Genomic DNA, 104,758 nt, shown 5'->3' with positions numbered 1-104,758 from the left:
TTCAGCAGGTGGTTCCTCAGCTGGCTGCTCCTCCGTAGGCTGCTCTTCAGCCGGAGGTTCTTCAGCAGGTGGTTCCTCAGCTGGCTGCTCCTCCGTAGGCTGCTCTTCAGCAGGAGGCTCTGGTGCCTGCGCGGCCACGACATTGAATAGCACCTCTATGGTCCTGCCGTCGTAGGAGGCCAGAACCCTGTACATTCCAAGGTCGGAAGTGTCCGCCGGTATGCTAAACTGGTACTGGTACGAGCCATCGGGTGCCACCGCAATCTGCTCCGAGCTGTAAGGCGTGCCGTCGGTGAAAGACACCTGGATCTGCATCTGCTGTACAGTGTTGACCGACCCGACGTTTCCTGTGACAGTCACCGTCTCGCCGGCTGCATATTCAGGCTTGTCCAACTGGATGGTTTCTGGCTGCGGCTGGAGCACCGGTGCTGTTGGCGTTACCGGAGGCGATACCACCGGCGCAACGGAAGTTGTGAACACCGACTCGGCATGGTTGTTGGCAAGGTTTGTGTCATCGGTTATCGACGAAAGGTCTGCCGTGATTATCGCCTGCTGGCCCAGAGAAATCGGGGTGGCGTCGGCCACTATCCTTGTCTCAGAGCCTGCAACTATTGTGCCCAGGTAGCACTCGATTATGCCCCTCGAGCCGTCGGAGCATTCCGCTCCCTGGATAAAGTTGATCTGGAAAAGTGGCGTCTGGTAAAATGCGGTTAGCTTTACACCGACTGCGCTATCAGGGCCGGCGTTTCTGACAATGAATGTGACAAGCGTCTGTCCCGACTGGCCGGCTGTAACGTCTATTCCAAGCGAAGCCTCTGAATTCTTGGTGACTGTCTGCGCCGCCGAAACGACTGTGCCCCGCTGAGCCTTCAGGTCGTCTATCTGGGCCTGCAGTGAGTCGGTTTTTATCTGAAGCTCGCCGATGGCGTCCCAAATGGCCCTGAACGGGTTGGTCGCAGAATCATCGGCAAATGCAAACGAGCCCTGCGACACGGTGGCGCCTATTACAAATGCAAGCAGCACAAAGGCCATGGGCTTGCCCCAGAAATTCTTGACGTTTATGGTCATCCCTCCAAGCTTGAAAGACCTTATGAAGTCGGATGGCCTGCCCGCTTTCACGGTGTAGTATTAGGGGCCATATTATTTAAATCTATCTTTAAATCTTCAGATACCCTGCTTCCCCTGAACCTGCAATGAGGGGCGCCCATCGCCTTGCACTCTACTTCTGAGAAGCGCCAGTTGCCTCCAAGTGCGTACGAGGCGGCCGCGCCGAGCGCGCCGGTGATAAAGTCATCGACAGGCGACTTGTCCTTTATGTCAGACATTATCGAGTCGTACCACACCACCTCGATGAGGTTCTTTTCCATCGCGGTTATCTCGAACCTTCCCCATCCCTTGAGCCTCCAGAGTATAAGAAAAGACTCGATAAAGTCAGTCTCGGTCTTTGCCGCCACGTCCTCTACAAACTTGCTGACCTCACTGACATAGTCCTTGCCCCATTCGTAAAAGAACGCATGGACCTGCGTCCCGAGCATCGATTTTGTGTATTTGTACAGGTTGGAAAGTATGTTTGTAGGCATCACAAGCACGCGCTTGCCGTCTGCCTCGAACAGCTTGCTGTTCTCTTCAAGAAGCGACACTGCGTAATCCCTGAACGTCGCCTCGTCGTCCTCGCCAATCTTGTCTGCAAGCATGCCTGCCCTGTCCGCGTCTGCTACCAGCGTCCACAGTTTGGCGACGCCCACCCTGCGGCTTACGATGATGCCGTCGACCCGGAGCATCGAAAGGTACTTTGACATGGCGCCCTGCGTTATGCCAATTTCTTCTGCAACCTTTGCGCCGGTCATTCCTTCAGGATGCTGCGTAAGGAGCTTGACCACTTCTTCCTTGATAGAGGCATAGTCCTGCCATTTCCGCTTGGGCTGACTTTCGAACTCCGTATTCTGCACCCGAATCCGTTTGAATATAGATTTAAATCCTTTTTAAGGATTCTCTTTCAAAGCTAGATTTTCATCAAGGTCAAGCGTGAGGTGCCTGCCCTGAGTCACGTTTCCACCTTCCGGCGCGCCGGGCACGATGTCTCCTGCCGTGAGGGCAACCACCCCGGCGGCTATTGCAGCAGCTATTATGCCTGCTACGATGGCAATCAGGACTCCCCTTGACATCCTGATTCCTTCAGCACGTGTTGTTAAAAATTATGCGGCGCATCCGCTAGGAAATGGACGAATAGAAAGAAGGGGGATGGGCCTAACCCGGTTATGTCAGGGTTATGGTCCAAGTGATGGTCAGCTGGTCGCCGTTTGCAAGGCTCACTGCAGTGAAGGTGTTCTCGGCCATCATGGTTCCGCCAGTTCCTGCGGTGAAGAGGCCTGCCTTCTGCACGTTGTTGTGGGTCGCGCTTGCAGTGAATGTGTTGCTTACGGTGTAGGTGCTCTGGCCGTTGGTGTGCGCATAAGCGCCCTGAGTCCTTGCAAGACCGCCTGTCGTGATCTCGCCTGTCAGGGTGGTGTCGCCTGCCGCCGGAGCGCCAGTGTCCGCGCTCAGCGCGATATAGTTTGCACCGTTAGCGCCCGGGCTTGTAGAGCCAAGCTGCGCAGAGATAAAGTCCTTGCCCGCGTTTGTGATCAGGTTGTGATCCTCGTGGCGGTAGATCTCCTGGCCGTCCCTGGTCACCGTGACCACGACGTACCCGTGGGGACCAACGCTGTCCGTAGTTGCTTGGGTACCAAGCAGAGCTGTTCCCGGAGCGATAAGGCCTAGCACTAGTGCTGCCATTGCCGCTGGTGCAGCCGCAAGCATGATACCGCGGTTGGATTTCTCCATACCACCCTATACAAGAGCCTATTATTTAAATCTATATTTAAATTCAGAGGGAAAATCCGGTGACATCTAATAGTGGCACCCTCTTGCTTATAAAGAGGACCTCACCGGACCTGCATATCCCTTGTTTCAGACGCCTTGGTGCCGTCTATCAGGTCTTCAAACTGGACTTGAAGCTTGTAGTCGCCCTCCCTGCCAAACACGTTCTGGCCTCCATAGTCAAACGACCTTGTAAGGTTGTACGGGCCGTGCGTTATCACCATGAACCTGCAGTCGTCGGCCTTCCGGTAATAGGCCACGCGCTCGCCCTCCGAGCCGTCCAGATACAAAAGCTCTGCCTGGAGCAGGTGGCAGTTTGATCCGTATCCTTTGACTGTTGCAGTAAAGTTGGCGCTGCCGTTTACGCCATAAGTGTCCTGCAGGCCCTGGATTTCAAGCACCGCCGGAGTAAAGTACGGCACGGCGATGACTTGCGACTGGGCCAGCGCGACAAAGACTGCAAATCCGGCGGCAGCCGCGCCGGCTGCCAAGTACGCGACCCTGACCATGCAGGAATGTCTTTTGGGCGTGTGGTTTTTATTTTTTGGGAGCGCCCGCTTCCCTTTGCAGGATATTTAAATATAGATTTAAATAATAGGGTCTCGTTATATAGCGCATGCCAAACGGCCAGATGCGCATATACGCAGCCGCGCTTGTAGGCATCTCGCTTGTCGCGATTGGTGCCGCCCTGCCACTGGGCGCATTTTTCGCAGGCAACGGCAGGACTGCCGAAGGCCTTGCCTTCAAGGGCAACGTCGACATTGCGCTTTATGACGAGTTTGGCGTTTTAAAGGACGAGAGGCACATAGACAACCTGATAGTCGACGCCGGCGTTCAGGGCGTGGCTTCAAGACTGGCCCCGCACGACGGCTCGATAAACCCGACGACTCCTTACAACTACATCGCGCTTGGCACGGGCAGCACGGCAGTCGCTGCCGGCGACACGGCACTTGCGGCAGAGCTGACAGCAGGCCCTAACTATGCCAGGCTCCAGGACACCACTGCGCAGTACAGCGAATCCACAAAGAAACTCGTCCTGTCGGTGACCTTTGCGCCGGGGCAAGGTACTGGCGCTCTGAGGGAAAGCGGCATCTTTAACGCCGCGGCTGGCGGCAACATGTTTGCCCGGCAGACCTTTGCAGAGATCCAGAAGGCTTCGGGCGACACGCTGACTGTTACCTGGACGATAACTCTTACGCCGTCTTGATCAAATGATAGTGGGGTTGGGCGTATTCACTGGGCAAATAGCTCTTTCCAAGACATACCCTTTGTATTTTGTAGCGCTGGCCCTGCTAGGCATCTTTGTTGCAACCTGCGTGCTGGTCCTGCCTGCGTTTGCAGAGCCGGCGCAGGCAAAGCCCATCCCTGTTGCACACACCCTGGCGATAGTTGAATCTGTCCACGTCGTGTCTGTGATGGGAAACGCCGGCAGCATGCCGGCCGTGCACGTGCGCGCCATTTCAGACTCGCTGAGCGTCTCGGCGGCGTTTCCGCAGCAGACAGGGCAGAACACCGTTTACAGGTCTCATGCGCCGTCCTCTGCAGGCCCGCAGAGGATAGAAGAAAGAAGCCCCCTGCAGCCGGTGCAGAAAAGGAACGTCCAGTACACAGACACGCGGGCCTTTGAGGGCGTGTCCGCGACCCCGATAGTTGTCATGGTTACACCAGATACCGGGCCGCATGATGGCGGCGGAGAGGACTCGCCCGACGATCCGGATTTACAGTACCTGTTCCTGTCTGAAAAGTCCATAGGTGCTGCAAGCGGCTATTCAGCTGCAGCCTACGGCGCGATGGGCGTTGCAGTCATCGCACTGTATTCGCGAAATTCCGGCGTGCTTGGCTTTGCGCGCAAAAGCGTTCTTGCAGGCGCTGGCGCATACGTTCTGTCGCGCTACGTCGCCCTGGGCAGGGGCGCAAGGGTGGCCGCGCTTGCCGGCCTTGCCACGGTTGCCGTGGTATCTGCAAACTCGAGCGATCTTTCCGCGTTTGCTGACAGCCCCGCCGGGATGGCCTACAGGATTGGCACAAGCGGCGGCCTGGGATACCGCGAATGGGACCCTTCAACCTCGAGCTGGAGCTCGGAAGCCTCGCTTACCTCTGCCGGGGCCCAGATAGAGGCAGTCAAGTTCCTCTACAGCCCTGTTGCAGGCTCGGAGCTGAGGATAATAGGCGTCCGTGAGACAAATGGCGAGATAGACATCTACTACTGCACCGCAGACTGCACAAACCCTGCAAGCTGGACCGGTCCGACGCTTGTGGCAGACATGGGCACGCCGACCGGCGGCCGGAAATACTTTGACATGGCGTTTGAGCATGCAAGCGGCGACTTGCTCATAGTCTACGACAAGACCACCGCAGCCGACACGAACGACTTTTTCTACCAGGTGTTCGACGCCGACACGTTGACGCTTTCAGGCGAAAGCGGCTTTGACTACATCAGTGACACAACTACAGACAACGACATACGCTTCTTCAAGACGGCGTCAAAGACAGGCAGCGACGAAATAGCGATGGTGCTCCTGGACGCCACCAACAGCGACGCGGTCGCGCTCATCTGGGACGGCTCGTCCTTTGGAAATCAACTGACCGTGACTGACACGGTGCTGTCAGCATCCCTGACGGGAGAGTCAATTGGAATTGCGTACGAGAGTTCAAGCGGGGCCGCGCTGGTGGTAGCGCCGGGCCTTGCAACAAACGAGGTGCGCTACGCCAGGCACACTGGCTCGTGGTCCGCGGTGAGCACGCTTTCCGGCGGCATAAACCCGGACGTAACTGGCGATGATCCTGTCTGGATGACCGTAAAACCGGATCCAAACCCGAGCTCGAACAAGATAATGGTCTGCAGCACGGATGACGTAAGTGATTTCAGCTGCGTCCAGTTCGATGCGGGGGTGCCGGGTACGCCATTTCGGCATGACGCGGCGACTGGCGGCGCCTCGCGCAGGGGAGATTTTGCATGGGTCGGTTGGGACTCGACCGGCCTTGCGCTCTGGTACGACAACGCAGCGGCCAGCTACCAGCACAGCCGGTGGGACGGCTCGGGCTGGGGCACCGAAGTCTCGACGGCAGTGGGGCAGGCGCTGATATGGGTAACCGCCGTCAGCGACAACGACTCGACGACGAGCGGGGTCGACTCGCTGTGGGCGTTCTACTCGCAGGCTGCGCCTGACAACATAGGGGACGGCGAGTACGACTCGACGACGTTTACGCTGAACGGCCTTGGCACCATCTCTGCTAGCGCCGGCACTGCAAACACGGACGACGTGGTCTCGCTGGATTCAAGGAAGCCCCGGTCGTATTCGCGGTCGACGTCAGACTCTGTCATGGTGTCTGCCGGCATAACTGCCAAGATAACCGGCAGGGCTGTGCCTGATTCGCTACCCGTGTCAGACTCTGTCGCACGGGTCTACAACAACGTCGAGCCTACCTCCAGCTCGATTGCAATATCCGATGTCATCTCTACCAGCCTGTTTTCACCGGGCAACGCGTACATCTTTGAAAACCTTGGCATCGCAGATTCGGTTCACATAACAGTGCCGCGCTCGATGTCTGACGGCTTGTCTGTGGCAGACACGCCGTCAAAGCGGGCAGCCAAGCCCGTGGCAGAAACACTAGCGCTTGCAAGCGATGTAGACACGAGGGTGGCAAAGAACATACCAGAATCCCTGTCTGTGGCAGACACGCCGGCAAGGATGCTTTCAGCCCCGCGCTCGGTGCCTGTCACTATAACCTTCACAGACTCTATACCTTCCGACAGCAACGCCGCCGGGATGGCCTACCGGTCTGCCACCGGCAGCGGCGCAAACTTTCCAAAATACCGCGAGTGGAACCCCCAGACCTTTGCCTGGAGCCAGGAAGTCGAGCTCCCAAGCGCAGGAAGCCCTGTCAGGTTTGCATGGATAGAGTTCAGCCCCGTGTCTGCAAAGCGCGTGATAGTGACCCTGAGCGACGACGGGTTCCTGGATTCCTACGCATGCGACAACCAGTGCACGCAGGCCGGCTCGTGGACGGTGCAGAACAACGTGGTGGAGGTCCGGTCGGCACTGACAGGCATCGAGCGCCCCTTTGACATAGAGTTTGAGCGCACCTCCGGCGACCTGATGCTCGTATACGACAGGGTGTCAACAGACAGCTCGCAGGACCTGTTCTACAGGATAATGCCAGATTCGTCAAACACGTTTGGTTCAGAATTTTCCATAAACGATACAAGCGAGACTGCGACGGATATTTCGTATTCATTCATTAGAATGGACTCTCGCAGGACGTCAGGCTCTGACGCCATAGGCATGATAGCCCTTGACGCGACAAACTCTGACGCGGTCGCGTTCGTGTGGGACGGCGGCGCATGGGGCAACGAAAGCGAGCTGACAGGCACGGTTTCTGCAACAAGCACGGAAGTGATAGACGTCGCCTACGAGTCAAACTCCGGCAACCTGGTCGCTGTCGCAGGCGAGGGGACGGACATACGCTACAACAGGTTCACCACGTCCTGGCAGACAAGCTCCACAGGAGCCGGAACGTGGGCGGTAGGGACGGTCAACTGGCTGAACCTCACTCCCAACCCTGCATCATCCTCAAACGAGGTGTTTCTTGCCGCCACCGGGAGCGCAAGTGACCTTGACTCTGCCTACTGGGACGGGTCGTCGTGGACGGACCACGCAGAGCACGACGCCGGCCTTGGAGGCACAGCCGGCCGTGGTTTTGACTTTGCCTGGACAGGCGACAGCAACGCAGGCGTGCTCATCTGGCGTACCCAGATCGACTTCTTGGATTTCAAGCGGTTTACGGCGCCGGACACATTCTCAACACAGGGAGCCTTTGCAGAGAGCGCAAACCACAACTGGGTGCAGCTTGTGACAAACCCCACGTCGGCAGACTATGTTGCGGCGCTTGGCGCCACCATAGACGTCAGCAACGACATAGGCGGAATAAGGTGGGACGGCGGCGCGGCCGATCCGACATCGACCGGCGACAACGGCATCACGCTTTCCGGGCTCGACACGTACGAATCCATGCAGGTCAACTTCCAAAAGTCCAAGGCGGTCAAGAGGTTCGTTTCTGATTCGGTGACTGCCACAGATTCTGCCTCGCGGCTCTACCATGCTTACCGCCTGCCGCCGGATACGGTCCAGCTTGGCGACTCGATAACAATGCACGTCACAAGATCAGTCCGGGCGTCGATAGGCATTTCAGACTCGATTGCCCGGGGCGCCTCCCGGTCAACTGCGGACCCTGTATCAATCTCAGACTCGATCTCTATCGACGTGTTCTCGCCGACAAATCCGCGGCTCTTCCAGACGCTGGCAATAACCGACAAGATAGTGGTATCGATACCGCGCCAGCTTGAAGACTCTCTTTCCGTCTCGGCTTTGGTTTCCAAGGCAGTGTCAAAGAACCTGCCTGTCGAGCTTTCTGTGACAGACAGCCTGCCGCTTACAGTCCCGGTATCCATTGACGACGGAATTGCGGTATCGGATTCTCCTGCAAGAAAGCTTGTCGCGCCGCGCCAGCTTGCAGACTCGGTTGGCGTCTCTGACGACGCGCACCTTGACGAAAACGTGGCCGCCATTGCCTACCGGTCTGCCACTGGAAGCGGCACCAGCTTCCCCAAGTACCGCGAGTGGGACCCGGCCGGACAGGCGTGGACTGCCGAGGTAGAACTCCCAAGCGCCGGGAGCCCCGTGAGGTACGCATGGCTTGAGTTCAGCCCGGTCTCTACCAAGCGCGTCATCGTGACCCTGAGCGACGACGGGTTCCTGGACTCGTACGCATGCAGCGACGCATGCACCGATCCCGACAGCTGGACTGTCCAGAACAACATCGTGGACCTGTGGACGACTGCTCCGGGAGGCGTACAGCGCCCCTTTGACATAGAGTTTGAGCGCACCTCCGGCGATCTGGTGCTCGTATACGACAGGGTGTCAACAGACAGCTCGCAGGACCTGTTCTACAGGATAATGGCAGACTCTTCCACGACGTTTGGAACGGAATCGACCATAGACGACACCACTGCTTCGGACACCGACGTCGTGTACTCGTTTGTGCAGATGGACTCTCGCAGGACGTCAGGCTCTGACGCCATAGGCATGATAGCCCTTGACGCGACAAACTCTGACGCCGTGGCCTGGATATGGGACGGCGGCGCATGGGGCAACGAAAGCGAGCTCACAGGGACGGTCTCTGTCACAAACAGGCAGGCTGTCGACATCGCCTACGAGTCTAACTCTGGCAACCTTGTGGTGGCGGCAGGCGAGGGCACCGCTGTCAGGTACAACAGGTTCACCACGTCCTGGCAGACAAGCTCTACTTCCACCGGCACCTGGGACACGGGCACAATCAACTGGGTCAAGCTGGTTCCAAACCCTGCTTCAAACGAGATCTTTATGGGCGCGGTGGGCTCTTCAAACGACCTTGACTCTGCCTACTGGGACGGGTCGTCGTGGACCGACCACGCAGAGCACGACGCCGGCCTTGGAAGCATTGCCGGTCCGAGCTTTGACTTTGCCTGGGACGGCGCAGGCAGCGGAATCATAATCTGGGGCACGACTGCAGGCCAGCTCGACTTCAAGAGGCTCACCTCTCCTGACGTGTTCTCGTCGCAGGATTCGTTTGCAGACACTGGCTCGCACAACTGGATTCAGCTTGCTGCAAACCCGCTCTCAAGCGACAGCGTGGCCGTACTTGGCGCCACCATAGACAATGCAAACGACATAAGCGGCTTGCGCTGGAACGGCAGCGCCTCAAGTCCGACATCGACCGGCGACAACGCCATCACCATCTCCAGCCTTGACACCTATGAATCGGCGCGCGTGGACTTTCAAAAGGCGCAGCGCATAGGCAAGACGGTCTTTGATTCCGTAGGGCTCTCGGATTCTGTATCGAGGCTGATTGTGGTGAACCGCACAATCAACGAGTCGCTGGCGCTTGCCGTGCAGGCAACCACACACGCGCCCACGCCGGTTGCCGACGGGTTTGTGATCGACGACAAAATCAACTACAGAGTAACTAGATTCATTGCAGTCGCGCTCGATGTTGAAGATGCCATTGTGGCCGAGCCCAGCAGCGGCGTCCTTGACACAGTCGGGCTGCAGGACGGGATTTCGATAGCCGTAACCAAGCTCATTGGCGACTCGCTTGGAAGCTCGGACGCGCTGGCACTCAAGCCGTCCAACATCCGGCTGGACGACGGGGTAGCAATAGCCGACGCGGTAAACACGGGCATCCCTGTTCTGCTTTCAGACGGGATAGGCGTTTCCGACGTGCTGGTGGGCGCCAGAAGCGTGGACATAAGCGACTCGATAGGTGTCGCGGCCGCCCTGACCGACGTCTCGTGGAGCAGGACTCTGGCTCTTGCCGACGGGCTTGGGCTGGCAAGCGACTCCTGCACCCCTGCCGAGTGTCTGCTCAACCTAGTCCTCGGCGAGTCGCTTGCGCTGCAGGACGAATGGCTGCCCCCGCCAGGCGCGCAGGACACTATCGCAGTCGTTGACAGCGTGGCCACAAACGCCTTGTACCACACGCAGGTCGCAGAATCACTGTCGGCGTCGGACCGGCCGGAAACGGCGCTTGCGGTTGCTCCTCCCGACATCCCTGCGTCGTGGGACCTGACGGAGATGCCCCGCGCGATGATAGTCACAGAGCCCGGGCTGGTGGAACCTCCGGAGGCACAGGAGCTTCCCGGCACCTACAGCGCTTCCGGCGGCATAGCGTCGCTTCTCCAGCAGACCGACATGCCCGTCTACAACACCAGCCAGATGACCTCTGCGACTGACATGACAGGCAAGACTATTGTACTTCCGCTGTTCCAGGTGTCGATGACGCCTACAGACGACATGCCCGGGCGCAACGCCATCCTCACGCCAATAATAGACTCCCTACCTGCAGACGTCAAGCTGTCGCTGCCCGTTGACATCGGCTCGACATTGTCAGAGGAAGCAGAGGCGCATCCTGTAAGCTGGATGAACCTGGACTTTGCGCCCGACTCTTCCGGCAGCAATTTTGCGCTCATGCTCAGCATGCTTGACACCAAGCCCGCTGCAGCGCAGGACGTGAAGGCGCAGGTCAGCGCGTTCTTTATCGACCTGGACTGGACCGGCAGCTTTGCAGGCTCTGCGACGCCGGCTGACTCTGGCTTTTACAGCAAGCCTCCTGACCTGACGTTTGCCATAACAGACGCGTGGGCTACAGGTCAGGACCTTGCAAGGGATCAGAACGGGGTGCCCGTGATGGAGATGTTCCTGCTCAACGACGCCACCGGCGAATGGGAGAGGGTCCCGGGCATCGACAGCCCTGCCGGCGCCGTTGATGGTTCGTATACCTACGTCGCCCACCTGCAGCACTTCTCGACCTACGTGGCGACCAGCGCCAAAGCTCCATCCGGCTTTTCGCAGGGCGCCCCGCGGGAGCCTGTCTCTTCCTTTACGGCGCTTCTATCAGACACTGTATCAGTCACCGACTCTCAGGAAGGCAGGGCGCTTGAGCTCATCGAAGAGTTTGCCGGCAAGAAGACCGCCGTTACGGTCCTGGAACTGCTCAACGTGGCGTCAAAGCCCATCGCATTTGGAAAGACCCTGCAGGCAGGCACGAACGTATCGGTAGGAATAGCGCTCGACGACGTGTCCACGTCCAGCATAATCCCGCCAGAAGTGAAGGCCACACTCGTCCTTGACGTGAAAAATGCAGGCGGCAGCATGGAGCGCTTTTTGCTCAACATCAGGTACTTTGACCAGTCAGGCAAGGTAGCCTACGACACCTCGCAAAGGATCGAGATCGGCCCGTACGAGTCGTCGCAGATGATAGTGCAAGTTCCATTCACGACATCCGGAGACTTTGTAATAAGCCTGGACGCAAGGTCGGAAGCTGAAAACCGGATACTTGGCACCGCCCAGATAGAGGTGGCAGTTCCGTGGCTTGCCGTGAACATGCACCTCATAATCGCCACCGCGGCGGCCACGTTTGCGGGTGCCGGGACCATGTTGGCATATATCCTGAGGCGGCAAAAGACAGGTGAGGATGCTCAGGTTATCTAGCGCACTGTGTGCGATTTTGGCGCTAGCGGCGGCCGGCACGGCATGGGCGCAGGGCACAATGTCTGTCGATATTTCAGTATCGCGCAGCGTCCAGTCGCAAGGGCTGCTTGCCGCGGCAGGGGACTATGTCCGGTACGAAATAACCGTGACAAACTCCGGCCGGTCGGAAATCGCCGACCAGTCGCTCTGGGTAAGGCTTGCGTCAGAAGGCGGAAGGACGAACTCGCAGGCCAGCTTTTCCGTTCCTGACCTTGAGCCGGGCCAGAGCGCGCAGATACACGCCGGCCCGTTCAAGACGCTTGAAGCAGGGCAGCATTTTCTTTACCTCGGGATAAACAGCCATGGAAGCCCGGACGCGCCTGACGGTGTTTCAACAAACCTGCCAGCAGGCGCGCCTGCCGACTCGTTTCTTGTGTATTCGCCTGCGCTTGCCACAGCCCTGCCTGTCGGCGCCGGCCTTGCAGCTGCGGGCGCGGTCATCATCTCGGTTATTTTCTTTCGGCGGAAACGATGAGACAATGGCTTGCAATCCTTAAATAAGATTGGCAGGTTCAATTACAAGAAAATAGAATGAGCGCATGGGGCAATGTCGGCCGCCCCCTTATTGTGATAATAACGGTGGCTCTCATAAGCATGACTGCCATCTCGTCTCTCCTCGTCTACACCTCGCAGCAGACCACAAGGACGGAGGTGGAGCTTGCCGCCTCAAAGATGCTGAGGGACGAGCTTGGCGAGGACGCGCGCAACATAGCAAACGACGCGCAGGCCAAGTTCGGGGACATCGGAAACGTGCTCTCTCTGACCGCCGGCGGCCCCGTCATGGCGTCGAGGAACGTCCCTGCCATAAGCGACCGGCTGGACAGCGTGCAGCAAGCCATCTCGAGGTACGTGACAAACATTGTATGGCTTTCGTCAAACGGCACACTTTTGTATGCTACCGATGAATCGACCCGTGATAAGATAGGGGCCGACCTTTCTGACAGGCGCTTTTACGAAGTTGTCTTTGTGACAAACACTCCATACGTGACCCAGTCCCTGACGGGCCTTGACGACATGGTGAGCTTTGTCGTGGCAGTTCCAGTACCCCGGTCGCAGTCGGACGGCTCGTTTGACGGCGTGATAGCAGCCTACAGCCACACCGACTTTATAGTCTCTGCAGTACTTGCCCCGACTGCGCTCAGCGAAGGCGAGCAGGTGGCCGTAATCACAAACGACGGCATCGTGCTTGCATACCCTGACGCATCTGTGATCGGGACAAACGTGCAGGACAGCAAGTTTACCGCGGTTTTCTCGCAGGGAACGCGTGACATTGCCCAGAAGAGCTTTGAGCTGATGCTGCAGGGAAGGTCCGGAGTGTTTGACTACCGGGACGCAAGCGGAAACGAGTTCACGATGGCCTACCAGCCAGTGGTGATAGACGGAAGGCACACGTGGAGCATAGCGCTCATTGCGCCCTCGTCGCAGCTGACCACGCCCTTTGTAGCCATCTTTGGCGAGCAGCAGAACTTTACGCTCATAGCGACAGCGCTGGTCGCCACGATATCCGGCGTCTTTATCGGCTTCATTCTGTTCCTGAACCGCCGGCTGTTTTCAACCGTCAACCAGCAGGACGTGAAAATACGCGGCCAGCTGGCAGAGCTGCAAGGCGCGTACGAGCGCCTCAAGGAGCAGGACGTCATAAAAGACGAGTTCATCAACATCGCAGCGCACGAGCTCCGCACGCCGGTGCTCCCGATAGTTCTGAGCGCTGAGAACCTGGCAGACAGCATGCCGGAGGAAGAGAACGTCAAGATAATCCTGCGCAACGCAAACCGCATTACCAAGCTCACAAACGACATACTGGACGTGAGCAGGATAGAGAGCAACACCTTCAAGCTGCAAAAACAAAAGACCAACATCCGCAGGCTTGCAGAAGAAGTCATCCAGGACGCCCGGTACAAGATGCCTGCCGACCAGAAAGTCGAGCTGGCGCTCGAGTCGTCCGTCATCCCTGCAATGGAGGAGCTCTTCATAGACAGGAGCAGGATAAACCAGGTGCTCGTGAACCTGGTGGACAACGCCGTCAACTTTACCCAGGAGGGCACAATCCGGGTGGCGATAACACCTGAAGAGGGCAACCTTGTCAGGGTCAGCGTGATAGACGGGGGCAAGGGCATAGACCCAGCTGTCAGGGAAAAGCTGTTCGGCAAGTTCGTGTCAAAGTCGGACAGGGCCAAGGGCACGGGCCTCGGGCTCTACCTGTCAAAGGCTATAGTCGAGGCGCACGGCGGCACGATAAAGGGCGAGAACAACGTCGGCGCAAAGGGCGCCACCTTCTCCTTCACGCTGCCAGTCAGCTGACTTCTTTTGATGGGTTTGTTTCGTCTGTTATGAGCTGGAGCAGGTCGGCCCTGGTGAAGGGCTTTCGCAGAACCTTGATGCCCGGGTTTGAGACCTTGTTTGCAATCTCTTCCTGCGTGTATTCAAAAGCCGTGATGAATATGACCTTGGTGTTGGGCGATATCTCGTGGATCCTGCGGTAGACTTCAAAGCCGTCCATGCCGGGCATCCTGACGTCAAGGACCGCCATGCCGTACTCAGAGCCCTGCTTCTTGCCATTTTCAATCGCCCTGATGCATTCCTGACCTCCGTCCGCGGTCTCGACTTCAAAACCCCTCTTCCTGAGGACCTCGCGAATAGAGGTCCTGATGTCCTCCTCGTCGTCCACGATAACTGCTTTCTTCAGCTTTGTCGGGAACTGCCTGCCGACTGAAGCGTGGATGTCAGGTATCGCGTTTGGGTCGATGATACCAATCGCGATGAACGTGCGGTCCTCTTCAAGCGGGTACATGATGATGTCCATCGCGTTGTATTTTACGTGGATGATGGAAGTGATGCCTGTCGTCGGGCTGTTGACGTTGAACGCTCCCTTGGCGATGTTGGTGCGGAGCGCGGTCTTGACAATGTCTTCCGGCGACAGCTGGCGGATGGAGCTCTGGGGGAGCTGCCTTGCGGCCTTGGCTATTATGTTGGCGTACTTGTCAGTGACCATGACAAGGTCAAGCTGCTTGTTTTCCGCAAGCACGGTCTTGCAGCGCGCCGTATAATCGGTATCTTGGGTTGCCGTACCAGTGAAAAGTCTGCCAAGACCTTAAAAGCATTTTGCTGTCATCCATTGAGGGCGGCGCCTCAAGGTGCTTTTATTAATGCGGACCCTCAATGCCTAGGTGACGCCTTATGGAGTTTGACTCAAGCGTTTTTCTCGAGGATTTCTCGGAAGAGGAAAAGGCCGCGCTCTCGGGCCACTTCTCAAACGCCGACAGGGCGGTATTTGCGATAACCACGCCGAGGCAGGTGGACAGGGGCGCGCTGATGTCAAGGTATTCTAGGACCGACAAGACCATGCGGCGGGTCTTCCTTGACGAGTTTGCAAGCAACCCAGACAGGGGCGAGGAGTTTTACCGCAAGGTGCTCCTTGAATACGGCGACGACTCGGTGGCAGAGCTTGGGGAGGCCCAGGTGGCCCTTGAAGGGATATCCAACATCGCCGCCAAAAAGATAGAGGACAGGAGGATAGGCCTGTCTTACTTGGAAAAGTCGTCGCGCTACGTGCCCTTTGACAAGAAGGTGGCAGGCCACTACCGGTATGTCAGAGAAAGCAGGATAATGTCTTCAAATCATGCGGACCTGTACATCCAGGCATGTGACCGCTCGTTTGACACCTACCGCAAGAGCCTTCCATCTCTCCAGAAGTACCTGGAAGAAAGGGAGCCTATAGACAAGTTCTCGTTTTTCGATTCAGGTGCCCAGGCGGAGCGATCATTTGGGCAGCTGAAGGCGCGGGCAGACATTGACGCCGCAAAGCGAATATACCACGTGACTGTGCGCGCAAAGGCGCTTGACCTGCTGCGCGGTCTCTTGCCTGCTTCTGCCATGACAAACGTCGGCATAACCGGCAACGGCAGGGCGTTTGAGTACCTGCTTACAATCATGTACGGCTCGCAGCTTGCGGAACTGCAGTCACTTGCCGGCCAGCTTTTCGACGAACTGAACAGCGTGATACCGTCGTTTGTCAGGCGCGCAAACGACCGGCACGGCCAGGCGCTCCAGCAGTATATGGCAAAGACAGGGCAGGAGGTGCGCGACCTTGTGCACAGGCACCTTTCCGGGATGCAGGCAGAGCCACGGCCCGATAAAGTGAGGCTGGTCGAGCACGAGGACAATACAACAGCAGAAGTCAAAGTTGCATCTGCTGTACTGTACGAGCAGGCGGAAGGAAGACCCCTTGAAAAGATAATGCAGTACGTTAGGTCTATGCCGCAGGCCGAACGGCACGACATCATACGTTCCTACACAAAACACCGCGAGAACCGCCGGCACCGGCCGGGAAGGGCGTACGAGATGGTCGACTGCGTCTTTGAGCTCTTCACGAACTTTGGCATGTTCCGCGACCTGCACCGCCACCGCGTGCTCACCATGGAGCGTCAGCTGCTCTCCACAAGGCACGGCTACGATATGCCTGCAGAGATAGGCGACGCCGGCCTTGGCAGGGATTTTGCCGACTGCATGGACTTTGCAAAGCAGGCCTATGAAACAATCTCGCAGGAGATGCCAGAAGAAGCGCAGTACGTCGTCAACTTTGCGTACCGCTACCCTTATTTTATCAAGATGAACCTGCGCGAGGCCTGCCACATGATAGAGCTCCGCACCGCGCCGCAGGGCCACCCTGACTACCGCAGGGTGTGCCAGGAGATGTTCTCCCAGATAAGGCACGCCCACCCGGTGCTTGCCGAAGGCATCAAGTTTGCAGACATGAATTCATACGAGCTTGAGCGTCTTGGCTCTGAAAAGCGCACCGAGAGGAAGAGGCAATCAGGTGCCTGACGGCAATACGGTGCATAATATGTCATATAATGGTAATAAACACCATTGCTGACCAAAGTTTATATATTACCATATAATACCATTATACGGTAATCGAAATGGTCGACAAGACAACCAAGGACGAAACAACGAGCGCGGCAAACGCATTTGACGCAGTGAAGGACAACCTCATCCGCACGGTGGACGAGGTAGCAAAGGTTCAGCCACAGTACTTGCAATCAATCTCTAACCTGCAGCTTGACTACATCCAGACAACCAAGAACATGATCCAGACCGCCTTTGCGGCACAGAAGCAGGTCACCAGCAACCTCAACATCCCGTCAGCAGCTCCTTACAGCGAGATCTTTGTGAGGCAGGCAAACGAGATGACCAACAACGCCATCAGGGCAGTCGGCATCAACAACCAGCTCACAATCAATGCACTGGACGCAGCGAGGGAGAACCTGAAGATCTACAACAGGACTGTGGACGCAGTAACAGAGTTTGGCACAAACGTCGCCAAGGCCTGGACTGCCTTCTACACTCAGGCACAGCAGCAGTTCACGCGCTAAACCCGAAGGCTTTTTTTTCTCAAGCCTTCTTTCTCTTTTTCTCTTTTACGACAGCCTGACTTTTGCAGGCAAAGTCAAAACTTTTTGCTTGCCGGCCTTATACTGGCAGTTGTCGAAACCCGCCATGTTCAACATGAAGCTGCTCGCACTGGCGGGGATAGTCATACTGGTTGCAGCGTCTGCGATTGCACTGTGGCCCTCACCGGCTCCAGCAGAGAAGGTGGCCGACACCTCGCTAGAACAGGAAATCGCGCAAGTGGCAGCAAACCCTGTTGTAGAAGATCACTTTCCTTATAGTGCCGGCGAGCCTGCTTCTGAAAACATCAAGGTAAACGACCTGATTCTTGTCACCAGCGCGCGTGCAGTAGGGGAGAGCCCTGTCAAGGTGACCCTTGCAAACATCGTGACCGGACAGAACCTGGTAGCCATGTCCACCGGGCAGGACAGGGACGTGGTGGCAGAGTTTGAATTGGACATTGTCGTAGAAAACACGGGGCAGAGCAACATCGCGTACGCAACCTTTGACAGGTTCATCGTGCTTGACGGCACGCGCGTAGCGGCGGAGAGGATAAGGATAAACAACCTGGAGGACAGCGAAAAAGTGACGGTGCAGAACATTTCAACCGTCACAGCGGGAGAAATCCCTTCGATCCTGAGGGAGAGCGTCAAGCAGAGGCTGCAGTCCGGCAGCGCGCCCACCTTCTCGGTGGAAATAGCCAACGTTGACTATGCGCTGCACTGAGCGACAAAATTGCGCTTACAAAATAATGCAACAATTTTGACACAGTCGGCATTATACCCACGTGCAAAGGATTGCGCATGAGCGAAGAAAAGCTCGCATTCGTAGGGAAGCAAGTCAAGGACATCTATGGGACATTCATAGGCAGAGTAGTGGGGATAATCACCGAGATAGACGGTGAGATAGAGAGCGTAGGCGTGGACTGCGGCTCGTCAGGCATCAAGCAGTTGCCGTACGAGCAGCTGGTGGTCCAGGGTGACTACGTCTTTTTCATCCCGCGCTGGAGGCTTGAGGCGCAGAAGCTCATCAGGCAGAAATCGCTCACGCTCAAGAGGATAAAGGCGCTCCAGGAAATAGTGGCCGAGAACGACACCATGAAGGAGGATGCCGAGCTTGTGACGATAAAATACGAGAAGAAACTGCACGACCTCGAAGAGAACGAGAAGGCCGTCACGTACAAGCTGGCCGCCCGCGTTGCAGAGCTTGACGCAGAGACCAAGCAGGTAAAGTCAGTCCTGTTTGATGCAAAACTGCAATTCAGGAGCAACGAGATGAAGGAAGAGACATACCAGCAGGTCAAGATAGGCACCGACGAGCTCATCGAGCACATCAACAACGAAAAGACCGAGATAGACAACGTCAAGAGCAAGCTTGCGGGCCTGACTCTTGCAAACATCTCTGCGGCGACTGCGACACCTGCGCCTGCCCCGGCTACGCCCGAGGCTCCGGCCACAGAAGTCAAGCAGGCCGACGGCCCGACAGAGGCACCGGCCACTGCTGGCGACAAGCCAAGCGGCGGCGAGGGGCAGGGCCAGGACGGCGAGTGGCTCCACCAGGTCATCCAGCAGTAACAAGGACGCGGGCTTTTCCGCCCCTTTTCCTCTTTTTGACACAAGCGAACGATTTTTAAAACAAATTCTGCTCTCTACAACCATTGTCCGGCGAGCCGTCAAAACTGTACAGGGAGAGCAGCGAGCGCAAGGTGACTGTCAGGACGCTAGAGCAGGTGGCAAAAGAGGCCCTTGCAGACCCTGACAGGTTCTGGGGCCGTCAGGCCGAAAACCTCGTCTGGCACAGAAAATGGGACAGGGTGCTTGACTGGAACCCTCCCTTTGCGCGCTGGTTTGCAGGCGGGCTTTTGAACGCCTCTATAAACTGCCTTGACAGGCACATGGGGTCTGACACAAAAAACAAGGCCGCGATGATCTGGGAGAGCGAGTCTGGCGAATCGCGGACGCTCACCTATTTCCAGCTGTACAGGTATGTCAACAAGTTTGCAAACGCGCTAAAAGATTTGGGGGTGAAAAAGGGCGACAGGGTCACGATATACATGCCAATGGTGCCAGAACTTCCGGTCGCCATGCTGGCGTGCGCGCGCCTCGGGGCGACGCACTCTGTAGTGTTCTCTGGTTTCAGCTCGCAGGCGCTGGTGGACAGGATAAACGACGCCAAGTCAAAGGTGATAGTCACTGCGGACGGGGGCTTCCGGAAGGGCAGGCTTGTAGACCTCAAAAAGGTAGTGGACGAGTCGCTATCCTCGACGCCGTCTGTCGAGCACGTCGTGGTACTGAAAAGGGCGGGAAACGCAGTCAAGTCCGGCCCAAAGGACGTCTGGTGGCACGAGGCGATAGAGCGCGCGTCTGCGTACTGCGAGCCGGAGATGGTGGAAAGCACGCACCCGCTCTTTATCCTCTACACCTCGGGCACCACAGGCAAGCCAAAGGGTGTGATGCACGGGACAGGCGGGTACCTCACGCACCTCTATGCCACCGCAAAATGGGTCTTTGACTTTAAAAAAACAGACGTGTTTTTCTGCACTGCTGATATTGGCTGGGTCACCGGCCACAGCTACATGGTCTACGCGCCGCTCATGCACGGCCTGACAGAGATAATGTACGACGGCGCTCCGGACCACCCTGCGCCCGACAGGCACTGGGCGGTAGCAGAAAAGCACGGCGCGACGATACTTTACACGACGCCTACTGCGCTCCGCATGTACATGAAGTACGGCGACGCCATCCCGAACTCGTTTGACCTCTCGTCCCTCAGGCTGCTTGGCACCGTGGGCGAACCGATAAACCCCGAAGTGTGGATGTGGTACTTTAAGACGATAGGCAAAGAGAGGTGTCCCATAGTCGACACGTGGTGGCAGACAGAGACAGGTGGCATAATGCTCTCTGCCTGCACCGGCATAGACTTTGTGCCTATGAAACCGGGATCTGCCACGTTCCCGGTCCCCGGGGTCGATGCGGCGGTGGTGGACGAGGAAGGAAAAACAGTGGCGCCTGGAACAAAGGGCTACCTTGTCGTGAAAAGGCCGTGGCCGGGCATGCTTCTCTCCTTATGGGGCGACGACGAGAAGTACAAAAAGACGTACTGGAGCAGGTTTGAGGGCATGTACTACCCCGGCGACTATGCGCTTGCAGACTCTGACGGCTACCTGTGGCTGCTTGGCAGGGCTGACGACGTGCTAAAGGTCGCCGGCCACAGGCTGGGCACGATGGAGCTTGAAAGCGCGTTTGTCTCGCACAGGGCCATAGCCGAAGCGGCGGTCGCCGGCAGGCCGGACGCGACAAAGGGGGAGGCCATAATCGCGTTTTTGGTGCCAAAGGAGGGCGTGGAAAAGTCCGACGCGCTCAGGAAGGAAGTTGTAGAGCACATCCGCAAGACAGTGGGCCCAATAGCGTCGCCGGATGAAGTGTATTTTGTGGGCAAGCTTCCAAAGACGCGCTCGGGCAAGATAATGCGCAGGCTGCTGAAATCGATTGCGTCAGGCGACAGGATAGGCGACATCACGACGCTTGAAGACGGGGCCGCAATAGACGAGGTAAAGCAGGCCTACGACGAGCTAAAGAAGACCCTGCGCTAGAACTTCCAAGTCGCGATGTACTTTGGGATTATCTCTATCACAGACGAGTCCCTGCCCATCTCGATTATCTTTTTTGCCGTCTCACTCTCTGAAGTGCCGAGGTATTTCAGCGTGCACTTTCTGGTCACTTCGGTTGCATACGAGTGGTCGTCCCTCACCCTTGCGACGCCCTTGCCCCGTACTCCACGCGGCGGCCCCTCTGCAGTGTCGACAAGGAAATACACGTTTGGGTTTTTCTGGACAGACCTTGCTTTCAGGCCGCCGGTGTCAGCTGCGACGAAAAACATCTCGTTTTCGTAGTGGAACCATACAGGATGCACCATGGGCGAGCCGTCCCGCTCGTCTAAAACGCCGAGCCGCAGTATGTTGGGCCCTGAAAGGAGATTATCCACTTCCTTCCTGTCAAGGGGCTTTCCCTTTGGGTCCGCAAGGGTAAACTTTGCCATTGGGGTAGATTTGGGACTTTGCTTATATAACCCTGAGACCTCTTTTTCGTGAGATTTGCTGATAGTCAGGGTCGTTGCCTCTACACGTGCCCAGGGCGGTGGCGGACCTTACCGGTCGCGCACACTGCCGCGGCGGCCAGATCGGGCAGTGTCGTGAGATGACTTCTGAAGACATATCGAACAAATTCTGCAAGGACGTCCTTGCACTGGACGAGTCCCTGACTTTCTGCTGCCTGGTCGACAGCCTTGGCAACGTAATCGCGTCAGAATACAAAGAGGCGCCCCTCCTTGACGAAAAAGAGGCCGAGCAGTACGCAATACAGATGACGCTCTCGGCTGCCCTCCTCTCGCTCTTTGAGCCAAAGATGGGCGGTATAAGATACATGGTGACTTACCGGGACAGGGTAAACCAGATAACCGCGCCCGTGCTGGCCGGCGACCACAAGCTCTTCCTGCTCCTGCTCGTGGATATCGATTCTGACGTCGTGTCGCTCATGGGCGACAGGATACTCCCCTTCATAGGCCGCTCTTCTCTCTTCTGAATTTACAGGTCGAGGTTGACTGGCGTCCCCGTGCTACACGATTTGATGGCGGCCTCGGCTACTTTTGTGACGTCGGACGCGTCCTTTGCAGAAACCACCGGCGATTCTGTCTTTCCGTCTACAACGTCCACAAAGTGCCTGAGTTCGGCAAGGAGTGGCTCCTGGAACTGCTTGCGCGGGATGGTCGTGGACTCGCCACCTTCTATCCTGACTTCTTGCGTCAAAAAGTCGCCGGCGATTATGCCGTCCGTGCAGACTGCGTTGAACGTCCTCGTCTTTTTCGGGGTTATCCAGTTGGAAGCTATTATGGCGACTTTCTGCCCGCTAAAGCCGAGCATTATCGTGGCAAAATCCTCGTAGGGGTTGAACATCTTGCCCGACCGGGCAAACACGACTTTTGGCTTTGAGTCGAAAAGGTACATGGCGGTGTCGATGTCGTGCACCGACGTGTCGTAGATTATCCCCACATCCTTGATGTGCGGTGGCATGCGGTTTTCCCTGTGAAACTCCATCATGAGCAGGTCGCCGTATTTTCTGTCAGATATCATCTTCTTGGTCTCGCAAACTGCAGGGTTGAACCTCTCTATGTATCCCGACGTGAGGACCACGCGGTTCTGCTTTGCTGTCTCTGCCATCTCCTCGCATTCTGTGGATGAAAATGAAAGCGGTTTTTCGACAAACGCGTGGAGACCCTTTTCCATGACCTTTCTAGCCACCTGGGAGTGCGTCCTAGTCGGCGTGCACACGAGGCAGGCGTCGAGGTTCTCATTCTGCAGCATCTCGTCCGGAGACGAATAGTGCGCTACTCCATACCTGCCTCCTGCCTCCTTTGCGCGCGACGCGTCCATGTCGCACACGGCCGCAAGGCACCCAAGCTCGTACATGACCCTCGCATGGTTCTTGCCCCAGCCACCCACGCCTATAACGGCTACCCTGGCCATCTGACCTGAAAAGGCGCGCCCAGCATCAGTATAAGCGCGTGTATGTATTGGTTTTGAAATACTTGCAGGTACGTAAAATGCGAGCCGTACTTGCTCTTAAGAGACGACCCGTCTCAATACCCTGCATCCTTGGACTTTGAACTTGTACGCATCTGCGCAGCCCTTGGCATGTTTGGAGTGGCAGCAGCGCTTGACATGCGGAGCAGGCAGGTGGACGACAGGCTGTGGATGGCGTTTGGCGCAATCGCCGTCGCATTCTACTTTTTTGATTTCCAGCAGCTCGATATCATTGCAGTGGCGCTGTCGGTAGGCCTTGCCAGCGCAGCGTCGTTTATTCTCTATCGCACAGGACTTTTTGGCGGCGCCGACGCGCTTGCGCTTGCAGTCTTTTCAGCAATCCTGCCCACCTACAGCGGCAGCCTTGTCGTGACAGGTCAACAATCCATGATCCACAGCCTGTCGCCTCTGATGCTTTTGTCAAACGCCGTCATCCTTTCACTTGCGCGGCTGGCGGTAAATGTCGTCAAGAACGTCCGGTACCGGGCCCTGCACCCTGCAGCGCTCTTTGCAGGGATGGAGGGCGAAACCGCTGCAAGAAAGGCGCTTGCGGTAATGCTCGGGCACAGGTCCGATGGCTCTGGGTTTGGGTTTCTGATGGAGACTAGGGAAAACGGCGCGAGGCGGTTTGACTTTTCGTTAAAGCACGCAGAGGACACGCCGTTTGAATCCAGAAAGGGCGTGTGGGTGATGCCGGGCATACCGTTTCTTGTCTACATGCTTGCAGGCCTTGTGGCAATGATCTTTGCCGGGGATCTTGCAATCCTTTTTCTTTCGAGTATTGCCGGAAATTAGCACGTGTTCTTTTTTACATGCAAAGATTGTAGTAAATAACGCGCAGATAATGAACCATGGAAGACGAGCAATGCTGCATGTGCGACAGCCCGGCGCAGATCTTTCAGGACGACAGGAGCTATTGCCTTGAATGCTGGCAGGAAACGACCACGCCAAACATCCAGGTGGAATTCTACAATTGACGTTGCCGCCCGCCGCACCTCAGTAGGCGACTGACTGGTTTTCTTTTATGCCCTTCTATCTCATGAAAAGCTCAACCTTAAATACTGCCCATGATTTCATGTAAATTCCAAATTGGAGTCAATTATTGGCCAGATCGGGGGCTTTCTCGAAAAATTTGGCGTCCATCTCGATGATCCGTTAGTTTATTCCGTTTACGATGAAGTTCTTCTGGGCCTGCAGGAGTTGGGGCTCAGCGTCAAGGAAGCCAAGATTCTTGTATACCTGATAATCCGAAAGCAGTCTACAGCTGCCGATGTCTCCCGCTATAACGACATCGGCCGGACGGAAACGTACAACCATATCACCAACCTGATGAGCAAGGGCATCGTGTTTTCCAACTTTGACAGGCCGCAGAAATACTATGCGCTGCCGCTTGACAAGGCGATAGACCACCTGATTGAAGCGCGCAGGGGCACCTTGCAGCGGCTTTCAGAATCCAAGACGGAGTACTGCAAGATGCTCGAGAGGGTGTCTCACAGCCTCACCATGCCTGCAGTGGAGGAGAAGAACAGCTACCAGATACTTTCCGGCAAGAACGCGCTCATCTCTACCGTCAAGAGGGTTATCCTCGACGCCAAGAAGGAGCTGGTCCTGCTGCTGAACGACAAGACCTTCACCGACCTGTACCATGCCGGGATAATAGACGACGCGATAGGGCTTGCGAAAAAGGGCGTCACGGTCCGCGTCCAGACGTCGTGCAAGAACGTGGGCGAGTACGTCAGCAAGAACCCTGGCAACCTGACGATATGCGCAGGCATGGAGGAGAAGCTGGTGAATTTCGTTCTTGTGGACAACAAGGACATCGTGGCGATGCTTCTGGGCAAGAGCGAAAAGACAAAGCTCCACGGCTTTTACACAAACAACCTTCCAATCATCAGCGTATTTAGGACGTTTTTTGAAAACACAAAGTAGCTCAGGCTTTCGGTACTAGTTGTTCAATCCTCGGGTCGTGGCACACCGCCAGGTCGTAGAGCGAGTCGGCGCAGCTGTCGGCTATCAGCTCTATCGTCCCTTCACACAGCTGTGCAAGCCCGGGATCCGAGCAGCGTTCAAGCTCGTCCTGCGCCTGGGCGTCGTACATCATGTAGAGCGCTTCTTCCGGGTTGCTCGTCGCAAGGCGATTGGAGGCCAAAAGCTCATCCTGCGCCGCGGAGGCCTGGAGGGCTCCAAGGCCCTGAAGGCCCGATGCTTCTGTCTTGAACTGGCTCACAATGATGAACGTCGGCACGGCTATGACAACAATTGACAAAACGACGCCAAGGCGTATCTCGTCCACCATTGTATGTATAATATTGTACAGACAGTATTATTTAAATTTACATTTAAATTATCTGTAGTTCGGCTGTTGACGAATACTATATTCCCTCAAATATGCTAGACGCTGGAAAAGTCTCTGGTTTGCATGCTTGGGAATCCTACTTGTGCCTGCTCAGGCCCAGCACAAAGGTCACAAAGCCTGCTAGAAGAAGGAGCCTTCCGGCCCATACGAGGGCGCTTGACGCGCCGGCCCCTGCCACCCTTTCAAAAGTGAACGCAAGCTCGGAAAATGCCAGCAGTATGAACCCGATTATGAACCAGAACAGGATCTGACTCCTGCTCCTCTTGCGCATGTTGACGTATACGGTGCAGGTCACTGCAAAGAAGATGAACACGTTCAGCTCTATGTACAGCGAAAACAGGCTCCATCCGTACTGGCTGCTGTAAAACGGCACGGAAAGGCCGTCCTGGACCGTCGAGATGTAGATTATGGTGGACGCGGCAGCCACCATGATTGCGGCGACCAGTATGTACGCCTTGAACTCCATGTTCCCCTGTATGCTCCTGTCGGAGCGCAGCGTGCCAAGCAGTATGAAGATGGACGCTGCAAACTCGCTTGTCCCCCTGAAAAGCTCCGACGCGCCGACGTACGACTCGGGGTCTATATTCGTGTTCCAGCCAGTCGTTATGGCGCTCCCTATCATGCCGACTCCAAGCGTAAAGAACCCTGCAGACATCCAGAGAAGCCTCCTGCTGTTGGTGACGTAAAATGCGTACATTTCCTGGAAAAATACCATCAGGCCCATGGCGCCGGCCGCCAGAAACAGTACGCTTGCTCCATGCCGGCTTTCAAACTCGGCATTGCTGCCGGACGCAAGCAGGATCCCTGCCATTGGCACAGCTATTGAAAGCGCCAGGGCAAGCGACTGCCATGTGGAGCGGGTCTGGGATGAAAGCATTGGCATCTCATTTCAGGTCTAGATGCCGCCAAACGCCTTTGACATCCTGATTGCAAAGGACTTGTGGGGCGCGCCGGAAAGCACGCCTTCCCACTGGTCAAACGATCCGCCCACCTCTATTCCCTTGGGGGTTATCTTGAGTTCCCGGAGCGTCTTTTCGTGGTCGCTTCCGCGCATCTTCAGTATCGCCACTGCGCGCTGGATTGCCGACTCTATCTCCACGTACTTTAGTACAACCACGGTGTCTGCCAGAAAGCTGAGGCCGTGCTCGTAGGGCCCGAATCCGTGCGGGCTTTCTGTCTGGGCCTCGTGCAGGAGCATGGATGTAGCGCCCTTTGTCTTCAGGTATCGTATGAGCGTGTATATCTCGTCTCTCACGGAATTTTTGCGCGACAGTTCAAAGTAGCTTATCGAGTCGATTACTATCCTCTCCGCGCGCTCGGCAGAAAAGTCTGTTATCATGTCGGGGTTCTGCACAAGCACGTCTGGCGACGTCGACACTACCTTGAGCCTGTTTTCCTCTTCCAGCTTTTCCAGATTCATGCCCAGAGTCTTTGCGTCGCGGTAGATCTGATCCGGCATCTGCTCAAATGTTACATAGACTGCATGCTCGCCGTACTTTGTGACGCCGTTGTACAGGAACTGGAGCGCAAGGTTTGTCTTGCCGGTGCCTGCGGCGCCGGTGACAAGGACACAGTCGCCTTTCATGAACCCGCCGTTTAGCATCGCGTCAAATTCAAGTACGCCTGTCGGAGCGCGGCCCCTTGCCATCTCAGGAGCCATCCTCCAATCCCAGCATGCTCTCTATCTTCATGTCTATTTCCTTTGCCCTCTTTTTGTCAAGCACGAGCACCGTCGACTTGCCCGACGGGATCTTGACAAGTATGCCGAGGTCGACCAGCTTGCCTATGTCGCTTTCGACCTGCGAGGCGGTCTGCCCTATCCTCTTGGCTACCCCTTCGACGGTGTCTATCAGGTTCGGGTTCTTCTGGAACAGCTTCATCAGGTCGACTGTGGTGACAGACGACAGTATTGTGTTGACTATCTCTATCGAAGTGCTCAAGCTGCCTTCACCTCCTGGAGCGCGTGGCGCTCAAAGTACCGGATGAATTCCGAGTTGTGCGACGGGTTTGCGTTTCTGACCTGCCTGTATATGGACAGCTCGAGCGAGTGGCAATAGTCGCCAAAAAGATCCTGGAGGATCTCGTGGAACAGCTTGGGATTTGCCGGAATGTCATCAGGCTTTAGGCCGAACTGGCGCTCCATGTGGAACATGAGGACCCTGGAAGTATTGGGCCCGAAAACACTGAACGTGTCGATCACCGCGTTCATTATCTCCTTCATGGCACAAATTCAACTCCAGATTTAATATCCTCAAGGAAGTCGAGCGATTTACATACACAGGGCGCGGTTCGCGGAATCATCTGCTATCACGCGCCTGGGACTGTGATGTCGCTGAACGGGTTATCGCCTATGATGTCGCCAAACATGCTTGCCACGAACTGCTGCACTCCAAACGACACCACTCCTCCTATCAGCAAGAGGAGCCCGATGTTGAACCACATGGTCTTGAACATGCCTCCCTGGGAGATCTTGATGACCATCCCGTTTATTGCTGCAAGCGCTATTACCATCACAGGTAGCACTATGTTCATCGTGTCAGGGGGTATCGGCTGGATGACGTTTGCGCCAAGCGACGCGTCGACGTGGCTGAAAATGTCTGAAAAGAAGTTAAAGACACCCTTCATGAAGCTCATGACGGCTACGGTGAGCACGTGAAGTATGAGGACTGTTGACTCGAACGCCTTTGACACCTGCTGCCTCTTTTTGCGCAGGTCGTTGAACTTTGACGTGAGCTGCGCCAGCGTCTCGCCGACCTCTATCATGTTCCCGCCCTTTACCATCGAGACTGAGATCACCTTGTTGCTTGCAGTGATGAGCTCGTTGCCGGTGTCTATGGAAAAGAGGTCAAAGGCCTCTTCCATAGTCACCCTGTTAAGCACCCTGTTGAGCATGCCCCTTGCGTGCACGGACAGCCCACCAAAGTCGCTCTTCATCACAGTCTTGAGCGCCTGCCCAAGAGATCCCACCGTGGCGTAAATCTCTGTAAGGTGCCGTATGAAGGAAGGGTACGACTCGTCCAGCTTTTTTATCCTGCTTTCTATGCGCCTTGCCAAAAAGCCCGGGATGATGAGCGGGCCTCCGATGGCGCTCACGATTATCTCGTTTGGGACACCCGGGACGAAAATGAGCGCCACTCCAACGCCGACTGAGGCGCCCATGCACGGGAAGAATATCTTCTTGAACTTTTTCAGGTGGTCGCCGTTTTCGTTCATCAGCTTGTCCTTGGGGAATATGACGTACATCATCAGTGCAAAGGCTCCAAGGCCGGAGATAACTGCAAAGGCGACTACCACTATGGTCTGGCTGTCGCCACCGCCTATCATGGACATGACCATCATGGCGGCTATCATGAACGACGCTGTCGACATCAGGGTGGAGAACATCCCAAGCAACAGCTTGAGCGACTCCATGCTGCGCTCGTACGCCGCCGCATACGCGCTCACGATGGCTGCCATCTCGTTTTTCATAAAGTCGCGCAGGCTGTCGCCGAGCCTTATGACCTGCTCGAGCTTCATGAGGAACAGCTTGAACTCCTCGTTTTCTGACTGCGATGCAATGATGCCTGCGGCAGTCGCTATGCCGTACTGCCACTTCAATCCGAGGTTGTGGATCTCCATGACAGTCTTGGAATAGATGCCGTATCCTACCGCGCCGGCGGTCTTTAGCAAGTTTGAAGGCGATATCTCTGCGGTTGAAAGCGCGTAGAGGAACGTCACGAAATACACCAGGGTCTCGTCAAGCGTGCTTGACTTGGAAGAGCTTGGCAGAAACGGCAGGATTTTTTTCAGGTCAAGCGAGCCCTTCATTTCAATCACGCATTTGCCATCGATATCGGCACTATCTTGATGCCAAAGTTCTGGTCCACTTCAAAGCTGAACTGCGACGTGACCTGCGACGACGAGCCTATGAGCTTGACGACTTCCATCACCTTGACGCTCCTCCCGCTGACAATCGCGTTCTGGATCTTCAGGTAACCGTCGCACGTTGACCTGATGCGGAGCGCGATATCCTCGCTGACCGCGCCGGGGTGTAAGGTCATGACAATCGACATGCCATTTGCGACGAGGTACTTGCAGCGGGTGAAAAAGTCCATGACAATGTCCGCATCGGAGTGCATGCTCAGGACAGAAAGCGAGTCGATGACCGCAACGTCGTATTTTTTCAGGTTTATGCTCATGTACCTGCTCACCACCGGGAGCAAATATTTCGCAAGTTTTTCAGACCACGTTATGCCGTCGGCCTGCACCTGCAAGATGGAGAGCCTGTTCTGCAAAAACGCGTGGCTGAAATCAAAGGTGATCTTTTTCATCTTTGCAATGTACTCTTTGATGTTGCTCTCCGTCGTGATGTAGAGGACCTTGCGCTTTGACTCGAGCATGCCTTTCATGAACTGGGCCGTCAGCGCACTCTTGCCTGTTCCGTGCTCGCCCTCGACCAGTATAAGCGACGGAAGCGGCAGGCCTCCGCCGAGCTGCCTGTCTACTTCCTCGTTGCTGGTCGAGACGGTCATTACCACCTAGAAAGTCCCTCCCATGCTTGCCACCACGCCGTTTGGAGTGGAGACTGCCACGTGCACCGACGGGTTTGTTTCGTATATCGCGTTCTGGGGCCTGATCCTTATCACAAACTGCTCGCCGGGGTTGACTACTTGCGGGTCAACGTACGAGTCTGTCGACGGGTCAAACGAGTACATGACCCACTGGCCGGCTGCCGGGCTTGACGAAATGCCGCCGTACGACAACTGCTCTGTCGTTCTCACCCTGGAGCCGGTCACGTTGGCATCGTAGGTGGCTATCACCGTGAACTTGGAATACTCCCACTGCTTGGTGGTCCCGTCGTTTGCAAGGTCCACGTTTATGACGGTGTTTCCGGCGACAAGCGAAAGAGCCGTGATGTCTATTGACGTCTTTAACGTCTCGTCGTCAGCGCTCGACCTCTGCACAAGCGCGCCGCTCATGGCCGCGTTCCCCTCAAGCAGTCCTGGAATCCCGAGTATGACGTAGACCATCGCTATCAGCATTATCCCGCCGGCCAGAGCGTTGCTTATCCCCACAGTCCTGCCCTCCCTGTTATGTCGAGAACAGGTACTCGTCGGCCACGCCGTTTGGAGTAACTATTCTCACAACGTAGGTGCTGTTTGCAGACAGGTTGGCGTCGTTTGTGATCTCTATCTGGACCGTGTCTTTTATTTGCCACTGGGTCACGCCTGCGCTGTACACCCACGTCGGGTTTGAGCCGGCGTTGTAGGGTATGCGCGTGGTCGACCCAACCTTGCCAAAGTACACGTCGAGCTTGTCAGTGTTTGTTATGGTCGCGCTCCCGACGTTTTTCACCCACACTTTTGCAACCTGCGACGAGCTGGTGCCGGTTGCATAGACCACCTTTATCTTTGTCAGTATGATGTCCTTCTGGGTTTCAGCCGATATCGCAAACGACGAGTTGAGTATGCCTGTCTTGCTTATGACCATCCCCGACATCGAGGTAGCCACTATGACTGACGCTACCAGCATTATGCCCTCGGTTATGCCTATGCTAACCGTCTGGCTGTTCCCTCCTGAAAGGGTCGTTTCGCGCCGCGACCTGCATGCCCTTTGCGGATTTCATCCTTGCCTGCAGCTTGGCATATTCAAGGTCTGCCTGGGCGTCTTTGATGCCCATGACCTGGCCGAGCCTGTACAGCCTGACCATCACCTCGTCGGCTGACAGGTCAAACTCCTTGAGCATGCCCACGACGTTGTACACTGCAGCCTCGTCCTCCGCCTTGAGACCGAACTGCCTGTACTGCTCTATCAGAACCTCGAGCTCGTCCGGCCCGATGTCGCGGAGCAGCTTTTCAAGGATCGAGACCATGGACATCAGCTTGCCCAGGGTCAGGCTTCCCTGAAAGATCTTGTTCGCGTGCCCGTTTCCTCCCTCTTCCTTGACTACCAACTGCGATTCGTCCTCCTGTTTTTCAACCTGCGGAAGAATGTCGCGGAACGCGGCCTGCAGTTCTGCCTCCGGAGGCTGCTCTGGGGCCGGTGCTTGTTCTTCTGCGGGTGGCCTTGCGGCCATGTTATCGATTTTTTTATCATCGTCACCGTGATCTTTTTGCTCTGCCGCGGGCTTGGGCGCCGGGGCTGGAGCGCTTGGGGGCGCCGGCGCAAATTCCACCTGGGAAAACGGCTGTATGGGGTCGGACAGGTTCTTGATGTCCATCGTTTCAAAGTACTTGCGCATGAAGTTCAGCGGGTTGACCATCTCGGCCTGGAAAGCCTTGAGGTCAGTGAGCGATGACTCGAACGAAAGCGTGAGGTTCTGGATGTTGTCCTTGAGAGTCGTGATGTCGTTTCTAAACGACGCCACCTCGTTTTTCATGTTGGTGACGTCTGTTACGACCTCTCCTACCTTCTTGCCGACCATGTCCTCTATCATGGACACGGTCTCTTCCATGTTGACGGCCGGGGCTGGAGCCGCCTGCAAAGCCGGCTGCTCTGCCGCAGGCGCACTTGCCGCAGGCTGCAGCGTAGGCTCTAAAGCCGGTACAGGCTGCGTCTCTGCCTGCGCCGGTGACGATGCCGAGCCTGCGAGCCTGGCCGGTAGCTTGAGCCCAAGCATGCCAAGCACGTTTTTGACGTGCGGCGGCAGCACGAACACGGCGGCGCCTGCCAGCGCCGGCACGAACAGCAGGACCGCCGATGCGCCGTTGTCAAGATTAAGGTGAGCAAGGTTAAACTTGTCAAATCCAAAGTATTCCGGCGCCGCCAAGCTGGCCGCTAGGTACGACATCCCGGTCGCGGCGGCCGATGCTGCAGCCCTGAGGCGGGTCCCTGTTATCTTTAACGACTTGAGAGATGAGAATTTTAAAAAAAAGTTGGGTGGAGTGACCATTTCGTGGTCCGCTCCTTTAACCGAGGTTCAGCACTGTGTCAGTGATTGTCGGAACGTTCCTTACCACAGTCAGTGGCGCACCCGATGACAGGATGATCTCGGCACTTATCTGGTCAAGAGCTGCTGGCCTGTCCGCGTTCTTGTACGCGATTGCCAGTACTGCCTGCTCACCTGCGTCCACGATCGAGTTGTTGTTCACGTTGGTCGTGAAGTAGATGAACGCGGCTGTCGAGCTGGGGCCCGCACCTACACCTGGTGTCTCGCTGATGTAGCCTGCAGTCTTGGCCGCAGTCATGGCAGCGTCCATGTTGGTGTATGTGGTGCTTTCAAGCACGCCCTTGAAGATGTTGTCGTAGGTCACACTCTTGCTGAAGTACTTGACCGCTGTCTTTGATGCTGTCACATCGATTGACGAGCCGCCCGATGCGATCTTGACCGGGATCGTGTATGCGTCTACTTTCGATGCTGTTGTGTTGCCCTTTGCTGTGACCTGGCCTGCGATTTCAAGAGCGCTTGATGCTTCACCAAGCCCTGACGTGATCGTGCTCTTGGCCTTCTGTGTTGTCGAGAATCCCATGTTTAGGACGACGAAAGAAAGGGCTGCTGCAACGATAACGAACGCTATCAAAACGATTGCAGACTCGATGCCCACTACTCCGCGCCTAGTACGTCTGTGTTTGTTGTCTGGAGTCCTTCTGACTTCCATGCCTAGCGTATTGCGGGTTGAATCTAAAACCTAGAGTATGTTCGCTATTATACTTCAGCAAGTTGCGACTTTTCGCCGGGCAAAGTTTTGCCGCCGGTGTCTGTCGGTGATTGACATAACACCGCTTTAATGTTCTGGAGCGCATGGTATTTCGGTCTAAGCAGCCAACCCAAAAGGTCCCGACCGGCCTTGTTCATACCGTATCCCTCTATCGGTCGGGACTTTTTTCAAATTTACAAAAGAAAACTTTTGAATGCTAGTCGAGCTTCAAAACAGTGTCAGCGACAGGAGGTATCACGCGCTCGATGGTCAATGGCGAGCCGGATGTCGGGATTACTTCGAGCCTCGTCGTGTCGAGAGCCTGCGGCCTTTCAGAGTCCTTGAAGATCACCAGGACTATCAGCTGCTCTGCAGCGTCAAGTACGTCGTTGTTGTTCGAGTTTGTCAAAAAGTAGGCGATGGCAACCGTGTTGGTCGGCCCTGCACCCTCGCCAGGCTTTCTTGTAATCTTGTTTTCGTCCTTGGCTTGCTGTATTGCATCATCGACTGAAGAAAAGGTTGTGTTGCTCATCGGGCCGACATAGATGTTGTCGTACGCGACATTCTTGCTGGTGTATCTGATGACAGTACTTGCCTTGGAGATGTCTATAGACGATCCGCCTGCGGCCAGCTTGACAGGTATCGTGTAGGCAGCAATGCTTGCGCTTGTCAGGTTGCCTTTTGCAGTGGCGGCTCCGGCCACTTCCAGGCCAGAACTTGCCTCCGACAGCCCTGCAGTTATAGCAGTTTTGGCTTTTTCAGTGGTCTGGAACCCTGAGTTGAGGACCACGAACGCGATGGCCGCGGCCACCACTACGAACGCTATCAGCACAATGGCCGATTCTATTCCTACCACACCGCGCCTTGTCTTCAACACCAGAGTGTCATTGCAAGTATCTTAACTTCCAGTGCATGAAACATATTTTACAAACGCAACGCCTAAATCCCTTTTTCAGGAACCTTGCACGAAAAAATTTCACCCGCGCCAATCATTCAAGCCGGAAATTAGGCAGATGTCGAAATAAATACGTCAGATGACTGGAAAAATGTAGCTTTTGTCTGTAGCTATTCTACTTACAAATCATTAAATAATTTTTTTCAAGTGTTGCCACTGACATGGTTTCCAGCGCGAAAAAAGTCTACGACGTCGACCTCGACTACTCCGAACTTGAAGAAAGCATCTACGGATCCGACAAGATGGACCACGCGTTTGCGAAGTACTTTCTCGCTGTGCAAAAGAAACTTTTGCCGGACCTCCAGAAGCTGGACCTCAGCCTGAACGAGGCCAGGATCCTGCTCTACCTCATGATCCGCAAGCATTCGACTGCCACTGATGTTTCAAAATACACCGGCATAGGCAGGACTGAAACCTACCACTACCTTTCAAACCTCCTCTCAAAAGGGGTCGTCCTTTCAACGTTTGACAGGCCGCAGAAATACTATGCGCTTCACTACACAGAAGCCGTGGACTGCCTTGTGAGGTCAAAGCAGAACGCGCTGCGCGCAGTCTCGGAGAACAAGGACGAGCACCAGAACATGATAAACAGCATAGTCGACGGCATGGTGATGCCGGAGCAGCAGGGCAAGGAGAGCTACCAGGTGATAGTAGGCGAGGACCCGATGCACGCCAAGATAGTCAGGATGCTTGCTTCTGCAAAATCAGAAGTCTCGATGCTTTTGTCTGACAGGTACCTCGTAAACCTGTACTATGCAGAAATCACAGACGCGCTCTTGGACCTCCACGGCAAGGGCATCAAGGTCAACATGCACACGTCGTGCAAGAAGGTGTCGCAGCTCTTAAGCGAGGACGTCGACGGCAACATCCAGAAGATGGTGGGCCTGAAGGTTGTCGACGATGCCAACACGCCGGTTGATTTCGTGATAATAGACAACAAGGAGATGATAATAATGCTTGACAACCGCTCGTCGCCGGGCAAGAAGCAGGACTTTTGCGGGTTTTACACGAACAACCAGTCGCTGGTCACGGCGTTCAGGTTCATGTTCGGCAAGACGGGAGCCTGAGCGCGGCCTCGGGCCTTCCGTTGCTGATTTTACATACTAGCAGTTTTAACCGCTAGCTGTTTTTTCAATCCGGAACCTGATGGAATCCTTAGCGCAGGCGCCGGGCACTTCCATAATCGACAAGAAACTCCTCGAAGCGGCCCGCAAGACGCCTCACCTCTCAGACTATTTGCAAAAGCTCACCGGCACCGGCATACCGATGCCTGCCTTTTACGAGAAGCTTGACGGGAGCCTCAAGAGCCTCAAGGTGCTCAACCTGGTGTATCCCGTAACTGACCAGATCTACATCCACATAAACAGCGTCGGCACCGGCGACGGCTACACGGAATACGTCATAGTCGACCCGCCGGAGCCAAACGTCGCGCTTTCGTCCACCATTGACAGGATCTTTGCAGTGACGTCTGCAAACGCCGAGCCGTCAAGCGAGTTTCACCAGAAGATGGTCTACCTGGAGGACTTTTTGAAAAAGGTATGCGTGCCTTCAAAGGTGGAAGTTGACTACAACAAGATAGACCCCAAGATAAGGCCAATACAGGTTTTTGAAAAGGACTTTTCAAGCCTCGTCTACCACTTTATACGCAAGCGCGCAGGCCTCGGCCTTCTCGAGCCGTTTCTGACCGACCCCTACCTTGAGGACATTTCAATCATAGGACAGGGCAACGTGTTTATCGTCCACAAGATTTTCGGCCCCCTAAAGTCGCCGGTCTGGCTCACAAACGACGACATCGACAGCCTCGTGATAGGCATGTCGGAGCAATTCGGCAAGACCGTGTCGCACGCAAGGCCGGTGATAGACGCTACGCTCCCAGAAGGGTCCAGGATTAACATCGTCTTTGGCAAGGACGTCAGCAGGAAGGGCACGAATGCGACCATCAGAAGGTTTGCAAGCGTGCCCCTTTCGATAACGCAGATAATTTCATCAAAGACGCTTGACAAGAATGAGGCTGCCTACATGTGGATGATGGTAAGCGAGGGCATGAGCTGCTTCATAAACGGCGAGACCGCGTCTGGCAAGACCACCACCATGATGGGGATAACGCTCTTCATCCCGCCGACCTGGAAGGTGGTGACGATAGAGGACACGCCCGAGATCACGCTCCCGCACAACAACTGGATAAGCGAAGTGACGCGGGACACCGGTAGCGCCTCTTCAAGCGTGACCATGTTTGACCTGCTAAAGGCGGCACTCAGGCAGAGGCCAAACTACATACTTGTGGGCGAGATCAGGGGCGTCGAGGGCAACATCGCGTTCCAGGCCATGCAGACCGGCCACCCTGTCGTCAGCACGTTCCACGCGGCGCAGATGTCCAGCCTCATCCAGAGGCTCACCGGCGACCCGATAAAGGTGCCCAAGCCAAACGTCGAGAACCTGAATATCGCGCTCTTCCAGGCAGCCGTGCAGGGAAAGGACGGCAGGCCGATTCGCCGGGTGCTTTCGATAAACGAGATAGTGGGGTACAACGCCGGCGCCGACTCTGTCATGTTCATACCCATCTTTACGTGGGACCCGTCGACTGACTCTGTCACCTTCAGGGGAAGGGGGAGCAGCAACCTCTTTGTGTCAAAGCTCCTGCTCAAGCGCGGCATGTCGCGCAAGGACGAGGGCACGCTTTACGACGAGCTTGAAATGCGCGCTACCTTCCTTGACACGCTCATAAAGAAAAAGGTCTTCAACTATTACGAGGTCTATGACCACCTTGTAAAGACAAGAGAAGTCGGCCTGTCAAAGGCTCTTGAGAACCTGAAAAAGCTGTAGGCTATCTCTTTCTGTATATCCTTTCTTTAGGCATCACTGCCTCAAAGAGCGCCGAGGACTCGCCCATCACCGCCTCGGACTGGCCCAAGACAAAGTAGCCGCCGTCCTTCAGGCTCCTGTGGAACTTTGTCAGGATCTTGAACTGCGTGTCCTTGTCAAAGTACATGAGCACGTTTCTGCAGAACACCGCGTCGAGCTGCTGCGGCGCGTTCATGGTCGACAGGTTGCCGGTCCCAAACTCTATCATGGACTTTAGTCTGTCGGAGGCCTGGTACCTGCCGTCAGGCATGCGAGCAAAATGCTTTGAGCGCAGCTCGTCCGGCAGGCTTGCAAGGCGCGAAGAGTCGTATATCCCCTGCCTTGCAGTGTCGACTGCCTTGGTGATAAGGTCTGTCGCCACTATCTTTCCCCGAAAGCCGTCGAGGCTCTCTGCGGCCTCTGCAAACGTGATTGCTATTGTATAGGGCTCCTCGCCAGAGGCGCAGCCTGCACTCCACACCCTGACTTCTTTGCGGCCGGAGCGGTGGTGCATGTCCGGTATTATGTGCGAGTAAAACGCGTTGTAGAACTCGACGTCGCGAAAGAACTCTGTAACGTTTATCGAAAAAGTCGCCATGAGCAGGTGGAACTCTGCCGGGTCGCTTTCAAGCAGGCGCGCGTACTGCAAGTAGTCGCCAATTCCGCGGGCCTTGAGCCTGATGTCGAGCCTGCGCTTCAAAAAGTTCTCCTTGTACTGCCGCAGGTCCACGCCTTTCTGGAGCGCCTTTGCGACCACCAGGTCCACCCCGTTTCCGCCCGCTGCAAGGTCAAGCGTCACAGCACCTTTTCCTCCCTGCCCCGCTTGCCTACCTTCACCTGGCCTGAACTGATGTTGAACCTGACCCACCGGCCGTAGGTCTGGCCCACGTCCTCTCCTGCTATCCTGATGCCGCGCTTTTGGAGAAGCTTTCTGAGGGATTCCGCGTTTCTTGTTCCTATGGCAAACATGTCCTCGCTCCCCTCGTGGGCAAATATCTTGGCGCCGCCTGCTATCTTGGCTACGAGCCTGCCGGCCTGCGCGCCCTTTTCTGCCATGGCGCCGATGGTGTTTTCAAGCGCCTCGTCGGCGTACTTGGCAGCATTGCCCCTGCCCGACGCGTCCTTGCTGCTGTCCGGCAGCATGATGTGCGCCATCCCTCCCACCTTTGCCTGCGGGTCGTAGAGACAGAGTGCGACGCACGAGCCTACAAACGTGGCAAGCACCGCCTCCTTGTCGTCTGTCACCTCTAGCTCACCCATCCCGACGCTGATCTCGCCATCCATTACCTACCCATCCTTGGCGTGCGCAAGGAGCTTCTTTATGTCGTCCAGCCCGAAAAACAAAAAGATGTAGACCCTGACGTTGCTCTTTGGTGCGTACAGTTCTACGCCTGCCAGGATGAGGCTGTTTGTCCGGACCGCTATCTCTGCTATTGGGTCGCCAAGTATCGCGCCAAGCGATTCAATTGCAAATCCCGGCACGGAGCAGTCTATCCGAAATCCAGTCGAGTCGGAGATGGCGTTCAGGACTGAACCTGCAAGCAGTATGTTGCCCACCTCGGCAAGCGATGACTTGCCCATGGAATCCAGCCTGTCAAGCGTGTCCTTGCCAAGGAGCTTTGCCGCAAGGCTCAGCGCCTGCGACTCTTGCATGAACAGGAGCATGCCAATGCGGACGTCTCCCTCGGCACGCAGGTAGATGGCACACATCTCCTGGTTCATGAAGGGCAAAAGTATGCCGTCTATGTCCTGCAGGTGCATCAGGTTCATGCTGCGTACAGAGTACTCGACCTCTTCTCCAAGTATCATGGAAAATGCCGGCTTGGTCTTGCGTCCTATGTACGAGTTCAGCAGGTCCTTGAGCGTCTTCAGTTCTGTTTCGTTCAGTGATGATGTCATCATGACCATAATCCTCCTAAAGCTTGGCGGGGTCCAGTATCAGCGCCACCTTGCCGTCGCCGAGTATCGTTGCCTCAGACGACACGGACGAGGATGCGCCGGAGCTGTCCAGCCGCTTTACCACTATCTCCTGCTTGCTCTCAAACGCGTCGACTATCAGGCCGTAGGGCCTGCCGTTCTTGTTCACTATCACTACTGTCATAAAGTCCGACGAGTCCTGCTGCTTTATGCCAAGCGCGTTGCCGGTCCTTGCAAGCGGCACCACCTGGTCGCGGAACATTATCACTTCCTTTCCGTGGACTATTTTCACGCTCTTTGTGTCGACGCGCATCGTAGATATCACGCTTGAAAGCGGGAGCACGTACTTTTCGTTGCTTATCGTTATCAAGAGCCCTCCGATTATCGCAAGGCTCAGCGGTATCAGGAGCGTAAAGCGCGTGCCCTGGCCTTTTTTGGTCTCTATCTTGACCTGGCCGCCCACGAGCTCTATCTGGCTGAACACCACGTCCATGCCGACGCCCCTGCCGGAAATGTCTGTGACCTGCTTTGCAGTCGACAAACCGGGCGTGCCCACGAGGTCGAGCGCCTCATCGTCGGTCATCGCGTCGGCCTCCTCCTTTGTGATTATCTTCTTTTCCACCGCCTTTGCCTTGACCCTTTCAAGGTCTATTCCCCTGCCGTCGTCCTCCACCGTTATCATGACCCTGTCGCCCACCTTCGACGCGGCAAGCCTGATTGTTCCCGTGCGGGACTTGCCTGCCCCTTCTCTTTCGTCGGGCATCTCTATAGCGTGGTCGACGGCGTTTCTGAGCATGTGCAAAAGCGGGTCTGTGATGGCGTCAAGCACCGTCCTGTCAAGCTCTATCCCGAGCCCGTCCATCTCCAGCTTGACGCTCTTGCCTTGGCTTGAAGAAACGTCTCTTATCATGCGCGGGAACCTGTTGAAGATCTGCTCGACAGGCACCAGCCTGAGCTTCATGGTCTGGTACTGCAGGTCCGACACGAGCCTTCCAAGGCTCATGAACGTGTGTCTGACCCTGTTGTCAGTCGTGTTGTTACCTACCATCTGCTCAAGGCGCATCTTGGCTATCAGCAGTTCGCCGACAAGGTCGACAAGCGAGTCGAGATCCTGCATCTTGACGCGGATCGTCTGCGGCAGGGCAGAGTGCTGCTGCGACGCTGTCTCGCCCTGCTTTGCAAGCGATGCCGGGTTGCGCAGGTCGTTGAGGTACTGCTCGACGTTTACCTTCTTGTTCTCGTCGTCTATCATCTCCTGCACGGTGTCAAAGCACTTGAACAGATAGCTGAACATCTCTGACGAGATGTTCTCCTCGCCCTTGCGGAACTTGTCAAACAGCTCCTCTATGGCCTTGCACAGTTCCTTTATCTGGTCGTAGCCCATGGTCGCCGCCATGCCCTTGAGCGTGTGGGCGGACCGGAAAGCCGAGTCGAGGTGCTCCTTGCTCTTGGGGTTTTCCTCAAGCTTCAAGAGCGCCTCGTTCATGTTCTGGACGTGCTCGTGCGCCTCCTGCACGAACAGGTCGCGGTACGCAGACTTGTCGTCGCTCACTGTGCCTGCGCCACCATCCTTTCAATCTCCTCCGGTATCGATTCAGTCGGGAGCAGCCTGTCGACTGCGTTCATCTCTGCCGCGGCCCTTGCCATGCCAAACACGACAGAAGACGCCTCGTCCTGCGCGACGGTCCTGCCGCCGTTTCTCTTTATCATTTTCATTCCAAAAGCGCCGTCGTGGCCCATGCCTGTCAGGAGCACGCCGACTGTCTTGCTGCCGTACACCTGCGCGGCAGACACCATGCTCATGTTTATCGCCGGCCTGACTCCGAATCTGCGGGGCGACTTGTTGAGCTCGACTGTGCGCGACTGCCTGACCAGCATGTGAAAGTCGCCAGGCGAAAGGAGCGCAGACCCAGCGCTAATGGCGTCGCCGTCGCGCGCTTCTCTAACCGGGATCCTTGAAAGGCCGTTGAGCCTCTCTGCAAAGCTTTTCGTAAAGCCTTCGGGCATGTGCTGGACGATAAGAACTCCTGCCGGAAGGTCTGCCGGCAGCCTGGACATTATGTCGCTCACGACGCCCGGTCCTCCCGTCGAGGCGCCTATCACCACTACCGCCGAGCCCTCGGCCTTTGGCTCGCCGCGTTTCACGGGGCTCTCGGGCCTGCGTACGTACCTTGCGCCCGGCTTTAGGTGCCTTGTCTGCGCGGCTATCTCTATCTTGGAAACAAGCGTGTCTTTGAGCGAGCGCATCTTTTCCGGGTCGTCCTGGGGCACCGGGACAAAGTCGACTGCGCCCATCTCCAGTGCGTCAAACACTATTCCTGCGCCCTTTTGCCCGTAGCTGCTAACAAGCACTATCGGCACCGGCGTTGTTGGCATGACGTTTTCTATGAACGAAAGCCCGTCCATGTTCGGCATTTCAAGGTCCAGGAGCACGACGTCAGGCTTGCTCTTGCGTATCTTGCGCAGCGCGTCGGCGCCGTCATTTGCGGTGTCGCACACGTGGAGCCTGCTGCTTGAAGATATCAGGTCGCTGAACAAACTTCGCATGTAAGTCGAGTCGTTTACCACCATGACCTCGATCTGCTTTGCCGACATGAAGGACAGGCCCTCTCACCGGCCCCTCATTACCTTGCTCAGGACTGCCGACACCATCGCCCTGTCAAACGGCTTGACGACATAGTCTTTGGCACCGGCCTTTATTGCGTCCTGCATTATCTGTTTCTGCTCTACAGAGGTGACCATGATTATCTTGGCGGCAGGGTCCATCGCCATGATGGACTTGAGCGCCTGCATGCCGTCAGTCCCGGGCATGTTGACGTCCATCGTGGTGATGTCCGGCTTGTTCTTGCGGTACATGTCAATTGCCGCCGCGCCGTCGCCTGCCTCCAGGATGTTTGTAAACCCGTTGGAGTTCAGTATGTCCTTCAGTATTGTCCGCATGAACAGGGCGTCGTCTACGACCAGTATCTTTGTCGAGCTCCTCGACGACACTACCTTCCAGCCTCCATCCCTTCGGCTCCGCCAAGGAGCATCTTCAGGTCAAGTATCACGATCAGCCTGTCGTGTATCTTGGCAATGCCCTTGACATAGGGCGAAGTCTCTGCGACGCTTGCGGGGTTGGGCTCGATGTCGCTTGCAGGTATGCGCATCACCTCGTCGACCTCGTCCACTAGGAGGCCTGTCAGGGTAGAGCCCACGCCGACTATGAGTATCCTTGTAGACGCGTTGACCTCCTTTATCGCCTGGAAGCCCAGCTTCTCCTTCACGTCGATTATGGTGATTATCTTGCCCCGGAGGTTCATGACGCCTTTGACGTACGCCGGCGCGTTAGGGACCATGCTGATGTTTTCCAAAAGCCCTATCTCCTGCACCTGGGACACGTCTACTCCGTAGTCCATCCGCTTTGACAGCTTCTCTTCAAGCAGGCTGAACACCAGGATCTGCGAAGAGTTGTCTGCCACTGCAGTCGCGCTCATGGGCTGGCCTCCTCCGAGCGCCGGCCGCTGTTATTGAAGATGCCTGCGATCATTGCACTCACAAATTTCGTATGGCGACGGCGTTAATATGGGCAAGTATGTCAAATCACGTACGGGAAAAAATCGTGGCGCAAAAAAACGCGGGTCAGCTTGACTGGAGCTTTTGTATGATGACAGAGTGCCAGCCAGAAGAATAGGTCTCGTAGCCGGTGGAGACTGCGTGCGCGATGCAGCAGTCGTTGTCGTTGTACTTTTTCATCACAAATCCTTTCTTAATCGCGTAAAGCTCGCCCTGGCCGGCAAAGTGTATGCTGTCCTCAAGTATCCTGCCTTCAGTGTCTGCAAGCACCGTGCCCTTGTCGTCTACGATGCAGACCCTGCTGTTGGATTTTTCTTCCTTGCTAAGAGGCGTCTTGTTGACTATCTCCTGCGCAAGGGCCTCCCAGTTGAACACGGTTCCAAGCACGCCCAGGACCTTGCCGTTGCTCTGGCAGTTTTCGCGCACGCAGCAGGAAAACACGACTGCCATCTGGTCGTTTACAAGAGGCGACCTGTGCACCGCCTGGAAGCCGAACTGGTCGTTTGACGCGTTGTTCATCGCAGACTCAAACCACTGCGTGTTTCGCTGGTTCGTGCCCTGTGACCTGAACTGCTGCGGCCTGCCGTTTGCAATCACGTTCCCGTCTATGTCGCACAGCACCAGGTCGAAATATACGGTGTATGCGTCAAGTATCACGCCGAGGCGCTTTGAAGCCATCTCGCGGCTGTCGTTGCCCCTGTCTGAAAGCGCGGAGACCATGCTGACGTCCTTTGCCCACCACCTGACGTCACACGACCTTTCGTACAGGTTGCGGTCTATGAGGTCGATGTTTGTAAGCGCAAGGTCTGAAAGCCTTATGCCGCGAATGTTCGTGGCCTGCATCTTGATGATGTTCTTGAGCTCGCTAATCGCGCCCCTGCTCTCCTTGCGGAGCTTGTCAGTCGTGTCGACTATTTTCCTTGAAAGCCTGCTCATCTCCTCTGCTACCACGCTGAAGGCCTTGCCTGCCTCGCCGGCCCTGCTTGCCTCTATCAGCGCGTTTATGGCAAGGACCTGGGTCTCGCCGTTTATGTGATCTATCTGGTTGATTGCAGTCTCGGTCTTTGCGGAAAGCATCTCGGACAGCTTGGCGACTGTCTCAAGCGAAGAGTTGTTTTCGGCGCTAGCCACTTGTTCAGCGTGCATGGACAAGTTGTAGACAGGTGGCGATTAAAAGAGCAAGTATGTCAAATACAGGTTTGACAGCGCGCCTGTACAAAAAGTATATAACAATTGACATGTCAAAAAGCGTGCGGACAAATTGGCTGAGAGGGGTCAGATTGCGTACCTGGTTGCGTGCTGCACGCTGGCATTTTACGGGTTCTTTACTGCGATGTACCACATGGCCGACATTGCCACAGGCCTTGACCTTGACAGCTCCAACCCCGTCGCCTCCGTCGCGCTAAAGTTCAGGGCAGGAATCGAGTGCAGGGACTATGTCGCGCAGACAGGCGACGAGTCGTGCTATTTGCGCTGGCACGTATAGGTACGATAGTAACAGAGGTATCTATAATAAAATTCAAATATACGAATCTGCAGCTGGATGGCGGTAATGATGGACAAGGAAAGACAGGTCCTCTACGAGGAATTTGGCCGGCTCGGAATCCCAGTCAGCGTTTTGCACCCTCTGTCCAACTCGGCGCTAAAGGATCTTCTAGGTTCTATCAAAGAAGCAATTGTAGGATACCGTGAGAGCGCCAGCATCTCAAGCAGCGCCTGAGCCTGGCCCTCGCGGTAAGAGAGGCATGGATACTAGTTTACAGCCTCTTCATGGCTCCCTCCAGATATTGCCCTTATTTGCCCGAGCAGCGGCTTTTGTTCTTCCTTCTTCGATTCTTCCTTTTTCGAAAAAGGAGTCTTTAGCCTGAACGGCTTCTTTTCCTGCGCCGGCTTTTCCTCGGCCGCCGGAACGGCAGGCTTTGCCTGCTCGTCTGAATGGTCCGTCTTGAACCTGGCTATCAGGCCCTGCGACTTTTCTGCTATCTTGGCAAGCTCTTGCGCGGCGTTGGTCACTTCCTGCATGCTTGCAGTCTGCTCTTCAGTCGCAGCCGACACCTGCTCTGCCGAGGCCGCGGTCTCTTCGGCGACGGACGCGACTTCTGCCGTCAGCTTCGTCACGTTTTCTGCCGCCTTGACCTGGCCCTGCGTGCTTGTTGCTATCTCCTGGACCTTCTTTGCTGTCTGCAGCGCCTCAGTCGATATGGCTTCAAGCGAGGAGAGCGCCCTGTTGATGATGTCCGTCCCTTCGTAGACCTCCTTCGAGCCAGACTCGATGTTCACCACCGACGCCTCTATGGTGGTCTTGATCTCCTCGACCAGCTTGGCAATTTCCTCGGAAGCCTTGAGCGACCCTTCCGCGAGGCGCTTTACCTCGTCGGCCACCACCGCAAAGCCCTTGCCTGCTTCCCCTGCCCTTGCGGCCTCTATCGCCGCGTTCAGGGCAAGAAGGTTGGTCTTGTCGGATATGGTGTTAATCACGCTGAGCGCCGAGGCTATCTGGGCAGACTTTTCGCTTATGCCCTTGATGTCAGACACCGCCTTGTTGACAAAGTCGTGTATCTTTGTCATCCTCTTGGCGGCATCTGACGCTGCTGTCTGGCCTGCCTGCGCGGTCTTGCCTGTCTGCATGGCCTGGCCCGCGACCTCCTCCGCCGACCTTGACACGTTCCTCATTGTGTTCCTGAGGTCGTCGGCTATCCTGTTGTTCTCTTCGAGCCTCTTTGCCTGATCCTGCGTCCCCTTGGCTATCTGCTGGACGCTTGTCGACACCTGGTTGATGGACGCATTCACCTGCTCGGTAGACGCCGCCATCTGCTCTGCTGTGGACGAAAGCGTCAGCGAGTTGCCCTGGGCCTGCTTGACAAGCTCGCGGATCCCGGACACCATACCGGCAAACGACCTTGAAAGCACGCCTATCTCGTCGCTTGACTTGACCTCTTCCAGCCTGACCATGAGGTCGCCCTCGCTTACCTGCTGCGCCACCCTGCTCATTCCAGCTATCGGCCTCGAGATGGATCTCGAGATGAAAAACGCCGCGACACCTATTGCGCCTGCCGCGGCTCCGGTGATTATCGTTGCCTGGTTCTGCAGGTCTGTTACCGGCGCGTTTATCTCTGAGACGTCAAACTCTGCCAGGAGCACAAACCCTGCGTCCTTTTCACATGCAGAGGCACCGTAGACCGGTATGCCCCTGTAGTCAGGGTAAATGCCGTTTACAGTCGTGCCCTTTGCAAAGCACTCCTGGACTGGAAGCGTGTTTACCATCTGGTTAAAGGCTGCGCCTTCCACGAACCTGGACTCGGATATCATGAGCCCATCCCTGTTCACGAGGTAAGTCTCGCCCGTCTCCTTGAGGCCTTCCCTGTTGAGCAGTATCTCGGATGCGACGTGTGTGTGCACGCTTGTGTACATGACGCCGATGACGTCGCCTGCGCCCGAAGTCACGGGGAGGATTATCGTGCGCGCGCCTTCCTTTGTGGCAGGGTCAAACTCTACAAACCCGAACTTCTGAGTCTTGCCCTTCTGGAAGTTTGCGTCCTGCGCGATGTTTTTGCCGACTTCAGAGCTGTCTGTGGAGAAGAACACCGTGCCCTTCTCTGACACTGCCTTCATCTTGTAAAAGCCGCTGGCGCCGCCCGTCGCCTGGCCGAACTCTGAGAACTTTTGCGCAAGAGCCGCCGACGCGTCGCTGATCGCAGAGTCGCTCACAGGCGCCCCTGACTCTTTAGCGTCGTACGCCTCAAACAGCCTCTGCACCGTCTCGCCGGATGCAAATGTCGAGGCCTGCTGCACGCGCAGCTCGTTCAGGTTCTTAATCGCCTGCGCCCTGCTTGCCGCAAGCGACTGGACCTGGTCTGCAACCATGTCGCTCATGGAGCCCTGCGCTGCGTTGAAGTTGACGACGGCAAGCGAAGCCATCGGCACGACTGACATCGCGACAAAAAGGGCTATCAGCTTTCTGTTCAGGCTGTTTGTGAGGATGCCTAGCATTAGGACGCGCCTCCGCAAGCTGCCTGAAATACTGAAGCCTCTGTCTTCCGATCAGTATCTCTTGTTCTGTTCATAGTGATATCGCCTATCTTTGCAGAGTGGGGAATAAAACGGGGATTGTGTCAAAATCCGTACGGACTGGTCACGCAGTGGACGTGGGCTGCCAGCGCGCCAGCATGCCGCGCAGCACTTCCTCTATGTCGCCTGCGCCCACGACCTTCAGGTCGCTCTGGAGTGACTTTGCCGGCGCTCTCATCGCAGACGGGTCGGAAAGCGTTACGAGTATCTTGTGGTCGGCTTTCACGTCCATGCACTTGACCAGAAAGCCAATTACTGCAGACTGCGTGTCGGGCCCTGCGATGTCCAATACCACCGTGCCGCCCTTGCCCTGCGCCACTATTGCAAACTCGTGCGAAAGGCCGCTTGCGCCTTTCAATTGCTTCTGGATTTCAAACCCTGCTCCTTTTAGGAGCTGTACTGCAGACGCCAGGGCGCGCGCAGCCTTTTCCTGGTCCTCTATGGCCTTTATCCTGTCAGACATGGCAGACGAGGACGACCAGAGGCTTTCAAACATCGCGCTGTAGTGATCCACGTAGTCGCGCACGCTCGACCATATCGCGCTCTGGCCCCTGCTTCCGGCTGCCGGCGTCAGCATCACCTCGTCGTCTGCAAGCGTGATGTTGACGCCTGCCTTTGCGTCGACGTGCCGGACCTCACACCTCTCAAGTGCTCTCACCTTTCCGAGCGAGTCCTTTTCGATGGCTGTCAGCACGCGCACCTTCATCTTCTTGCCTGCGCCGGCAAGCGTGTCGCGCGAAATACTGTCGAAAAACGCCGCGTCGTACGGGACAGAGATGTGGAGTACGTGCCTTTTTGCCCGGGCAAGCATGCTCCTGTACAGCTCGGATATCGGCTGCGTGCCTTTTACTATGAGTATGTCTTCAAGCGCCTTGCCGCCTTCCTTCATTATGTTAATCCGCGTCCGCGCGTCCACGGCGTTCTGCCAGCTGTCGCCCAACAGCCCGCGGATTCCTGCAACAAAGTTGCGCCCGTTCATCCACAGCGCCACGTCGCCCGACGCGCTGTCCGCCCTTGTCATCGCCGACACAACAAGCTCCGAGTCGTCGGTGACAAGGAGCATGCTCATGCCGGGTATCTTGGTGTGCCTTATCTCTGCAAACTCGGAGTACTCCTTTATGGTCTCCTCAAGAGAGAAATCGACATCTGTCAGGATCATGACCTTCGCACCCCTTTTCCTTGCCTTTGCAAATTCTTCTGGAATCTCTGTGTAGGCTATTTTCATCAGGTCCTCGCGCTCGACGTATGCAAGTATCACCGACCTTGCGGCCCCCGCCATCTTGGCTATCATCGAATATACCTGCGACTTGCCCTGCACTATCTTGTACTTGGCTTCCACCTGTGGCTTTTGGTGCAGCTTGAACTTGGCAAGCTCCTGGATGACATCATGCCGGGCTGACTCCATCTTTTCCAGTTTCTTTGCGGCGTGGCCTATCAGTTTTTCAATGGCGTTTTCTGCCGGGATTGCGGAGAACATCACCGGCCTGCCCATCGTTGACTCGACTATGTTCATCTCCTGCAGCCTCTCCAGTATCCTGTACACCTTTATCCTGGCAAGCCCGCACGACTTGGCAAGGTCGCCTGCCTTTGACTCGCCTGAAAGATAGAGGTCTCTCAGGACAGCGGCCTCCTCCTGGTCGAGCCCCAGATCTACAAATCTACTGGTAATGTTTTCAAGCGACACGTGCAGATATGCAGCTGCCGAGCGGATTTTACAAGATTTGCATGAATATCGTTATACATGCCATCCTAGAAATGCCCCTGCCGGTGGCGCCCTGCATGCAAGCTCGTTCCGGCGTACACACTCCCGCTTAATACTCAAACGCGCTAGATGTATGGCATGAAGTCGAAACAAAGGCAAACGCGTCGTGGTGTGATCGGCATCGAGTCCGCAATCGTGCTGATCGCCTTTGTCATGGTGGCAGCAGCTCTGTCTTTTGTCATCCTGAACATGGGTTTTTCCACCACGCAGAAGGCAAAGACAACCATCACGTCCGGTCTTAGCGAGGCAAGCAGTGCAATGGAAATCACTGGCGGCGTCGTGGGGAGCGGCAATGTCACGCAGAACAGACTGAACTACTATGCGATACCTATCAAGGTCGCGCCCGGGGGCGAGTCAGTCAACCTCGAGGTGGAAAACACCGCGATAAGGTACTACAGCAAGAACATCGCGCTTGAGAGCATATACAAGGGGATACTCCCGACAGGGACGTACTCCAACAGCACGGCGGCAATAGCGGCTGCCAAGACTGCGAACATGATAAACCAGTACCCGTGGACAGGAAGCGGCATGAACCAGACTTCGGCCCTGGTGTACTTCACTACGAACAAGAACAACAACAAGATCCTGGACACGGGCGAAAACGCCATAGTGCTGGTGATGTTCAAGAACACCGACAAGCCGACATCGCTTGACGAGATCAAGACCGAGATAATCGTGCCGACAGGCTCGCTGCTCACGGTCAAGAGGCACGTCCCCTCGATCTATGACGCCATAGTCGACTTGGGCTAGCACACAAACCGGGCGCCGGCCGCATCCGCGCCACCTTCTGACTTCGGCCGGCGTCCTTCCCATTTATCTATCCTATACAGAAATTATAGTCATTTTAGAACCGATGTCTATTCCGTGCGCGTCTGCAAACCCTGCCGTTCCTGCTACTATGTAGAGCGCCTTTGAAGTCGGCTTGTACGTGCAGCCGACCTGGTCCAGTATGTTCCCGCACGGCTCGACGTTTTCCTTGATATAGACTGCGTTGCCGTCCTGGTCAAACCAAACGAGGTCGAGGTTGTACTCTACGTTTAGCATCCATATCTCGTAGAGGTCCGGCGTGTCGTACTTTATCAGCATCGCAGTGTCGTATGGCAGAACGTCCTGCCTAAACGTCATCCAGCGCTGTCTCTCTGCCGTGGTTTCTGCAATCTCTACCGTTAACACGTCGTCGCCGATGCGCACCGTGCCTTTTGAAAAGTCGCCGGACCTGTCCTTGATGTCCTGCGGCATGAACGCGATGCCGAGGCCGCCTATCAGGACGGCTGCGGCAAAGGTGGGTATGAGGACTGCCGACTTGCGCGCCACGAAGGCAGTGGGGCGGAAAACAGATTTGAACTTTTAGGTGGAGGGGGTGGGATTTGAACCCACGAACCCCTGAGGGACGGGATCACCCATCCCGCATTCGTGATGTCGCGGGAATAAATGACGCCGTGCGCGCCATGATCTTGAGTCCTGCGCGTTTGACCGGGCTTCGCTACCCCTCCACGCAGGCGTGATGATCCGTGCTCCTTATTTCTTGCTTGCGCCTTAAAGTTAATTTGCAAGTGCTTCCAAAAATATTGTGGCTTATGGCAAAGCCCCAGACAGTTACCCGGCTGTGCATCAAGTGTCATTCAAAGACGGTACACGAAGTCCGCGACAGGACCGTTGCAGGGACACGGGTCGTCTGCACGGACTGCGGCTTTTCTCAGGTCGTAACAAAGCTTGAATCCTAACCTTTATTACGAGATTCTCATAAACTACGCTCCATGAAGATAAGCGAACTCAAGGCTGGAATGCGCAACGTCAGCGTGACAGCCAAGATAGACAGCGTGGGCCAGCCCCGCACGGTCAACCTAAAGTCGGGCGGCACGAACAACGTCGCAGATGCAGTCATTTCCGACGAGTCGGGCTCCATCAAGCTGTCGCTGTGGGGCGACGACATCAACAAGGTCAAGCCCGGCGACAGGGTCTCGATAGAGAACGGCTACATCAACACCTTCAAGGGCGAGAACAGCATCAGCGTCGGCAAGTTCGGCAAGATGACCAAAGTCTAGCTGATGTATCCCGTGTTCTGGGGGCGCTGCTGGCCTTCTGAGGCCGGCCTTGCCCTTCCCGACATCTGCTGCTCTATAGTCTGTATCAGCATCTCGGTGTCCTTTGCCCTCTTGTCCAAGTTTGCCATGTCTACTTTCAGGTTTATCAGCTTCAGAAGGACTTCCAGCACCGCCTTTGAGGCCTTGGCATCGACGACATAGCCCGAAGTCTCGCCAAGCAGGCACGTGCCTTTGAGCCCGCGCATCTTGGCAATCCCTATCACAAGGCCGTTCATGCCTGTGATGCTTCCGCTGTCCATCGCAGAGACGTTGTTATTTGCAAAGCCTGCTACTGTTTCAGTGTCAGTTGCTGTCCCAAACACGCGGGGCTTTTCCACAAACACGCCGGTGATGTATGCGGCAAGCGTGAACACCTGCTTCATCCCAAGATTGCCTGCAAAATCGAGTATCTGCGACGCAAGCGCGTATTCCGAGTCGGGGTTCTGCGGCTGCGTGTCGCCTGTCAGCAGTAGCAAACTTGCGTCGTCGCCTTCCCACCAGAAAATGCTGTTTTTCATGAGCTCTGCCGTGCCGTCAGCGCCTATCAGCACCTGTGGCGGAAAGGAACTTGAATAAATGTCGACAAGCCGTGTTGCCTTTAATTCTTCAATGAGGTGGTCGACTGCGAGCTTGCCCACAAACCCCGAGCCTGGAAAGCCGCACACGAGGTGGGGTGCCGTCTTGGGCTTTGGCATTTCCCCCGTATGGATGAACCTAATCTCCGGCTCTGGCACAGGGTGCAAAGCCCAACATGCACTTTAAAGCCTTTGGTATTTCGGGTGTCCTTAAATAACATGGCGCCAGACTGTACCTGTGCCCTACCAAATCGTGGTGACCATAGACGACAAGGAGACTACGACTGACGCCGTCAAGACTATGGTGACCTTCATCAATGAAGCGCTAGGCAGGATGCAGGTATCGTCGTTTTCAGTCGACTGCTTCCGGGACGGGATGAAGGTGATGATGGGACTGGAGAGCGCGCCGGAAGAAGCGAAACCTTCAGAACAGGAAAAGCAGTAGCGGGTATTCTTGCAGTATCATTAGGTGCGAAAGATGGAGCCTCGGGCGGGATTTGGACCCGCGACCTCTACCTTACCAAGGTAACGCTCTGCCAGGCTGAGCTACCGAGGCTTAAACGAAAGTTTCTCCACGAGGGTTTGATTAAGGTATCGAACCCCGTCAAGGTTTAATTACCAAAATCCGCGTCTGCACAATGTGCGCGGGGGTTGTAGAGCCCGGCCAAATAGGAAATCTTGGAGACGCGGGACTTAAGATCTCACAATGGGTCATCCCGTCCCTCAGGGGTCCGTGGGTTCAAATCCCACCCCCCGCACCTTTTCACGAAATCTTTGCAAGCACGCCCTTGACCAGCGCGTCATGCTCGTACGGGCGCCTGACGACCACCGACAATCCATAATCAGGTTCTTTGCCTGCAAAGTGGAACACGTCTGCGTTTTCCATGCTCATCATGATGTAGCGCGCTTTTCCAAAATACTCCTCGTTTGTCTTTAAGATTGACCTGACTATCTCTGTCTGGAGCCCCATTATCTCGTTCCGTTCCTCTTTAGGTACAGGGACGCCGGGAGCCACGTACCATGCTACTGCCTTGTTCTTGCGGAGCCAGGCTGTTATCACGATGTTTGGATTAACCTTGGCAACCTGAGCGCAAAATTCGTTTGTATAGTCCACATGTTTTGAAAAAGCGCACAAATATTATACTTTTACGAAGGCCGGCACTGGTTCTTTTCCTTGTGGTCGTAAAAGTGCGACTGGCAGTAGTCGTTGCCGCAGTCGTCGCAGTGCCACCCCGATAGAGTGTAACATACGACGCACTTGCCAACCGGCTTGTTGTAGTCATAGTCCTTGCGCGGCTTTTTTTGCGGTAGTTGCTTTTGCTGTCTTGGCTGCGCCTTCATGTCTGCTCAAAGATGTTGGGTTTGAAAAGGTGGAAAATACATTGACTAGGGAACCTCAAAAGCACTTGCATTTGCGCAAGCCTTGCACAACAGCGTCAATTGTGCTCTCGGTTATTTAAGGTTGATGGCACACCGGTTCTGGAATACACCATGAACGGCCTGTCGGTCACCACGTGGTCGTGGGAGATGACCGAGTCGTACAGGTCCACCTCGGATTCGTCGATGTTGTGGGTGCACAGGAACACTCTGGCGGAGGTGTGCTCCTCCTGCTTTACCGGGGAATGCTGGCACGATACCAGGTTGCAGTAGGCCCTTGCGCCCGCCACGACGTTCTCCCCGTCGTCGTACCTGGCTTCAGCCAGCCGATGCTGCATTCTTGTACCCGCCGCGGTAGTTCGCTGGAAAAACGCGTCGAGCACCTGCTGCCTGCTCGAGTAATTACTACAGAGCAGTATCACCCTCCCGCGCCTAAGGTCGCCGGCAAACTTTAGGACCTCGAACTTGTGGGCCTCTTCTACTATCCGCGCCGTGCCCAGGGAGCGGTCAAGGTGCGGGAGGCTCTCAAGCAGGCTTTCCCTTATCTCGTGCAGGAAAACCTCCGAACCGTAGCCAAAGACCTGCCGGATTGCCACCGATATCAGGTCGTACCTTGTCAGAAGGATATGCCGGGGGAGCCTGTGCATGGCACAAAGGTGGTTGACCAGAAGGTCGTAGCAGGGCTCGCCGAGGAGCTTGAACGCCCTGATGATCGCGTTTTCCACGATGTTGTTTGCCGCAGTCAGGGGGCGGTATCCCGCGCTGATGAGGAACTGGTGTATCTCTAACATGCGCCAGCGTAAAAGTCGCTTTTTGAATAGTAAAACAGGTGTCTGTACGCCTGTACGAGCTTGCGGGATGCAAGATTTAATTATCTTGGGCAGGGCTATCAGCTCCAGATGTCAGCCGCCAAGACGATAGTGGAAGTCACGGTGATAGGCAAGGACCGCAAGGGGGTAGTCGCAGACATCACCAACTTTATCTTCAAAAACGGCGGCAACATCGAAAAGATTAGCCAGAACGTCGTCCGTGGGCTGTTTGGCATGCAGCTTGAAGCCTCGTTCCAGAAGGCCGACCGGAAAGAACTCGACAAGGGCCTTGCCGAGCTTGCAGACAGGCTAAAGATGGAGATAAAGGTACACTACCAGGAGCCCGGGCGCCTGCGCAAGGTCGCCATCCTGGTCAGCAGGGAGCCCCACTGCCTTGCGAGGCTTTTGCATGGGCGCAAGAAGGGCGAGATAAAGGCCCACATTGCAGTCATCATCGGGAGCGAGCCCGCGCTCAAGTCTATGGCGGAGGACGCCGGCATACCGTTCCATGCGGTGTCGCACACGGACCAGGCGCAGGCAGAAAAGGAAATCCTTGAGCTCATCGAAAGGTACGACGCAGATCTTATCGTGCTTGCCAGGTACATGCGCATACTCACTCCAAACTTTGTGTGGCGCTACCCTAACAGGGTGATAAACATCCACCCTTCGCTCCTGCCCGCGTTCCCGGGCGCCTACGCCTACGTCCAGGCGTACGAGCGGGGCGCAAGGATAGTGGGCTGCACAGCGCACTTTGTAACGGAGGACCTGGACCAGGGGCCGATAATCTGCCAGGAGTCGTTCAAGGTGTCGCAGGCAGACACACTTGACACGATAAAGAAGAAGGGCCAGGAGCTCGAGGCCGAGACGCTCTTTGAGGCAGTCCGGCTGTACCTTGAGGACAGACTTGAAGTGTACTGGGGCAAGGTAGTCGTGCATGACAAGTAAACCGGTGAACTGACATGTCAATCCCGGTCCCGGCGATGAACGAATACGGATTTCGGCACGACATAAAAAAGTGCAAACGAGCGATAATCCCGGTGGGCTCGCTTGAGCAGCACGGCGCGCACCTGCCGGTTTCAACAGACGCGCTCATCGCTGAATACCTGGCGCACCAGGTAGCCGCAAGCGTCGGCGCGTTCGTGCTCCCTGTTATTGCGTACGGCGTGTCGTTTGAGCACATGCCGATGTTTCAGGTGTCAGTGCGCAAGTCCACTCTGTCGTCGCTTGTCCGCGACGCGTGCGCGTCTTTGGCCGGCAACGGGATAAAGGACATAACTATCTTCAACGGCCACCACGGAAACATCAAGGCGCTGCAAAACATTGGACGCAAAAAAGGCGTCTCTGTTCGCGTCGTCCACTACTGGCGCTTTATGGAGCAGGAGCTGGGCCACGCCGGCGACGCCGAGACGTCGCTCATACTTGCCATTGCGCCGGAGCTCGTGCACATGGACCGCGCAAAGGCAGGCTCAAAAAAGCCCGACAGGGAGGCGTTTGCCAAAATTGCAGACAAACCGGGCTCTTTTGTGAAAATAACCGGCAACGGGGTCTGGGGCGACCCGCGGGAGGCGTCTGCCGAAAAGGGCAGGCAGCTGATACAGCAGATTAGCGCCAAGATAGCAAAGGCCGTGCTTGAATCATAGAGGGCGCGTGCGAATTTTAATATATGGCATAAATGCGCTTACCTTTCGATAAATTACATGTCCGTTGATATGGCTGTTAAGGTTCTCGACGAGAGCCTCGGTAAAGTCGTGCTCATCAAGCTGAAGGGTGGCAAAGTGATAAGGGGCAACCTCCACGGCTTTGACCAGCACATGAACCTGCTCCTTGAGGACTCGACTGAGATTCTGGACGAGGGCAAGACCAACGACCTTGGCACCATAGTTGTCAGGGGCGACAACGTCGTAATCATCTCGCCCCCTCCAAAGTAGGTGAACCAGTATGACAAAAGGCACAACCTCGATGGGCAATTTCACCCGCAAAAAGACCCACATACGCTGCAGGAGGTGCGGGCACAACTCGTTCCACAAGCGCCACAAGCGCTGCGCCAAGTGCGGCTACCCTGACCCGCAGATGCGCAAGTACACCTGGATAAAGCGCCAGGTGGTCTAGGGTTCTGTCAAGTTATAGCTGATACCTGACTTCTACCCATCGACTGGGAGGATTAGCGTCAGTCTCACGTTCCCCTTCATCGCTTCACCTGCCAAGCCTTTTGAACGCTGGAACACTGCAGCGCCCTTCGGAGCAATTCACTCCTTGAGTTTCGCACGGACATGGAGCTTTATGGGGTGCGATACCCGACCTGTTGCTCGCCCACATCAGATTACTTGGCATCCGAGCACTTCTTCATTTGCCTTGCGCAGTCCTCATCGACTGACGGCTTGTTGTGCATCCTATCAACGACTGCCATTTAAGTAGGGGAGCACCCCGGGGAGAGGGGAATCTCCGTTCAATCAAATACTTGACAAAACTTCTCTAGCAAAGCTTTTCTGTATCCCCGGCGGTTAGATCGCCATGGTGGAGGAGTTTGCAGTCATTGCCGGCTCGTCGGCTGCCGGCGCCATTTCTGCCGCAATCATGGCCCGGATGTCAAGGCTCAAGGAAAAGACAGCAAAAGAGCCCAAGTCTGTCAACGCCGCAAGGGTCGAGCTTGCCTCGCTCCTCTTTGAAAAGACGCTTGCAGCAGAGGCAATAACCCGCATATACGAGGCGGCCCAGGAAGGCAAGGTCGAGCGCCTTGAGCGCGACAGGCTCTTGCTGAAGTACAAGCGGGACCTCGATTCTCTTAACGAAAGGATTGCCACATTGCAGCCGGTTGCCGAGTATGCAGACCTCACGGAGGTGCGCAACCAGCTGGTCTCTCTCATACAGGACAGGATATCTGCTATCGATGCGAAACTTGCCCAGATGTCAAGCGCCAAGCCAATAGTGGTCGAGAGGGTGCAGGTCATGCCCACGCCTGAGAAGGTGGTGGACGACTCGGACAAGAAGCAGTTCAAGGCAGAAGAAAAGAGCATAGAACAGCTGCAGGGCGAGATAATGCAGGCGCTCACCCGGCTCGAGCAGGTAGAGCTGGACAAAGACTGACACAAAGGCGCGTTTTTCCGTGAAAGCAGTCGACCACGACGCTATAGCAAACATACTGACCCTGCGCTACGACCCGCACAGGCCGCAGACAAGGCCGCTTTCTGCCACAGACTTTAGGCCCGCTAAAAAAAGTGCGGATGGCGCGGAAGTGCGCATTTTAGAAATAATCGAGCAGGACCTTGACAGCGTAAAGGCGGATAGCGCGGCGGTGCTCATGAGCGGCGGCGTGGACTCGGCGCTCACGCTTGCTATGATAAGAAAGTTCAGGCCTGACATCAAGGTGTCGTGCGTAAGCATGGGGTTTGGCGACCCCGACGACGAGGTTGGCCCCGCGCGGGCGATAGCAGACTCGTTTGGCTGCGACTTTGAGGCCGTGGTAAGGGGCGACGTGCTGTCCGACCTGCCTATGCTTGTGAGCATCGTCAAAGAGCCGCGGTGGAACCTGTACCAGTACTATGCGCTCAAGGCAGCAAGGTCAAAGTCAAGGCTCATTTTCTCCGGCGACGGGGGCGACGAGCTTTTCGGCGGCTACACCTTCAGGTACCAGAAATTCCTGTCGCTTCTGCCAAAAAGGGCCAGCTGGAAGCAAAAGGCGCAGTTATACGTCTCGTGCCACGAGCGGGACTGGGTGCCAGACCAGGAAAAGGTGTTCGGGCCAAAGGTCAGGTTCTCTTGGGACAGGATATACTCGCTTTTGAAAAGGCACTTTGACAATTCCCTTGACCCGCTTGACCAGGTTTTCCTTGCAGACTATGACGGCAAGCTCCTCTACGACTGGATCCCTGCAAACATCGCCTTTGCAAGGGAACTTGACGCCAGGATAACGTCGCTCTTTCTTTCAAGCAAGATGACCAAATTTGCCACGCACCTGCCCTGGCAGGCAAAGTACTGTCAGGAAACTGCCACGGGCAAGCTCCCCCTCAGGTCTATTTTGAAAAAGCAGGGGCTGCATGCAGAGCCTGTCAAGAAGGGCTTCTCTGTAGATACAATCGCGCTCTGGAGCAGGGACGCCCGGGAAATCACGGATCGCTACGTTAACTCGGGCTCTGAGGTGGTAAAAGCGGGCATCATAAGCGGAGAATGGGTGGAAAAGACGCGCTCAAGGCTAGAGTCCGAGCCTGACTTTCGCTACGTGAACAAGATGCTTGCAATACTTGCACTTGAAGTCTGGTGGCGCCTGTTTGTCAGCCGCACCATGAACAAGTCCGAAAAGCTCTGATGCAACATTTTTTATAGGAATTTCCGGCAATCCCTTTCACCCTTGGGCTCGTACTTTGCGATAGTGACGTGCAGGAACTCTGAGGCAAACATAGAGCGGGCGCTTCTCTCGCTAAAGGCCCAGACAGTCAAGCCCGCATACGTGATAGTTATAGACGACGGCTCGAGGGACAGGACGCCTGAGATGCTGAAGAGGCTGCAGGCCGGCTGGCCTGACTTGTACGTCATTACAAACCCTGACCTTGGCTACGACATCGCCCGCGTCGTGAGCAACTGGAACAAGGCATTAACTTATGCCCGGCAGAACGGCCTGCCTGCGACTGACTACCACATGATAAGCGCAGACGACGTCATGTACGAGAAGGACTATGTCGAAAAGCTTATGCGCAGGATGGACCATGGCGAGATAGCAGTCGCTTCGGGCAACTACGGCGAGCACGGCGCGGTGACGCCGCACGGCGCCGGCAGGCTTGTAAGCAACAGGTTCTTTGAAAAGCGCCACGGCCTGTATCCTGAAAAGATGGGCTACGAGTCGCTCGTCCTTCACACCGCCGTGCAGCAAGGGTACTCGTGCGCGGTCTTTGACGACGCGCGCTTTGAGCACGTCCGCCCGCTTGGGTCAAACCACCACTTTTACGAGTTTGGCGCCAGCATGAAGACGCTTGGCTACCACCCGCTCTTTGTGCTGGGAAGGTTTGCGCTGTATTTTGCGACAGGCAGGCCTATCGGGAGGCTTGGCGCGCTTTACATGCTCTACTACTACCTGTCGTACAGGCCAAAGGACACAGGCTACAACAGCATGCACGACAGCGACGTACGACGCTTCATCCGCAGGCACCAGCTGAAGAGGATAAAGAGCAGGCTCGGCGTGGCCTAGGCCGGGAACTTGCGCCTGACAGCATCTTCAGTGTCGGGGCCTATGAGCGAGTCCTTCTTGTGGGCCTTGAGTATGGCGTCGAGGTACTCCTTGACCTGCCTCGTCTCTTCAGGCGTCACCTTGCCCTCTATCAGGCGTATCTGGTACATGGATATCCAGGCCCATATCCAGTTCTCCTTGAGCCACGCCTCGTTCTCGATGACGTACTGCTTTTTGCGGTGGTAGTAGCCTATCGCAATCGCTGCAGGCACGTAGACGACGACAAAGAGGGCGGCAAACACGAGCGTGTTGTCTATGACGCCCTGCAGAATGGTGATTCTCTCAATCGCAAAGTTGTACGTGATGAGGATAAAGTTGACAAACGTGAGCACAAACGCCAGGTATATGCTGTGGCCGTTTCTGAAATCTAGCCAGCGCCTCTGCAGAAACTGGTTGGCCATCAATACATGTCCTGAATTCTTATTAATTTAGTTTCGCTTTGCGCAAAGAATCGGAAAAGCAAAATACCGAGCCAGACGCAGAGGTGGTGTTTGGCGCAGATACTCTCGGGGCTTGCAGTCGCAGCAGACGTAAAGGAGCGGGTGAGAAAGGCAGTCGAGGAGCTGAAGAGGCAGGGCGTCACGCCGTGCCTTGCCACCGTCCTCGTGGGCGACGACCCGGCTTCTGCCACCTACGTCAACAGCAAGCAAAAGACCGCAAAGGAGCTCGGAATCGCTACGCGCGACCACCGGCTCAAGGCGTCTTTTACGCAGCAGGAGCTCCTTGACCTTGTGCAGCTCTTAAACAGCGACCCTGAAGTGCACGGCATACTTGTACAATTGCCATTGCCCAAGCACATCGACGAGTTTGCGATAACAAGCTCCATCAGCCCGCTAAAAGACGTGGACGGACTGACGCCGTACAGCGCCGGCATGCTGCTTAACAACATGGCCCACCTGAAGCCCTGCACGCCTTCAGGCGTCATGGAGATCCTCGACTTTTACAAGATAGACGTCGCAGGCATGGACGCGGTCATCGTAAACAGGAGCAACCTCGTGGGGCTGCCGCTGGCATTGATGCTTGTAGAAAAGAACGCGACTGTAACTGTCTGCCATTCAAGGACAAAAAACCTCGCAGAGAAGCTGCGCAATGCCGACCTCGTCGTGACGGCTGTGGGCAACAGGGAGCGGTTCACGCTGACTGCAGACATGGTAAAGAAAGGAGCGATAGTGATAGACGTCGGGACAAGCAGGCACGCCGGCAAGCTTGCAGGCGACGTGGATTTTGACGCCGTAAAGGAGAAGGCGTCTTGGATAACGCCGGTGCCCGGCGGCGTTGGCCCCATGACGATTGCAATGCTCATGAAAAACACGGTCTCTGCCGCCTCGATATCGAGAGTGATGCAGTAGCTGCCAGACGTGCGTGCAGAAAAGCAGAGGCTCCGCCGGCGCATGCTTGAAAAGCGCAACGCACTTCCCGCCACAGAGGCAGCAAGGCTTGGCGCGCTAGCGCAAAAGCACGTCGTCGAGATCCCGGAATTCGAGTCGGCCCGGACTATAGGGATATACTATCCGCTGGGCTCGGAGGTGCGCACAGACGAGATAGCTAGGGCGGCAAGGGCAGGTGGCAAGAAGGTGTCGCTTCCCCGGACAGAAGGAAACATGATCAGGTTCTACGAATACAAAGAAGGCGACGACCTGGTGGAGGGCAGGTTCGGGGTCATGGAGCCGGCACCCTCCCACCCAGCTGGGCCGCTCGACCTCGTGGTAATCCCCGGCGTCGTGTTTGACGCGCAGGGCTGCAGGATAGGCTACGGCAAGGGGTTTTACGACCGGTTTTTAGCAGAGCGGCTGGCGACTTTCTCGGTGGGGCTGGCGTACTCTTTCCAGGTCGTGGAAGCGCTCCCGAGGGGCAGGTTTGACAGAAAGCTGGGCGCGCTTGCCACCGACGAGGGCATCATGTACTTTTAGCGTATCGCCCTTCTTGCGATGTCGGTCCTGTAGTAGTGGCCGTTCTCGCCCCATCTTATCTTCCTTACAGCAGAATAGGCGCTGTCGATGGCATGCCTTGCGTCGGCGCCAAGCGCGGTCACTCCAAGCACCCTGCCGCCTGCAGTCACGACCCTTCCCTGCGCGTCCCTTGCAGTGCCGGCGTGAAAGACCATCGTGCCGGGTCCAAAGTCAGAGTCGAGGCCCTCAATCACCTCGCCCTTCTTGTAGCTTCCCGGGTATCCGCGAGAGGCCATGACTACGCACACCGCCGTCTGGTCGTGCCACTCTATGGGAGGCATCGAGTCGAGCCTGCCGTCGATTGCGGCCTGCATGTACTCGTAGAGGTCGGACTTCATTCGCATCATTATCGGCTGGCACTCGGGGTCGCCCATGCGCGCGTTGAATTCAAGAACCGAAGGCTCGCCTGTCTTTTCGTCGACCATGATGCCTGCGTAGAGGAACCCCACAAAGGGCGTCCCGCGCTCCTGCATCTTTCTTAGCACAGGCTGCATCACGCGCTTTACTATCTTGTCGTGCAGATCGCTGTCGACGACAGGCGCCGGCGAGTACGCGCCCATGCCGCCGGTGTTGGGGCCCCTGTCGCCGTCAAATATGCGCTTGTGGTCCTGGCTTGAGGCAAGGGGCATTATCGTCCTGCCGTCGCAAAGCGCAATGAACGACGCCTCCTCGCCTGACAGCCTCTCCTCAACTACCACGCTTGCGCCTGCCTGCCCAAACTCCTTTCCAACCATTATCTTGCCCACTGCGTCAAGTGCCTGCGCCGCGCTGTCGCAGACGATGACGCCCTTGCCCGCCGCCAGCCCGTCTGCCTTTACGACAAGCGGCCTGTCCTGGCGTTTGATGTAGTCTTTCGCTTTGTCGGCGTCAGAAAAGGTGGCAAACGCGGCTGTCGGGATATTGGCGCTTTTCATGAACTCCTTAGCAAAGACCTTGCTTGCCTCAAGCATCGCGGCCTTCTTTATGGGGCCAAATATCCTGAGTCCCTCCTTTGAAAAGGCGTCGACGACACCGAGCGAGAGCGACTCTTCCGGGCCGACCACTGCAAGGCAGTCCTTTCCTATCTTTTTTGCAAACCTGACGAGGCCGTCGACGTCGTTGTGCTTTATCGCAACGTTTTCAGACGTGCCGCCGTTCCCCGGCGCGTGGTAGACCTTGCTCACGCGTGGGCTCTGCGACAGCTTCCACCCAAGGGCGTGCTCCCTGCCGCCGGAACCGATGACCAGAACCGTGCCTGACACGGCACGGGTAGACCAGCTCGATAATAAATTGTTTTTAGCGGAGCGCGCTTTCGGCCTCGGCTGCGAGCGCCTGCAAGAACGGGACATAGTCGTCGTCGGAAAATTCCAAAGCATCCGTGCCTTCCTCGATTGCCTTTTTCACGCTCTTTATGTGGTAGCACGGCGCGCCTCCCGAGAGCGTGGCAAAGTAATAGTCCTTGCACGAGCAGAACGAGAGCTCGGGGTCGACCCAGTACTCGCCTTCTTTGCCCACGACAGTCCAGAGTTTCCTGCCGCTTGGCTGGAACAGATGCAGCTTGACGCTTCCTGCCGCAAGCGCGCCTTCCGCCTTTTCCACGCGGTTTATTTGCGGGAAGTGGTATAAAACCGGCATGAACGCCCGCCCGGTGCGCCCGCACGCCGCGCTGTTGCTTGAGGGCAGGAAAAAGTACGTGGCAGTGTCTGACCTGCACATAGGCCTTGAGGCGGAGCTTGTAGGCAAGGGGATAACGGTCAAGTCAAACCTGGTGGGCGAGATGCAGGAAGAGCTGCTCTCGCTCGTATCGTCTCAGCAGGCCGACGGGCTGGTTCTTCTTGGCGACATCAAAAACACTGTCGGCTCGATAAGCAAGCAGGAATGGGACGACGTGCCACAACTGTTCAAGAATCTGTCGTCGGCAACAGACGTCTACCTTGTGCCGGGGAACCACGACGGAAACATCCGCCACCTAGTCCCGGACTCTGTAAACGTGATAGGGAGCAAGGGCATGGTGATAGAAGACACGCTTTTTCTGCACGGTCACAGCCTGCCGTCTGACGCCCGGTCCCACGTTAGCAGGATAGTGATGGGCCACCTCCATCCTGTTTTCTTGAAGAGCGGTAGCGTTGTCAACGGCCAGCGGGTCTGGATATCGATGCAGGTGAGAAAGGAGGCGCTTTTTGCAGAGCAGGGAACGCTTGAGATTGTCATCGTGCCCTCGTTCAACAGGTACCTCTACGCGGAAGGGCGCGGCCCAAAAAGGTCCCAGTCGCCTCTGATATCGCGCCTGAGTCCTGACGCGATACAAAAGTGCGTGATTGCGACGCTTGACGGGTCCATAGTGGGCGACGAGTCGGTGCTTGCAAGCGCGCTCTAGGACAGGTTAGAATATTCGAATCTCCAGCTTGCAGCTCGTTACCTTGGGAAAGCGCACTGCCTTTTCCAGCCGCACCCGGCCACAAAGGCGCTGTCGCTATAAAAGAACTAATTTTTCTGGCAGCTTTTCCACTGGAAACGACCCCCTCCCTAGTCCAGCTTGACGTAGCTTCCAAGCGGCGCCAGAGTCGGCGTGTTCTCCCGCAGCCACTGCACCGTCTTTATGAACGAGCTTGCAGACTCGACTGTCGTTAGAACTGGCACTCCCATCTCTACTGCCTTTCGGCGTATCTGGTATTCGTCCTGCAGCATGCCGACGAACTTTTCAAGGGTCGCAGTGGCCGGTATGTTGATGATGAAGTCCAGCTTGCGCTCTACCAGCATGTCTGCTATGTTGGGCTTGCGGTCCGGCTCGCTTATCTTGTGCACCAGTTCAACATCTTTGACCTTGTTGTTCTCCATGAACTCTGCCGTGTGTTCAGTTGCAAGTATCTTGAAGCCCATCGACGACAGCATCGATATCAGCGGAAGCAATTTCTCCTTGTTCCTTTGTCCGCCTATCGTTATCAGCACCGAGCCTGACAGCGGCAGCGAATACCCTGCCGCCATGTACGCCTTTGACAGCGCGTCGTAAAAGCTCGAGCCAAAGCATGCCGCCTCGCCTGTAGACCTCATCTCGACTCCAAGCACGATGTCAGAGCCTTCCAGCTGCATGAACGAGAACTGCGGGACCTTGACGCCAAAGCCGTGGGCCTTCATCCACAGGTCCTTTGCCTTTGCAGGCAGCGGTTTTCCGAGCATCGCCCTTGCCGCCAGGTTTATCAGGTTGACGCCGGCGAATTTCGACACGAAGGGCATCGAGCGCGACGCGCGCACGTTTGCCTCTATGACCATCACCTGCTCGTCCTTTACAAGATACTGGATGTTAAATGGCCCCCTGACGTTGAGCGCCCTGCCTATCTTTGTAGAGTAGTCTGCGACAGTATCCATCATGCGCCTGTCAAGCCTCCAGGGCGGTATGCTCATCATCGCGTCGCCAGAGTGCACGCCTGCGTTGTCGATGTGCTCTATAATGGAGCCGATGACGACTTCGCTGCCGTCGCACACCGCGTCCACCTCGACTTCGGCGGCGTCCTGCAGGAACTTGCTTATGACTACAGGATGTTCGGGGTTGACGTTTGTGGCGTCTGTCAGGAATCGCTCCAGCTGGTCTGCAGCCCACACGACTTTCATGGCCGCGCCCGACAGGACGTACGACGGCCTGACAAGGACGGGATAGCCGACTTTTTCTGCAAACTCCTCTGCCTCTGAAAGGTTTGTGAACTGGCGCCATGCCGGCTGCCCGATGCCAAGCGAGTCGAGCATCTTGCCGAACTTGGCGCGGTCTTCAGCCCTGTCGACGTCCTCGCTTGAGGTGCCTATTATCCTGATGCCGCTTTTGGCGAGCTTGGGCGTAAGGTTGTTGGCAGTCTGGCCGCCCACGCACGTGACGATGCCTGTCGGATTCTCCTTGTCGCAGATGTCAAGCACGCGCTCAAGCGTCAGCTCTTCAAAGTACAGCCTGTCACAGATGTCATAGTCTGTAGACACGGTCTCGGGGTTGCAGTTGATGACCGAAATCTCTTTCACGCCGTTTTCCTTGAGCCCCCACACCATGTTGACGGTGCCCCAGTCAAACTCGACAGAGCTTCCAATCCTGTACGGGCCGGCGCCAAGCACTATCATCCTGCTGTCCTTCGTGTTTTTCACCACCACGTCGTCCTGGTAGCCGCCGTATGTGAGGTAGAGGTAGTTTGTCTTTGCAGGCCACTCTGCTGCCAGCGTGTCTATCTGCTTGACTGCCGGGACTATGCCGTTCTTTTCGCGCAAGGAGCGCACCTGCATCTCGTCTGACTTCAAACACCTTGCGACCTGCGTGTCGGAAAACCCGAGCCTCTTTGCTTCCCTGACGGTGCCTGCGTCAAAGCCTGCCTGCTTTTTCAGGCGCTCTTCCATGTCGACGATGTTCTTTATCTTTGCCAAAAACCAGGGGTCGATGGCCGACAGCTGGTAAATCCTGTCGATGTCAAAGCCGGCCTTCATGGCCTGCACGACGGCGTAGATTATCTCGTCGTCTGGCCTCAGGAGCGCCTGCTCTATGCGCTCGATGTCAGTCTCCGAGTACGTGTCCTTGCCGTTTGCCACCAGCCCGTCCCGGCCGATGGACGACATCCTTATCGCCTTCTGCAGGACTTCCTCAAAGTTCCTGCCAATCGCCATGACTTCTCCTACAGACTTCATGGCAGACCCGAGCCTGCGCTTGACGCCCTCGAACTTGGAAAAGTCCCACCTGGGCATCTTGAGCACGCAGTAGTCAAGCGACGGCTCAAAGCACGCCGTTGTGACCTTGGTTATCCTGTTCAGGAGCTCCGGGAGTGTGTAGCCAAGCGCTATCTTGGCCGCCATGTACGCAAGCGGGTAGCCAGTGGCCTTGCTTGCAAGGGCCGACGACCTTGACAGCCTTGCGTTGATTTCAATCGCGGTGTATTGTTCAGACTGCGGGTCGAGCGCATACTGGATGTTGCACTCGCCCACTATGCCGCAGTGGCTGACAGCCCTGATTGCAGCGGACCTGAGCATGTGGTATTCATAGTTGTTCAGTGTCTGCGACGGCGCAATCACGATGTTGTCGCCGGTGTGCACGCGCATAGCAAGCACGTTTTCCATGTTGCACACTATGACGCTGTTGCCGTTGTAGTCGCGCATCACCTCGTACTCTATCTGCTTCCAGTGGCCCACGTACTTTTCAATCAGCACCTGGTGCACCATGCTGAGGTTGAGGCCGCGCTGGACAATGTCCTGGAGCTCTATCTCGTTGTACGCTACTCCGCCACCCCTGCCGCCAAGCGTGTATGCGACGCGGATTATTACTGGGTATCCTATCTCCTCTGCAGCCTTTTGCGCCTCCTTGAGCGAGTTTACGGCGTAGCTCTGCAGCACCGGCACGTCGCTTTTTGCCATTGCTTCCTTGAACAGCTGCCGGTCTTCCGTGACCTTGATACCCTCTATCTGTGTGCCAAGCACCCTGACGTTGTATTTTTCAAGTATGCCCTGCTCCTGCAGCGCGACTCCGCAATTTAGAGCCGTCTGGCCGCCAAACCCGAGCATTATCGAGTCGGGCTTTTCTTCTATTATCACCTTCTCGACGTATGCGGTGTCAATGGGAATCGGGTATACTTTGTCTGCAAACCTGGTGTCTGTCTGGATTGTGGCGATGTTGGGGTTGATGAGCACGCTCTTGACGCCTTCTTCTGCAAGCGCCTTGAGGCACTGCGAGCCCGAATAGTCAAACTCGCCGGCCTCGCCTATCTTTATGGCCCCGCTGCCGAGCACCAGCACCTTCTTTATCGACTTATCTTTTGGCACTCTTTTTCACCTTCTTTTTCTTTGCAGCCTTCTTTTTTGGAGCCGCGGGCTTTTCCACGCCGGCTGCTATAACTTCCTTGAACCTGTCAAACACGTACATGCAGTCGTACGGCCCCGGCGACGCCTCGGGGTGGAACTGGACTGCGATGACAGGCTTGGTTGAGTGCTCTATGCCTTCCACCGTGTCGTCGTCGGCGTTTGCAAACCACACCTTGAACCCTGTGCCCTTGAGGCTTTTCGGGTCGATGCCGTAGCCGTGGTTCTGGCTCGTCACGTAGGACAGGTTGCTCCGCAGGTCGATGCACGGCTTGTTCTGCCCCCTGTGGCCGAACTTCAGCTTGTACGTGTTTGCGCCCCCTGCAAGCGCAAGTATCTGGTTCCCAAGGCAGATCCCAAGCGTCGGCGTTGATGTTTTTATCAATTTGGTGGCAGTCTTTATCGTCCCCTTGCAGACCTTGGGGTCGCCCGGGCCGTTGCTTATCACCACGCCCTTTGGACTGTACGACATCACCTGCTCGTAGGTCGCGTCCCATGGTAGGCGCACCACCCTGTAGCCTGTGCGCATGATGTTTCGGATAATGCTGTACTTTACTCCCGTGTCGATTACCGCGATGCAGTCCTTGCTCTTGTCGCCGTACTCCTGCGGGCCTGCCGTCGAGACCTCTGGCATAAAGTTCAGGCCCTCGTATTTGGCGCCTGCTACCAGCTTTTTCAGCCGCGCCTCGTCCACGGTCTCTTTTGATACAATGATTGCGCCCATCATGACGCCGCTTACGCGCAGTTTCTTTGTCAGAGCACGCGTGTCGATGCCGTAAATGCCGGGGACCTTTTCGTCATACAGCCACTGGTCAAGCGTCCTGACTGCGCTCCAGTGGCTCGCCACGTCTGACAGGTCGTGGAGCAAAAGCGCCTTTACCTGTATGTGGTCCGACTCGAAGAATTTTGGAAGTCCATATTCGTCCTTGACGTCAAATCCCGGCACGCCATAGTTGCCCACAAGCGGGTAGGTCATGCAGAGTATCTGGCCCCTGTACGAAGGGTCGGTGAGGGTCTCCGTGTATCCGACCATGCCCGTGTTAAAGACCACTTCTCCCGTTATCTCGGACGGGTACCCGAAGCCGATTCCGTCAAAAACAGTGCCGTCTTCAAGCATCAGCTTGGCGGCGTAGCCACTGTAGGTCTTTTGAAGTGTCGGAATTTTTGACCCTCACCAACTACTTTGATGAGGGCATTTAAGTTTTGCTTATCGGCGACAAGGTAATATTTCGATGCTGCGAACGTTTTTGCATGCCCGACTGCGCCATCTGCGGCTCGCGCTTTGCGACAAAGCGCTGCTACTTCTGCCAGAAGCACGCGTGCACTTCGTGCATAGTGCCGGCCGACGTGTCAGGCAGCAGGACGACTGTAAAGTGCGTGGCATGCGAGCGCAAGAAGGTGAACAAGATAAGCGTTGCAGCGGTGCTCCGGCGCAACAAGATGGTGTTTGGCATACTTGGCGGCTACTGGCTATTTGCCATATTCCCGCTGCCGTTTCTCAACTTTAGCGGCTACCCTCCGGAAGTGATGGCGTCTATCCTGCAGCCGGTGCTCATAGCGACTGCCCTCATGACGATACCTTTCGTGTTCATGATGATAGCCTGGCAGAAAAAGTCGCCGGGCTAGTACATCGACTTTGCGACAAGGTCCGCAAACTGCGTAGTGGTCAGCGCGCCGCCGATGTCCTTTGTCTTTTGGTTCTTGGCTAGTAGCTTTATGATTGCGTCTTCTATGCGCCTTCCTTCTTCGGCTATCTTTTGGTCGCGGTGTTTGTCTGCAAGCCACTCTGCCATCATCTTTGCCGACAGCAGGATAGACGACGGGTTTGCCGCATTCTTGCCTGCAATGTCAAACGCCGCGCCGTGGACCGGCTCAAATAGCGCAAAGCCCTCGCCGATGTTTGCCGCCGGGCCCATACCGAGGCCTCCGACTACCTGCGCCGCCTCGTCTGAGAGTATGTCGCCAAAGAGGTTCGTCGTGACAATGACGTCAAACTCCTCGGGGTTGCGGATAAGGTTCATCGAAGCCGCGTCGACATAGAGCTCGCTGTACTGTATCTTGGGGTGCCTTTTTGCGACCTCCTTGCACACGGACGCAAAGAGCCCGTCGCCTTTTCGCATAACGTTTGACTTGTGCACGGCCACAACCTTTCGCTTGCCGTTTCTGGCTTCGGCTGTCTTGAACGCATACTCGGCTATTCTCTGCGACGCTTTTCTGGATGTGACGCGCAAAGCGACCACCGTGTCCTCGTCGGTGTTGAACTCCCAGCCGAGGTAGACGTCCTCGGTGTTTTCCCTGACTGTCACAAGGTCGACGTTTCTGGAAAGCGCAGGGATGTTCGGGTACGACCTGGCCGGCCTCACGTTTGCGTAGAGGTCAAACATGCGCCTGAGAACTATTATGACGTCAGCCGCGCTCTCGCCCACCGGCGCCTTGAGGCACGCCTGCGACTTTTTTACAACATCGACAGTGGAATCCGGCAGGGCTTTGCCGTGCTTTTTGAGCGCCGCGTCGCCGGCCTCGACTTCTCTTATCGAAAATTTCGTCGACGACCTGTCGCTTATCGTTTCAAGTATCTTTTTTGCAGCTGCCGCAAGCTCGGGGCCTATGCCGTCGCCTGTGATGAGTGAAATGTCGTACCTGGCCAAACCCCTGCGCCTAGCTCTTTGAGTACAGGACCTTCTTCAAAAGAACCTTGTTTATCGCGTCCATCATGGCCTCTACCGACGCCACGACGATGTCCTCGTTTGCTTTGCGCGCAGACACGATGTTGCCGTTCTTGTCCTCTACCTTTACAGAGACCTCTGCAAGGGCGTCCGAACCGCCCGTTATCGAGTCGAGCTTGTACTCGCGGATCTTGATGCTTGCAACGTCGGCCGCGATTTTCTGGATAGCCTTGAGCGCCGCGTCGACGGGGCCGACGCCTGTCTCTGACGATATCAGGTCCTTGCCTTCTGCGTTGAGCCTGACAACCGCGGTCGGTATGATGTTCATGCCAGTAACTATGTGAAAGTCGTAGAGCTTGAACTTCTCCTCAAACTGGGCGTTGTGCATAACCTCGCCTGCTATCGAGAGGAGGTCTGCAGTCGTGATTGCCTTGCCCTTGTCTGCCACGTCCTTTTGCTTTTCAACTATGAGCTTCAACTGCTCCTCTGTGGGCGTTATGCCAAACTCGGCAAGCATGGCGTTGATGCCGTGTGCGCCTGCGTGCTTGCCTGCCTGGAGCCAGCGCTTTCTGCCCACAAGCTCGGGGCTGATTGGCTCGTAGGTGAGCGGGTTGTTGAGTATGCCGTGCGTGTGTATGCCTGACTCGTGGCCGAACGCGTTCTCGCCGATTATCGCCTTGTTTGGCTGGACTATGATGCCCATCGTGTTTGACACGAACCTTGAAGTCTCGTAGAGCATCTGGGTCTTGATGTTGTGCTTTTTGTTGTAGAGGCACTGGAGCGCCATCACAAACTCTTCAAGGGAAGCGTTGCCCGCCCTCTCGCCAAGGCCGTTTATCGTCACATGGGCGCACGCCGCGCCGGCGTTGATGCCGGCTATCGAGTTTGCAACCGCAAGGCCAAAATCGTCGTGGCAGTGCATGCTTATTGGCAATTTCGTCGCGGCCCTGACGTCGTTTACCACCTGCGTGATGTACTGGGGCGTCGCATAGCCTACCGTGTCGGGTATGTCGAGCCTGTCGGCGCCTGCCTGCTCGACTGCCTTGAACACTTGGAGCAAGAAGGGCCTGTCAGACCTCGTCGCGTCCTCTGCAGAAAACTCGACTGCCAAGCCGTGCTTTTTGGCGTATTCCACTGCGTGGACTGCGCGCTCGAGCACCTGCTCGCGGGTCATCTTTAGTTTGAACTTCATGTGGATATCAGACGTCGCGATGAACGTGTGGACGTACTTCAAGTCGCACTTTATGGCAGCATCAATGTCAGTTTCAGTTGCGCGGGCAAGGCCGCAGATCTCGGCCTTAAGGCCGCTGTTTACTATCGTCTTTATGGCCTGCATCTCGCCGTGAGAGACTATGGGAAAGCCCGCCTCTATGGCGTCAACTCCAAGGTCGCTCAGCCTCGTGGCTATCTGCACTTTCTGCTCTGGCGTGACTGTCACGCCCGGCGTCTGCTCGCCGTCACGGAGCGTCGTGTCGAAAATCCTTACCTTTTCCTCGCTCAAAGTTCCGTCCCCCTCGGCAACGCCGAAACGCCGGTCCTTGCCAGCTGGGCAATACCATATTGTTCGACCAGATTCTTAAACGCATCTATCTTGTCCGGTGTTCCTGTTATCTCGACTGTGATTGTCTCCTTGCCTATGTCGATGATGTTGCCACGGAATATGTTGGCATAGTTGAGTATCTCGCTCCTGGTGGTGGGGTCGATGGCCTTCATCTTGATGAGGGCAAGCTCCCTGTATACTGACTTGTCGAGGTCAAGCACCTTGACATCGACCACATCTATCAGCTTCCTCAACTGCTTCACAAGCTGGTCGAGAGTTCGCTGGTCGCTGTTGGTTGTGATTGTCATCCTCGAGAGGTCCTGCTGCTCCGTCGTGCCAACGGTTATCGACTCGATGTTGAAGCTGCGCGCCCTGAACAGGTTGGTGACCCTGAAGAGCACGCCCGGCTTGTTCTCAACAAGCGCCGAGACTATGTACCAGCCGTTTGCAGACATCTTTTCAAGCTCCTGTTATCATGTCCTTGAGGCTCGTGCCCGGGGCCACGAACGGGTACACGTCCTCGTCTGGGTCAATCGGGATGTCGATTACCGTTGCCACGTCGCTCTTTAGCGCGGTCTTTATTGCCTTCTCAAGCTCTGCCATCGACTGGGCGCGTATGCCTTGCGCGCCGTAGGCCTCTGCTATCTTGACATAGTCCGGGCACTGGTGCTGGTGCACACCGCTGTACCTTCGGTTGTAGAAGGTGCGCTGCCACTGGGCCACCATGCCGAGCATGTAGTTGTTCATGAGGAACACTATCACCGGCAGTTTCTCGAGCACCGACACTGCAAGCGAGTTTTCAGTCATGTTGAACGACCCGTCGCCGGCGATGTCCACCACAGGCACATCGGGCCTTGCCGCCTTGGCGCCAATTGACGCCGGGAATCCAAATCCCATAGTGCCAAGACCCGTGGAGCTGAAGAAGGTGCCCGGCGATATGACGTCAAAGTGGAGCGACGCCCACATCTGGCACTGGCCCACCTCGGTGGTGGCAATCGCGTTTGCCGGCAAGAGCTCGCGCAACTTTTTGAGCGACTTTTTGGCGGTTATCTCCCTTGCATAGTCCTTGATGGTTTCCTGGTAGTACTGTATTATCTCCTTCCTGCGCTTGAGCCAGGGGTTGTCGGCATCCCTTTTCACTACCTTTTTGCCGAGCAGCTTGACAAGCGTCCTGAGCGACGACTTGACGTCGCCCACGATTGCGACGTCGACTGACTTGTTCTTGCCTATTTCTGCCGGGTCGATGTCCATGTGTATGATGCTCATGCCTTTGCCGAACTCGTCAAAGCGGCCCACCGACCTGTCAGAAAAGCGCGCGCCTATCGCTATTATGCAGTCTGCCTCGATGATTATCTTGTTAGCCTCGGGGTGGCCGTGCATGCCTATCGGGCCCATCGCAAGCGGGTGGTTCTCCGGGAACGCGCCCTTGCCCTTGAACGTCGTAACTACGGGTATCATGAGAAGCTCTGCAAGAGCCTGGAGCTCGGCAAACGCGCCAGAGAGTATGACGCCTCCTCCGGCCATGATTATCGGGCGCTCTGCCTTTAGTATGAGTTCAACTGCCTTGCCCACCTCTGAAAGGTCCGCGTCCACTATGGGACTGTAGCCCCTCACCTTGATTAGGTCTGGAAACTTCATCTCTGCAGTTGCCTGCTGCACGTCCTTTGGAATGTCCACGAGCACCGGGCCGGGCCTGCCGCTCTCGGCAATGTAGAACGCCTTTTTCACCATCTCGGGGATTTCAGTAGCAACTTTGGGCTGGAAGGCATATTTGGTGCAAGGGTTTGCCACGCCGATGATGTCAGTCTCCTGGAAGGCGTCCTTGCCTATCATTGCCAAGGGAACCTGCCCTGTAACTGCGACCATCGGTATCGAGTCAGCGTATGCAGTAGCAATCCCTGTGATGAGGTTGGTGGCGCCTGGGCCAGAAGTGGCAAAGCACACGCCTGACTTTCTCTTTATCCTGGCATAGCCGTCGGCCATGTGGGCCGCAGACTGCTCGTGGCGCACGAGGATGTGCCTGAGGTTTGCGCCCACAAGCGCGTCGTATATCGGCAGGTTAGCGCCGCCGGGAAGGCCAAAGACCACGTCTACGCCCTCCTTCTCGAGGGCATGGATCAACGCCTTTGCACCGGTCATTTCCGCCATCTATGCTATCACCATTTTCAAGACAAACGCCCGCCTGTTAGCAGAGATTTGTCTAGGCAAGTACCAGCAGGACCAGAATCTTAACTTTGTGCCTAGAGCGCTCGCTGCCTGTATTGGGCATCTGGAGGTGGATTGTTATGATATAATTTATAAAGTTTTGGCAATTACAGGCGCATGAACATTATTGTCTGCTGCGGATTCCGCGACTATTCAGGACCTGATTTACAAATACTTCCAGATAGCCAAGAGCAAGGAAATCGAGGGCATCCCGGATTTCTTTGACGACAGGTTCACAAAGTTCGGCGATTCGCCTCCCTACGACAGAAGGGACCTTGAGCGCGCGCTTATGCTTGAACAGCTGCAGTTTGCAAGCATATCCGACTATGACTTTAAAATCGAGGACCTGAAGGTGGATGTCGTAGGCGACGCCGCGGTCGCAAGTTTTGTCCTGCAGAGCACCGGCATGATAGTCGACGATTACAGTTTCCGCGGGACTGCGATAAACAACAAGTCGCGCGTCACTATGGTATTCAAAAAGGACAAAAAAGGCGGGTGGAAGATGCTCCACCAGCACTTTTCAAAGATGCCCGGCTAGTCAAAGTCGCCGGAGCTGCTCACTGTCTTGACAATTTCCTGGGGCTTTTTCTGCTTCATCTTCTGGCGCTCGCGCATGAAAACGTCGTAGGCCTCCTTCACTGTAGCCTTGTTGTGCACGATTGCCTTGACCGCCTTTATCATCGGGACAGGGTAGTCGGACTGCCAGATGTTCCTGCCCATGTCTACTCCGGCCGCGCCGTGGCTGACAGAGTCGTATGCAAGTTTCAGCGCGTCCATCTCCGGCAGTTTCTTGCCTCCTGCCACAACAAGCGGCACCGGGCAGGCTTCGACTACTTTTTCAAAGTTATCGCAGTAGTACGTCTTGACGATGTGCGCGCCAAGTTCCGCCGCAACCCTGCACGCCAATGCGAGATACCTTGCGTCGCGGCCCATCTCCTTTCCTACAGCCGTCACGGCAAGCACCGGGATTCCGTATTTCTCGCCCTCGTCGACGAGCCTGCCGAGCGACGCAAGTGTCTGGTGCTCATACTTGCTTCCTACAAATATCGAGAGCGCAAGACACGATACGTTCAGCTTGATAGCTTCTTCGATGGACGTGGTTATGGTCTCTTTTGAGAGGTCCTCGCCGACGATGCTGGTCCCGCCAGACACGCGAAGCACAATCGGGATGTCGCGCTCTGCCGGCACGCAGTTGCGAAGGATGCCCCTGGTGAGCATCAGAGAATCGGCGTAGGGCAAAAGCGGCCTGATGGTCTCTGTGGCGTTCTCGAGGCGCTCTGTCGGGCCCAGAAAGTAGCCGTGGTCCACCGCAAGCATGAGGCAGCGGCCGTCCTGCGGCTTGATTATCCTGGAAAAGCGGTTTTTCATTCCCCAGTCCATTGTTATCAAAGCCCCGGGGCCGTTTTTATTATTTATAGTTTCTACGAGCCTGACGTGACAATGACTTTCATCGCGTCCTTTGCCTCGTGCGCGCACTTGATGGCCTGGGACGCGTCCTTGATGTCAAAGCGGTGGGTGATGAGTGGCGCAATGTCGACGCGCTTTTCTGCCATCATCCTTATGGCCTGATTCGTCTCGACCTCCGATGCTGCGTAGCTTGGGATGAGCGCATGCTCGCTTGAATACAGCTTGCTCATGTCGTACGAAACGTTCGATCCCTTGGGCGGGACGCCAAAGAGCACTATCTTGCCCCCGCGCCGCGTCATGTCAAACGCCTGCAGGAGAGCCTTGGTGCTTCCAGTCGCTACGATTGCGACGTCAACGCCGCGGCCGCCGGTCTGCTCCTTTACCTTCTGAGCAAAATTCTGATCTGAAATGGAGTTGAAAGTCGTGACGCCGTACTTTTTCGCAAAATTCAATCTAAAGTCGTTGATGTCAGAAACAAACACCTTTCCGGCGCCAAACGCCTTTGCAAGTATGACGTGCATCAGGCCCGCCGGTCCTGCTCCCAGGACCGCCAGGTCGTCGCCTGCCTGAAATCCACTCTTGTTCCATGCGCGGATGCAGCACGCAAAGGGCTCTATCAGCGACGCCTCGTCAAATGTCATGCCCTCGGGCAGTTTTATGAGGCCGCCCCTCGACACGTTCCATGCCGGCACCAAAAACTGCTCTGCAAGGCCGCACGGGCTGATGTTGCTCTTCTGGTACTCGGGGCACATCGTGTGGTCGCCGTGGAGACAGTAATGGCATGAATAACAAGGGACATGGTGGTGAATGAAAACCCTGTCGCCGGGCGCAAAGTCCATGACGTCTTTGCCCACTGCGACTACCTCGCCTGCCGGCTCGTGCCCGAGCCTGCCCGACGTCATGCCATATTCGCCGTACACCTTTTCAAGGTCCGAGCCGCACAGGCCGCACGCGCGCATCTTCACTACGACGTCGCCTGCGCCGGCTATCTGCGGATCGCTTACGTCGTCTACTGAAACAGCGCTCTGGCCCTTGACAAAGACCGCCTTCATCTTTTTGGATCTAGAGGTGCGGTCTATAAATAGCGTATGAATTAGGCGATCCTAAGAACCTTTAAATAATAAAAAAAGAAATTCGTTCATACCGTCATGCTGTTACCCTCCGAGATAGAAGCCAAGTCTCTCATCCCTGCAGTGAGGGCCATCCTTGCCCGGAAACTCATCAAGGAATACGCGCTCAGGGAAGAGGACGTAGCCAAGGTACTTGGCATCACCCAGGCTGCAGTCAGCAACTATGTGCGTGGCACAAGGGGCGACTTGGAGCTGATATCCAAGCTGGAATCGGTGATGGAGGTAATGCGCATGATAGACGACATTGCCCGCGAGCTTTCTACGCACAAGGCGTACACGCCAAGCACGCTTGCCAAGTTCGTCGGTCTGACAAACTATATGCGCTACACGCTGCTCATCTGCGACGTGCACCACAGTATGGAGTCAAACATCGACGAGACCATCTGCGAGCAGTGCAGGGGCACGCTCATCCGCGAGCACTAGTTATCACAAAAATTAATATACAGAATACATGACACATCGAAGCGATGGGCCGGTTAAATGGCGAAATCGTCGCAGGCACCGCACTAACCTTTCTGGCGCTTCTCTTCATCTTTGCAGGTATGGTCAACCCTATATGGGCCGTCGCCCTTCCGGCGGACTATGTGCTGCTCGCAGTCGGGATCGGGGTTATAGCACTTGGCTTCTGGACCGCAAGCAACGAGAAGAAGCACCCGCACGTAGAACACCGCCACTAGGTGCAACGCTTTTAACAATCCCTGCGTGATGCAATAACATGCCCTCACACGACGCCGACGAGCCGGTCAGCGCCTACGCAAACACAGAGAAGACCTTCTTCGAGCTTGCAAGCGAGCAGCGCCTCTCAATCATCTTTCGGATAAACGAGAAGAAAGCCAAGATATCGCAGCTGGCAAAGGATCTCGGCATAACCATGCAGGAGGCGCACAGAAACGTCAACCGCCTGCAGGACGCCGGCCTGATAGAGAAAAACCCGGAAGGCGTGTTTTCGCTCACGACGTTTGGCAATACGATAATCAAGCAGATCCCGACTTTCAACTACCTGTCAAAGCACAAGGAGTACTTTTCAGAGCACGTGCTCGGAGAGCTCCCGATAAAGTTCATCATGCGCCTTGGCGCGCTTGACCAGTGCGAGTACGTAAAAGGCGTGGTCGCAATACTTGAGCGCTGGAAGGACATATACCGCAACGCCGACGAGTACATCTACGAGATAGTTCCGCAGGTGCCAATCGACCTGATAGAGCCGGCAATCGACAGGGTAAAGTCAAAGGGAGTGAAGTACAGCTACGTCCTGCCAAGAAACGTGATTATCCCAAAGGGCCGCAAAGACCTCTTGAAAAAATTGGGGCACAACGAGCTGATGAACAAGGGTGCAATAGAGAGGCGGATGGTGGACAGCGTGCAGGTGGCAGTCGTCCTGAACGAAAAGCACGCGTCAGTCATGTTCCCCACGCAAAAGGGCGAGACTGACATGAACATGATATTTTACAGCGACGACCCGATATTCCACGAGTGGTGCCTCGACTACTTCCGCTACCGGTGGTACGGCTCCGACATATTCGACGAGAGCCACCTGAAAGAGATCTGATTCACTGCGTCCGGGCCGGCAGGCTCCTTGCTACCTTCCTGTCGTCTTTCAGGCCCCTGATGTGCGTGAGGTCCCTGTCAAAGAACATGTCAATAGTCCAGTCAAACAGCACCCGCAGCCGCTTTTTGAGCATCGGCAGCTTCTGCAAATAGACTGCCCTCCAGAGCCACCACGCGGCGATGCCGTACAGCTTGAAACCTGCGAACCTTGCTATCGCCTTTTTTTCGCCTATCACCGCCATCTGCTTGTTGCTATCGTAGTCAAATCGTTTCATTCCCTTACACTGCATCGACAGCAGGATGTTTTGGGCGGCCACCTGCGCTTCCCTTATTGCGTGCTGCGCGGTTGGAGGGCACGGAGCTGACCGGCCGTCTGCTATGTAGGCGCAGTCGCCTATCGCCCAGATACCATCTGCTCCCTTGACGCGCAAGAAACTGTCGACAGGCAGCCTGCCAGACTCGTGCATTGCGCCAGGTATCTCAAACACTACCGGGTTTGGCGAGACTCCTGCAGTCCAGATGGTGGTATTGGCAGGCAGGGTGGTCCTGCCCTTGCCGTCCATAATCTCGACGTGGTCGGCTGTGACATCCACGACTCTGGAGTTCAGTCGAACTTCGACACCGCTTTTTACAAGTTCATTTAACGTAAAATCTGCAAGCTCCAAGTCAAGCTCTGGAAGTATCCTGTCCCTTGACTGCAGCAGGACTACCCTGACTGGGACCGCCGCAAGTCCGTTCCTTACATTTGGATAATACTTGACCGCTTCATCAAAAAAGCTGGCAAGCTCGCCTGCGGTTTCTGCGCCAGACAGCCCACCGCCGACAACCACGAAGGTCAGAAGCTTTTGCCTGTTTTCGATGTCACCCTCTATGTCTGCCCGCTCGAGCATGTCGATTACGTGGTTGCGGAGCACCAGCGCGTCCTTGAGGTTCTTGAGCGTGAACACAAAACCCTGTATGTACGGCATCTTGGCAAAGTTGGTGTCGCCGCCAAGTGATACCACGAGCTGGTCGTATTCAAGCACGCGCTCCGGGCCGGATTCTCCGGCCACGCCGATTGCGACTTTCTTGTTCTTGACGTCCAGACGCCTGACGTCTGCCTCGTAGAACTGGGTCCTTTTCAGGATCTGCCTTACCGGCACGACGACATGGTTACTCTCTATCATGCCTGACACCACCTGCGGGAGCATCGGCGTAAAGACGAAAAAGTTCTCGCGGCTTACCAGGCTCACCTGCAGGCCGGCATCATTGCGGGCCAGCTTTTCAAGCTCCTTTGCGCAGTAGACGCCTGCAAACCCTCCGCCCAGTATCAGTATTCTTTTTTTGGACATTGCACACCCTGCAACTTGGAAATCACACTTGATACACGATGCCCTTGACGGGGTAAGAACAGTGGCGTGTAAATGACAGGACTGACAGCTTTTTTTATTGCCCGCCTGCGAACCTCCTCCATGCAGGCCGCTGCTCAGGTCTCTGACGCAAAGAGAGAAACTGCAAAGAACCTGTACCTGGGGGACATGCCAGAAGAATTTATCGCGATGCAGCTGGACCTGGACATCCCGACGGTAATCAGGATCCTCAAAGAAGCAGGAGTTTACCCGTAATTAACTTCCGGGCACGGCCACCTTTTTGGCACATTCATGCGCGTTTCCAGTGGAAATATGGTGCATTGTGCACCATTTTAAGCACGAAAAAATGGTGCAATTTTTGGATACAGGGTGATGTGCGTTGTCAGGCTGCTAATGGATAATTACTTCATCCAGTCGATTGGAATGTCCTGGTAAAGGCCGTTTGGAAGGACGCGCCTTATGGATATCGGGAGCGCCTTTTGCTCGACTTCTTCCATCGCAAGCAGGATGGACGTCTTTGCCTCCTCCGACCCCTTTATCAGCGGCGGGGCCCCAAGCGACAGCTGGAGGGCGCGTGCGCCGGTAATCCTTGCGCGCTCAAAGCGCGTCAGCCACGGCAGGCCGATGACTATCTTGTTGCCCTGGGCCTCGACCTCGCGGAGCTCATACTCGGACTCGGCATAAGTGACAACCTCGTCGGCAGGCCTGCTGGACTTCTTTACTTCCTCCTCCTCGACCTTGCCCTTTGTCTTTGCAGACTTTTTAGAAGCCGTTTTCTTTGTAAAGCGCTTGACTACCAAGAATGATGCAAAAAGCTATCAGCTATCTAATTAAATGTTGCGAATTTTTCAACTAATGCCCTGACTGCAAACAGGCAAAACGTTTTCATTACATCTGCCCTTTTCCTTGGGATGTGCAGGCAGGGTCAGTCTCGCGAATTAGGCTTGTCGCAGAAATTGCGGGCAAGGGGTCGGCAGAGTGCGAGCTTGTGCGGCACCTTGCCCCGATAACATCGACCATCTTGCTGAAAGGCCTGCCCGTGCAGGACAGGGTGCACCGCTTTGAGGACAAGTTTGTCTACATAGAGACGGGCATGGTGATAGGCGCAGAAAAGCAGCGGATGCAGTTCAAGCGGGGCGACCTGGCGCTTTTGCCTTCAAACGGCGCGATATGCTTTGTGATAAAGGACTGCACCGTGCCTGCGATGAACCCTATAGGCCGGATAATCAGCAATATCGAGTCGATAGAAGCTGTCCAGGCCGGAGACGTGGTGTCCGTGAAAAGGGCTACTGCTTGACCTTTTCGTAGACCCGGTGGCCGCTGTAGCCGCCTACCTTTCTTACGAGGCCCTTTGCCTCAAGCGACTTGACAAACGCGTTTGCCACGGATATCTTGACGTTGGCAGACTTGGCTACCGACTGGATTGTTATCGCCTTCATGTTTGATATTGCTTTCATTCCTGCCGGCTCTTCCAGGATTACCGCTAGCTTGGCCTTCTGCTGCGGCTTGCCCTTCTTCTCCTCTTTTGCAGCCGGCTTTATCTCGCCTGCCGGGCCTGTGATTGTGCCCTTGTCCTGCTTTCCCGCCGGCTTGTTCTTGTTGCCGCCCATGGTAGCGCTACTACCAAGCCACCCATTAATATTCTATGCAAAACTTTAAGCATGAGCCGGGCAAGCTTTTCCCTGGATGGACTTCAAGCCGCTGGTCGAGACCTTTGCGGAGATGGAGCAGACCTCGAGCAGGATCGCGCTCACGGACTATCTCGTTTCGCTTTTAAAAAAGACCCCTCCCGACCTCATCGACAAGGTGACCTACCTCATCCAGGGCAAGCTGTACCCGGACTACGAAGGGATAGAGATGGGCCTTGCAGAAAAGATGGCGCTTCGGGCAATAGCAAGCTCGTCGGGCAAGAACCTGTCTGCAGTCGAAAAGGTCTACCGCGAAACAGGCGACATCGGCGACACCGCCGGCAAGGTCATGGTTTCAAAGGCCCAGTCGACCCTGGTTTCAGAAGCAATGACTGTCGAGCGCGTGTATTCCACGTTTGACAGGATCGCCCGCACCACAGGCCAGGGCTCGCAGGAAACTAAACTGCGCCACGTCAGCAGCCTGCTCAACGACTCGACGCCGGAAGAAGGCCGGTACATCATGAAGTTTGTCATGGGCGCCCTGCGCCTTGGAATTGCAGACTATACGGTTCTTGACGCCCTTGCCATCGCCTTTACCGGCGACAAGGCAAACCGCGAGGCGCTTGAAAACGCCTACAACGTCTCAAGCGACCTTGGCACGGTGGCCCGCCTGCTTGCCACAAAAGGGCTTGCTGCAGTCAAGGCCATGCAGGTGACTCTTTTCAAGCCCATCAGACCGATGCTTGCCGAGCGGGTCACCACCGCAGAAGAGGCACTTGAGCGCATGGAAGGCAAGGCCGCAGTAGAATACAAGCTGGACGGCGAGCGGGTGCAGGTGCACAAGGGCAAAGACCGCGTCGAGCTTTTTTCGCGCAGGCTTGAAAAGATAACAAGCCACTATCCCGACGTGACAAAGGCCGCCATGGGGATAAAGGCAAAGGAGGCTATAATGGAAGGCGAGGTCGTGGCGATAAATGCTCAGACGGGGGAATACCTGCCGTTTCAGGAGCTGATGCACAGGAGGCGCAAGTACGGGTTCGAGGAGGCTATGGAGGCCTACCCTGTAGTAATCAACTTTTTTGACGTCCTGTACCTTGATGGCAAAAACAAGATGCCGCTCCCTTACGAGGAGCGCAGGGAACTTCTCGAGAAGGTCCTCATGGGAGCCCGAGACGGGATGATAAAGGTGGTGCCGCAGAAAATCGCGACAAAGCCCGAGCAGGTGGACAGGTTCATGAACCAGGCAATAGAGGACGGCTGCGAGGGCGTGATGGTAAAGCTGCCGCAGAGCATCTACCGGGCCGGCTCGCGCGAATACCTCTGGGTGAAGCTAAAGCGCGAGTACCGAAGCGAGCTTGCAGACACGCTCGACCTCGTGGTCGTGGGCGCGCTGCACGGCCGGGGCAGGCGCGTGGGCAAGTATGGCGCGCTCTTGCTTGCAGCATACGACAAGAGCGAAGACGTTTTCAAAAGCGTGTCAAAGGTTGGAACAGGCTTTACCGATGAACACCTGGACCAGTTTTACCGCGAGCTTGAAAAGCACGTGGTGCACCAAAAGCACGCCCGCGTCGACACAGGGATGGACATGGACGTTTGGTTTGAGCCTGTCATGGTCATTGAAGTAATCGCGTCAGAGATAACTCTGAGCCCGTCGCACACTGCGGCAAAGAACCTCATACGGGAAGGGTACGGCCTTGCGCTGCGCTTCCCGAAATTCACGGGCAGGATTCGCGACGACAAGGACCCCGAGGCCGCAACAACTGTCGAGGAAGTGGCTACCATGTACAAGCGCCAGGTGAGGGTCCGGACCGGCGCTCCGCCGGCAGATTAAATATCTGCGCCTGCAAAACAACCGCATGAAGGTGTCAGAGCTGTGCGGCATGATAGAAGAGTCGATAAAGTCCGGGCGTTACCCGCTTGAAACAGACACGCAGAAAAAGTGCGCCGGCCTCTTGAAGGTGACAAGCAAGGCCGCCTTTGACGATCTGAGGTCGGGCGACGCGGCAGTCGAAGTCAGGGTGGGCGACATCTATGTGGCGACGAATTTTTCACAGAACATGCAGCATTTGCCCGGCGTGATAGAGATGGACGTTGTAGACTCTTTCAAGCTGATATGCCGCAAGGTGGAAAGGATTGACACGGGCCTCAAGATAGGGCGCTAGCTTTCGCCCCGCTCGACCCTGCCTGCCATCTCGTCAAGCTCTTCCATGCCGCGGAATTTCTGGTACGTCAGCTTTTCAAGCGCGACAAGCAGGCTCTTTGCCGACCTGAACTGCGGCACCTCCGGGTCGCTTATTTCCGCGTACAGGCCTATCCCTTGCAGGCCACTTTCTTTTGCAAGCCCGAGTATCAGGCCGTTAAAGCCGGTGATAAGCGACGAGCCGGGCGTCAGCTCAAAGCCGAGGTTCTGCAGGTGCTGCGCAAGCTCTTGCGACGTGGCAGTCACAAGGGCCTTGGGGCTCTTGCCATAGTCCCGGGTCGTGTGGAACGCGCCAAGCGTGTATATCAGCTGCGCCGAGTATTTCTTTGCAACATCAATGACATCCTGGCAAAGGTCGTAGAGCTCCTGGTTTGTCTGCGGCTGGCCCGCCCCGCCTCCAAACACTATGACGCTGCCGTCGGAGCCGTGGCGGTACTCCCACCTCTCGCGCTGGTAGTCTATGTAGCCGCCCTGGTCGATGACATAATTTGGGAACGGGACGTCTATGAACCGAAACGTGCGGGTCTCCATGCTCTTGTTGATAAAATCGATGGCGATGCCGCCGACGTTGCCCATGTCCTGCATGGCGGCAATAACTATCGGCTTGCTTATGGCCGCGTCACCAACGTTTACGGCCTTCATGAAAGGCCCTGCGCAGCGGCCTGATAAAAAAGTTGGCAAGGCAAAAGTTAAAAATCCGACGCAAACTCTTCGCACCAGAGACTTGTCTGGTAGCGAAAGCGGTGTTTCAGACGACCACATGGCCGCCATTTCAGGCTGGAAGTCGCGCAAGGAGCAGCTGCACAGGCAGCAGGAGTCGGTCATGAAGGCAAACGACGAGGCCGAGAAGGTCAACCTCGTCTCGATGTCAAAGAAAAAGGACCAGCCCTGAAAATTTATTAGCCCTTCTGGTCTGAATGCCTGCGTGCCGCTCTCATACAACGACCGGCTTGTGCTTTTGCAGCATGCAATCAGCAAGTACGATTCCGAACCCGTGATAAAGGAAAAACTGAAAGGCGTGATGTCTGAAAAGGACATCGAGCGCGGAATCGACACTCTGATAGCGACCCAGAAGGTCAGGCGCATAGGGCCTGACGTCATACAGAACAATGAAAGCGCGGCAGGCGAACTTCCCGAATTGTCCGATGACCTGAAGGAAATAGTCGACGGGCTCTAGATTTTCAGCGACGCGATGCACTCTGTCAGTATGCGCGCCGCAAGGTATGCAGTCATGTTGTTCAGGTCGTAGTCCGGCGACAGCTCGACTATGTCAAAGCCGGCGACGTTGCCTGCGGCCATCACTTTGGTGAGCAAGAAAAGCAGGTCTGCAGTAGTCAGGCCGCCGGGCGACGGGACAGACACGCCTGGCGCCGATGCTGGGTCGACACAGTCGAGGTCTATCGAGATGTAGGTTTTACTTCCTGCAGTCTTTGCGAGGATCATCTCGGCGACCCTGTGCACGCCCATCTCTACAATGTCAATCGGAGTCACTATCTGCAGGCCGGCCTTTCTTGCATTTTCTATTTCTTCCGGCTCTGCCGCCCGCGTCCCTATTGTCATGCTTTTTCCAAAGTCGATGTGGTCCTGCGAGTCAGTCATCACCGAGCCGTAATAGTTTCTTGCCGACGAAACAAAGTCGGGGTGAGCGTCAAAATACAGAAGCGACAGCTTTTTGCCAAGGGTCTTGCTAGCAGCGGCAAGCACATCCGTCGTCAGCGAATGGTCTCCTCCAATCGCGACGGGAATCTTGCCTGCCTTAATGATGCCAAGCGTATGCTCATAGACCTGCTCTCTTTTGATGTTGCCCGCATCAAACATCCGCTTGCCTTCAAGCGTGCCCATCATGGGGACTGTCGGTATCGTCTTGCCGTCGCGGACAAAAAACTCGGACTCGCCCGATGCCGCCCTGAGCGTGTCCGGAGCCGTGTCGGTGCCCTTGCGCAGGGCGTGCGACCTGCTCTCGTCGGGAACTCCTGTTATCACTATGTTGGCATCTGCCATCGTAGCGGCGGTGGCGCGGTAAAACTTCAACGCAGACAGTAAGCACAGCCTGCTTTTAACTCCTTTTTCCATACCGGGCTTGAACAAGCTTTAAGTTGAGCCAAGCGATCCCCCTCTCTCATGTCCACAATGAAGTATATCCAGCTGGAACCGCACGGCGACATCGCCGTCGTCAAGATAAACAGGCCGGAGGCGCTCAACGCCATGAACGTTGACGTCATTTCAGAGCTATCGCGCACTATGGACATCCTCGCGGCCGACGAGTCGATAAGGGTAGTCATCATCACGGGGGCAGGCGAGCGCTCGTTTTGCGCCGGCGCAGACATTTCCTTCATGGTCAACATCGAGCCGATGCAGGCAGAGAAATACGCCTCATCTGCGCAGGCCGTCCTCAACAAGATAGAGAATCTCGAAAAGCCGGTGATAGCGGCAGTGAACGGCTTTGCGCTTGGCGGCGGGTGCGAGCTTTCGATGGTCTGCGACATCAGGATCGCCTCTGAAAACGCCAAGATAGGCCAGCCCGAGGTCACGATAGGCATCCCGCCGGGATGGGGCGGGACGCAGCGCCTGCTCAGGATAGTGGGGCCGGCAAAGGCAAAGGAGATGATATACACCGGCAAGATGATATCCGCAGAGGAGGCAGAAAAGATAGGCCTCGTGAACAAGGTGGTCAGGCTCGGGCCTGAAGACCAGCTTCCGCCGGAGGCGCCTGAAGGCGACAAGGCTGCAGAAAAAGCCCGTGCCGCAGAAGTGGGCAAGATACTGAACAAGAAGCTGATGAGCGAGTGCATGGCACTTGCCAAAGAGATAGCAAAGAACAGCTTTACCGCAGTCAAGATGAGCAAGCACCTGATAAACCGCGGCATGGACGCGGACATCGAGACCGGCCTGCGGCTTGAGATCTACGGCTGGGCGCTCTGCTTCTCACACGAGGACCGCAAGAACATGATGTCGGCGTTCCTCAACAAGGGCAAGAAATAGCTAGACGACGTGCGCCCCGACGCTGGGCCTGCAGGGAAACGTCCGGCACTTTGCGCCGGCCTTTCCAAACCCTGCGGCCATGGCCTGAGCCACCTTTTTTGAATTCCTGCCTGTCTTCAAGAACGCAATGACTGAAGGGCCGGCGCCTGATATCGATACTGCAAGGGCGCCGGCGGCAAGCGCGTTTTCCTTCACCGAATCAAATCCCGGTATCATGTGCTTTCTTGCCGGCTCTACAATGGCGTCGTCGATGCCCCTTGCTATCAGCTCCACGTCCTTCAGGGCAATCCCTGCCACGATAGTGCTTGCGCCGGACACGTTGCGGACCGCGCTTTTCAGCGGGACTTCGCTTGGAAGGACGCTCCTTGCCACCTCTGTCTTTCTCTCGGGGACAGGGATCGACGGCACAGCTACTACAAGGCAGAGGTCGCGGGGCGGCGCCATGCGCACAAAGCGCGGGACGGGACCGTCTTTCATGCTGGATATAACAAAGCCGCCAAGGACGGACGCTGAAACGTTGTCGTAGTGCCTTGCGCCTGCGCTTGCAACTTCACCTTCGGCAGCGTACTCTACTAATTTCTCCTTCTTTATCTTCAGTTTGTAAAGGCCGTCAAATGCGACTGCCGCGGCTGCTGCAGAAGCGGCGCTTGAGCCCATGCCATAGCCTGCAGGCACGCCTTTTTTCACCTTCACCTCGAGGTTGTCCTTTATTCCAAAGTCCTGCGCCATCTTTTTGACAACAAGCCCAGCCGAGTTGGACTCTGGAACAGACGGTATGGAAGCGTCAGACATCTTGATGGCTATCCTGCCGTCGGCGCCTTTCTGTCTCGTTATCGTGACCCTGTCGTACAGCGCGTCAAGCGCAAGCCCGAACACGTCGTAGCCGGGCCCGAGGTTTGCAGTCGACGACGGAGCGACAGCCGTGCAGGATTTCACGGCCAATCTACGCGTCCTCCCCCTGATTAAGGGTTCGGGAAAGCGCGGCAGCCAGGTTTATCATGCCGCTCATGGTGGTGCTCGACACGGCAATGAGGCCGGGCGCAAAACCTGCGCGGGTCATGCTGCGCGCAAGGTCCTTGCTCAAAAGCGAGTACTCGCTCTCCTTCTCTGCGCTCAGCGCGACTTCAAGCGCCTGCGTGGACGCCGCCCAGTCCAGGATGTCCTTCAGCTTGTCGATTACAAGGTCGCGCTTTGTGAGCACGTTTACCTGCGCTGTCTTTAGTCGCAGTTTCACCGACGAGGCCAGAAGCGATATGGACACAAAGTTGATGGGCGACGAGACGAGAGTCGCGTCAAACGCAAAGATTGTTGTCTTGTTGTCTGCGTTGAAATTCGACACAAAGTAGGGCCCGCTTGCCCTGAACGCAAACAGCTCTATCTGGCCCGGCGTGTCCACTATGACATAGTCGGCGTTCAGCTCGTCAACTTGATGCTGCATCTCGTCTATCTTGGTAGCCACCATGTCGCTTGCCATGATTAGCGCGCCGTTGGGCCCCAGGCTGAAGTTGTCCATCAAAGTCCCGATGTCGATGAAATCGCGCACGTCGACGTCAGGCTCGTATGGTAGCGACGCTACGCCCGGGTCGAGGTTGAGCGCTATGGGGTAGGCGCCGTTGTCGCGGTACCACTGTAACAAGCGCGAGGTGAGAAGCGATTTTCCAGAACCTGCAGTCCCGGTCACAAAAACGGCGTTGGCCATCTTCCTGCAATCTGCGCGCCGGCGTATATCTGCTTTACACATTCGTTATTATATGACATGTTGTGTATGTGCGCTGACTTTGAACTGGCGAATCTTGGCGGTCCCCGCCAGCATCGTGCCGTTTGTCATCATCTTTGTGACCACAAACGTCACGCCCCAGGACATATTCGCAGTAGGTCTGTTTCCGTTCATGGCCGCGGCGTTTGCAGCCGTTACAAGGATAATGCTCCAGGCCTACAGGTTCAAGTACTTTATCCGCAAGTTCATCGGCCAGGATATCTCCTCTACGGGGAGGACGATGGCTGCCAGGCTTGCCGGCGAATTTGTAACATACACGACGCCTTCCTACGTCGGGGGCGAGTTTGTCAGGATAGCCTGGATGTCAAAGCAGGGCGTGCCGCCGGGCAAGGCTGCCTGGGTCGCAACGATGGAGATAATAGCCGACGTGTTTGCAGTCACCATCCTCGGGTTTATCGCCGGCGCGCTGGCGATAATGAAGGGCGGCACCACGATAGGCATCACAGTCATACTGCTTGCGCTTCCCACCTTTTTGTTCTGGTTCATAGTCATAGTCTACTCTGCCAAGCGCAACATGCAGGTGCCGATGTTTATAGTGAGGATTGTGGAGCGGTTTGCGCAGAAAAAGGCCGAGCAGTACATCGGGCAGGTGAACAAGGCGCTTGGCGACCTGTGCACGATGAGCCGGGAGAACTTTGCCTCAAGCCGGGTGATAAGGCCATTTGTAGTCGGTCTTGCGATAACCTTTGCCTCGTACGTTGCTTACGGCGTGTCGTTCTTGGTGCTTGCAGAGACCATAGGCTCAGGGATAGGGCTCTTTGACTCGCTCATGGCAGTTGCAGCCTCAAACGTGGTGGGCAACATACCAATTACGATAGGCGGTTCCGGGCTTACTGAGCTTGGCATCTGGGCCTACGTTTCGAACCTGTCTACCATCCCGAACTTTGAGGAGATAGCCCAGGACTCGAAGCTGAACGTGATAATCGCCTGGCGCATAGCCTCGTACCACGTTCCGCTTGTCATCATGTGGATAGCGATTATGAAGCTTGCAATAGGCAAAAAGCCGGCCGAGGCCGCACCGAGCTAGTCGTCGCCCTCTTCTTCAGAGGATGACGAGGGAACAGGCATGTCGGATTCCACGTCCATCAGCGTCAGTTCCTTTATCTCAAAATTGTAGATGGCCTTCATTTCAAGCCCGAATTTCGTCTTTAAAAGCTCCACAACCTTGTCGCTCAGAGGCGCGGTGTAGACTGAAATCTTGAACTCGTAGACAAACCCCTTCATGAGGTCGTTTGTCTTGACAGACTTGGGAAGGCTGATGCCCTCTACTATGACCCTGCCGTCGGGCATCGGCTCGTACACCTGTATGTCGAGCCTGAGGTCCTTGTCGTATATCTCAAGTATGTAACCAGTCCTTGTCATCACCTCGGGCTTGCCAAACTGCGCTGCTTTTATCTCGTCCTCGGCCCACTTTGGCAGGCCCTCTTCCTGCGCTTCGGACTTTTTCGCCTTGGGCATGTGTCACCCGCGTCTGGTTGGGCAGAGGATTTAATGTTTTCCCACGTGCATTACCGGCGCAAAACATGTACTACCGCTCTGTTGGATTTTTCTGCATGAAACCGCGTCTCAACGCGCAAGACCAGTGTCTACAAAATATTAGCTGTTGGTTGCTGAATGATGACACTTCAATTTAACGTCGTTTTCCTAGGCTAGTTGGCATGACCAACTTTTCCAATAACTGGGTCAAGGACAACCGGCAGAACATGTCGGAGAGGCTGAAAGAGAGCCTCGGACCGCAACAGCCGCTGAAGCCTAGGATCGAGTTCGCCAAGAACAAACTCCAGGCGCAGAACCAGAAGCTTGACGCTATTTTAGAGAAACTCCGCGGCAAGGAGAAGAACCTCTTCAACCAGGTAGTCTCCGCGCTTCAGAGGCACGACACGCAGGCAGGAAGGATGGTGTCAAACGAGCTTGCACAGGTTCGCAAGACGATAAAGACCATATCTCAGCTGAAGATGGCACTTGAGCAGATACAGATGCGCCTCGAGACAACGATGGACCTCGGAGACGTTATGGTGGCAATCGGGCCGGCGATGGGCGCCCTCACACGCGTGAGGTCGGGCCTGTCAGGCGTGATGCCAGAGGTCGACCGCGAACTGGGCGAGATAAACGGCGTGTTCAGCGACATCATGATGTCTGCAGGGTCCATGGGCAACACATCGTTTGCCTTCGACGCGGCAGGAGAAGAGGTCGACAAGATACTCGCAGAAGCCGGCGCAGTCGCAGAGCAGCGCATGAACGAGAGCTTCCCCGACGTCCCGGTGGGCTCCTCGTCAGGCTACAGGTCGTCCGCAGGCGAGAACTCGCAGCAGTAAGCGAGCCTCCCTTTCTTTCCTTTTTCTATTTTACTTTACAGTTACCGACTTTGCCAGGTTTCTCGGATAATCCGGGTCTGCGTTCTTGGCAAGCGCCAGATAATATGCAAGCATCTGCAAGGGGATGACCTCAACAATGGGGTAGAACGCCTCCTGCTCCATGTGCGGTATCTCGATGAAATGGTCATAGATCTCGTCTTTTGCGTCGGATATGCCGATGACAGTTGCGCCCCTTGCCTTTATCTCGTGCGCGTTGGAGATAGAGTCGCTGTGAGTCGCGTCATCCGGGCTCAGCATCACCACAAGCGTGTTCTTTTCCATGAGCGCAAGTGGTCCGTGCTTCAGCTCGCCTGCCGCGACTCCCTCTGCGTGCACGTAGGCAAGCTCCTTCAGCTTGAGCGCGCCTTCAAGCGCAATGGGGTAATGCGCGGACCTGCCAAGCAGGTAGATGTCGTTAACGTCGCTCAGCTCGCCGGCCATCTTTTCGATGGCAGGCTGGCACATCGAGATGACCTTCTCTGCAGCCGCCACAAACTCGGCCTGCTCGCCTGCCTTGAGCGCGCCGCCTGCAAGCCTGTCGGTGACTGCGTAGGCAAGAGCAAGCTGGCCCGTAAAGCTCTTTGTCGCCGCAACTCCTATCTCGGGGCCGCAGTTTGTCGACAGGAAGCAGTCGCTTGACCTTGCAAGCGACGACGTGGTGACGTTCACTATCGCAAGCACCTTGGCTCCCTGCGCCCTTGCGGTCTTGATGGCGGCAAGCACGTCGGCAGTCTCGCCGCTCTGCGAGATGGCGATGACGACAGAATCAGAGTCGATGGCGGCAAGCCCGTCCTGCGCCTCGCTTGACATCACGGTCTCGGCGCGCACCTTGGCAAAGCGGGCCAGGATCTGCTTGAATATGAGCGCAGAGTGATAGGAGGTTCCACTTCCAGTGATGTAGACGCTCTTGGCGTTCCCCAAAATCTCGCAGAATTTTGCCATTGCAGACTTGTCCTGCCTGGCCGCGTTTGCTATGGTAAGGCGCTGGTCGTTTATCTCCTTGAGGGTATATTGTGCGTACTTGCCCTTGTCTGCCTCGCCAAGCTCCCAGGCCACCTGCGTTATCGGCCTTGCGACCGGCACGCCGTCAAAGTCAAAGATCTCCATTTTCGTGTTGTCGATTACCGCGATATCGCAGTTGTCAAGAAATATTGCCTTGTCCGTGTGCTGCAAAAATCCGAGCACGTCAGACGAAACAAAGTAGCCGTCGTTACCGACGCCAATTATGAGCGGCTCCTCGTACCTTGCGCCGGCAATGGTGCCGTCTTGGAAAGCCGCGACAAAAGCATAGCTTCCGCGCAGGCGCTTGCACGTCTGTATTACTGTCTTCTTTACGTCGCTTCCGTGGTGTATCTCCAGCAGGTGGGCTATCACCTCGCTGTCAGTCTCTGACGAAAAGACATGGCCCTGCGCAATAAGCTCCTCTTTCAGTTCCTTGTAATTTTCGATTATGCCGTTGTGAACTACGGCGATGTTGTTCTTGCAGGCAGAGTGCGGATGCGCGTTGCTGTCGGTGACGCCGCCGTGCGTCGCCCACCTGGTGTGGCCGATTCCAATCAGGCCGGACATATCGCTTATGCCGAGGTTCTGGTTGACCTCCGCGACCTTGCCGGTGCCCTTGCGCACCATCAGGCTGCCGTCCTTTATCATCGCAACGCCAACGCTGTCGTAGCCTCTGTATTCCATCCTCTTCAGGCTGTCAACTATTATCGGTGCGGCAGACTGCCTGCCTTTGTATCCTATTATCGAGCACACGGTATTCCCACTTGGGATATCGTGTTTAAAACATTTATGAAAAGAGCTTTTCACCGCTATATGTTAAGTTATAATGGTTCGAGCGTGAATTGGCATACTTTATTGTATTTTTTATTATACTGCTATAAAGTATTATATAATACAGGCTGCTATGTTTAGCCATGACAAGGAAATCCCTGGTGACAGAATCCGACGGCCAGGTCTCTGCGAAAAAGATAACAGTATTCAAAGACGTCGCGCAGATGCGCGTACTTGCAAACCCTGTCGCCTGGAGGATAATGGAACTCTTGTCAAGACAGCCGATGTACCCCGCGCAGGTGGCAAAGGAACTGCGGATCTACGAGCAGAGCGCCTACTATTACATACGCCGGCTGGCGCAGGTGGGCGCGATTGAAGAGGCCGGGAACAATTTTGTCCGGGGCGGCACCGCGCGGCTTTACCACGCTGCAAGCCCCGCGTTTGGGGTCGAGCTTGGCTGGGGCGAAACACCAGTCGAGTCGCCGGGTGCAACCCGGCACAAGAGCGCCCTGAGGTTCTTCGAGGGTTTTGTGAAGGACGAATCGTTTGACGGCCTCATGGTGGTTGGCGCGCCCGAGCCCCACGGCCCCTACAAGTCGTCTGCGCGCGACGGCCACTACGCGGTGCACCTTGCGTTCTTTCTTGGCACGATAACAAACGCCGCGCCCGGCGAGTTTGTGGTAAAGCTGGACGTGGACGCCAAGGCAGAAAAGGTGCTTTCCGGCCACAACCTTGTTTCAATAGGCGGGCCGGGCACCAACATCGTGACTGCAGAGTTTAACCGCTATCTGCCGATCAGGTTTGATGAAGGCAACTTTTGGTCTGGGCTTGTCGACAAAGCCGGCAAGCGCTACAGCTCTGACAACCACGGGCTAATCGCCAAGATCCGCAACCCGTACGACGAGTCGTCAAGCCTGGTAGTGGTGGCAGGCGTGCGCTCGGCAGGGACAAAATCGGCAGTAATAGGCCTCACCACCTACAGCGAGGACGTGCTGAGAAAGTTCAGGGGAAAGGAAGACTGGGCAGTGGTAGTGCAGGGTTTTGACATGAACGCCGACGGAAAGATAGACCACGTGGACGTCGTCAGCTAGGATGCAGGAGTCGCCTCGGCGCCCTGGGGGGTTGCCGGCGGCGCAACTTCAATGTGCACCAGTATCTGGCCTTCCTCGTCGGTCCTGACTATGTAGCCGGGCCTGTTGACCTTCCTGTTGCCTATCGAGACGTGGCCGTGGCTCACTATCTGCCTTGCCTGGTACGGCGACTTGGCGCCGGACCTCTTCATGATTATGGTCTGGAGCCTGCGCTCAAGCAAGTCCTCCACCTTCAGGTTGAGTATGTCATCAAGCGTCGTGCCTTCCTTTGCAAGGCCTATCCTCGAGAGGAAGTTCAGGAGCCTCTTTTCCTTCTCGGCGCGGACCTCTGCAGTCGCTGCAAGAAGCGCCCGGGCCTGGTTGCGTATCCTTGCCACCTCTGTCTGGGCGGCCCAAAGCTCGCGCTTGTTCCTCAGGCCGTACGAGCCCATGATGTAAAGTTCAGCGTTAAGCTGGTCTGTAGACCAGATCCTCCTTGGGCGGTGGAACATCTTTTTCTGCTTTCTAGGATCGCCCATTTGTCACACCTACTTTTTCTCCGGCTCCTTTGCCGCCGGCTTGGCTGGAGCTGCGCCTGCTGCCGGTTTAGCCGGTGCCGCGCCAGCCGCTGGTTTGGCTGCTGCGCCTGCTGCTGGGGCCGCACCCGCTGCGCCTGCCGCCGGTGCTGCTCCAGGCACTGCGCCCGGCATCATCTTGACCTTCTTGACTCCGACTGCGCCGCCCTTCCTTCCAGTCGTCCTGGTGCGCTGGCCCCTTACCCTGAGGCCGAACATGTGGCGGTATCCGCGCCAGCTCATGATGGTCTTTTCCCTGTCGACGTCGTTTCCTATCGAGAAATCGAGATCAGAAGTTATCAGGTGGTGCGTCGTGCCAGAGTCCATGTCCTTCTTTCTGTTGAGGTACCATTCAGGAACCCCGACCTTTGCCGGGTTTGTCAGGGCCTGCTCTATCTGCTTTACCTGGCTGTCTGTGAGAAAGCCGACGCGCGTGTTAGGGCTTATCCCTAAAGACTGCGTCAAAACTTGCGCAAAATTGTAACCTACGCCTTTAACCTCGCTGAGGGCGACGAGCAGTTTCTTGCTGCCTTCAACGTCCTTCCCTGCGATTCTGAGTATGTGTTTGTACTCCGAAGCGGACAAATCACCATGCAAGCGTATATTCGGCAATAAAAACCATGCTGGGCTCTCTTGCGCGCAATATTTGCAATATTTGCAACAAATCGCCCGTGGCTCGGGCCCCGATTGGCCGTTATTCAAATGTCGGGGAGGTTTTGTGAAAAAAATTGAACTGTATGCGCGGATTGATTCATGTAAATCATTATAAGCTGAATCCTTCCAAGTAGTGTGGAAAAGATGCCGTCAAAGAAGCAGCCGGGCGCAAAGCTGGTCGCCAAGCCTGCCAAGACAGAGGAAGACCTTGCCTACGAAGAGTACCTGCGCCAGCTGGAACTTGCGCTCGAAAATCATTAATTTTCACTGCACGCCTTCTGATGTATGCCCGAATCTGGTTTTCGCACTACGCAACTGCAGTATCTTTAAATCTCTAACGCTCCCAGCTTCTTTTCCGTATCATGAGTGCCAAGTTAGACGACCTCGTCCACAAGTCTTACAGCTCAAAGCCCAAGTATAGCGAGATAATGCCCGGCGTGCCCGAGGACTACAAGCAGCTAAAGACCCTCGGCGACCTTTTGAAGATAAACTACAAGCACGTGACTGTCGAGGAGCAGCTGCGCGGCAACCTGATTGCAAAGCTAAAGGCCGGCGAGCACCCGTACCCCGGCATCATTGGCTACGACGATGACGTCGTGCCGGCGGTAAACCGGGCGATTCTTTCCGGCCACGACATCTTGCTCGTCGGCCAGATAGGGCAGGCAAAGACAAAACTTGCGGAGGCGATAGCGAAAAACCTGCTTTCGCCCATACCTGTTGTCCGCGGGACTGTTACAAGCGACATCCCCACGCTCGTCCCCGAAGACCACATGGCCGCGCTTTTGACAGGAAGCGAAGTGGTCCGGACCACGCCCGAGTTCACGGTGTCCCGGGAATGCGAGGACATCATCAGGCAGGACAAGCTGGAGACAAAAATAGACTGGGTCTCAGGCGCCGACAGGTTCAAGTACATTCTCTCGACTCCAGACATTTCGGTCAAGGACCTGGTGGGCCAGATAGACGCGATAAAGATAGCCAAGAAAGGAGTAGAGCTGTACAGCATGGAGTCGTATTCTGCCGGCCAGCTCCTGCAGGCAAGGCACGGCATACTTTGCATCGACGAGCTTCCTGTGCTCGACCCTAGAAAGCAGGTCGCGCTGCTAAGCGTGCTCCAGGAAGGGCGCTTTACCACCGGGGCGTACCCCGTTATCTTTAGACCGGACGTCAAGATAATCGCCACTGCGAACCCCATCGACTACACTCACTCGGGCAAGATAATCGAGCCGCTCTTTGACAGGCTGCGCAGCCACATCGACACGCACTATCCCAAGACCGTCGAGGACGAGATGATGATAATGGTGCAGGAGACGAGGGTGGCAGACGCAAAGAACGTCTTTCTGCCCGTGTTCGTCATAAAGGCTGTAGCCAAGATAACGCAGATGACCCGCGCCCACTCTGGCGTCAACCACGACAAGGGCGTGAGCGTCAGGATGGCCGTGCACTCGATGGAGATGATGGTCGGAGAGGCAGAGCGCGCCCGGGCAATAGTGCACAACATCAAGGCGGTGCCGCGCTTTTGCGACATCCACTGCATCCACCAGTCGTCCAAGTTCGAGCTTGCAGAGATGGAGGACACGCGCGAAAACCGCAGGGGGATACTTGACTCTGTCATCGACGCGGCATTGAAGGAAGTCTCGCTTGAGTACGTCTCAAAGCTTGCACCCGAGCAGATATCGAAGATGAAGGCCGAGTTTGCAAGGAATAAGGAGTTCCAGGTCTCGCAGGTGCTGCCCGGCGGCAAAAAGATGGAAGGCGACTACGAGTCGCAGCTTGCCAAGTTCCCCGCGCTCAGGCAGGCAGTCAGCGAGACCGTGACCGCGGTAAAGGAAGAGCAGAAAGAGCTGGTCGAGCGCGCAAAGGAGCTTGGAATCGGCACCGCAAGCATCGCGGCAGTCGACCTGAACGGCGAGCTCACGGCCGCGGTGGCAGAGGTGATACTTGAAGGGCTCAGGCACACCGAGCCCCCGCTCCTTGACAAGAAGGACAACAGCTATGCCCTCTCGCAGTAGGACGCCTGGCGCAAGAAAATACGTCTATTTTCCACACGAAGGGGAAGGCGAGCAACAGCAGCAAAAGTCGCAGGGGACGTCAGACCTCCCAAAGGACGTCCTTGACAAGATGCTAAAGGTGGCAGGACGAGAAGCGCTCAGGGAAAAGACCCCTAGCCTGCAGGAGCTGGAGCAGGCGCTTGAAGGCGCAATGCAGTCCATGTCGGAAGGCAGGGAAGGCGACTCGCGGCAAAAGAGGGGGTCGCAGGCCGGCACAAAGGAAGACGACGCCGACGGCATGCCTCTTGTGCGCAAGCTGATGCAGAAGGGATACCTGAAGGACTCGCCCAAGTGGCTCTCGGGCAAGGGCTTTGTCCACATCGGAAGCAGGATACTTGACGACGTGATGAAGGCGCTCAAGGCCGGCGATTACGGCATGCACGAGACTCACGACTACGGCCAGGGCTCTATAGTGCTTGACACGAGCAAAAAGTACGAGCCCGGCGACGACATCAGGCTTCTAAACGTGCCCAAGTCTTTGCTCAACACAATCCAGCGCACTTCAAAGGGCGGAAAACTGAAACTTCCGCTGCAGATAGACGTCGAGGACTTTGAAGAGTACGAGACAATGCAGGACGTGCGCGTCGCAGTGGTGTACTGCATAGACCTCTCGTCTACCATGCGCTACTCGTCGATGTACGGGGACATGAGCAGGATTGAAGCGGCCAAGCGGGCGCTGTGGAGTTTGTATCTTTTGAACCGCAAGTTCTTCCCGTCAGACTCTGTCTACATCGTCGGCTTTGGCGCTCTTGCGTCAAAGGTCCTGCCGCACGACATCCCTTACTTGAAGACGTTTGAGCCGGGCACCGACTTTTTGCACTACACAAACTACCAGGCCGCGTTCCGGCTTGCAAGCAAGATCCTGCAAAAGGACGGCGCGGAAAACAAGCGCATAGTGCTTGTCACCGACGGCCACCCAAGCGCATGTTTCATAGACGAAAAGGGCGAGCAGGAAAAGATACTCTCCCAGCGCCCGTACTCGCACTTTTACACGCCTGACAAGGACACGCTTGCCCAGGTCAAGAGCAACCAGGACATGGAGCTCGACGTGGCTTCAGGCGAGCTTGTCTACCTGTGCTACAGGTACAGGCAGGTCGACCAGTACATCGGCGAGCGCACCATAGTGGAGGCCAAGAAATGCCATTCGATGAAGATAGACATCGACACCATAATGATAAGCGAGGAAGACTCGCTCCTTGGGTACGTCAACGAAATGGAAAAGTACGTCAGGGGCAGATCTTACTACATCAACCCAGCAGACATTGACAAGGTGCTGCTCACAGACTACCTGAAGAACAAAAGACAGCAGATGCTGCGGGCACGGTCCTACTGACAAGCTTAATATAATGAGTTGAGAGAGTCTTGGACAAGCAACGAAAAATGCTGGCTGTTTTTGACGTGGAAGGTGTGCTGCTGGACGCAGAGTACCTTCCAGTCCTCGCTTCTGTTATGGGCCCGGAGAAGGAGAAGGAGATCTGGGACATCACCAAGGCCGGCATCAGGGGAGAGATAAACTGGGAGCAGGGCCTTGTCAAGCGCGTGCACGCGCTCAGGGGCATACGTTACGAAAAGGCAAAGGAGCTTGCCGAGAACCTGCCGATAATGCCTGGCGCAAAGGAGCTGTGCGCGGCATTGAAGAAGGCCGGATGGAAGATGATTGCCGTGTCAGGCGGCTTTACGATAATCACCGACAGGCTCAAGGCCGACCTTGGCATCGACAAGATATTCTAAAACGAGCTCGTGTTCAAGGACGGCAAGCTCGAAGACGTCGTGCTCAAGGTGACGTCTGACAAGGCGGCAGCGATAAGGCAGACTGTAAAGGACTGGGGCATAAAGAAGGAGGACATCGTCGTCGTAGTCGACGGGGCAAACGACCTGAAGCTGTTTGACATCGCCGGCTACACTGTGGGATTCTGCCCCGTAGAAATTGTGAAGGAAAAGGCGGACGATACGATAGAGCGGCGCGACCTGAGCCTGCTCTTGCACCTGCTTGAGAAAAAGTTCGGCAAAGCGGTGCTTGCCGCTAGCTCGTAGCTTCTTTCATCCGTCGCTCAAGATGCTCTAAAATTATCTCGCTTCCGTCGCCAAAGAGCCAGTGCAGGACCTTCTTTACATCTTCGACGCTGACTAGGGCATCGCCCTTGCTTACGTCCACGCCGTTGGCTGAAAGGTCCTCTACCAGGACTTCTGAAACGGACCTGCCTACCATCGGCTCCAAAACGCCAAAAGCCTCGCGCCATCTTGAAGCAGGATACGATCTGGAAGGTTCATTCTTCCAGTACTGGCTTATCATGTTCTTTCCCGGCCGCCGCGATTGAAGCCGCTTTTTCAATCAGTTCAGCATCCATCGCCTCGGGCCTTGTGGACACTATCATCATCCGCCTGTCTTCTGCAGAAATGGGAAACAGGTGCTCGTCGAGGTTGGCATAGCGCAAAATCGCATGCCTTGCCTTGCCGTGAAAATCCTCGGAAGCCCTAGCTATGCTGAATACTATTTCGGCCTGCAGGAGCATGGTTGCCAGTTTTTGCTTTGAAGGCACAGGGAATCCCTTCCTGAGACAGGTGCCGACAAGTTCGCTTCCTTCCGATATGACGACGGCGAGTATGCCGTCATCCATCTCGCAGACCCTGCGGCAGAGGCCGTCAAATTCCCTTTCCGCGTACCTTACAAAGGCGTGGCTCATCTTTTCTTCACCAGATCATGTATGACTTTGACAAACGACGGATCCTTGCGTTCTAGCCCAAACTCGGCGTACGTGCTGTACGCAACTCTTTTCAGTATAACGTCAACGTCGCCCTGAAGGATCGAGAGCATCGTCTGCCTGAACCCTTCCGGGTCCTCGATCAACAGCCTGCCGACCGGCATGCCTGACTGTGTGGAAATGTGAAAACAAAGCGCCGCCGTGGTGTCCCTGCCAAGCACCTGCTCCAGGGACGAGAGGGCTGACTGCCAGACCCTTGAATGGTCAAAGCCCAGTTGAGGCCTTTCAAGAACCGGTCCTGCCTCATCCTCTCTGCCGTTCATGAATTTACGTTTGGTGTCGAATTATATCAGTAGCAGGAATTCTCTGCAACATACCGCATGTATCCGACCTCCTGTGCACCGGTTTGCAATCAAATAACTACAGTGCAATTTATTAGACATGCACACCATAATACGGGTGAGCATTGGGCAAGGCTCCAAGAAAGACCGAAGGCATCACCTTCAGGCTTGAAAAGGATACCCTTGACAGCCTGAAAAGTGAGTCGGAGAACAAGGAGATCAGTCTGAACACGCTTGCAAACCAGATATTCAACCAGCACGTGGACTTTTCCGCGACCGCCGGCAAGGCAGGCCTCGTCTCCTTTCCTAAAGCGCTACTTGTAAAGATACTCGACAGGTTCACCGAAGAGGAGATTGCCGAGATAGCCAAGCTCATAGCCCAGACGGAGATGGCGGACATCACCTACATCATGAGGCGCAAGTTCGACCTCGACTCCTTCCTTGAAGTGACCGAGTCGTGGGTCAGGGCGTCAGGCTTTCCGTACCATCACAACGTAAAGGACGGAGAGCACTCGTTTGTCATACAGCACGACATGAGCAAGAAATGGTCGCTCTACCTTGCCAAGCTGTTCGAGTACACCTTCGAGTCGCTGACAACCAAGCCAGCCAAGTTCAGCGCGACAGGCAACACTGTTGTTTTCACGGTGCAGACCTAGCCCTGCCTGGCAAGCTCGCGGCGTATCCTGTCCATCATTATTTCAGTGGCTTCGGCGCCAAAAAGGCTCGCAAGCGCCCTGCTGAGGTCTTTCAGGGAGTAGGCTTTGCCCTGCTCGAGCATGATTCCGCCAAACTCGAGGTCGTGGAATAGCGCCCTGAGCGCGGAAGCGCCGATGACTGCAAGGCCCCGTTCTATCACTCCTCTTAAAACAGCGCCGTCGATAAGCTGGTCGCCGTGCTTGCCCTTTGGCGCGCGCACTTTTTTCAGTCTGTACGGCTAATATAAAAGACTGCCGATAGCGCGCTAAAGAGCAGCTTGGTTTTTCTATGCCCTTGCATCACCAAGTGCAAGTCATGGAGGTAATCCCGGTAAGGGTCGCCGGCGACATTGTTGCCGGCAGCAGGCTTGATGGCATCATACTTGGCGCGCTTGCCGAAAGCCGTGTGGAACTGGCAGGCGCCGACGTGGTCGTCATCGCACAGAAAATAGTGTCAAAAGCCGAAGGCAGGGTGGTCGACCTTGACAGCGTAAAACCCTCACAGAGGGCGCGAAAACTTGCCCTGCAGCTGCGCAAGGACCCGAGGATAGTCGAGCTGATACTGCAGGAGTCAAAAGAGGTGGTCAAGATACAAAACGGGATAATAATCACAGAGACAAGGCACGGGCTTGTCTGCGCAAATTCCGGAGTTGACCAGAGCAACCTTGCAGGCAGGGACAGCGCCGTGTTGCTGCCAAAAGACCCGGACGCGTCCGCGAAAAAACTCCACGCGCTATTTCTGAAAAAGACAGGCAAAGATGTTGCAGTGATAATAACAGATACTTTTGGCAGGCCGTTCCGGGAAGGCCAGGTGAACGTCGCAATCGGGGTGGCCGGCCTGCGCCCGATAAAGAGCTACATCGGCAAGAAGGACATGTTTGGCCGCAAACTGCACGTGACAGAGATAGCGGTTGCAGACGAAATAGCGTCGGCGGCAGAGCTTGTCATGAACAAGTCCGACGGCGTGCCCGTTGCAATAGTCAGGGGGCTGAAGTTCGATAAAGATGACCGGGCTTCTGCAAAGCCTCTCGTCCGGCCCAAGAAAAATGACCTTTTCAGGCATCCTAAAAAGGGTTAATATAACGCCGTTGTCAAAATATGCTGTTTAGCATGAGCACCGTTACCCCGACAAAGTCAATTGACGTGAGGGGGCTTTACTGCCCGGAGCCTGTCTTCCGCACCAAGATGGAGATAGAGAGGCTGTCAATAGGCGACGTGCTAAAGATAGTCGCCGACGACCCCGAGTCTGAAACGGACATTTCAAGGTGGGTCAACCGCAACGGCCACCAGCTCGTGGCGCTAAACAAGAACGGAAAGGACCTCGAATTCATAATAAAGAAGGCGAAATAAAATGACCGCGGTAGCAAGCCCTGACGTCGTCCAGCGAATAGGACAGACCCCGCTTCTTGAGCTCAAGTCGTTTGCGACAAAGAACGTCAAGTTCTTTGCAAAACTTGAATGGCACAACCCGTTTGGTTCCGTCAAGGACCGCGCGGCGTACTGGATGATTAAAGACGCAGAAAAGCGCGGGCTTTTGAAGAAAGACAAGAGCATAATCATCGAGCCCACGTCGGGCAACACTGGCATCGCGCTCACGGGCATCGCAAGGGCTCTTGGATACAAGGTCGAGATTGTGATACCTGAGAAGGTGAGCGACGAGACAAAGGCCATCCTGAGGCACCTTGGCGCGACTTTGCACGAGACGTCAGACGACCTGTGCCCGCGCGTAGGCTCGGGGACTGACCAGAGCATCGCCCTTGCAAAGGCGATATCAAAGCCGCGTCCTGACATTTACTACATGCCAAACCAGTACGAGAACGACGCCAACTTTCTTGCGCACTATGAAAGCACGGGGCCTGAAATCTGGAAGCAGACAAACGGCACCGTGACGCACTTTCTTGCAGGCACCGGCACGGGAGGCACCATAACCGGGACTGCGACCTACCTGAAGGAAAAGAACCCGCGCGTCAAAGTCATCGCCGTGCAGGCGCAGCCAAACCACCTTTTGCAGGGGCTGAGGAACTTTGAGGAATCTGCAATGCCCGAGCTATTCAAGAGGCGCGAGTCCGTGGTCGACGAATGGTTCACCGCGACAAACAAGGACTCGTTTGACGCGGCAAAAATGCTTGCCAAGAAGGAAGGGCTGCTGGTCGGACCATCGTCAGGCTCTGTCATGGCCGGGATGCTGAAAGCCGCTGAAAAGATAGACGCAGGCGTCGTGGTCGGGATTTTCGCAGACGACGGGCGCAAGTTCAAGAGCCTCTACGTCAGGGAAGGTATATTCACGGAGCAGGAATACGACAGCGCGCTTGCAAACGCCAAGCACATGTCAAAACTTGCTTACAGCCTGAACTAGCTTTTCTTTAACTTTAAGAGTTTGTATGCACTTCTGCTGTACGATGGCAGACATTATTCTTCCACAAATTATAGTTGATATGGAACCTGTCACTTGGGGCTCAAAAATTGATAGGGAAAGAAGGAATGAGTTTAGCAACAAGCTTCTCGAAGCGATAAGAGAACAATTGCCGAATTACAACCTGAGCATGCTACGGGCGGTGCTTGCTGAAGGTTTCGTGTCAATCAAACTAGACTTCTACCTAAGCAAGAAACATTTTGACCGTGCTGCCAAGAACGAACACAAAAACATCGATAATCTGTGTAAGATTCCAATCGATTCTATCTATGAAAATATCGTTGGTGATATCAAGAAGGATTGGCTTGTCAATGAAATCATTGCCAGAAAACATCAATCAGATCTAAAACAGTATGTTGTAGTCGAAATTGCAAGATCAGCCTGAACTAGTTTCCGTGCCTCTGCTCTGACAGCCATCTTTCTACGTCTATTGCTGCCATGCAGCCAAACCCTGCGGCGGTAACGGCCTGCCTGTAGCGGTGGTCGTGCACGTCGCCTGCTGCAAACACTCCTTCCACGCTTGTGCGGGTGTGGTCCTTGAGTACCATGTAGCCCTTGTCGTCAAGGTCCAGGTGCCCCCTGAAAACCGCGGTGTTGGGCTCGTGGCCTATCGCCACGAATATGCCGCCCGCTGTAATCTTGCTCTCCTTGCCGGTGTTTGTGTCCTTTATCGTTACTGCAGACACTTTCTTGTCGCCGGTGATGTCGGTGACAACGCTGTTCCAGGAAAACTTGATCTTGGGGTTTGCAAGCGCCTTTTCTGCCATTATCTTGCTTGCGCGCAGAGAATCGCGCCTGTGGACTATTCTCACCGACTTGCCAAACTTTGTCAGGAACGTGGCTTCCTCGACAGCCGTGTCGCCGCCCCCTACTACCACGATGTCCTCACCGCGGAAGAACGGCCCGTCGCACGTGGCGCAGTACGACACGCCGCGGCCGCCGTACTTTTGCTCGCCTGAAATGCCTATCTTGCGTGGCGACGCTCCTGTGGCGATGATGACCGCGTCGGCGGTGTAGGTCTCGGCGTGGGTTGTTATCGTAAACGGCCTCTTTTTAAAGTCGACCTTTATCACTTCGTCGTCGACAATCGCGGCCCCAAAGCGCTCGGCCTGCTGGCGCATGTTCATCATGAGCTCCGGCCCGAATATGCCTGTTGGAAAGCCGGGATAGTTTTCCACCTCGCTTGTCGTCATCAGCTGGCCGCCTGGAAGAGTGCCTGATATTATCAGGACCGAAAGCCTGGCGCGGGAAGTGTAGATGCCTGCAGTGTAGCCTGCAGGACCCGAACCTATGATGATAACATCGCGATGATTGCTAGTCTCGGACAAGGTGCGCCAAGCCGGAAATCCCTCAACCTCTTAATAATTTGTTCGGACGGTTATCCTGTAGTGTATTTTCATGATTATTTTCAGACATTGGAAGGCCATTTCGCAAAAAATCCTACCTGCTCTGGCTGTAGTTGTGCGCTTTACATTCTTGCAAGCCGGCTGTTGAATTTATCTGCGACCTGCCTGTGCTTCCTGCAAAGCGCCGGGTTTTTCAGCGTCCTTATCAGATCCTCCTACCAGTGCGCGTTGAACAGCCTGCAAGTGCTGTCGTCGCAGAACGGCTCGCCTTCTGTCAGGAAAAAGAACATAGCCTGCAGTGCAAAGTTTGTCGCCGCGTCAACAATCCTTTCGTCGCCGTAGTCTACGAACCTGCCCCGGACGCTTTTCTTTGCAGACTCGGCGTCAAGGCCAAAGCTGAGGCCAAAGTAAAACTCCCTCGGCTTTGCCGGCGCCTCGACTATTCCCGGCACCGAGATTATGGAAGGCGTGCCGCAGATGACTGTCCGGACATGGTAGCGCCAGTCGTCCTCTGAAAACGTACACGCAAGCAGGTCTGTGAAAATGATGTGCAGGTGATCAAGACTTTTTTCCTTTTCAGGAATCGCCTGCGCAAAGATCTGCTGCAGCTGGAAGCCGTCGTACAGCCTGACGCTCTTGCCGTACAGGTCAAAGTCCTTCTGCACCTTTGGCTGTGCGTGGAAAGGCTGTGCAATGTATGAAATCATTGCCTGCTCTGCAGGCAGAACGACTGGCTTTCTTGCGTCAATCTTGCATTTTGGGAATATTTCCAGGACGCCGGACGCCACTCTCTCAGTGTCGATCGAAGGTGTGCGGTAAAAGTGGGCGCGGGAAAAATCCAACAAAAAGGAAAAGGGAGGGAGCGTATTTTACTTTGCCTTGAGCCTCGGCGGGTTTGGCATCTCCTTCAGCTTGCCAAGCGCCACTTCTGCCGCCTTTCTTCCTGAAAGAAGCATCGCTCCAAACGTCGGGCCCATCCTCGGCAGGCCGTGGGTTTCAGTCACCGACATGCCTGCTGCGATAAGGCCCGGGAAGACCTCGCCGGTGGCGTTCACGACGTTGTCCTCGCTTCCTTCCACCCACATCGGGTCCATGCCCTTCCACTTTACGTACCCTCTGTCCATCAGGCGCCTGACCGCAACCGAGTCGTGGCCTGAAGCGTCTATGACTATCTTGCTCTCAAGGGCGACAGGGTCCACGCATGTGATGTTCCTTGGAAGCGCCGAAACTGGCATCCAGTTGACCACCACGCCTGCTACGCGTTTGGTCTTTGGCTGGTTCGGAGTCTCCTTCAACACCAGGTCGTCAAACTTTGTCAGCTGCAAAAAGCGCACGCCGGCGTCACACGCCGCTGCTATCAGCTTCGAGCACGCGTGCGGGCCCCATGTCGCATAAAGGCCGTCAGATATCTTGCGATAGGGAACTCCGAGCTCGTCCCAGACTTTCTGCGCCGGCGCCCTTACGGTCACCGGGTTCATCATGTACCCGCCGACCCAGTATCCGCCGCCGATGTAGTTGTTCTGCTCGACGATAAGGGTGCGCACGCCTGCCCTTGCAAGCTCGCGGCCTGCGGTCAGCCCCGCAGGTCCTGCGCCTATGATTATGACATCAGAATCGACATACTCGTTCATGGTCTCGTTGAACATCTGGGCTATGGTTCTTGTGATCTCTTTCTCGCTGGTGTCGGAGAATATCTTGGCCATGAGGCTAGCTCCGATGCCTCGGTATTAATAGATTGTTGGCCTCAGCAGAACATCTGCACAAAGCCCGCGTAGGCCTGCCTTATCTTTGCCTTCCTGGGCGGGTTCTTGAAGCCGTACGCGTTTATCGCTTCTACTATCTTTTTCACGTTGCCCCGCGCCTTTGCGGCCCTTGCGACGTCAAGGAGCACGTTTCCGGCGTTTGCGCCGTCGCTTGTCCTGAGAGTCAGGTCCATGATTATTTTTGCACCAAGGAATCCGTCGCTTGACATCCAGTAGTAGCTGTTGCGCGAGTCGCCAAGAAAGTCGGTGTATTCAGTCGTTCCTGCGACTGACTCGAACCTGTACGGGGCTTCAAGGCCGATGGAACTTGTCTTCATTCCCCTCTTGAGCATCTTTATGCGCTCGTCCATCGTCTTTTTCGTCTCCTCGCTCCCGCCGACGTCTAATTGATAACTTTTTGAGACGTGCACGCCGCGCTCTACCATAAAGTCTATCATGCCCTTGTGGAATGCTGTTCCGCCAAACTGGCTCAGCAGGTCGTCGCCGGCAAGCACCAGCTTTTTCTGTGCGAATCTGGCTGCAAGCACAGAGTTGGCTATCTTGGCTGGAGTCGCGTTTACAAACGCCGCCCCTGCCTTGAGCGCCACTTTTGCATACTCTGCAGAAGTCCTGTCCATCCCGGACGATATCAGGTTCAGGACAACATCCGGCTCTGAATCTTCAAGGGCCTTTGCAAAATCAGATGCAGAAACAGTCGTCGCCTTGTCGGCGTCGTGGCTGTCAAGCGCGATGCCCGGGCTCACTACGACCTTGCCGTCCCTTACCTGGTGGTATTTTGCCGCGCTCTCTATGGCCACCTGGGCAAGGCTCTTTCCCACCTT

Annotated in this window: 120 protein-coding genes and 3 tRNA genes; 56 read left to right on the top strand and 67 right to left on the bottom strand. The window is 55.8% G+C overall.

Annotated features, from left to right (window positions below):
* The 5 genes from HXY31_RS06345 to HXY31_RS06325 all read right to left on the bottom strand — a co-directional run.
* The coding region (locus HXY31_RS06345) for a hypothetical protein (protein WP_292640996.1) at positions 1 to 1,119 on the bottom strand (1,119 nt) is incomplete at its 3' end.
* Positions 1,116 to 1,949 (bottom strand): V4R domain-containing protein, encoded by an 834-nt coding sequence (locus tag HXY31_RS06340; RefSeq protein WP_292640994.1) that lies wholly within the window; start codon positions 1,947 to 1,949, stop codon positions 1,116 to 1,118. The genes HXY31_RS06340 and HXY31_RS06345, both read right to left, overlap by 4 nt.
* A gap of 33 nt (positions 1,950 to 1,982) precedes the next feature.
* A complete protein-coding gene (locus HXY31_RS06335) occupies positions 1,983 to 2,165 on the bottom strand; it encodes a hypothetical protein (RefSeq protein WP_292640991.1) in 183 nt (60 codons plus the stop codon).
* Positions 2,166 to 2,256: 91 nt separating this feature from the next.
* The gene (locus HXY31_RS06330; protein WP_292640989.1) at positions 2,257 to 2,823 is read right to left on the bottom strand and encodes a hypothetical protein; all 567 of its coding nucleotides are present in this window, start codon (positions 2,821 to 2,823) and stop codon (positions 2,257 to 2,259) included.
* A 101-nt stretch (positions 2,824 to 2,924) separates the two neighbouring features.
* Positions 2,925 to 3,368, bottom strand: coding sequence for a hypothetical protein (locus HXY31_RS06325; protein ID WP_292640987.1), 444 nt, complete (start codon positions 3,366 to 3,368; stop codon positions 2,925 to 2,927).
* Positions 3,369 to 3,475: 107 nt separating this feature from the next.
* Between HXY31_RS06325 and HXY31_RS06320 the strand changes: the two genes are divergently transcribed.
* From HXY31_RS06320 to HXY31_RS06305, 4 genes are all read left to right on the top strand, one after another.
* Positions 3,476 to 4,066, top strand: coding sequence for a hypothetical protein (locus HXY31_RS06320; protein ID WP_292640984.1), 591 nt, complete (start codon positions 3,476 to 3,478; stop codon positions 4,064 to 4,066).
* Positions 4,067 to 4,127: 61 nt separating this feature from the next.
* Positions 4,128 to 11,888 carry a hypothetical protein gene (locus HXY31_RS06315; protein WP_292640983.1) on the top strand — a complete coding sequence of 2,587 codons (7,761 nt, stop codon included), beginning with the start codon at positions 4,128 to 4,130 and terminating at the stop codon, positions 11,886 to 11,888.
* Positions 11,889 to 11,904: 16 nt separating this feature from the next.
* Positions 11,905 to 12,402 (top strand): hypothetical protein, encoded by a 498-nt coding sequence (locus HXY31_RS06310; RefSeq protein ID WP_292640981.1) that lies wholly within the window; start codon positions 11,905 to 11,907, stop codon positions 12,400 to 12,402.
* A gap of 56 nt (positions 12,403 to 12,458) precedes the next feature.
* The gene (locus tag HXY31_RS06305; protein WP_292640979.1) at positions 12,459 to 14,228 is read left to right on the top strand and encodes a sensor histidine kinase; all 1,770 of its coding nucleotides are present in this window, start codon (positions 12,459 to 12,461) and stop codon (positions 14,226 to 14,228) included.
* Here HXY31_RS06305 and HXY31_RS06300 read toward each other — a convergent pair.
* Entirely contained in the window at positions 14,221 to 14,952 is a 732-nt protein-coding gene (locus HXY31_RS06300) for a response regulator (protein WP_292640975.1), read from the bottom strand. The two genes, HXY31_RS06305 and HXY31_RS06300, sit on opposite strands and share 8 nt — an antisense overlap.
* Before the next feature lie 152 nt (positions 14,953 to 15,104).
* On the opposite strand from HXY31_RS06300, the gene HXY31_RS06295 reads away from it, so the two are divergent.
* The 5 genes from HXY31_RS06295 (at position 15,105) to acs (ending at position 20,910) form a co-directional block, all read left to right on the top strand.
* The gene (locus HXY31_RS06295) at positions 15,105 to 16,751 is read left to right on the top strand and encodes an FAD-dependent thymidylate synthase (protein WP_292640973.1); all 1,647 of its coding nucleotides are present in this window, start codon (positions 15,105 to 15,107) and stop codon (positions 16,749 to 16,751) included.
* Positions 16,752 to 16,849: 98 nt separating this feature from the next.
* Positions 16,850 to 17,302, top strand: a complete 453-nt coding sequence (locus HXY31_RS06290; RefSeq protein WP_292640970.1) for a hypothetical protein — start codon at positions 16,850 to 16,852, stop codon at positions 17,300 to 17,302.
* Positions 17,303 to 17,411: 109 nt separating this feature from the next.
* The gene (locus HXY31_RS06285; RefSeq protein WP_292640968.1) at positions 17,412 to 18,044 is read left to right on the top strand and encodes a hypothetical protein; all 633 of its coding nucleotides are present in this window, start codon (positions 17,412 to 17,414) and stop codon (positions 18,042 to 18,044) included.
* A gap of 77 nt (positions 18,045 to 18,121) precedes the next feature.
* The gene (locus tag HXY31_RS06280) at positions 18,122 to 18,892 is read left to right on the top strand and encodes a CdvA-like protein (protein WP_292640966.1); all 771 of its coding nucleotides are present in this window, start codon (positions 18,122 to 18,124) and stop codon (positions 18,890 to 18,892) included.
* 131 nt (positions 18,893 to 19,023) lie between these two features.
* On the top strand, positions 19,024 to 20,910 hold the full coding sequence (gene acs / locus HXY31_RS06275; protein ID WP_366933085.1) for an acetate--CoA ligase: 1,887 nt from the start codon (positions 19,024 to 19,026) through the stop codon (positions 20,908 to 20,910).
* Here acs and HXY31_RS06270 read toward each other — a convergent pair.
* Positions 20,907 to 21,356: a pyridoxamine 5'-phosphate oxidase family protein gene (locus tag HXY31_RS06270; protein WP_292640962.1), complete on the bottom strand. Its 450-nt coding sequence runs from the start codon at positions 21,354 to 21,356 to the stop codon at positions 20,907 to 20,909. The genes acs and HXY31_RS06270 overlap by 4 nt on opposite strands.
* 158 nt (positions 21,357 to 21,514) lie before the next feature.
* On the opposite strand from HXY31_RS06270, the gene HXY31_RS06265 reads away from it, so the two are divergent.
* Complete coding sequence (locus HXY31_RS06265; protein WP_292640960.1) at positions 21,515 to 21,898, top strand: hypothetical protein; 384 nt, start codon at positions 21,515 to 21,517, stop codon at positions 21,896 to 21,898.
* A gap of 2 nt (positions 21,899 to 21,900) precedes the next feature.
* On the opposite strand, the gene HXY31_RS06260 is transcribed toward HXY31_RS06265, so the two are convergent.
* Complete coding sequence (locus tag HXY31_RS06260) at positions 21,901 to 22,839, bottom strand: Gfo/Idh/MocA family oxidoreductase (protein ID WP_292640958.1); 939 nt, start codon at positions 22,837 to 22,839, stop codon at positions 21,901 to 21,903.
* A 168-nt stretch (positions 22,840 to 23,007) separates the two neighbouring features.
* Between HXY31_RS06260 and HXY31_RS06255 the strand changes: the two genes are divergently transcribed.
* The 3 genes from HXY31_RS06255 to HXY31_RS06245 all read left to right on the top strand — a co-directional run bounded on the left by HXY31_RS06255 (position 23,008) and on the right by HXY31_RS06245 (position 24,825).
* Complete coding sequence (locus tag HXY31_RS06255) at positions 23,008 to 23,691, top strand: A24 family peptidase C-terminal domain-containing protein (protein ID WP_292640956.1); 684 nt, start codon at positions 23,008 to 23,010, stop codon at positions 23,689 to 23,691.
* 56 nt (positions 23,692 to 23,747) lie between these two features.
* Positions 23,748 to 23,873 carry a hypothetical protein gene (locus HXY31_RS06250; protein ID WP_292640955.1) on the top strand — a complete coding sequence of 42 codons (126 nt, stop codon included), beginning with the start codon at positions 23,748 to 23,750 and terminating at the stop codon, positions 23,871 to 23,873.
* Positions 23,874 to 23,985: 112 nt separating this feature from the next.
* Entirely contained in the window at positions 23,986 to 24,825 is an 840-nt protein-coding gene (locus tag HXY31_RS06245) for a TrmB family transcriptional regulator (RefSeq protein WP_292640953.1), read from the top strand.
* Between the two features lies 1 nt (position 24,826).
* On the opposite strand, the gene HXY31_RS06240 is transcribed toward HXY31_RS06245, so the two are convergent.
* From HXY31_RS06240 to HXY31_RS06185, 12 genes are all read right to left on the bottom strand, one after another.
* Positions 24,827 to 25,192: a hypothetical protein gene (locus HXY31_RS06240; protein ID WP_292640951.1), complete on the bottom strand. Its 366-nt coding sequence runs from the start codon at positions 25,190 to 25,192 to the stop codon at positions 24,827 to 24,829.
* 136 nt (positions 25,193 to 25,328) lie between these two features.
* Positions 25,329 to 26,135, bottom strand: coding sequence for an MASE3 domain-containing protein (locus tag HXY31_RS06235; protein ID WP_292640949.1), 807 nt, complete (start codon positions 26,133 to 26,135; stop codon positions 25,329 to 25,331).
* Positions 26,136 to 26,147: 12 nt separating this feature from the next.
* Entirely contained in the window at positions 26,148 to 26,912 is a 765-nt protein-coding gene (locus tag HXY31_RS06230; protein ID WP_292640946.1) for an ATPase domain-containing protein, read from the bottom strand.
* Positions 26,902 to 27,192, bottom strand: a complete 291-nt coding sequence (locus HXY31_RS06225) for a hypothetical protein (RefSeq protein ID WP_292640943.1) — start codon at positions 27,190 to 27,192, stop codon at positions 26,902 to 26,904. Before HXY31_RS06225 ends, HXY31_RS06230 begins: the two co-directional genes overlap by 11 nt.
* Positions 27,189 to 27,473 carry a NitrOD5 domain-containing protein gene (locus HXY31_RS06220; protein WP_292640942.1) on the bottom strand — a complete coding sequence of 95 codons (285 nt, stop codon included), beginning with the start codon at positions 27,471 to 27,473 and terminating at the stop codon, positions 27,189 to 27,191. The genes HXY31_RS06225 and HXY31_RS06220 overlap by 4 nt, the downstream gene beginning before the upstream one ends.
* An 86-nt stretch (positions 27,474 to 27,559) precedes the next feature.
* Positions 27,560 to 29,068: a flagellar assembly protein FlaJ gene (locus HXY31_RS06215; RefSeq protein WP_366933083.1), complete on the bottom strand. Its 1,509-nt coding sequence runs from the start codon at positions 29,066 to 29,068 to the stop codon at positions 27,560 to 27,562.
* On the bottom strand, positions 29,065 to 29,763 hold the full coding sequence (locus HXY31_RS06210) for an ATPase domain-containing protein (protein ID WP_292641000.1): 699 nt from the start codon (positions 29,761 to 29,763) through the stop codon (positions 29,065 to 29,067). Before HXY31_RS06210 ends, HXY31_RS06215 begins: the two co-directional genes overlap by 4 nt.
* 6 nt (positions 29,764 to 29,769) lie before the next feature.
* Entirely contained in the window at positions 29,770 to 30,306 is a 537-nt protein-coding gene (locus HXY31_RS06205) for a hypothetical protein (RefSeq protein ID WP_292640940.1), read from the bottom strand.
* 16 nt (positions 30,307 to 30,322) lie between these two features.
* The gene (locus tag HXY31_RS06200) at positions 30,323 to 30,778 is read right to left on the bottom strand and encodes a hypothetical protein (protein WP_292640998.1); all 456 of its coding nucleotides are present in this window, start codon (positions 30,776 to 30,778) and stop codon (positions 30,323 to 30,325) included.
* Positions 30,779 to 30,785: 7 nt separating this feature from the next.
* Entirely contained in the window at positions 30,786 to 32,123 is a 1,338-nt protein-coding gene (locus HXY31_RS06195) for a hypothetical protein (RefSeq protein ID WP_292640938.1), read from the bottom strand.
* 16 nt (positions 32,124 to 32,139) lie between these two features.
* Positions 32,140 to 32,829 (bottom strand): archaellin/type IV pilin N-terminal domain-containing protein, encoded by a 690-nt coding sequence (locus tag HXY31_RS06190; RefSeq protein WP_292640936.1) that lies wholly within the window; start codon positions 32,827 to 32,829, stop codon positions 32,140 to 32,142.
* A gap of 256 nt (positions 32,830 to 33,085) precedes the next feature.
* On the bottom strand, positions 33,086 to 33,742 hold the full coding sequence (locus HXY31_RS06185; protein WP_292640934.1) for an archaellin/type IV pilin N-terminal domain-containing protein: 657 nt from the start codon (positions 33,740 to 33,742) through the stop codon (positions 33,086 to 33,088).
* A gap of 242 nt (positions 33,743 to 33,984) precedes the next feature.
* On the opposite strand from HXY31_RS06185, the gene HXY31_RS06180 reads away from it, so the two are divergent.
* A complete protein-coding gene (locus HXY31_RS06180) occupies positions 33,985 to 34,890 on the top strand; it encodes a TrmB family transcriptional regulator (RefSeq protein ID WP_292640932.1) in 906 nt (301 codons plus the stop codon).
* Positions 34,891 to 34,969: 79 nt separating this feature from the next.
* Positions 34,970 to 36,646: a type II/IV secretion system ATPase subunit gene (locus tag HXY31_RS06175; protein ID WP_292640930.1), complete on the top strand. Its 1,677-nt coding sequence runs from the start codon at positions 34,970 to 34,972 to the stop codon at positions 36,644 to 36,646.
* A 1-nt stretch (position 36,647) separates the two neighbouring features.
* Here HXY31_RS06175 and HXY31_RS06170 read toward each other — a convergent pair whose 3' ends face one another.
* The 8 genes from HXY31_RS06170 to HXY31_RS06135 form a co-directional block, all read right to left on the bottom strand.
* The gene (locus HXY31_RS06170) at positions 36,648 to 37,463 is read right to left on the bottom strand and encodes a protein-glutamate O-methyltransferase CheR (protein WP_292640928.1); all 816 of its coding nucleotides are present in this window, start codon (positions 37,461 to 37,463) and stop codon (positions 36,648 to 36,650) included.
* Positions 37,460 to 37,948 carry a chemotaxis protein CheD gene (locus tag HXY31_RS06165; protein ID WP_292640926.1) on the bottom strand — a complete coding sequence of 163 codons (489 nt, stop codon included), beginning with the start codon at positions 37,946 to 37,948 and terminating at the stop codon, positions 37,460 to 37,462. Before HXY31_RS06165 ends, HXY31_RS06170 begins: the two co-directional genes overlap by 4 nt.
* 3 nt (positions 37,949 to 37,951) lie before the next feature.
* Positions 37,952 to 38,566 (bottom strand): chemotaxis protein CheC, encoded by a 615-nt coding sequence (locus tag HXY31_RS06160; RefSeq protein ID WP_292640924.1) that lies wholly within the window; start codon positions 38,564 to 38,566, stop codon positions 37,952 to 37,954.
* A gap of 13 nt (positions 38,567 to 38,579) precedes the next feature.
* Positions 38,580 to 40,133, bottom strand: coding sequence for a chemotaxis protein CheA (locus HXY31_RS06155; protein ID WP_292640922.1), 1,554 nt, complete (start codon positions 40,131 to 40,133; stop codon positions 38,580 to 38,582).
* Complete coding sequence (locus HXY31_RS06150; RefSeq protein ID WP_292640920.1) at positions 40,130 to 41,176, bottom strand: chemotaxis response regulator protein-glutamate methylesterase; 1,047 nt, start codon at positions 41,174 to 41,176, stop codon at positions 40,130 to 40,132. Before HXY31_RS06150 ends, HXY31_RS06155 begins: the two co-directional genes overlap by 4 nt.
* Positions 41,177 to 41,191: 15 nt before the next feature.
* A complete protein-coding gene (locus HXY31_RS06145) occupies positions 41,192 to 41,572 on the bottom strand; it encodes a response regulator (protein WP_292640919.1) in 381 nt (126 codons plus the stop codon).
* Entirely contained in the window at positions 41,572 to 42,057 is a 486-nt protein-coding gene (locus tag HXY31_RS06140; RefSeq protein ID WP_292640916.1) for a chemotaxis protein CheW, read from the bottom strand. Before HXY31_RS06140 ends, HXY31_RS06145 begins: the two co-directional genes overlap by 1 nt.
* Positions 42,058 to 42,202: 145 nt before the next feature.
* On the bottom strand, positions 42,203 to 43,267 hold the full coding sequence (locus tag HXY31_RS06135; RefSeq protein ID WP_292640914.1) for a methyl-accepting chemotaxis protein: 1,065 nt from the start codon (positions 43,265 to 43,267) through the stop codon (positions 42,203 to 42,205).
* Positions 43,268 to 43,397: 130 nt separating this feature from the next.
* Here HXY31_RS06135 and HXY31_RS06130 point away from each other — a divergent pair, with 130 nt between their 5' ends.
* Positions 43,398 to 43,622 carry a hypothetical protein gene (locus tag HXY31_RS06130; RefSeq protein WP_292640912.1) on the top strand — a complete coding sequence of 75 codons (225 nt, stop codon included), beginning with the start codon at positions 43,398 to 43,400 and terminating at the stop codon, positions 43,620 to 43,622.
* 66 nt (positions 43,623 to 43,688) lie between these two features.
* Positions 43,689 to 43,856, top strand: coding sequence for a hypothetical protein (locus HXY31_RS06125; RefSeq protein ID WP_292640910.1), 168 nt, complete (start codon positions 43,689 to 43,691; stop codon positions 43,854 to 43,856).
* 32 nt (positions 43,857 to 43,888) lie between these two features.
* Here the strand turns inward: HXY31_RS06125 and HXY31_RS06120 are convergent, their stop codons facing one another.
* Both HXY31_RS06120 and HXY31_RS06115 read right to left on the bottom strand, forming a co-directional pair.
* The gene (locus HXY31_RS06120) at positions 43,889 to 46,126 is read right to left on the bottom strand and encodes a methyl-accepting chemotaxis protein (protein ID WP_292640908.1); all 2,238 of its coding nucleotides are present in this window, start codon (positions 46,124 to 46,126) and stop codon (positions 43,889 to 43,891) included.
* A 142-nt stretch (positions 46,127 to 46,268) separates the two neighbouring features.
* Positions 46,269 to 47,888: a TrmB family transcriptional regulator gene (locus HXY31_RS06115; RefSeq protein WP_292640906.1), complete on the bottom strand. Its 1,620-nt coding sequence runs from the start codon at positions 47,886 to 47,888 to the stop codon at positions 46,269 to 46,271.
* A 189-nt stretch (positions 47,889 to 48,077) separates the two neighbouring features.
* Between HXY31_RS06115 and HXY31_RS06110 the strand changes: the two genes are divergently transcribed.
* A complete protein-coding gene (locus HXY31_RS06110) occupies positions 48,078 to 48,716 on the top strand; it encodes a hypothetical protein (protein WP_292640904.1) in 639 nt (212 codons plus the stop codon).
* Between the two features lie 72 nt (positions 48,717 to 48,788).
* Here the strand turns inward: HXY31_RS06110 and HXY31_RS06105 are convergent, their stop codons facing one another.
* Both HXY31_RS06105 and HXY31_RS06100 read right to left on the bottom strand, forming a co-directional pair.
* A complete protein-coding gene (locus HXY31_RS06105; RefSeq protein ID WP_292640902.1) occupies positions 48,789 to 49,280 on the bottom strand; it encodes a DUF192 domain-containing protein in 492 nt (163 codons plus the stop codon).
* A gap of 38 nt (positions 49,281 to 49,318) precedes the next feature.
* Positions 49,319 to 49,459, bottom strand: a tRNA-Leu gene (locus tag HXY31_RS06100).
* A gap of 84 nt (positions 49,460 to 49,543) precedes the next feature.
* Between HXY31_RS06100 and HXY31_RS06095 the strand changes: the two genes are divergently transcribed.
* Entirely contained in the window at positions 49,544 to 49,690 is a 147-nt protein-coding gene (locus HXY31_RS06095; RefSeq protein WP_292640899.1) for a hypothetical protein, read from the top strand.
* Between the two features lie 33 nt (positions 49,691 to 49,723).
* On the top strand, positions 49,724 to 50,011 hold the full coding sequence (locus tag HXY31_RS06090; RefSeq protein ID WP_292640896.1) for an OB-fold nucleic acid binding domain-containing protein: 288 nt from the start codon (positions 49,724 to 49,726) through the stop codon (positions 50,009 to 50,011).
* On the opposite strand, the gene HXY31_RS06085 is transcribed toward HXY31_RS06090, so the two are convergent.
* Positions 50,008 to 50,784, bottom strand: coding sequence for a proteasome assembly chaperone family protein (locus tag HXY31_RS06085; protein WP_292640893.1), 777 nt, complete (start codon positions 50,782 to 50,784; stop codon positions 50,008 to 50,010). The genes HXY31_RS06090 and HXY31_RS06085 overlap by 4 nt on opposite strands.
* Before the next feature lie 79 nt (positions 50,785 to 50,863).
* Here HXY31_RS06085 and HXY31_RS06080 point away from each other — a divergent pair, with 79 nt between their 5' ends.
* Positions 50,864 to 51,070: a hypothetical protein gene (locus tag HXY31_RS06080; protein ID WP_292640890.1), complete on the top strand. Its 207-nt coding sequence runs from the start codon at positions 50,864 to 50,866 to the stop codon at positions 51,068 to 51,070.
* Between the two features lie 34 nt (positions 51,071 to 51,104).
* Here HXY31_RS06080 and HXY31_RS06075 read toward each other — a convergent pair.
* Positions 51,105 to 51,181, bottom strand: a tRNA-Thr gene (locus tag HXY31_RS06075).
* An 88-nt stretch (positions 51,182 to 51,269) separates the two neighbouring features.
* On the opposite strand from HXY31_RS06075, the gene HXY31_RS06070 reads away from it, so the two are divergent.
* Positions 51,270 to 51,383: transfer RNA gene (locus HXY31_RS06070), tRNA-Leu, on the top strand.
* Positions 51,384 to 51,388: 5 nt separating this feature from the next.
* Here the strand turns inward: HXY31_RS06070 and HXY31_RS06065 are convergent.
* The 3 genes from HXY31_RS06065 to HXY31_RS06055 form a co-directional block, all read right to left on the bottom strand.
* Positions 51,389 to 51,739: a hypothetical protein gene (locus tag HXY31_RS06065; RefSeq protein ID WP_292640888.1), complete on the bottom strand. Its 351-nt coding sequence runs from the start codon at positions 51,737 to 51,739 to the stop codon at positions 51,389 to 51,391.
* Positions 51,740 to 51,771: 32 nt separating this feature from the next.
* On the bottom strand, positions 51,772 to 51,966 hold the full coding sequence (locus HXY31_RS06060; protein WP_292640886.1) for a hypothetical protein: 195 nt from the start codon (positions 51,964 to 51,966) through the stop codon (positions 51,772 to 51,774).
* Between the two features lie 95 nt (positions 51,967 to 52,061).
* On the bottom strand, positions 52,062 to 52,793 hold the full coding sequence (locus HXY31_RS06055; RefSeq protein ID WP_292640884.1) for a hypothetical protein: 732 nt from the start codon (positions 52,791 to 52,793) through the stop codon (positions 52,062 to 52,064).
* 108 nt (positions 52,794 to 52,901) lie between these two features.
* On the opposite strand from HXY31_RS06055, the gene HXY31_RS06050 reads away from it, so the two are divergent.
* From HXY31_RS06050 to HXY31_RS06020, 7 genes are all read left to right on the top strand, one after another.
* Positions 52,902 to 53,756 (top strand): formyltetrahydrofolate deformylase, encoded by an 855-nt coding sequence (locus HXY31_RS06050; RefSeq protein WP_292640882.1) that lies wholly within the window; start codon positions 52,902 to 52,904, stop codon positions 53,754 to 53,756.
* 14 nt (positions 53,757 to 53,770) lie between these two features.
* A complete protein-coding gene (locus HXY31_RS06045) occupies positions 53,771 to 54,451 on the top strand; it encodes a creatininase family protein (RefSeq protein WP_292640879.1) in 681 nt (226 codons plus the stop codon).
* A 57-nt stretch (positions 54,452 to 54,508) separates the two neighbouring features.
* The gene (locus HXY31_RS06040; protein WP_292640878.1) at positions 54,509 to 54,739 is read left to right on the top strand and encodes an LSm family protein; all 231 of its coding nucleotides are present in this window, start codon (positions 54,509 to 54,511) and stop codon (positions 54,737 to 54,739) included.
* Positions 54,740 to 54,749: 10 nt separating this feature from the next.
* Positions 54,750 to 54,920, top strand: coding sequence for a 50S ribosomal protein L37e (locus HXY31_RS06035; protein WP_292640876.1), 171 nt, complete (start codon positions 54,750 to 54,752; stop codon positions 54,918 to 54,920).
* 402 nt (positions 54,921 to 55,322) lie between these two features.
* Complete coding sequence (locus tag HXY31_RS06030) at positions 55,323 to 55,895, top strand: hypothetical protein (protein ID WP_292640874.1); 573 nt, start codon at positions 55,323 to 55,325, stop codon at positions 55,893 to 55,895.
* A 19-nt stretch (positions 55,896 to 55,914) separates the two neighbouring features.
* Positions 55,915 to 57,114, top strand: a complete 1,200-nt coding sequence (locus HXY31_RS06025) for an asparagine synthase-related protein (protein WP_292640872.1) — start codon at positions 55,915 to 55,917, stop codon at positions 57,112 to 57,114.
* A gap of 42 nt (positions 57,115 to 57,156) precedes the next feature.
* Entirely contained in the window at positions 57,157 to 57,990 is an 834-nt protein-coding gene (locus HXY31_RS06020; protein WP_292640869.1) for a glycosyltransferase family 2 protein, read from the top strand.
* On the opposite strand, the gene HXY31_RS06015 is transcribed toward HXY31_RS06020, so the two are convergent.
* Positions 57,987 to 58,430: a hypothetical protein gene (locus HXY31_RS06015; protein WP_292640866.1), complete on the bottom strand. Its 444-nt coding sequence runs from the start codon at positions 58,428 to 58,430 to the stop codon at positions 57,987 to 57,989. The two genes, HXY31_RS06020 and HXY31_RS06015, sit on opposite strands and share 4 nt — an antisense overlap.
* 90 nt (positions 58,431 to 58,520) lie before the next feature.
* Here HXY31_RS06015 and HXY31_RS06010 point away from each other — a divergent pair, with 90 nt between their 5' ends.
* Together HXY31_RS06010 and HXY31_RS06005 are read left to right on the top strand one after the other, a co-directional pair.
* On the top strand, positions 58,521 to 59,378 hold the full coding sequence (locus tag HXY31_RS06010) for a bifunctional 5,10-methylenetetrahydrofolate dehydrogenase/5,10-methenyltetrahydrofolate cyclohydrolase (RefSeq protein ID WP_292640863.1): 858 nt from the start codon (positions 58,521 to 58,523) through the stop codon (positions 59,376 to 59,378).
* A gap of 9 nt (positions 59,379 to 59,387) precedes the next feature.
* A complete protein-coding gene (locus HXY31_RS06005) occupies positions 59,388 to 59,939 on the top strand; it encodes a 5-formyltetrahydrofolate cyclo-ligase (RefSeq protein ID WP_292640861.1) in 552 nt (183 codons plus the stop codon).
* On the opposite strand, the gene purD is transcribed toward HXY31_RS06005, so the two are convergent.
* Complete coding sequence (gene purD / locus HXY31_RS06000) at positions 59,936 to 61,219, bottom strand: phosphoribosylamine--glycine ligase (protein WP_292640859.1); 1,284 nt, start codon at positions 61,217 to 61,219, stop codon at positions 59,936 to 59,938. The two genes, HXY31_RS06005 and purD, sit on opposite strands and share 4 nt — an antisense overlap.
* Positions 61,220 to 61,253: 34 nt before the next feature.
* Positions 61,254 to 61,556, bottom strand: coding sequence for an SWIM zinc finger family protein (locus tag HXY31_RS05995; RefSeq protein WP_292640857.1), 303 nt, complete (start codon positions 61,554 to 61,556; stop codon positions 61,254 to 61,256).
* A 34-nt stretch (positions 61,557 to 61,590) separates the two neighbouring features.
* Between HXY31_RS05995 and HXY31_RS05990 the strand changes: the two genes are divergently transcribed.
* Positions 61,591 to 62,334 (top strand): metallophosphoesterase, encoded by a 744-nt coding sequence (locus HXY31_RS05990; protein ID WP_292640855.1) that lies wholly within the window; start codon positions 61,591 to 61,593, stop codon positions 62,332 to 62,334.
* A 149-nt stretch (positions 62,335 to 62,483) separates the two neighbouring features.
* Here HXY31_RS05990 and carB read toward each other — a convergent pair whose 3' ends face one another.
* Together carB and carA are read right to left on the bottom strand one after the other, a co-directional pair.
* Positions 62,484 to 65,738: a carbamoyl-phosphate synthase (glutamine-hydrolyzing) large subunit gene (carB, locus tag HXY31_RS05985; RefSeq protein ID WP_292640853.1), complete on the bottom strand. Its 3,255-nt coding sequence runs from the start codon at positions 65,736 to 65,738 to the stop codon at positions 62,484 to 62,486.
* Positions 65,725 to 66,891 carry a glutamine-hydrolyzing carbamoyl-phosphate synthase small subunit gene (gene carA / locus HXY31_RS05980; protein ID WP_292640850.1) on the bottom strand — a complete coding sequence of 389 codons (1,167 nt, stop codon included), beginning with the start codon at positions 66,889 to 66,891 and terminating at the stop codon, positions 65,725 to 65,727. The genes carB and carA overlap by 14 nt, the downstream gene beginning before the upstream one ends.
* A 134-nt stretch (positions 66,892 to 67,025) precedes the next feature.
* Between carA and HXY31_RS05975 the strand changes: the two genes are divergently transcribed.
* Positions 67,026 to 67,400 (top strand): hypothetical protein, encoded by a 375-nt coding sequence (locus tag HXY31_RS05975; protein WP_292640847.1) that lies wholly within the window; start codon positions 67,026 to 67,028, stop codon positions 67,398 to 67,400.
* Here the strand turns inward: HXY31_RS05975 and HXY31_RS05970 are convergent.
* From HXY31_RS05970 to ilvB, 4 genes are read right to left on the bottom strand one after another with little or no spacing between them, the layout of a single operon-like run.
* On the bottom strand, positions 67,397 to 68,422 hold the full coding sequence (locus HXY31_RS05970; protein WP_292640845.1) for an isocitrate/isopropylmalate dehydrogenase family protein: 1,026 nt from the start codon (positions 68,420 to 68,422) through the stop codon (positions 67,397 to 67,399). The genes HXY31_RS05975 and HXY31_RS05970 overlap by 4 nt on opposite strands.
* A gap of 10 nt (positions 68,423 to 68,432) precedes the next feature.
* Positions 68,433 to 69,941 carry a 2-isopropylmalate synthase gene (locus HXY31_RS05965; RefSeq protein ID WP_292640842.1) on the bottom strand — a complete coding sequence of 503 codons (1,509 nt, stop codon included), beginning with the start codon at positions 69,939 to 69,941 and terminating at the stop codon, positions 68,433 to 68,435.
* On the bottom strand, positions 69,938 to 70,435 hold the full coding sequence (gene ilvN, locus HXY31_RS05960; RefSeq protein ID WP_292640839.1) for an acetolactate synthase small subunit: 498 nt from the start codon (positions 70,433 to 70,435) through the stop codon (positions 69,938 to 69,940). Before ilvN ends, HXY31_RS05965 begins: the two co-directional genes overlap by 4 nt.
* Positions 70,436 to 70,439: 4 nt before the next feature.
* Entirely contained in the window at positions 70,440 to 72,128 is a 1,689-nt protein-coding gene (ilvB, locus tag HXY31_RS05955; protein WP_292640836.1) for a biosynthetic-type acetolactate synthase large subunit, read from the bottom strand.
* 184 nt (positions 72,129 to 72,312) lie between these two features.
* Here ilvB and HXY31_RS05950 point away from each other — a divergent pair, with 184 nt between their 5' ends.
* Positions 72,313 to 72,723: a nuclear transport factor 2 family protein gene (locus tag HXY31_RS05950; protein ID WP_292640834.1), complete on the top strand. Its 411-nt coding sequence runs from the start codon at positions 72,313 to 72,315 to the stop codon at positions 72,721 to 72,723.
* Here HXY31_RS05950 and lsrF read toward each other — a convergent pair.
* On the bottom strand, positions 72,720 to 73,565 hold the full coding sequence (gene lsrF / locus HXY31_RS05945; RefSeq protein WP_292640832.1) for a 3-hydroxy-5-phosphonooxypentane-2,4-dione thiolase: 846 nt from the start codon (positions 73,563 to 73,565) through the stop codon (positions 72,720 to 72,722). The two genes, HXY31_RS05950 and lsrF, sit on opposite strands and share 4 nt — an antisense overlap.
* Positions 73,566 to 73,606: 41 nt before the next feature.
* The gene (locus HXY31_RS05940; protein WP_292640830.1) at positions 73,607 to 74,644 is read right to left on the bottom strand and encodes a zinc-dependent dehydrogenase; all 1,038 of its coding nucleotides are present in this window, start codon (positions 74,642 to 74,644) and stop codon (positions 73,607 to 73,609) included.
* A gap of 96 nt (positions 74,645 to 74,740) precedes the next feature.
* Here HXY31_RS05940 and HXY31_RS05935 point away from each other — a divergent pair, with 96 nt between their 5' ends.
* Genes HXY31_RS05935 through HXY31_RS05925 form a run of 3 tightly spaced genes read left to right on the top strand, consistent with a single transcriptional unit; the run spans position 74,741 to position 76,268 of the window.
* Entirely contained in the window at positions 74,741 to 75,145 is a 405-nt protein-coding gene (locus HXY31_RS05935) for a helix-turn-helix domain-containing protein (protein ID WP_292640827.1), read from the top strand.
* 44 nt (positions 75,146 to 75,189) lie between these two features.
* Positions 75,190 to 75,399, top strand: a complete 210-nt coding sequence (locus HXY31_RS05930; protein ID WP_292640825.1) for a hypothetical protein — start codon at positions 75,190 to 75,192, stop codon at positions 75,397 to 75,399.
* Positions 75,400 to 75,437: 38 nt separating this feature from the next.
* Positions 75,438 to 76,268: a transcriptional regulator gene (locus HXY31_RS05925; protein ID WP_292640823.1), complete on the top strand. Its 831-nt coding sequence runs from the start codon at positions 75,438 to 75,440 to the stop codon at positions 76,266 to 76,268.
* 1 nt (position 76,269) lies between these two features.
* On the opposite strand, the gene HXY31_RS05920 is transcribed toward HXY31_RS05925, so the two are convergent.
* Complete coding sequence (locus HXY31_RS05920) at positions 76,270 to 77,598, bottom strand: NAD(P)/FAD-dependent oxidoreductase (protein ID WP_292640821.1); 1,329 nt, start codon at positions 77,596 to 77,598, stop codon at positions 76,270 to 76,272.
* Between the two features lie 120 nt (positions 77,599 to 77,718).
* On the opposite strand from HXY31_RS05920, the gene HXY31_RS05915 reads away from it, so the two are divergent.
* Entirely contained in the window at positions 77,719 to 77,871 is a 153-nt protein-coding gene (locus tag HXY31_RS05915) for a hypothetical protein (RefSeq protein ID WP_292640818.1), read from the top strand.
* Positions 77,872 to 78,017: 146 nt separating this feature from the next.
* Here the strand turns inward: HXY31_RS05915 and HXY31_RS05910 are convergent, their stop codons facing one another.
* Entirely contained in the window at positions 78,018 to 78,416 is a 399-nt protein-coding gene (locus HXY31_RS05910; protein ID WP_292640817.1) for a DNA-directed RNA polymerase subunit K, read from the bottom strand.
* Positions 78,417 to 78,529: 113 nt separating this feature from the next.
* Between HXY31_RS05910 and HXY31_RS05905 the strand changes: the two genes are divergently transcribed.
* Positions 78,530 to 78,913: a cyclophilin-like fold protein gene (locus HXY31_RS05905; RefSeq protein ID WP_292640815.1), complete on the top strand. Its 384-nt coding sequence runs from the start codon at positions 78,530 to 78,532 to the stop codon at positions 78,911 to 78,913.
* Here HXY31_RS05905 and HXY31_RS05900 read toward each other — a convergent pair.
* Complete coding sequence (locus tag HXY31_RS05900; protein ID WP_292640813.1) at positions 78,903 to 79,226, bottom strand: hypothetical protein; 324 nt, start codon at positions 79,224 to 79,226, stop codon at positions 78,903 to 78,905. The two genes, HXY31_RS05905 and HXY31_RS05900, sit on opposite strands and share 11 nt — an antisense overlap.
* Before the next feature lie 76 nt (positions 79,227 to 79,302).
* Here HXY31_RS05900 and HXY31_RS05895 point away from each other — a divergent pair, with 76 nt between their 5' ends.
* Complete coding sequence (locus HXY31_RS05895) at positions 79,303 to 81,075, top strand: ATP-dependent DNA ligase (RefSeq protein ID WP_292640811.1); 1,773 nt, start codon at positions 79,303 to 79,305, stop codon at positions 81,073 to 81,075.
* Between the two features lie 25 nt (positions 81,076 to 81,100).
* Positions 81,101 to 81,406, top strand: coding sequence for a hypothetical protein (locus HXY31_RS05890; protein WP_292640810.1), 306 nt, complete (start codon positions 81,101 to 81,103; stop codon positions 81,404 to 81,406).
* Here HXY31_RS05890 and HXY31_RS05885 read toward each other — a convergent pair.
* Complete coding sequence (locus tag HXY31_RS05885; protein ID WP_292640807.1) at positions 81,403 to 82,086, bottom strand: PAC2 family protein; 684 nt, start codon at positions 82,084 to 82,086, stop codon at positions 81,403 to 81,405. The two genes, HXY31_RS05890 and HXY31_RS05885, sit on opposite strands and share 4 nt — an antisense overlap.
* An 82-nt stretch (positions 82,087 to 82,168) precedes the next feature.
* Here HXY31_RS05885 and HXY31_RS05880 point away from each other — a divergent pair, with 82 nt between their 5' ends.
* Entirely contained in the window at positions 82,169 to 82,336 is a 168-nt protein-coding gene (locus HXY31_RS05880; protein ID WP_292640804.1) for a hypothetical protein, read from the top strand.
* A gap of 33 nt (positions 82,337 to 82,369) precedes the next feature.
* Entirely contained in the window at positions 82,370 to 82,621 is a 252-nt protein-coding gene (locus HXY31_RS05875) for a hypothetical protein (protein ID WP_292640802.1), read from the top strand.
* Here HXY31_RS05875 and HXY31_RS05870 read toward each other — a convergent pair.
* Positions 82,618 to 83,475: an arginase family protein gene (locus HXY31_RS05870; protein ID WP_292640800.1), complete on the bottom strand. Its 858-nt coding sequence runs from the start codon at positions 83,473 to 83,475 to the stop codon at positions 82,618 to 82,620. The two genes, HXY31_RS05875 and HXY31_RS05870, sit on opposite strands and share 4 nt — an antisense overlap.
* A 99-nt stretch (positions 83,476 to 83,574) precedes the next feature.
* Here HXY31_RS05870 and HXY31_RS05865 point away from each other — a divergent pair, with 99 nt between their 5' ends.
* On the top strand, positions 83,575 to 84,426 hold the full coding sequence (locus HXY31_RS05865) for an enoyl-CoA hydratase-related protein (protein ID WP_366933084.1): 852 nt from the start codon (positions 83,575 to 83,577) through the stop codon (positions 84,424 to 84,426).
* On the opposite strand, the gene HXY31_RS05860 is transcribed toward HXY31_RS05865, so the two are convergent.
* Entirely contained in the window at positions 84,427 to 85,362 is a 936-nt protein-coding gene (locus tag HXY31_RS05860; RefSeq protein ID WP_292640795.1) for a homoserine kinase, read from the bottom strand.
* A 7-nt stretch (positions 85,363 to 85,369) separates the two neighbouring features.
* On the bottom strand, positions 85,370 to 86,125 hold the full coding sequence (locus HXY31_RS05855) for an ATP/GTP-binding protein (protein ID WP_292640792.1): 756 nt from the start codon (positions 86,123 to 86,125) through the stop codon (positions 85,370 to 85,372).
* A 94-nt stretch (positions 86,126 to 86,219) separates the two neighbouring features.
* Between HXY31_RS05855 and HXY31_RS05850 the strand changes: the two genes are divergently transcribed.
* Entirely contained in the window at positions 86,220 to 87,230 is a 1,011-nt protein-coding gene (locus tag HXY31_RS05850) for a lysylphosphatidylglycerol synthase transmembrane domain-containing protein (protein ID WP_292640790.1), read from the top strand.
* Here the strand turns inward: HXY31_RS05850 and HXY31_RS05845 are convergent.
* A complete protein-coding gene (locus HXY31_RS05845; protein WP_292640788.1) occupies positions 87,227 to 87,661 on the bottom strand; it encodes a hypothetical protein in 435 nt (144 codons plus the stop codon). The genes HXY31_RS05850 and HXY31_RS05845 overlap by 4 nt on opposite strands.
* 200 nt (positions 87,662 to 87,861) lie before the next feature.
* Between HXY31_RS05845 and HXY31_RS05840 the strand changes: the two genes are divergently transcribed.
* Positions 87,862 to 88,518: a Snf7 family protein gene (locus HXY31_RS05840; RefSeq protein ID WP_292640785.1), complete on the top strand. Its 657-nt coding sequence runs from the start codon at positions 87,862 to 87,864 to the stop codon at positions 88,516 to 88,518.
* A gap of 30 nt (positions 88,519 to 88,548) precedes the next feature.
* On the opposite strand, the gene glmS is transcribed toward HXY31_RS05840, so the two are convergent.
* The gene (gene glmS / locus HXY31_RS05835; protein ID WP_292640783.1) at positions 88,549 to 90,312 is read right to left on the bottom strand and encodes a glutamine--fructose-6-phosphate transaminase (isomerizing); all 1,764 of its coding nucleotides are present in this window, start codon (positions 90,310 to 90,312) and stop codon (positions 88,549 to 88,551) included.
* Positions 90,313 to 90,473: 161 nt separating this feature from the next.
* Between glmS and HXY31_RS05830 the strand changes: the two genes are divergently transcribed.
* A complete protein-coding gene (locus HXY31_RS05830) occupies positions 90,474 to 91,421 on the top strand; it encodes a helix-turn-helix domain-containing protein (protein WP_292640780.1) in 948 nt (315 codons plus the stop codon).
* Here the strand turns inward: HXY31_RS05830 and HXY31_RS05825 are convergent.
* Complete coding sequence (locus tag HXY31_RS05825) at positions 91,418 to 91,939, bottom strand: 30S ribosomal protein S4 (protein WP_292640778.1); 522 nt, start codon at positions 91,937 to 91,939, stop codon at positions 91,418 to 91,420. The genes HXY31_RS05830 and HXY31_RS05825 overlap by 4 nt on opposite strands.
* A 9-nt stretch (positions 91,940 to 91,948) precedes the next feature.
* The gene (locus tag HXY31_RS05820) at positions 91,949 to 92,560 is read right to left on the bottom strand and encodes a 30S ribosomal protein S13 (protein ID WP_292640775.1); all 612 of its coding nucleotides are present in this window, start codon (positions 92,558 to 92,560) and stop codon (positions 91,949 to 91,951) included.
* A 431-nt stretch (positions 92,561 to 92,991) separates the two neighbouring features.
* On the opposite strand from HXY31_RS05820, the gene HXY31_RS05815 reads away from it, so the two are divergent.
* Genes HXY31_RS05815 through HXY31_RS05800 form a run of 4 tightly spaced genes read left to right on the top strand, consistent with a single transcriptional unit; the run spans position 92,992 to position 96,711 of the window.
* Complete coding sequence (locus tag HXY31_RS05815; RefSeq protein WP_292640772.1) at positions 92,992 to 94,638, top strand: AAA family ATPase; 1,647 nt, start codon at positions 92,992 to 92,994, stop codon at positions 94,636 to 94,638.
* Positions 94,622 to 96,010 carry a VWA domain-containing protein gene (locus HXY31_RS05810; protein WP_292640770.1) on the top strand — a complete coding sequence of 463 codons (1,389 nt, stop codon included), beginning with the start codon at positions 94,622 to 94,624 and terminating at the stop codon, positions 96,008 to 96,010. Before HXY31_RS05815 ends, HXY31_RS05810 begins: the two co-directional genes overlap by 17 nt.
* Positions 96,011 to 96,039: 29 nt before the next feature.
* On the top strand, positions 96,040 to 96,408 hold the full coding sequence (locus HXY31_RS05805; RefSeq protein ID WP_292640768.1) for an HAD family hydrolase: 369 nt from the start codon (positions 96,040 to 96,042) through the stop codon (positions 96,406 to 96,408).
* A gap of 9 nt (positions 96,409 to 96,417) precedes the next feature.
* Positions 96,418 to 96,711, top strand: a complete 294-nt coding sequence (locus HXY31_RS05800) for an HAD hydrolase family protein (RefSeq protein ID WP_292640765.1) — start codon at positions 96,418 to 96,420, stop codon at positions 96,709 to 96,711.
* Here HXY31_RS05800 and HXY31_RS05795 read toward each other — a convergent pair.
* From HXY31_RS05795 to HXY31_RS05785, 3 genes are read right to left on the bottom strand one after another with little or no spacing between them, the layout of a single operon-like run.
* Positions 96,701 to 96,970 carry a hypothetical protein gene (locus tag HXY31_RS05795; RefSeq protein WP_292640762.1) on the bottom strand — a complete coding sequence of 90 codons (270 nt, stop codon included), beginning with the start codon at positions 96,968 to 96,970 and terminating at the stop codon, positions 96,701 to 96,703. The two genes, HXY31_RS05800 and HXY31_RS05795, sit on opposite strands and share 11 nt — an antisense overlap.
* Complete coding sequence (locus HXY31_RS05790) at positions 96,945 to 97,361, bottom strand: hypothetical protein (RefSeq protein WP_292640759.1); 417 nt, start codon at positions 97,359 to 97,361, stop codon at positions 96,945 to 96,947. The genes HXY31_RS05795 and HXY31_RS05790 overlap by 26 nt, the downstream gene beginning before the upstream one ends.
* A complete protein-coding gene (locus HXY31_RS05785) occupies positions 97,358 to 97,702 on the bottom strand; it encodes a hypothetical protein (RefSeq protein WP_292640757.1) in 345 nt (114 codons plus the stop codon). The genes HXY31_RS05790 and HXY31_RS05785 overlap by 4 nt, the downstream gene beginning before the upstream one ends.
* Positions 97,703 to 97,845: 143 nt before the next feature.
* On the opposite strand from HXY31_RS05785, the gene HXY31_RS05780 reads away from it, so the two are divergent.
* A complete protein-coding gene (locus HXY31_RS05780) occupies positions 97,846 to 98,376 on the top strand; it encodes a hypothetical protein (RefSeq protein WP_292640754.1) in 531 nt (176 codons plus the stop codon).
* Here the strand turns inward: HXY31_RS05780 and HXY31_RS05775 are convergent.
* On the bottom strand, positions 98,373 to 98,636 hold the full coding sequence (locus tag HXY31_RS05775) for a hypothetical protein (RefSeq protein ID WP_292640752.1): 264 nt from the start codon (positions 98,634 to 98,636) through the stop codon (positions 98,373 to 98,375). The genes HXY31_RS05780 and HXY31_RS05775 overlap by 4 nt on opposite strands.
* A 95-nt stretch (positions 98,637 to 98,731) precedes the next feature.
* Here HXY31_RS05775 and cofE point away from each other — a divergent pair, with 95 nt between their 5' ends.
* Genes cofE through HXY31_RS05755 form a run of 4 tightly spaced genes read left to right on the top strand, consistent with a single transcriptional unit; the run spans position 98,732 to position 101,213 of the window.
* On the top strand, positions 98,732 to 99,493 hold the full coding sequence (cofE, locus tag HXY31_RS05770; protein ID WP_292640749.1) for a coenzyme F420-0:L-glutamate ligase: 762 nt from the start codon (positions 98,732 to 98,734) through the stop codon (positions 99,491 to 99,493).
* Between the two features lie 32 nt (positions 99,494 to 99,525).
* Positions 99,526 to 99,765 carry a sulfurtransferase TusA family protein gene (locus tag HXY31_RS05765; RefSeq protein WP_292640746.1) on the top strand — a complete coding sequence of 80 codons (240 nt, stop codon included), beginning with the start codon at positions 99,526 to 99,528 and terminating at the stop codon, positions 99,763 to 99,765.
* 1 nt (position 99,766) lies between these two features.
* Positions 99,767 to 100,771: a PLP-dependent cysteine synthase family protein gene (locus HXY31_RS05760; RefSeq protein ID WP_292640743.1), complete on the top strand. Its 1,005-nt coding sequence runs from the start codon at positions 99,767 to 99,769 to the stop codon at positions 100,769 to 100,771.
* A gap of 43 nt (positions 100,772 to 100,814) precedes the next feature.
* On the top strand, positions 100,815 to 101,213 hold the full coding sequence (locus HXY31_RS05755; protein ID WP_292640740.1) for a hypothetical protein: 399 nt from the start codon (positions 100,815 to 100,817) through the stop codon (positions 101,211 to 101,213).
* Position 101,214: 1 nt separating this feature from the next.
* Here HXY31_RS05755 and trxB read toward each other — a convergent pair whose 3' ends face one another.
* The 4 genes from trxB to HXY31_RS05735 all read right to left on the bottom strand — a co-directional run.
* Positions 101,215 to 102,156, bottom strand: coding sequence for a thioredoxin-disulfide reductase (gene trxB / locus HXY31_RS05750; RefSeq protein ID WP_292640737.1), 942 nt, complete (start codon positions 102,154 to 102,156; stop codon positions 101,215 to 101,217).
* Between the two features lie 233 nt (positions 102,157 to 102,389).
* A complete protein-coding gene (locus tag HXY31_RS05745; protein ID WP_292640736.1) occupies positions 102,390 to 103,016 on the bottom strand; it encodes a DUF6775 family putative metallopeptidase in 627 nt (208 codons plus the stop codon).
* A 27-nt stretch (positions 103,017 to 103,043) separates the two neighbouring features.
* Entirely contained in the window at positions 103,044 to 103,877 is an 834-nt protein-coding gene (locus HXY31_RS05740) for a sulfide-dependent adenosine diphosphate thiazole synthase (protein WP_292640734.1), read from the bottom strand.
* Positions 103,878 to 103,918: 41 nt separating this feature from the next.
* On the bottom strand, positions 103,919 to 104,758 hold an 840-nt coding region (locus HXY31_RS05735), incomplete at its 5' end, for a hypothetical protein (RefSeq protein WP_292640731.1).

Source organism: Nitrososphaera sp. (assembly GCF_013388945.1).
Classification (GTDB): domain Archaea; phylum Thermoproteota; class Nitrososphaeria; order Nitrososphaerales; family Nitrososphaeraceae; genus Nitrososphaera.
The sequence above is the reverse complement of the archived record's forward strand: the minus strand, read 5'-3'. Positions and strand labels throughout refer to the sequence as shown.

Bases quoted from the DNA above. Each gene is read 5' to 3' on its own strand.
- HXY31_RS06335 (WP_292640991.1), bottom strand. From the start codon at position 2,165: ATGTCAAGGGGAGTCCTGATTGCCATCGTAGCAGGCATAATAGCTGCT.
- HXY31_RS06330 (WP_292640989.1), bottom strand. From the start codon at position 2,823: ATGGAGAAATCCAACCGCGGTATCATGCTTGCGGCTGCACCAGCGGCA.
- HXY31_RS06325 (WP_292640987.1), bottom strand. From the start codon at position 3,368: ATGGTCAGGGTCGCGTACTTGGCAGCCGGCGCGGCTGCCGCCGGATTT.
- HXY31_RS06320 (WP_292640984.1), top strand. From the start codon at position 3,476: ATGCCAAACGGCCAGATGCGCATATACGCAGCCGCGCTTGTAGGCATC.
- HXY31_RS06305 (WP_292640979.1), top strand. From the start codon at position 12,459: ATGAGCGCATGGGGCAATGTCGGCCGCCCCCTTATTGTGATAATAACG.
- HXY31_RS06295 (WP_292640973.1), top strand. From the start codon at position 15,105: ATGGAGTTTGACTCAAGCGTTTTTCTCGAGGATTTCTCGGAAGAGGAA.
- HXY31_RS06290 (WP_292640970.1), top strand. From the start codon at position 16,850: ATGGTCGACAAGACAACCAAGGACGAAACAACGAGCGCGGCAAACGCA.
- HXY31_RS06280 (WP_292640966.1), top strand. From the start codon at position 18,122: ATGAGCGAAGAAAAGCTCGCATTCGTAGGGAAGCAAGTCAAGGACATC.
- HXY31_RS06270 (WP_292640962.1), bottom strand. From the start codon at position 21,356: ATGGCAAAGTTTACCCTTGCGGACCCAAAGGGAAAGCCCCTTGACAGG.
- HXY31_RS06265 (WP_292640960.1), top strand. From the start codon at position 21,515: ATGACTTCTGAAGACATATCGAACAAATTCTGCAAGGACGTCCTTGCA.
- HXY31_RS06260 (WP_292640958.1), bottom strand. From the start codon at position 22,839: ATGGCCAGGGTAGCCGTTATAGGCGTGGGTGGCTGGGGCAAGAACCAT.
- HXY31_RS06255 (WP_292640956.1), top strand. From the start codon at position 23,008: ATGTTTGGAGTGGCAGCAGCGCTTGACATGCGGAGCAGGCAGGTGGAC.
- HXY31_RS06250 (WP_292640955.1), top strand. From the start codon at position 23,748: ATGGAAGACGAGCAATGCTGCATGTGCGACAGCCCGGCGCAGATCTTT.
- HXY31_RS06240 (WP_292640951.1), bottom strand. From the start codon at position 25,192: ATGGTGGACGAGATACGCCTTGGCGTCGTTTTGTCAATTGTTGTCATA.
- HXY31_RS06235 (WP_292640949.1), bottom strand. From the start codon at position 26,135: ATGCCAATGCTTTCATCCCAGACCCGCTCCACATGGCAGTCGCTTGCC.
- HXY31_RS06230 (WP_292640946.1), bottom strand. From the start codon at position 26,912: ATGGCTCCTGAGATGGCAAGGGGCCGCGCTCCGACAGGCGTACTTGAA.
- HXY31_RS06220 (WP_292640942.1), bottom strand. From the start codon at position 27,473: ATGAAGGAGATAATGAACGCGGTGATCGACACGTTCAGTGTTTTCGGG.
- HXY31_RS06210 (WP_292641000.1), bottom strand. From the start codon at position 29,763: ATGACCGTCTCGACCAGCAACGAGGAAGTAGACAGGCAGCTCGGCGGA.
- HXY31_RS06195 (WP_292640938.1), bottom strand. From the start codon at position 32,123: ATGGTCACTCCACCCAACTTTTTTTTAAAATTCTCATCTCTCAAGTCG.
- HXY31_RS06190 (WP_292640936.1), bottom strand. From the start codon at position 32,829: ATGGAAGTCAGAAGGACTCCAGACAACAAACACAGACGTACTAGGCGC.
- HXY31_RS06180 (WP_292640932.1), top strand. From the start codon at position 33,985: ATGGTTTCCAGCGCGAAAAAAGTCTACGACGTCGACCTCGACTACTCC.
- HXY31_RS06175 (WP_292640930.1), top strand. From the start codon at position 34,970: ATGGAATCCTTAGCGCAGGCGCCGGGCACTTCCATAATCGACAAGAAA.
- HXY31_RS06165 (WP_292640926.1), bottom strand. From the start codon at position 37,948: ATGGATGGCGAGATCAGCGTCGGGATGGGTGAGCTAGAGGTGACAGAC.
- HXY31_RS06160 (WP_292640924.1), bottom strand. From the start codon at position 38,566: ATGATGACATCATCACTGAACGAAACAGAACTGAAGACGCTCAAGGAC.
- HXY31_RS06150 (WP_292640920.1), bottom strand. From the start codon at position 41,176: ATGTCGGCAAAGCAGATCGAGGTCATGGTGGTAAACGACTCGACTTAC.
- HXY31_RS06140 (WP_292640916.1), bottom strand. From the start codon at position 42,057: ATGAGCGCGACTGCAGTGGCAGACAACTCTTCGCAGATCCTGGTGTTC.
- HXY31_RS06125 (WP_292640910.1), top strand. From the start codon at position 43,689: ATGATGGACAAGGAAAGACAGGTCCTCTACGAGGAATTTGGCCGGCTC.
- HXY31_RS06120 (WP_292640908.1), bottom strand. From the start codon at position 46,126: ATGCTAGGCATCCTCACAAACAGCCTGAACAGAAAGCTGATAGCCCTT.
- HXY31_RS06095 (WP_292640899.1), top strand. From the start codon at position 49,544: ATGGCAAAGCCCCAGACAGTTACCCGGCTGTGCATCAAGTGTCATTCA.
- HXY31_RS06090 (WP_292640896.1), top strand. From the start codon at position 49,724: ATGAAGATAAGCGAACTCAAGGCTGGAATGCGCAACGTCAGCGTGACA.
- HXY31_RS06060 (WP_292640886.1), bottom strand. From the start codon at position 51,966: ATGAAGGCGCAGCCAAGACAGCAAAAGCAACTACCGCAAAAAAAGCCG.
- HXY31_RS06055 (WP_292640884.1), bottom strand. From the start codon at position 52,793: ATGTTAGAGATACACCAGTTCCTCATCAGCGCGGGATACCGCCCCCTG.
- HXY31_RS06050 (WP_292640882.1), top strand. From the start codon at position 52,902: ATGTCAGCCGCCAAGACGATAGTGGAAGTCACGGTGATAGGCAAGGAC.
- HXY31_RS06045 (WP_292640879.1), top strand. From the start codon at position 53,771: ATGTCAATCCCGGTCCCGGCGATGAACGAATACGGATTTCGGCACGAC.
- HXY31_RS06040 (WP_292640878.1), top strand. From the start codon at position 54,509: ATGTCCGTTGATATGGCTGTTAAGGTTCTCGACGAGAGCCTCGGTAAA.
- HXY31_RS06035 (WP_292640876.1), top strand. From the start codon at position 54,750: ATGACAAAAGGCACAACCTCGATGGGCAATTTCACCCGCAAAAAGACC.
- HXY31_RS06030 (WP_292640874.1), top strand. From the start codon at position 55,323: ATGGTGGAGGAGTTTGCAGTCATTGCCGGCTCGTCGGCTGCCGGCGCC.
- HXY31_RS06015 (WP_292640866.1), bottom strand. From the start codon at position 58,430: ATGGCCAACCAGTTTCTGCAGAGGCGCTGGCTAGATTTCAGAAACGGC.
- HXY31_RS05990 (WP_292640855.1), top strand. From the start codon at position 61,591: ATGAACGCCCGCCCGGTGCGCCCGCACGCCGCGCTGTTGCTTGAGGGC.
- carA (WP_292640850.1), bottom strand. From the start codon at position 66,891: ATGCTTGAAGACGGCACTGTTTTTGACGGAATCGGCTTCGGGTACCCG.
- HXY31_RS05975 (WP_292640847.1), top strand. From the start codon at position 67,026: ATGCCCGACTGCGCCATCTGCGGCTCGCGCTTTGCGACAAAGCGCTGC.
- ilvN (WP_292640839.1), bottom strand. From the start codon at position 70,435: ATGTCTGCAAACGGCTGGTACATAGTCTCGGCGCTTGTTGAGAACAAG.
- ilvB (WP_292640836.1), bottom strand. From the start codon at position 72,128: ATGGCGGAAATGACCGGTGCAAAGGCGTTGATCCATGCCCTCGAGAAG.
- lsrF (WP_292640832.1), bottom strand. From the start codon at position 73,565: ATGGACTGGGGAATGAAAAACCGCTTTTCCAGGATAATCAAGCCGCAG.
- HXY31_RS05940 (WP_292640830.1), bottom strand. From the start codon at position 74,644: ATGAAGGCGGTCTTTGTCAAGGGCCAGAGCGCTGTTTCAGTAGACGAC.
- HXY31_RS05935 (WP_292640827.1), top strand. From the start codon at position 74,741: ATGCTGTTACCCTCCGAGATAGAAGCCAAGTCTCTCATCCCTGCAGTG.
- HXY31_RS05930 (WP_292640825.1), top strand. From the start codon at position 75,190: ATGGGCCGGTTAAATGGCGAAATCGTCGCAGGCACCGCACTAACCTTT.
- HXY31_RS05925 (WP_292640823.1), top strand. From the start codon at position 75,438: ATGCCCTCACACGACGCCGACGAGCCGGTCAGCGCCTACGCAAACACA.
- HXY31_RS05920 (WP_292640821.1), bottom strand. From the start codon at position 77,598: ATGTCCAAAAAAAGAATACTGATACTGGGCGGAGGGTTTGCAGGCGTC.
- HXY31_RS05915 (WP_292640818.1), top strand. From the start codon at position 77,719: ATGCAGGCCGCTGCTCAGGTCTCTGACGCAAAGAGAGAAACTGCAAAG.
- HXY31_RS05900 (WP_292640813.1), bottom strand. From the start codon at position 79,226: ATGGGCGGCAACAAGAACAAGCCGGCGGGAAAGCAGGACAAGGGCACA.
- HXY31_RS05895 (WP_292640811.1), top strand. From the start codon at position 79,303: ATGGACTTCAAGCCGCTGGTCGAGACCTTTGCGGAGATGGAGCAGACC.
- HXY31_RS05890 (WP_292640810.1), top strand. From the start codon at position 81,101: ATGAAGGTGTCAGAGCTGTGCGGCATGATAGAAGAGTCGATAAAGTCC.
- HXY31_RS05885 (WP_292640807.1), bottom strand. From the start codon at position 82,086: ATGAAGGCCGTAAACGTTGGTGACGCGGCCATAAGCAAGCCGATAGTT.
- HXY31_RS05865 (WP_366933084.1), top strand. From the start codon at position 83,575: ATGAAGTATATCCAGCTGGAACCGCACGGCGACATCGCCGTCGTCAAG.
- HXY31_RS05855 (WP_292640792.1), bottom strand. From the start codon at position 86,125: ATGGCCAACGCCGTTTTTGTGACCGGGACTGCAGGTTCTGGAAAATCG.
- HXY31_RS05845 (WP_292640788.1), bottom strand. From the start codon at position 87,661: ATGCCCAAGGCGAAAAAGTCCGAAGCGCAGGAAGAGGGCCTGCCAAAG.
- HXY31_RS05840 (WP_292640785.1), top strand. From the start codon at position 87,862: ATGACCAACTTTTCCAATAACTGGGTCAAGGACAACCGGCAGAACATG.
- HXY31_RS05830 (WP_292640780.1), top strand. From the start codon at position 90,474: ATGACAAGGAAATCCCTGGTGACAGAATCCGACGGCCAGGTCTCTGCG.
- HXY31_RS05825 (WP_292640778.1), bottom strand. From the start codon at position 91,939: ATGGGCGATCCTAGAAAGCAGAAAAAGATGTTCCACCGCCCAAGGAGG.
- HXY31_RS05815 (WP_292640772.1), top strand. From the start codon at position 92,992: ATGAGTGCCAAGTTAGACGACCTCGTCCACAAGTCTTACAGCTCAAAG.
- HXY31_RS05810 (WP_292640770.1), top strand. From the start codon at position 94,622: ATGCCCTCTCGCAGTAGGACGCCTGGCGCAAGAAAATACGTCTATTTT.
- HXY31_RS05795 (WP_292640762.1), bottom strand. From the start codon at position 96,970: ATGATAAGCCAGTACTGGAAGAATGAACCTTCCAGATCGTATCCTGCT.
- HXY31_RS05790 (WP_292640759.1), bottom strand. From the start codon at position 97,361: ATGAGCCACGCCTTTGTAAGGTACGCGGAAAGGGAATTTGACGGCCTC.
- HXY31_RS05785 (WP_292640757.1), bottom strand. From the start codon at position 97,702: ATGAACGGCAGAGAGGATGAGGCAGGACCGGTTCTTGAAAGGCCTCAA.
- cofE (WP_292640749.1), top strand. From the start codon at position 98,732: ATGGAGGTAATCCCGGTAAGGGTCGCCGGCGACATTGTTGCCGGCAGC.
- HXY31_RS05765 (WP_292640746.1), top strand. From the start codon at position 99,526: ATGAGCACCGTTACCCCGACAAAGTCAATTGACGTGAGGGGGCTTTAC.
- HXY31_RS05760 (WP_292640743.1), top strand. From the start codon at position 99,767: ATGACCGCGGTAGCAAGCCCTGACGTCGTCCAGCGAATAGGACAGACC.
- HXY31_RS05755 (WP_292640740.1), top strand. From the start codon at position 100,815: ATGGCAGACATTATTCTTCCACAAATTATAGTTGATATGGAACCTGTC.
- HXY31_RS05740 (WP_292640734.1), bottom strand. From the start codon at position 103,877: ATGGCCAAGATATTCTCCGACACCAGCGAGAAAGAGATCACAAGAACC.